Origin of the sequence: Carboxydothermus islandicus (genome assembly GCF_001950325.1) — a bacterium.
Lineage (GTDB): Bacteria > Bacillota > Z-2901 > Carboxydothermales > Carboxydothermaceae > Carboxydothermus > Carboxydothermus islandicus.
The window spans coordinates 56,162-171,504 of record NZ_BDJL01000132.1 but is presented as its reverse complement, the minus strand read 5'-3'; the positions used below and the strand labels follow the sequence as shown (position 1 = coordinate 171,504).

At 42.3% G+C, this 115,343-nt stretch carries 124 protein-coding genes, 1 tRNA gene, 2 riboswitches and 1 other annotated feature (2 of these 128 running past the window's edge); of the genes, 12 read left to right on the top strand and 113 right to left on the bottom strand.

Annotated elements, in window-relative coordinates; genetic code table 11:
• The 6 genes from hisB to ciss_RS11395 form a co-directional block, all read right to left on the bottom strand.
• A protein-coding gene (gene hisB / locus ciss_RS11420; RefSeq protein WP_075866421.1) for an imidazoleglycerol-phosphate dehydratase HisB crosses the window boundary here: on the bottom strand, positions 1–211 show its 5' portion. It extends 368 nt beyond the left edge of the window; 211 of the gene's 579 nt are visible here — the first part of the coding sequence; the start codon lies at positions 209–211; its stop codon lies off the left edge, out of view.
• The gene (gene hisC / locus ciss_RS11415) at positions 208–1,257 is read right to left on the bottom strand and encodes a histidinol-phosphate transaminase (RefSeq protein ID WP_075866420.1); all 1,050 of its coding nucleotides are present in this window, start codon (positions 1,255–1,257) and stop codon (positions 208–210) included. The genes hisB and hisC overlap by 4 nt, the downstream gene beginning before the upstream one ends.
• Positions 1,250–2,527 carry a histidinol dehydrogenase gene (gene hisD, locus ciss_RS11410; protein ID WP_075866419.1) on the bottom strand — a complete coding sequence of 426 codons (1,278 nt, stop codon included), beginning with the start codon at positions 2,525–2,527 and terminating at the stop codon, positions 1,250–1,252. The genes hisC and hisD overlap by 8 nt, the downstream gene beginning before the upstream one ends.
• Positions 2,508–3,173 (bottom strand): ATP phosphoribosyltransferase, encoded by a 666-nt coding sequence (gene hisG / locus ciss_RS11405; RefSeq protein WP_075866418.1) that lies wholly within the window; start codon positions 3,171–3,173, stop codon positions 2,508–2,510. Before hisG ends, hisD begins: the two co-directional genes overlap by 20 nt.
• A gap of 70 nt (positions 3,174–3,243) precedes the next feature.
• Positions 3,244–4,221: an ATP phosphoribosyltransferase regulatory subunit gene (gene hisZ / locus ciss_RS11400; protein ID WP_075866417.1), complete on the bottom strand. Its 978-nt coding sequence runs from the start codon at positions 4,219–4,221 to the stop codon at positions 3,244–3,246.
• Positions 4,218–4,526, bottom strand: a complete 309-nt coding sequence (locus ciss_RS11395) for a YerC/YecD family TrpR-related protein (RefSeq protein ID WP_075866416.1) — start codon at positions 4,524–4,526, stop codon at positions 4,218–4,220. The genes hisZ and ciss_RS11395 overlap by 4 nt, the downstream gene beginning before the upstream one ends.
• 212 nt (positions 4,527–4,738) lie before the next feature.
• Between ciss_RS11395 and ciss_RS11390 the strand changes: the two genes are divergently transcribed.
• Both ciss_RS11390 and ciss_RS11385 read left to right on the top strand, forming a co-directional pair.
• Positions 4,739–5,755: a DUF814 domain-containing protein gene (locus ciss_RS11390; RefSeq protein WP_075866415.1), complete on the top strand. Its 1,017-nt coding sequence runs from the start codon at positions 4,739–4,741 to the stop codon at positions 5,753–5,755.
• Positions 5,756–5,848: 93 nt separating this feature from the next.
• Complete coding sequence (locus tag ciss_RS11385) at positions 5,849–6,847, top strand: 7-cyano-7-deazaguanine synthase (protein ID WP_075866414.1); 999 nt, start codon at positions 5,849–5,851, stop codon at positions 6,845–6,847.
• A gap of 5 nt (positions 6,848–6,852) precedes the next feature.
• Here ciss_RS11385 and purD read toward each other — a convergent pair whose 3' ends face one another.
• The 14 genes from purD to ciss_RS11315 form a co-directional block, all read right to left on the bottom strand.
• Entirely contained in the window at positions 6,853–8,121 is a 1,269-nt protein-coding gene (gene purD, locus ciss_RS11380; RefSeq protein WP_075866413.1) for a phosphoribosylamine--glycine ligase, read from the bottom strand.
• A 12-nt stretch (positions 8,122–8,133) separates the two neighbouring features.
• The gene (purH, locus tag ciss_RS11375) at positions 8,134–9,648 is read right to left on the bottom strand and encodes a bifunctional phosphoribosylaminoimidazolecarboxamide formyltransferase/IMP cyclohydrolase (RefSeq protein WP_075866412.1); all 1,515 of its coding nucleotides are present in this window, start codon (positions 9,646–9,648) and stop codon (positions 8,134–8,136) included.
• A complete protein-coding gene (gene purN, locus ciss_RS11370) occupies positions 9,638–10,267 on the bottom strand; it encodes a phosphoribosylglycinamide formyltransferase (protein ID WP_075866411.1) in 630 nt (209 codons plus the stop codon). Before purN ends, purH begins: the two co-directional genes overlap by 11 nt.
• 11 nt (positions 10,268–10,278) lie before the next feature.
• Positions 10,279–11,310, bottom strand: coding sequence for a phosphoribosylformylglycinamidine cyclo-ligase (purM, locus tag ciss_RS11365; protein WP_075866409.1), 1,032 nt, complete (start codon positions 11,308–11,310; stop codon positions 10,279–10,281).
• A gap of 16 nt (positions 11,311–11,326) precedes the next feature.
• The gene (purF, locus tag ciss_RS11360; protein ID WP_075866407.1) at positions 11,327–12,685 is read right to left on the bottom strand and encodes an amidophosphoribosyltransferase; all 1,359 of its coding nucleotides are present in this window, start codon (positions 12,683–12,685) and stop codon (positions 11,327–11,329) included.
• Positions 12,670–14,838 carry a phosphoribosylformylglycinamidine synthase subunit PurL gene (gene purL / locus ciss_RS11355; RefSeq protein WP_439951286.1) on the bottom strand — a complete coding sequence of 723 codons (2,169 nt, stop codon included), beginning with the start codon at positions 14,836–14,838 and terminating at the stop codon, positions 12,670–12,672. The genes purF and purL overlap by 16 nt, the downstream gene beginning before the upstream one ends.
• 10 nt (positions 14,839–14,848) lie before the next feature.
• Positions 14,849–15,553, bottom strand: a complete 705-nt coding sequence (purQ, locus tag ciss_RS11350) for a phosphoribosylformylglycinamidine synthase subunit PurQ (RefSeq protein ID WP_075866405.1) — start codon at positions 15,551–15,553, stop codon at positions 14,849–14,851.
• 1 nt (position 15,554) lies between these two features.
• Positions 15,555–15,800, bottom strand: a complete 246-nt coding sequence (gene purS, locus ciss_RS11345) for a phosphoribosylformylglycinamidine synthase subunit PurS (RefSeq protein ID WP_075866404.1) — start codon at positions 15,798–15,800, stop codon at positions 15,555–15,557.
• A gap of 12 nt (positions 15,801–15,812) precedes the next feature.
• Positions 15,813–16,523 carry a phosphoribosylaminoimidazolesuccinocarboxamide synthase gene (purC, locus tag ciss_RS11340; protein WP_075866403.1) on the bottom strand — a complete coding sequence of 237 codons (711 nt, stop codon included), beginning with the start codon at positions 16,521–16,523 and terminating at the stop codon, positions 15,813–15,815.
• A gap of 14 nt (positions 16,524–16,537) precedes the next feature.
• Positions 16,538–17,830 carry an adenylosuccinate lyase gene (purB, locus tag ciss_RS11335; protein ID WP_075866401.1) on the bottom strand — a complete coding sequence of 431 codons (1,293 nt, stop codon included), beginning with the start codon at positions 17,828–17,830 and terminating at the stop codon, positions 16,538–16,540.
• Positions 17,831–17,847: 17 nt separating this feature from the next.
• On the bottom strand, positions 17,848–18,336 hold the full coding sequence (purE, locus tag ciss_RS11330; RefSeq protein WP_075866399.1) for a 5-(carboxyamino)imidazole ribonucleotide mutase: 489 nt from the start codon (positions 18,334–18,336) through the stop codon (positions 17,848–17,850).
• A gap of 41 nt (positions 18,337–18,377) precedes the next feature.
• Positions 18,378–19,907, bottom strand: coding sequence for a glutamine-hydrolyzing GMP synthase (guaA, locus tag ciss_RS11325; protein WP_075866397.1), 1,530 nt, complete (start codon positions 19,905–19,907; stop codon positions 18,378–18,380).
• A 26-nt stretch (positions 19,908–19,933) separates the two neighbouring features.
• Positions 19,934–20,473: a hypoxanthine phosphoribosyltransferase gene (gene hpt / locus ciss_RS11320; protein WP_075866396.1), complete on the bottom strand. Its 540-nt coding sequence runs from the start codon at positions 20,471–20,473 to the stop codon at positions 19,934–19,936.
• 108 nt (positions 20,474–20,581) lie between these two features.
• On the bottom strand, positions 20,582–21,253 hold the full coding sequence (locus ciss_RS11315; RefSeq protein WP_075866395.1) for a hypothetical protein: 672 nt from the start codon (positions 21,251–21,253) through the stop codon (positions 20,582–20,584).
• A 99-nt stretch (positions 21,254–21,352) separates the two neighbouring features.
• Here ciss_RS11315 and ciss_RS11310 point away from each other — a divergent pair, with 99 nt between their 5' ends.
• From ciss_RS11310 to ciss_RS11300, 3 genes are read left to right on the top strand one after another with little or no spacing between them, the layout of a single operon-like run.
• Entirely contained in the window at positions 21,353–21,907 is a 555-nt protein-coding gene (locus tag ciss_RS11310; protein WP_235837300.1) for a pyruvate kinase alpha/beta domain-containing protein, read from the top strand.
• A 9-nt stretch (positions 21,908–21,916) separates the two neighbouring features.
• A complete protein-coding gene (locus ciss_RS11305; protein ID WP_075866394.1) occupies positions 21,917–22,237 on the top strand; it encodes a nucleotide pyrophosphohydrolase in 321 nt (106 codons plus the stop codon).
• A gap of 46 nt (positions 22,238–22,283) precedes the next feature.
• Positions 22,284–23,546 (top strand): DUF1015 domain-containing protein, encoded by a 1,263-nt coding sequence (locus ciss_RS11300; protein WP_075866393.1) that lies wholly within the window; start codon positions 22,284–22,286, stop codon positions 23,544–23,546.
• A gap of 48 nt (positions 23,547–23,594) precedes the next feature.
• Here the strand turns inward: ciss_RS11300 and ciss_RS11295 are convergent, their stop codons facing one another.
• The 7 genes from ciss_RS11295 to ciss_RS11265 form a co-directional block, all read right to left on the bottom strand.
• Entirely contained in the window at positions 23,595–24,833 is a 1,239-nt protein-coding gene (locus ciss_RS11295; protein WP_075866392.1) for a cytochrome c3 family protein, read from the bottom strand.
• Between the two features lie 64 nt (positions 24,834–24,897).
• The gene (locus ciss_RS11290) at positions 24,898–25,098 is read right to left on the bottom strand and encodes a hypothetical protein (protein ID WP_075866391.1); all 201 of its coding nucleotides are present in this window, start codon (positions 25,096–25,098) and stop codon (positions 24,898–24,900) included.
• A gap of 137 nt (positions 25,099–25,235) precedes the next feature.
• Positions 25,236–26,147, bottom strand: a complete 912-nt coding sequence (locus tag ciss_RS11285) for an NHL repeat-containing protein (RefSeq protein ID WP_075866390.1) — start codon at positions 26,145–26,147, stop codon at positions 25,236–25,238.
• A gap of 147 nt (positions 26,148–26,294) precedes the next feature.
• The gene (locus ciss_RS11280; RefSeq protein WP_075866388.1) at positions 26,295–27,299 is read right to left on the bottom strand and encodes a NapC/NirT family cytochrome c; all 1,005 of its coding nucleotides are present in this window, start codon (positions 27,297–27,299) and stop codon (positions 26,295–26,297) included.
• Between the two features lie 122 nt (positions 27,300–27,421).
• Positions 27,422–28,750, bottom strand: coding sequence for a sugar transferase (locus ciss_RS11275; RefSeq protein WP_075866387.1), 1,329 nt, complete (start codon positions 28,748–28,750; stop codon positions 27,422–27,424).
• Positions 28,743–29,900, bottom strand: a complete 1,158-nt coding sequence (locus ciss_RS11270; RefSeq protein ID WP_075866385.1) for a glycosyltransferase family 4 protein — start codon at positions 29,898–29,900, stop codon at positions 28,743–28,745. The genes ciss_RS11275 and ciss_RS11270 overlap by 8 nt, the downstream gene beginning before the upstream one ends.
• Before the next feature lie 23 nt (positions 29,901–29,923).
• On the bottom strand, positions 29,924–30,871 hold the full coding sequence (locus ciss_RS11265) for an SDR family oxidoreductase (protein WP_075866383.1): 948 nt from the start codon (positions 30,869–30,871) through the stop codon (positions 29,924–29,926).
• Positions 30,872–30,955: 84 nt separating this feature from the next.
• Between ciss_RS11265 and ciss_RS11260 the strand changes: the two genes are divergently transcribed.
• On the top strand, positions 30,956–31,894 hold the full coding sequence (locus tag ciss_RS11260; protein ID WP_075866382.1) for a glycosyltransferase family 2 protein: 939 nt from the start codon (positions 30,956–30,958) through the stop codon (positions 31,892–31,894).
• On the opposite strand, the gene ciss_RS11255 is transcribed toward ciss_RS11260, so the two are convergent.
• The 8 genes from ciss_RS11255 to ciss_RS11215 all read right to left on the bottom strand — a co-directional run bounded on the left by ciss_RS11255 (position 31,891) and on the right by ciss_RS11215 (position 38,071).
• Positions 31,891–32,973 carry a glycosyltransferase family 4 protein gene (locus ciss_RS11255; RefSeq protein ID WP_075866381.1) on the bottom strand — a complete coding sequence of 361 codons (1,083 nt, stop codon included), beginning with the start codon at positions 32,971–32,973 and terminating at the stop codon, positions 31,891–31,893. The two genes, ciss_RS11260 and ciss_RS11255, sit on opposite strands and share 4 nt — an antisense overlap.
• Positions 32,970–34,085 (bottom strand): glycosyltransferase, encoded by a 1,116-nt coding sequence (locus tag ciss_RS11250; RefSeq protein WP_077177578.1) that lies wholly within the window; start codon positions 34,083–34,085, stop codon positions 32,970–32,972. Before ciss_RS11250 ends, ciss_RS11255 begins: the two co-directional genes overlap by 4 nt.
• A 7-nt stretch (positions 34,086–34,092) precedes the next feature.
• Positions 34,093–35,229, bottom strand: coding sequence for a glycosyltransferase (locus ciss_RS11245; protein ID WP_075866378.1), 1,137 nt, complete (start codon positions 35,227–35,229; stop codon positions 34,093–34,095).
• A gap of 79 nt (positions 35,230–35,308) precedes the next feature.
• A complete protein-coding gene (locus ciss_RS11240) occupies positions 35,309–36,031 on the bottom strand; it encodes a glycosyltransferase (protein WP_075866377.1) in 723 nt (240 codons plus the stop codon).
• A 440-nt stretch (positions 36,032–36,471) separates the two neighbouring features.
• Positions 36,472–36,702, bottom strand: a complete 231-nt coding sequence (locus ciss_RS11230; RefSeq protein WP_143298561.1) for a hypothetical protein — start codon at positions 36,700–36,702, stop codon at positions 36,472–36,474.
• A 278-nt stretch (positions 36,703–36,980) separates the two neighbouring features.
• Positions 36,981–37,409 carry a DMT family transporter gene (locus ciss_RS13885; protein ID WP_077177577.1) on the bottom strand — a complete coding sequence of 143 codons (429 nt, stop codon included), beginning with the start codon at positions 37,407–37,409 and terminating at the stop codon, positions 36,981–36,983.
• Positions 37,342–37,527, bottom strand: coding sequence for a hypothetical protein (locus ciss_RS13195; protein WP_075866374.1), 186 nt, complete (start codon positions 37,525–37,527; stop codon positions 37,342–37,344). Before ciss_RS13195 ends, ciss_RS13885 begins: the two co-directional genes overlap by 68 nt.
• A gap of 163 nt (positions 37,528–37,690) precedes the next feature.
• A complete protein-coding gene (locus ciss_RS11215) occupies positions 37,691–38,071 on the bottom strand; it encodes a hypothetical protein (protein ID WP_075866373.1) in 381 nt (126 codons plus the stop codon).
• 209 nt (positions 38,072–38,280) lie between these two features.
• On the opposite strand from ciss_RS11215, the gene pabB reads away from it, so the two are divergent.
• Complete coding sequence (pabB, locus tag ciss_RS11210) at positions 38,281–39,642, top strand: aminodeoxychorismate synthase component I (protein WP_075866372.1); 1,362 nt, start codon at positions 38,281–38,283, stop codon at positions 39,640–39,642.
• On the opposite strand, the gene ciss_RS11205 is transcribed toward pabB, so the two are convergent.
• The 3 genes from ciss_RS11205 to ciss_RS11195 form a co-directional block, all read right to left on the bottom strand.
• Positions 39,625–40,443 carry a methyl-accepting chemotaxis protein gene (locus ciss_RS11205; protein WP_075866371.1) on the bottom strand — a complete coding sequence of 273 codons (819 nt, stop codon included), beginning with the start codon at positions 40,441–40,443 and terminating at the stop codon, positions 39,625–39,627. The two genes, pabB and ciss_RS11205, sit on opposite strands and share 18 nt — an antisense overlap.
• A 239-nt stretch (positions 40,444–40,682) precedes the next feature.
• Positions 40,683–40,832, bottom strand: coding sequence for a DUF1540 domain-containing protein (locus tag ciss_RS11200; protein ID WP_075866370.1), 150 nt, complete (start codon positions 40,830–40,832; stop codon positions 40,683–40,685).
• A 1-nt stretch (position 40,833) separates the two neighbouring features.
• Positions 40,834–41,937, bottom strand: a complete 1,104-nt coding sequence (locus ciss_RS11195) for an MGDG synthase family glycosyltransferase (protein WP_075866369.1) — start codon at positions 41,935–41,937, stop codon at positions 40,834–40,836.
• 86 nt (positions 41,938–42,023) lie between these two features.
• On the opposite strand from ciss_RS11195, the gene ciss_RS11190 reads away from it, so the two are divergent.
• Complete coding sequence (locus tag ciss_RS11190; protein ID WP_075866368.1) at positions 42,024–42,740, top strand: 2-phosphosulfolactate phosphatase; 717 nt, start codon at positions 42,024–42,026, stop codon at positions 42,738–42,740.
• On the top strand, positions 42,715–43,857 hold the full coding sequence (locus ciss_RS11185) for a glycosyltransferase family 4 protein (protein ID WP_075866367.1): 1,143 nt from the start codon (positions 42,715–42,717) through the stop codon (positions 43,855–43,857). Before ciss_RS11190 ends, ciss_RS11185 begins: the two co-directional genes overlap by 26 nt.
• Here ciss_RS11185 and ciss_RS11180 read toward each other — a convergent pair.
• The 5 genes from ciss_RS11180 to ciss_RS11160 form a co-directional block, all read right to left on the bottom strand.
• The gene (locus ciss_RS11180) at positions 43,841–44,173 is read right to left on the bottom strand and encodes a hypothetical protein (protein ID WP_201787798.1); all 333 of its coding nucleotides are present in this window, start codon (positions 44,171–44,173) and stop codon (positions 43,841–43,843) included. The two genes, ciss_RS11185 and ciss_RS11180, sit on opposite strands and share 17 nt — an antisense overlap.
• Positions 44,174–44,294: 121 nt before the next feature.
• Positions 44,295–45,380, bottom strand: a complete 1,086-nt coding sequence (fbp, locus tag ciss_RS11175) for a fructose-1,6-bisphosphate aldolase/phosphatase (protein WP_075866366.1) — start codon at positions 45,378–45,380, stop codon at positions 44,295–44,297.
• 92 nt (positions 45,381–45,472) lie between these two features.
• Positions 45,473–46,009: a prephenate dehydratase domain-containing protein gene (locus ciss_RS11170; RefSeq protein ID WP_075866365.1), complete on the bottom strand. Its 537-nt coding sequence runs from the start codon at positions 46,007–46,009 to the stop codon at positions 45,473–45,475.
• Between the two features lie 12 nt (positions 46,010–46,021).
• Entirely contained in the window at positions 46,022–46,822 is an 801-nt protein-coding gene (gene aroF, locus ciss_RS11165; RefSeq protein ID WP_075866364.1) for a 3-deoxy-7-phosphoheptulonate synthase, read from the bottom strand.
• Between the two features lie 33 nt (positions 46,823–46,855).
• Positions 46,856–47,179, bottom strand: a binding site (T-box leader).
• A gap of 35 nt (positions 47,180–47,214) precedes the next feature.
• On the bottom strand, positions 47,215–47,754 hold the full coding sequence (locus ciss_RS11160) for a type III toxin-antitoxin system ToxN/AbiQ family toxin (protein ID WP_075866363.1): 540 nt from the start codon (positions 47,752–47,754) through the stop codon (positions 47,215–47,217).
• A 303-nt stretch (positions 47,755–48,057) separates the two neighbouring features.
• Between ciss_RS11160 and ciss_RS11155 the strand changes: the two genes are divergently transcribed.
• Positions 48,058–48,133 (top strand) — tRNA-Ala (locus ciss_RS11155).
• Between the two features lie 211 nt (positions 48,134–48,344).
• On the opposite strand, the gene ciss_RS11150 is transcribed toward ciss_RS11155, so the two are convergent.
• The 12 genes from ciss_RS11150 to ciss_RS13400 are packed head-to-tail and all read right to left on the bottom strand — an operon-like array spanning position 48,345 to position 59,582.
• A complete protein-coding gene (locus ciss_RS11150) occupies positions 48,345–48,566 on the bottom strand; it encodes a hypothetical protein (RefSeq protein WP_075866362.1) in 222 nt (73 codons plus the stop codon).
• The gene (locus ciss_RS11145; protein WP_166504026.1) at positions 48,566–51,250 is read right to left on the bottom strand and encodes a chemotaxis protein CheA; all 2,685 of its coding nucleotides are present in this window, start codon (positions 51,248–51,250) and stop codon (positions 48,566–48,568) included. The genes ciss_RS11150 and ciss_RS11145 overlap by 1 nt, the downstream gene beginning before the upstream one ends.
• 6 nt (positions 51,251–51,256) lie before the next feature.
• Complete coding sequence (locus ciss_RS11140) at positions 51,257–51,613, bottom strand: response regulator (RefSeq protein ID WP_075866360.1); 357 nt, start codon at positions 51,611–51,613, stop codon at positions 51,257–51,259.
• Between the two features lie 13 nt (positions 51,614–51,626).
• A complete protein-coding gene (locus tag ciss_RS11135; protein ID WP_075866359.1) occupies positions 51,627–52,691 on the bottom strand; it encodes a protein-glutamate methylesterase/protein-glutamine glutaminase in 1,065 nt (354 codons plus the stop codon).
• The gene (locus ciss_RS11130; RefSeq protein ID WP_075866358.1) at positions 52,678–54,165 is read right to left on the bottom strand and encodes a chemotaxis protein CheW; all 1,488 of its coding nucleotides are present in this window, start codon (positions 54,163–54,165) and stop codon (positions 52,678–52,680) included. Before ciss_RS11130 ends, ciss_RS11135 begins: the two co-directional genes overlap by 14 nt.
• A gap of 24 nt (positions 54,166–54,189) precedes the next feature.
• Positions 54,190–56,133 carry a methyl-accepting chemotaxis protein gene (locus tag ciss_RS11125; protein ID WP_075866357.1) on the bottom strand — a complete coding sequence of 648 codons (1,944 nt, stop codon included), beginning with the start codon at positions 56,131–56,133 and terminating at the stop codon, positions 54,190–54,192.
• A 39-nt stretch (positions 56,134–56,172) separates the two neighbouring features.
• Entirely contained in the window at positions 56,173–56,988 is an 816-nt protein-coding gene (locus tag ciss_RS11120; RefSeq protein ID WP_075866356.1) for a CheR family methyltransferase, read from the bottom strand.
• Positions 56,988–57,479, bottom strand: a complete 492-nt coding sequence (locus ciss_RS11115; RefSeq protein ID WP_075866355.1) for a HEAT repeat domain-containing protein — start codon at positions 57,477–57,479, stop codon at positions 56,988–56,990. Before ciss_RS11115 ends, ciss_RS11120 begins: the two co-directional genes overlap by 1 nt.
• Before the next feature lie 15 nt (positions 57,480–57,494).
• Positions 57,495–57,857: a response regulator gene (locus tag ciss_RS11110; protein ID WP_075866354.1), complete on the bottom strand. Its 363-nt coding sequence runs from the start codon at positions 57,855–57,857 to the stop codon at positions 57,495–57,497.
• 19 nt (positions 57,858–57,876) lie between these two features.
• On the bottom strand, positions 57,877–58,845 hold the full coding sequence (locus ciss_RS11105; protein WP_075866353.1) for a methyl-accepting chemotaxis protein: 969 nt from the start codon (positions 58,843–58,845) through the stop codon (positions 57,877–57,879).
• A gap of 15 nt (positions 58,846–58,860) precedes the next feature.
• The gene (locus tag ciss_RS11100; protein ID WP_075866352.1) at positions 58,861–59,406 is read right to left on the bottom strand and encodes an HD-GYP domain-containing protein; all 546 of its coding nucleotides are present in this window, start codon (positions 59,404–59,406) and stop codon (positions 58,861–58,863) included.
• 8 nt (positions 59,407–59,414) lie between these two features.
• Positions 59,415–59,582: a hypothetical protein gene (locus ciss_RS13400; protein ID WP_166504024.1), complete on the bottom strand. Its 168-nt coding sequence runs from the start codon at positions 59,580–59,582 to the stop codon at positions 59,415–59,417.
• 221 nt (positions 59,583–59,803) lie between these two features.
• Here ciss_RS13400 and ciss_RS11095 point away from each other — a divergent pair, with 221 nt between their 5' ends.
• A complete protein-coding gene (locus ciss_RS11095) occupies positions 59,804–60,136 on the top strand; it encodes a helix-turn-helix domain-containing protein (RefSeq protein WP_075866351.1) in 333 nt (110 codons plus the stop codon).
• A 43-nt stretch (positions 60,137–60,179) separates the two neighbouring features.
• Here ciss_RS11095 and ciss_RS11090 read toward each other — a convergent pair whose 3' ends face one another.
• The 57 genes from ciss_RS11090 to fusA all read right to left on the bottom strand — a co-directional run bounded on the left by ciss_RS11090 (position 60,180) and on the right by fusA (position 111,935).
• Positions 60,180–62,039 carry a methyl-accepting chemotaxis protein gene (locus ciss_RS11090; protein ID WP_075866350.1) on the bottom strand — a complete coding sequence of 620 codons (1,860 nt, stop codon included), beginning with the start codon at positions 62,037–62,039 and terminating at the stop codon, positions 60,180–60,182.
• Positions 62,040–62,080: 41 nt separating this feature from the next.
• The gene (locus ciss_RS11085; protein ID WP_077177574.1) at positions 62,081–62,749 is read right to left on the bottom strand and encodes a DUF2225 domain-containing protein; all 669 of its coding nucleotides are present in this window, start codon (positions 62,747–62,749) and stop codon (positions 62,081–62,083) included.
• Between the two features lie 9 nt (positions 62,750–62,758).
• Positions 62,759–64,270, bottom strand: coding sequence for a flagellar assembly protein A (locus ciss_RS11080; protein WP_166504023.1), 1,512 nt, complete (start codon positions 64,268–64,270; stop codon positions 62,759–62,761).
• Between the two features lie 58 nt (positions 64,271–64,328).
• A riboswitch (cyclic di-GMP riboswitch) is annotated at positions 64,329–64,413 on the bottom strand.
• A 7-nt stretch (positions 64,414–64,420) separates the two neighbouring features.
• A complete protein-coding gene (gene fliY, locus ciss_RS11075) occupies positions 64,421–65,500 on the bottom strand; it encodes a flagellar motor switch phosphatase FliY (RefSeq protein WP_075866347.1) in 1,080 nt (359 codons plus the stop codon).
• The gene (gene fliM, locus ciss_RS11070; RefSeq protein WP_075866346.1) at positions 65,493–66,500 is read right to left on the bottom strand and encodes a flagellar motor switch protein FliM; all 1,008 of its coding nucleotides are present in this window, start codon (positions 66,498–66,500) and stop codon (positions 65,493–65,495) included. Before fliM ends, fliY begins: the two co-directional genes overlap by 8 nt.
• 20 nt (positions 66,501–66,520) lie before the next feature.
• On the bottom strand, positions 66,521–66,886 hold the full coding sequence (locus ciss_RS11065; RefSeq protein ID WP_075866345.1) for a response regulator: 366 nt from the start codon (positions 66,884–66,886) through the stop codon (positions 66,521–66,523).
• Positions 66,887–66,917: 31 nt separating this feature from the next.
• Positions 66,918–67,523: a chemotaxis protein CheC gene (locus ciss_RS11060; RefSeq protein WP_077177573.1), complete on the bottom strand. Its 606-nt coding sequence runs from the start codon at positions 67,521–67,523 to the stop codon at positions 66,918–66,920.
• Positions 67,524–67,542: 19 nt separating this feature from the next.
• Complete coding sequence (locus tag ciss_RS11055; protein ID WP_077177572.1) at positions 67,543–68,307, bottom strand: CheR family methyltransferase; 765 nt, start codon at positions 68,305–68,307, stop codon at positions 67,543–67,545.
• A complete protein-coding gene (locus tag ciss_RS11050) occupies positions 68,307–68,786 on the bottom strand; it encodes a chemotaxis protein CheD (RefSeq protein ID WP_028052106.1) in 480 nt (159 codons plus the stop codon). Before ciss_RS11050 ends, ciss_RS11055 begins: the two co-directional genes overlap by 1 nt.
• Before the next feature lie 14 nt (positions 68,787–68,800).
• Complete coding sequence (locus ciss_RS11045; protein WP_075866343.1) at positions 68,801–69,535, bottom strand: flagellar hook-basal body protein; 735 nt, start codon at positions 69,533–69,535, stop codon at positions 68,801–68,803.
• Positions 69,535–70,299: a sigma-70 family RNA polymerase sigma factor gene (locus ciss_RS11040; protein ID WP_077177571.1), complete on the bottom strand. Its 765-nt coding sequence runs from the start codon at positions 70,297–70,299 to the stop codon at positions 69,535–69,537. The genes ciss_RS11045 and ciss_RS11040 overlap by 1 nt, the downstream gene beginning before the upstream one ends.
• Positions 70,289–70,936: a flagellar brake protein gene (locus tag ciss_RS11035; RefSeq protein WP_075866342.1), complete on the bottom strand. Its 648-nt coding sequence runs from the start codon at positions 70,934–70,936 to the stop codon at positions 70,289–70,291. Before ciss_RS11035 ends, ciss_RS11040 begins: the two co-directional genes overlap by 11 nt.
• Before the next feature lie 6 nt (positions 70,937–70,942).
• Positions 70,943–71,809 (bottom strand): MinD/ParA family protein, encoded by an 867-nt coding sequence (locus tag ciss_RS11030; protein WP_075866341.1) that lies wholly within the window; start codon positions 71,807–71,809, stop codon positions 70,943–70,945.
• A 3-nt stretch (positions 71,810–71,812) separates the two neighbouring features.
• Complete coding sequence (locus tag ciss_RS11025; RefSeq protein WP_075866340.1) at positions 71,813–72,865, bottom strand: flagellar biosynthesis protein FlhF; 1,053 nt, start codon at positions 72,863–72,865, stop codon at positions 71,813–71,815.
• A gap of 2 nt (positions 72,866–72,867) precedes the next feature.
• Positions 72,868–74,919, bottom strand: a complete 2,052-nt coding sequence (flhA, locus tag ciss_RS11020; RefSeq protein ID WP_075866339.1) for a flagellar biosynthesis protein FlhA — start codon at positions 74,917–74,919, stop codon at positions 72,868–72,870.
• A gap of 12 nt (positions 74,920–74,931) precedes the next feature.
• Positions 74,932–75,993, bottom strand: coding sequence for a flagellar biosynthesis protein FlhB (flhB, locus tag ciss_RS11015; RefSeq protein WP_075866338.1), 1,062 nt, complete (start codon positions 75,991–75,993; stop codon positions 74,932–74,934).
• Complete coding sequence (locus ciss_RS11010) at positions 75,983–76,750, bottom strand: flagellar biosynthetic protein FliR (RefSeq protein ID WP_075866337.1); 768 nt, start codon at positions 76,748–76,750, stop codon at positions 75,983–75,985. The genes flhB and ciss_RS11010 overlap by 11 nt, the downstream gene beginning before the upstream one ends.
• A gap of 14 nt (positions 76,751–76,764) precedes the next feature.
• Positions 76,765–77,034, bottom strand: a complete 270-nt coding sequence (gene fliQ / locus ciss_RS11005; protein ID WP_075866336.1) for a flagellar biosynthesis protein FliQ — start codon at positions 77,032–77,034, stop codon at positions 76,765–76,767.
• 20 nt (positions 77,035–77,054) lie between these two features.
• The gene (gene fliP, locus ciss_RS11000) at positions 77,055–77,744 is read right to left on the bottom strand and encodes a flagellar type III secretion system pore protein FliP (protein ID WP_439951285.1); all 690 of its coding nucleotides are present in this window, start codon (positions 77,742–77,744) and stop codon (positions 77,055–77,057) included.
• A gap of 61 nt (positions 77,745–77,805) precedes the next feature.
• A complete protein-coding gene (fliO, locus tag ciss_RS10995) occupies positions 77,806–78,153 on the bottom strand; it encodes a flagellar biosynthetic protein FliO (RefSeq protein WP_075866334.1) in 348 nt (115 codons plus the stop codon).
• Entirely contained in the window at positions 78,146–78,520 is a 375-nt protein-coding gene (locus ciss_RS13045; RefSeq protein ID WP_077177569.1) for a FliM/FliN family flagellar motor switch protein, read from the bottom strand. Before ciss_RS13045 ends, fliO begins: the two co-directional genes overlap by 8 nt.
• Positions 78,521–78,536: 16 nt before the next feature.
• Positions 78,537–79,019, bottom strand: coding sequence for a flagellar basal body-associated FliL family protein (locus ciss_RS10985; protein WP_075866333.1), 483 nt, complete (start codon positions 79,017–79,019; stop codon positions 78,537–78,539).
• A gap of 8 nt (positions 79,020–79,027) precedes the next feature.
• Positions 79,028–79,813: a flagellar basal-body rod protein FlgF gene (gene flgF, locus ciss_RS10980; protein ID WP_075866332.1), complete on the bottom strand. Its 786-nt coding sequence runs from the start codon at positions 79,811–79,813 to the stop codon at positions 79,028–79,030.
• 80 nt (positions 79,814–79,893) lie between these two features.
• Positions 79,894–80,268: a TIGR02530 family flagellar biosynthesis protein gene (locus tag ciss_RS10975; protein ID WP_075866331.1), complete on the bottom strand. Its 375-nt coding sequence runs from the start codon at positions 80,266–80,268 to the stop codon at positions 79,894–79,896.
• 1 nt (position 80,269) lies between these two features.
• The gene (locus ciss_RS10970) at positions 80,270–80,677 is read right to left on the bottom strand and encodes a flagellar hook capping FlgD N-terminal domain-containing protein (RefSeq protein WP_075866330.1); all 408 of its coding nucleotides are present in this window, start codon (positions 80,675–80,677) and stop codon (positions 80,270–80,272) included.
• A 12-nt stretch (positions 80,678–80,689) separates the two neighbouring features.
• Positions 80,690–82,798, bottom strand: a complete 2,109-nt coding sequence (locus ciss_RS10965; protein WP_075866329.1) for a flagellar hook-length control protein FliK — start codon at positions 82,796–82,798, stop codon at positions 80,690–80,692.
• Positions 82,799–82,815: 17 nt separating this feature from the next.
• Positions 82,816–83,235: a flagellar export protein FliJ gene (locus tag ciss_RS10960; RefSeq protein ID WP_075866328.1), complete on the bottom strand. Its 420-nt coding sequence runs from the start codon at positions 83,233–83,235 to the stop codon at positions 82,816–82,818.
• Positions 83,236–83,238: 3 nt separating this feature from the next.
• Positions 83,239–84,543 (bottom strand): flagellar protein export ATPase FliI, encoded by a 1,305-nt coding sequence (fliI, locus tag ciss_RS10955; protein ID WP_075866327.1) that lies wholly within the window; start codon positions 84,541–84,543, stop codon positions 83,239–83,241.
• Complete coding sequence (locus ciss_RS10950; RefSeq protein ID WP_075866326.1) at positions 84,536–85,252, bottom strand: FliH/SctL family protein; 717 nt, start codon at positions 85,250–85,252, stop codon at positions 84,536–84,538. Before ciss_RS10950 ends, fliI begins: the two co-directional genes overlap by 8 nt.
• Positions 85,236–86,252 carry a flagellar motor switch protein FliG gene (fliG, locus tag ciss_RS10945; protein ID WP_075866325.1) on the bottom strand — a complete coding sequence of 339 codons (1,017 nt, stop codon included), beginning with the start codon at positions 86,250–86,252 and terminating at the stop codon, positions 85,236–85,238. Before fliG ends, ciss_RS10950 begins: the two co-directional genes overlap by 17 nt.
• Before the next feature lie 20 nt (positions 86,253–86,272).
• Positions 86,273–87,859 (bottom strand): flagellar basal-body MS-ring/collar protein FliF, encoded by a 1,587-nt coding sequence (gene fliF, locus ciss_RS10940; protein WP_075866324.1) that lies wholly within the window; start codon positions 87,857–87,859, stop codon positions 86,273–86,275.
• A gap of 22 nt (positions 87,860–87,881) precedes the next feature.
• Complete coding sequence (gene fliE / locus ciss_RS10935) at positions 87,882–88,169, bottom strand: flagellar hook-basal body complex protein FliE (protein WP_075866323.1); 288 nt, start codon at positions 88,167–88,169, stop codon at positions 87,882–87,884.
• A gap of 11 nt (positions 88,170–88,180) precedes the next feature.
• A complete protein-coding gene (gene flgC / locus ciss_RS10930) occupies positions 88,181–88,597 on the bottom strand; it encodes a flagellar basal body rod protein FlgC (RefSeq protein WP_075866322.1) in 417 nt (138 codons plus the stop codon).
• 6 nt (positions 88,598–88,603) lie between these two features.
• The gene (flgB, locus tag ciss_RS10925) at positions 88,604–89,014 is read right to left on the bottom strand and encodes a flagellar basal body rod protein FlgB (protein ID WP_075866321.1); all 411 of its coding nucleotides are present in this window, start codon (positions 89,012–89,014) and stop codon (positions 88,604–88,606) included.
• Positions 89,015–89,209: 195 nt separating this feature from the next.
• Positions 89,210–89,551 carry a hypothetical protein gene (locus ciss_RS10920; RefSeq protein WP_075866320.1) on the bottom strand — a complete coding sequence of 114 codons (342 nt, stop codon included), beginning with the start codon at positions 89,549–89,551 and terminating at the stop codon, positions 89,210–89,212.
• Positions 89,552–89,575: 24 nt separating this feature from the next.
• Positions 89,576–89,899, bottom strand: coding sequence for a hypothetical protein (locus tag ciss_RS10915; RefSeq protein ID WP_075866319.1), 324 nt, complete (start codon positions 89,897–89,899; stop codon positions 89,576–89,578).
• On the bottom strand, positions 89,899–90,285 hold the full coding sequence (gene fliS / locus ciss_RS10910; RefSeq protein ID WP_075866318.1) for a flagellar export chaperone FliS: 387 nt from the start codon (positions 90,283–90,285) through the stop codon (positions 89,899–89,901). Before fliS ends, ciss_RS10915 begins: the two co-directional genes overlap by 1 nt.
• Positions 90,286–90,300: 15 nt before the next feature.
• Positions 90,301–91,722, bottom strand: coding sequence for a flagellar filament capping protein FliD (fliD, locus tag ciss_RS10905; protein WP_075866317.1), 1,422 nt, complete (start codon positions 91,720–91,722; stop codon positions 90,301–90,303).
• Between the two features lie 12 nt (positions 91,723–91,734).
• Positions 91,735–92,091, bottom strand: a complete 357-nt coding sequence (locus ciss_RS10900) for a flagellar protein FlaG (protein ID WP_075866316.1) — start codon at positions 92,089–92,091, stop codon at positions 91,735–91,737.
• 23 nt (positions 92,092–92,114) lie between these two features.
• Entirely contained in the window at positions 92,115–94,169 is a 2,055-nt protein-coding gene (locus ciss_RS10895; RefSeq protein WP_075866315.1) for a glycosyltransferase, read from the bottom strand.
• 60 nt (positions 94,170–94,229) lie between these two features.
• On the bottom strand, positions 94,230–95,048 hold the full coding sequence (locus tag ciss_RS10890) for a flagellin N-terminal helical domain-containing protein (RefSeq protein WP_075866314.1): 819 nt from the start codon (positions 95,046–95,048) through the stop codon (positions 94,230–94,232).
• A 119-nt stretch (positions 95,049–95,167) separates the two neighbouring features.
• Entirely contained in the window at positions 95,168–97,651 is a 2,484-nt protein-coding gene (locus ciss_RS10885) for a glycosyltransferase (protein WP_075866313.1), read from the bottom strand.
• Positions 97,648–97,887, bottom strand: a complete 240-nt coding sequence (gene csrA / locus ciss_RS10880) for a carbon storage regulator CsrA (protein ID WP_075866312.1) — start codon at positions 97,885–97,887, stop codon at positions 97,648–97,650. The genes ciss_RS10885 and csrA overlap by 4 nt, the downstream gene beginning before the upstream one ends.
• Positions 97,871–98,326, bottom strand: coding sequence for a flagellar assembly protein FliW (gene fliW / locus ciss_RS10875; protein ID WP_075866311.1), 456 nt, complete (start codon positions 98,324–98,326; stop codon positions 97,871–97,873). The genes csrA and fliW overlap by 17 nt, the downstream gene beginning before the upstream one ends.
• A 22-nt stretch (positions 98,327–98,348) precedes the next feature.
• Positions 98,349–98,648, bottom strand: a complete 300-nt coding sequence (locus ciss_RS10870) for a DUF6470 family protein (RefSeq protein ID WP_075866310.1) — start codon at positions 98,646–98,648, stop codon at positions 98,349–98,351.
• 21 nt (positions 98,649–98,669) lie between these two features.
• Complete coding sequence (gene flgL / locus ciss_RS10865; RefSeq protein WP_075866309.1) at positions 98,670–99,533, bottom strand: flagellar hook-associated protein FlgL; 864 nt, start codon at positions 99,531–99,533, stop codon at positions 98,670–98,672.
• Positions 99,534–99,546: 13 nt separating this feature from the next.
• Positions 99,547–100,968 (bottom strand): flagellar hook-associated protein FlgK, encoded by a 1,422-nt coding sequence (gene flgK, locus ciss_RS10860; protein WP_075866308.1) that lies wholly within the window; start codon positions 100,966–100,968, stop codon positions 99,547–99,549.
• A 12-nt stretch (positions 100,969–100,980) separates the two neighbouring features.
• A complete protein-coding gene (locus ciss_RS10855) occupies positions 100,981–101,355 on the bottom strand; it encodes a hypothetical protein (protein WP_075866307.1) in 375 nt (124 codons plus the stop codon).
• A complete protein-coding gene (gene flgM / locus ciss_RS10850) occupies positions 101,356–101,625 on the bottom strand; it encodes a flagellar biosynthesis anti-sigma factor FlgM (RefSeq protein ID WP_075866306.1) in 270 nt (89 codons plus the stop codon).
• A gap of 58 nt (positions 101,626–101,683) precedes the next feature.
• Positions 101,684–102,706 carry a protein-glutamate methylesterase/protein-glutamine glutaminase gene (locus ciss_RS10845; RefSeq protein WP_075866305.1) on the bottom strand — a complete coding sequence of 341 codons (1,023 nt, stop codon included), beginning with the start codon at positions 102,704–102,706 and terminating at the stop codon, positions 101,684–101,686.
• The gene (locus ciss_RS10840; protein WP_235837299.1) at positions 102,693–104,792 is read right to left on the bottom strand and encodes a chemotaxis protein CheA; all 2,100 of its coding nucleotides are present in this window, start codon (positions 104,790–104,792) and stop codon (positions 102,693–102,695) included. The genes ciss_RS10845 and ciss_RS10840 overlap by 14 nt, the downstream gene beginning before the upstream one ends.
• Positions 104,793–104,806: 14 nt before the next feature.
• The gene (locus ciss_RS10835; RefSeq protein ID WP_075866304.1) at positions 104,807–105,277 is read right to left on the bottom strand and encodes a chemotaxis protein CheW; all 471 of its coding nucleotides are present in this window, start codon (positions 105,275–105,277) and stop codon (positions 104,807–104,809) included.
• 2 nt (positions 105,278–105,279) lie between these two features.
• Positions 105,280–106,866 carry a methyl-accepting chemotaxis protein gene (locus tag ciss_RS10830; protein WP_075866303.1) on the bottom strand — a complete coding sequence of 529 codons (1,587 nt, stop codon included), beginning with the start codon at positions 106,864–106,866 and terminating at the stop codon, positions 105,280–105,282.
• 13 nt (positions 106,867–106,879) lie between these two features.
• Positions 106,880–107,680 carry an OmpA/MotB family protein gene (locus tag ciss_RS10825; RefSeq protein ID WP_075866302.1) on the bottom strand — a complete coding sequence of 267 codons (801 nt, stop codon included), beginning with the start codon at positions 107,678–107,680 and terminating at the stop codon, positions 106,880–106,882.
• On the bottom strand, positions 107,658–108,464 hold the full coding sequence (locus tag ciss_RS10820; RefSeq protein WP_075866301.1) for a flagellar motor protein: 807 nt from the start codon (positions 108,462–108,464) through the stop codon (positions 107,658–107,660). Before ciss_RS10820 ends, ciss_RS10825 begins: the two co-directional genes overlap by 23 nt.
• A gap of 78 nt (positions 108,465–108,542) precedes the next feature.
• Positions 108,543–109,661, bottom strand: a complete 1,119-nt coding sequence (locus tag ciss_RS10815) for an HD-GYP domain-containing protein (protein WP_075866300.1) — start codon at positions 109,659–109,661, stop codon at positions 108,543–108,545.
• 153 nt (positions 109,662–109,814) lie between these two features.
• Positions 109,815–109,903: riboswitch (cyclic di-GMP riboswitch) on the bottom strand.
• Between the two features lie 13 nt (positions 109,904–109,916).
• Complete coding sequence (fusA, locus tag ciss_RS10810) at positions 109,917–111,935, bottom strand: elongation factor G (protein ID WP_075866299.1); 2,019 nt, start codon at positions 111,933–111,935, stop codon at positions 109,917–109,919.
• Positions 111,936–112,093: 158 nt separating this feature from the next.
• On the opposite strand from fusA, the gene spoVB reads away from it, so the two are divergent.
• Complete coding sequence (gene spoVB / locus ciss_RS10805) at positions 112,094–113,593, top strand: stage V sporulation protein B (RefSeq protein WP_075866298.1); 1,500 nt, start codon at positions 112,094–112,096, stop codon at positions 113,591–113,593.
• Here spoVB and ciss_RS10800 read toward each other — a convergent pair.
• On the bottom strand, positions 113,583–115,343 hold the 3' portion of the coding sequence (locus ciss_RS10800; RefSeq protein ID WP_075866297.1) for a DNA polymerase III subunit alpha. The gene runs 1,134 nt beyond the window's last position; only the last 1,761 of its 2,895 coding nucleotides appear in the window; its start codon lies beyond the right edge, outside the window; the stop codon is at positions 113,583–113,585. The two genes, spoVB and ciss_RS10800, sit on opposite strands and share 11 nt — an antisense overlap.

The window sequence follows — 115,343 nt, the reverse complement described above, 5'->3', positions numbered from 1 at the left end:
CAATATCTTCCACCGTGTGGTGGTCATCTACCTCCAGGTCTCCCTGGCAGGAAAGATTTAAATTAAACCCGCCAAATTTACAAAAGAGTTTGAGCATGTGGTCAAAAAAACCTATACCCGAAGTTCCGGAAAACTCCCCGTTTCCGTCCAATGTAAACTCTACATTAATCATGGTTTCTAAAGTTGTTCGTTGTACCTCGGCCCGCCTCATAAGATTTCCTCCAGTTTCTTTAAAAGTTGCCGGTTTTCTTCCGGTGTACCAACGGTTATCCGTAAATAATTAGCAAGGGCTCCCCCCAAGTACCGCACTAAAATTCCGTGGTTAATTAACTCCTGATGAATCTCTTTTGCCTTTTCCCCAAATTCCACCAGTATAAAATTAGCGTGGCTTTTCACCGGCTTTAAACCCAAAGAAGCTAACTGGTTATAAAGCTTTTCCCTTTCAGCAACAATTTCTTTTATTTCCCCTTGAAAAACTTCTTCGTTGGCCAAAACCACTTCCCCGGCAATCTGGGAAAAAACATTTACATTATAGGGATTTTTTACCTTGATAATTTCCTTTACCACATCGACGTTGGCAACTAAATATCCCAACCTTAAGCCGGCCAGGGCCCGGGCTTTGGAAAAGGTCCGCAAAATGACAAGGTTTTGATATTCTTTTAACAATTCTATCGCCGAAACTCCCGAAAACTCCACGTACGCCTCATCCACCACCAGCAAATGGTCGTAAGCTAAAAGCTTTTCAATCGTTTCAATATCCACCAGGGTTCCCGTAGGGTTATTGGGATTGGCCAGAAACACTAAATGGGGCTGATACTTTTTAATGGCTTCTTTCGTTTCCTCCAGATCAAGGCCAAAATCATCCCGGTACGAAACTTCGAAATAATCCGTTTGGGTTACAAAAGCATGGTGCCAAAACATTACAAAAGATGGGCTAAAACCCAGAGCTTTTCTCCCCGTCCCGCCAAAGGCTAAATAAAGGCAAAGAATCAACTCATCGGAACCATTTCCTAAAACAATATTTTCCGGCATAACACCAAGCTTTTCCGAGAGTCTAAAACGCAGCCTCCCCGCCAAAGGATCGGGATAAAGGGGAAAATCCTTTGCCCCAATTTTGGTGAAGATTTCTTCCAGTAAACTTTTGGGAAAGGGATACGGGTTTTCATTAGCATCAAGTTTAATTTCATAGGGAACCAGATGAGGTTCGTAGGGTTTTAATTGGGCAAAGGCTTCTTTAAAATATCTCGGCTTATTCATTGGAAATCCTCACTTTCACCGAAAGGGCGTGGGCAAATAGACCTTCCGTTTCGGCAAGTTTAATAACATCCCTGGCGTCGGCCAGAAAACCTTCTTGGGAATAATAAATTACGCTACTTTTCTTTAAGAAATTATCCACCGACAGGGGCGAATAAAAGCGGCTTGTTCCGGAAGTGGGCAAAACGTGATTGGGTCCAGCCAAATAATCCCCCATGGGTTCAGGACTAAACTGTCCCAAAAAAACTGCTCCGGCATTTTTTATTTTAGCTAAATAGCCGAAAGGATTGGGGAGCATTAACTCCAAATGCTCCGGTGCCAGCTGGTTGGCAAGCTGGAAAGCTTCCTCTTCATCGTCCACCACCACAATTCCTCCGCAATTTTCCAGAGCTTTTAAAATTATCTCCCGGCGGGATAAGAGCTTAAGATACTCCTCCACTTTTTGAGCTACACTTTTGGCCAGCTCCCCATCCCAGGTAATAACCACTCCCGAAGCCAGGGTATCATGTTCCGCCTGGGATAACATATCCGCAGCCAGATATTCGGGCTTTGCCGAGCTATCGGCAATAATCACCACTTCACTTGGGCCCGCCAGCATATCGATATTAACCATGCCGTAAACAAGCTTTTTGGCCAAGGTTACATAAATATTGCCCGGTCCGGTAATTACATCTACCCTGGGGATGGTTTTGGTGCCAAAAGCCAGGGCAGCTATGGCGTGCGCCCCGCCAACCCGGTAAATTTCCGTCACCCCGGCTTCCCGGGCGGCAACCAAAACATAAGGATTCATCCCCTCGCCTTTTTGGGGAGAAACCATCACAATTCTTTTTACCCCGGCAACTTTTGCCGGTACGGCATTCATCACCACCGAAGAAGGATAAGCCGCGGTTCCTCCCGGAACGTAAATCCCGGCTACTTCCACCGGAGTATAAATTTGTCCTAAGATATTCCCGTTTTCTTCCGTGGTAAACCAGCTCTGGGGAAGCTGCTTTTGGTGAAAGTCAGTCACCCGTTTAATAGCTTTACGAAGGCTATTTAAAAACCCATCGTCCACTTCCTTGTAAGCTTTATCTATTTCCTCTTCGCTTACTTTAAGATTATTTAAATCACCTTTAAATCCATCAAACTCCTGGGCGTACTTTATTAACGCTTCATCCCCCGAATTTGCCACTTCATTAAGTATTTTTCGTACCTGCTGTTCAAAATCCTCTTCCATTGCTTTGCGCCGGGAATATTTATTTAAAAGTTCTTCTTTATTTAAGATTAACTTCATTTTTTTCCCCTCCAACTAAACTTTTAAATTTTTTTACAATCGTCTTTATTTCCCGGTCATAAACCCTGGCGGCCACCCGGTTGGCAACTAACCTTGCAGTAATATCCATTATCTTCGTTATTTCAATTAAGTTATTTTCCCTTAAAGTCCTTCCGGTAGAAACCAGGTCCACAATCACATCCGCAAGACCTACCAGCGGAGCCAGCTCCACATTCCCGTGCATTTTAATAACCTCCGCCCGCACCCCAAGACCTTTAAAAAACCGGCGGGTAACCTCGGGAAATTTGCTGGCCGCCCTGACTTCCGTAAGCTTTCCCAGATCGTGTACTTCAGGGTTATCCCTGGGTGCCGCCACGGCAAAATGGCATTTTCCGTATTTTAAATCCAAAAGTTCAAAGATTTCCCGTCGCTGCTCCTCAATCACATCCTTACCCACAATACCCAAATCGGCCGCTCCATGCTCCACAAAAGTGGGGATATCGGTCGGCCGGCAGATAATAAAAGTGTAGGGTCCATCTTTAATTACCAGTTTCCTGCTTTCCAGAAGGACCTCTTCCTTTTTTAAAAAACCCGCTTTATAGAGAAGACGTACAGTATCGGGAAATAAAGTTCCTTTAGGCAGGGCAAATGTTAAACCATTTTTCATTTTTACAGCCTCACTTTAATTTGTTAAAGTGTTAAATTATTAATATACTAAAATCATAAGGTTAAAAAAATTATTTGTCAATACTATTGGCAATACTTTCAACAATTCTTTCCAACCCCAGAGCAAAGCCAAAAGCCGGTGTATCCCAGCCAAATTTTTTTAAAAGGGTATCGTAACGTCCTCCACCCCCCAGGGGGTAACCTAAATAAGGGGTGTAAGCTTCAAACACCAAACCGGTGTAATAATTTAAATCCCTGACCAAAGAAAAATCCAGTTTTAATTCTCTTACTCCTGCAGAAATTAAGTATTCGGTAACCTCCTCCAGTTCTTCCAGGGCTTTTTTAGCTTTCGGATGGCTTAACATTTTCTTTGCCTTTTTAAGAATTGCTTTACCTCCCCGCTGCTGTAAAAAATCCACCAGACTTTCCCGGACCGTTTGACTTTTTCCCGCTCTCTCAAAAATTCCCTCCAAAGCTACGTAATCTTTTTGATTTAACGCATCTTTTATTTCCGAAAAATGATTAAAAAGTTCGTATTCTTCAATAAGCCCCGTTAAAATATCCACATGTCCCAGAGAAATTTCCAGGTTTTTCACCTTGGCTTTACGCAAATACACAGCCATTAGTTTTATTAAGTCTGATTCTAATTTTGAAGTAATATCCCCAAACACTTCAATTCCCAGTTGTTTAAACTCTCTAAGCTTGTTTCTTCCGGAAAAATTTCCGGAAAAAACCGTTGCCGCATAAAAAATTTTAAGTGGTAACTCCCGATGCTTCATTTTGGTAGAAACCACCCGGGCAATGGGAGTTGTCATATCACCTCTAAGGGCTAAAAGCTCTCCCGTGCGGTCCACAAATTTAATTAAATCGGTCTCCGACTGGGATTCCCGCAAGGTTTCATAATATTCAAAGGAAGGAGTTACTACTTCTTGAAAACCTTCCCTGGCCACCAGCTCCACAAATATGTTTTCCAGATATCTCCTTAACGCTGCTTCCCCGGGTAGATAATCTCTTACTCCCATTGGTAGTTCCTTAAAATTTTCCCTCATAATTTCCCTTCTTCCTTTAAGCGTTTAAGCATCAGCCGGTAACCGGAAGCACCGTAATTTAAGCATCTCTTTACCCTGCTGATTGTTGCGGTACTTGCACCGGTTTTTTGAACAATTTCCTGATAGGTCCGTCCCTCATCCAGCATTTTTGCTACTTCCCAGCGCTGGGCCAAAGCTTTTAATTCCGCAATAGTGCAGATATCTTCAAAAAAAGCATAGCATTCATCAAGATTTTTCAGCGCAAGTATTGCCTCAAACAAACTGTCAAACGCCGGATCCCGTAATTTTCCCTCATACTTAAACATAAAAACCCCCCGCAACTTTTCTTATTTTAATACTTTAATATACTAAAATATTCTTGTCAATAATTTTCGGTTGTCTTCTTCAGCAATTTTCGGTATACTTGTTCATGTACTACAAAAAATAATAAACACCAATTTTAGGGACGGTTCTTTTTTTTGGCGTATAGACGCAAAATACAGAACCGTCCCTGAATTAGGCGTTTGGGGGTGTGAATATGGTGAAGGCTCTGGCGCTTTTTTCAGGAGGACTTGACAGCACTTTAGCCATAAAGCTTATCCAGGAACAAGGTGTAGAAGTAGAAGCGGTTAATTTTACCAGCCCTTTTTGTCGTTGTTTAGCTAAAGGTCAGGGATGTGCTTCCACCGCCAAGTTAGCGGCTGATTTAGGTATAAAGCTTCATGTGCAAAACTGTGGAGAAGAATATTTAAGAATCGTGGAAAACCCACCCCACGGCTACGGTAGCGCTTTAAATCCTTGCATTGACTGCCGGATCTTGAAATTTAAAAAAGCAAAGAAACTTATGGAAGAAATCGGCGCCAAATTTATGATTACCGGAGAAGTCTTAGGGCAGCGGCCTAATTCGCAGCGACGGGATGCCATAAATTTAATAGACCGGGAAGCGGGAATTAAGGGTTTGGTTCTTCGGCCCCTTTCGGCCCTGCATTTTCCTCCAACGATTGCCGAGCAAGAGGGTTACGTTTCCCGGGATAAACTATTAGCTATTTCCGGTCGCTCCCGGAAAACCCAGATCGAACTTGCCGCAAATTTTGGAATAAATGATTATCCCTGTCCCTCGGGAGGATGCCTTTTAACCAAAAAAGAATTTGCTGGCAAAGTGCAGGATTTAATTCGTTATAATGGCAAGCTAACGGTAGAAGATATTGACCGTTTAAAATTTGGGCGTCATTTCCGCCTGTCATCCACGGCAAAAATTATCGTAGGAAGAAATGCTCAGGAAAACGAATTGATTTCGTATTTTAAAAAACCCGGGGAATTCCTCGTCAAGGTAGAAGGTTTTACCGGCCCGACAACTTTAATTCAAGGCAATCCAACGGAAGACGATTTTAACCTTGCAGCCAAAATCACCGCCCGTTATGCCGATACTCCTGAGACCTCAGTTACGGTAAAGATTTGGAACGATTCCGAAGTAAAACGGGTTAATGTTCCAAAAGCTACTGACCAGGAATTAGCTAATTACCGGATTGTTTTTGATAAAAAAAGGCGTCCGTAAAAAGAGCGGCTTTACTTTAAATTAAGCCGCTCTTTTTTTTCGAAAAAAACTACGGTATATTATTAAATGAAGTTTTTAAAGGAGGCATTAACAATGAACAACCGAGCTTTAGCGCTCTTTTCCGGCGGTCTTGACAGTATCTTAGCTATCAAAGTTGCCCAGAGAGCCGGCGCCGATGTTACCGCTCTTCATTTTATAAATCCTTTTGTTTCCGAAGTAAAAACCGAATATATCAAAGAAAAAGCCAAAGAATTAGGAGTACCGCTAATTTTAGAACCGCTGGGCGACGATTATTTGGAAATAATTTTAAAACCAAAATACGGTTACGGAAAAGCGATGAACCCGTGCATTGACTGCCGGGCTTTCATGTTAAAAAAAGCAAAAGAACTATTACCCAAATATAACGCTTCTTTTTTAATAAGCGGTGAAGTACTGGGTCAAAGGCCAAAATCCCAGATGCGTCACTCGATGCAACAAACCGCCAGAGAAGCGGGAGTTGAAGATATCTTGGTACGGCCGCTCACCGCTAAAAACCTTCCCCCCACTTTACCGGAACGCCTGGGAATAATCGACCGGGAAAAACTTTTGGATTTTTCCGGCCGCAACCGCAAGCCCCAGATGGCTTTGGCCAGAGAACTGGGAATCCAAAATTATCCTTCCCCCGCCGGCGGTTGCCTTTTAACCCAGGTCGAATACGGTAAAAAACTTAAAGATTTAATCACCCACGGTCAGTATGATTTAAGAGAAATCAAAAGACTAAATATCGGCCGCCAGTTTAGGCTAAGTCACGGAGCAAAGCTCATCGTCGGCCGCAATCACGAGGAAAACGAAGCGTTAAAAGCAACGGCCAAAGATAGTGACATCTTAATGCGGGTACAAAATTTTAAGGGTCCCCTGGCAGTGTTAACCGGAAATGAAATTTCCTATGTAGCGCTTAAAACAGCAGCCCGGATTACAGCCCGCTATGCCGACTGCCCCGGGGAACAAAAAGTTACTGTGGTTTTTTACAGGGCAAATAATCCTAAAAATAAAGAAGCCATAGAAGTTATACCCATGGCTTCGGAGGAAGTAAGTAATTATCGAATTGAATAGCAGCCCTATTGTAATTTTAATGCTTTTTGGCCAATATCGGTGCGGTAGTGCATACCCTCAAAAGACACGGCCTTAACTCCTTCATAGGCAAGTTCTATGGCCGCCTTGAGGGTATCCCCTACCGCCGTTATATTTAACACCCGGCCGCCGGCGGTAACAATATCGTCTCCATTTAAAGCCGTTCCGGCATGATACGCCACCACCCCCGGCGGTAGCCGGTCAAGACCATGGATAACTTTACCGGTTTCATATTTTCCGGGATACCCGCCGGAGGCCAATACTACCGTGGCACAGGCCTTGGGCAGAAATTCTACCTTTACCTGGGAAAGCCTTTTTTCCACCACCGCCAGCATAATCTCTACCAAGTCTGTTTTTAACAGGGGCAGGATAACCTGAGTCTCTGGATCACCAAAGCGGGCATTAAACTCCAAAACTTTTGGCCCCTCCCTGGTTAAGATAAGCCCCGCATATAAAACTCCCTGGTAGGTTATCCCTTTCTTTTTAAGCCCCTTTATTGTAGGCAGGAGGATTTCCCGCTGGACCCTTTCGGCAATTTCCGGAGTATATACGGGAGCCGGGGCATAAGCTCCCATTCCCCCGGTATTGGGTCCCTGGTCGTTGTTAAAAACCCTTTTGTGGTCCTGGGCCGGAACCATTTGCACCACCGTTTCCCCATCGGTGATCGCTATGATACTTACCTCTTGTCCTTCGAGGTATTCTTCAATAACCACTTTGTTTCCCGAAGCGCCAAAAATCCGCTTAACGAAGATATCGTCTAAAGCTTTTACCGCTTCCTCTAACTCCTGGCAAACGTATACCCCTTTACCCGCCGCCAGGCCATCTGCTTTAATAACTATCGGCACCCCTTTTTGGTAAACGTACTCCCTGGCTTCGTTATAATCGCTAAACGTTTCATAAAAAGCCGTAGGAATACCGTTCTCCCGCATTAGCTCCTTGGCAAAACTTTTACTGCCCTCAATTTGCGCCGCATCCCGGCAGGGACCAAATACTAAAAGACCATGTTCGTTAAAATAATCGACAATCCCCAGGGTTAAGGGAAGCTCGGGTCCCACCACCGTTAAATCCACATTCTCCCGCTGGGCAATTTCCAAAAGCCCCGATAGGTTATCCGCTTCCACCGGCACCACCCGCGCCTCCCGTGCTATACCGGCATTACCCGGAGCGGCCAATACCTCCGTAACTTTGGGGCTTTCTTTAAGTTTTTTTACTATAGCATGCTCCCGGCCACCACTTCCCACTACCAGAACCTTCATTCACTAACCCTCCTAATGTAAGAAATGCCTTACTCCCGTAAAAACGAGAGTTACATTTCTTTTTGCCGCTTCTTCAATTACTTCCCGGTCGCGCACCGCTCCTCCCGGCTCAACTACCACCGAAACCCCCGCTTTGGCCAGTTCCTCGATGGAATCGGCAAAGGGGAAAAAGGCATCGGAAACCACCACCGCTCCCCGGGCTCTTTCCCCGGCTTTATTTAAAGCAATTTTTACCGCATCAATCCGGCTGGTCTGCCCACCGCCGGCTCCCAAAAGCATCCTGTCCTTTACCACAGCTATGGCATTGGATTTAACGTATTTTACTACTTTTAAACCAAAAACTACATCTTCCCTTTGCTCTTCGGTTAAATCATTACCCGCTACCACTTTTAATTCTTCATAAAGCTTTCCATCTTTTTCCTGAAGCAACAGTCCGCCGCTAATTTGCCTTAAATTAAGTTCCTCCAAAGCAAGCGGTTTTGCCTTTATAACCCGTAAATTCTTCTTTTCCCGCAGGATTTTTAAGGCTTCATCACGAAAATCCGGAGCAATTATAACCTCGTAAAAATGCTGAACCAAAAGCTCAGCCACCTTTTCATCCACCGCACCGTTAAAAGCAACAATTCCCCCAAAGGCCGAAACCGGATCCCCGGCATACGCTTTTTCGTAAGCTTCCTTTAAATTTTCACCGGTAGCCACACCGCAGGGTACGGTGTGCTTGATAATAGCTGCCGCCGGTTCACTGAACTCCCAGATTAACCGGTATGCTGCATCGGCATCAAGGTAATTATTAAAGCTCATGGTTTTCCCGTTTAAAATTTCCGCCTTCACCAATCCGGGATGTCCTTCTACCCGGTAAACCGCACCCCGCTGGTGGGGATTTTCCCCGTACCGCAGCATTTCCACCTGTTCCGCTTCAATATATAATTTTTTCCGAAAACCACCATCTTCTAACCTTTCCGCAAAATAATTGGCAATGGCAATGTCGTAACTGGCGGTATGGCGGAACGCTTTTAAAGCTAACCTTTCCCTGACTTCAAGCGGAACCTCTCCCTTTTCTATATATTCGGCCACTTCAAGATAATCTTCCGGATCCACCACCACCGTAACGTACCGGTGGTTTTTAGCTGCTGCCCGGATTAAAGTGGGGCCACCTATGTCAATATTTTCAATGATTTCGTCATGGTCAGCTCCCCGCGCTACCGTTTCCCGGAAGGGATAAAGATTTACTACCACCAAATCAATAGGCTTTATCCCCTGTTCTGAAATTTCCTTTAAGTGATCCTCCGTTCTTTTGGCAAGAATACCTCCATGGATAGCCGGATGCAAAGTTTTTACCCGTCCTTCTAAAATTTCCGGAAAACCGGTAATCTCACTTACATACGTTACCGGGATACCGGCCTCTTTTAAAACCTTATAACTTCCCCCGGTAGAAATTATTTCAAAACCTAAATTTACTAATTTCCCGGCAAATTCTACTATACCCCTTTTATCGTAAACGGAAATTAAAGCCCGCTTACTTCCCATGTCCTTCCCTCCCGTCCGGCAAGATTCTAACCCGCCGTCCTTCTACCACTAAGCGGTTTTCACTTAAAAGCCTAAGCGCCTCTACCAAAATCCGGTGTTCCTGTTCCAAAATCCGCTCACTTAAGCTTTCTTCACTGTCGTCATCGTACACCGGAACCGCGGCCTGCAAAATAATGGGGCCAGTATCCATCCCCTCATCGACAAAATGCACGGTACAGCCGGCAATTTTCACCCCGTAATCCAGAGCTTGTTTCTGGGCATGAAGCCCGGGAAACGCCGGTAGCAGCGCCGGATGGATATTAATAATCCTCATTGGAAAAGAAGAAAGCAAAGGTTTGCCAATTAAGCGCATGTAGCCCGCAAGACACACCGTATCAACTTCATAGGAAAGTAAGGTTTTCACTATCTCCTTTTCGTATTCCTCTTTATTTTTAAAACTTTTCGGGTCAAAGTAATGCCAGGGTATACCCGCCCGCCTGGCCCGTTCGATAGCGTAAGCTTCAGAATTATCGGTCACCAGCACTTTAATTTTTGCCGGCAAAACTCCCCGTGCTACCGCATCAATAATCGCCTGAAAGTTACTCCCCCGTCCCGAAGCCAAAACCCCTAAGTTTATCATCGCCTTCCTCCCTATTCATTAATAATCACCCTGCGCTCCCCCGCGGTAATTTCACCAATTACCCATGCCTTATAATTAAAACTCTCAAACGTCTTAATTGCTTCCTGAACCTTGGCCTCCTCCACGATTAAAATAAAACCAATGCCCATGTTAAATGTCCGCCACATCTCCCTTCGCGGCACATTCCCGGCTTTTTCAATTAACTTAAATATTTTTGGTATTTCCCAGTTTACGGTTATCCGTGCCTCCACCTTTTCCGGTAAAACCCGGGGAAGATTATCTAAAATCCCGCCGCCGGTAATATGGGCCATGCCTTTTATCTCCACCCTTTGCATTAAATTAAGTACCGGCTTTACATAAATCCGGGTAGGAGTTAAAAGTTCTTCCCCCAGGGTTTTCCCAAACTCTTCGACATAATCGGTAAGATGATATTTACCGTACTCCAGGAGAGCCTTTCGGGCAAGACTTAAGCCATTACTGTGGATCCCCGAGGAAGCAATGCCAAGTATAAAATCACCTGCTTTAACGGAACTTCCATCGATTATTTTGCTCTTATCCACAACCCCAACACCAAAGCCGGCAATATCAAAATCTCCGGGATGGTAAACCCCGGGCATTTCCGCTGTTTCTCCCCCAACCAGGGCGCAGTCTGCCTCAAGGCAGCCTTCCGCCATTCCTTTCACCAAGTCGGCCACCTGTTCCGGATTTAGCTTGCCCACCGCAACGTAATCCAGGAAAAACAGCGGTTTAGCTCCCACAGTGAGTAAATCGTTCACCACCATCGCTACCAAATCAATACCTATGGTGTCGTATTTTCCCAGGGCCTGAGCTATCTTAAGCTTTGTTCCCACCCCATCGGTCGATGAAACCAGCACCGGCTCTTTATAACCGGTTACATCCAGGCGATACAGGGCGGAAAAACCACCGATCCCCGCCAGAACATTGGGGTTTAAAGTTTTCTCCACTTCAGATTTAATGCGCCGGACCACATCCATGCCGGCATCGATATCGACCCCGGCGGCTTTATACGTTAACTCCTCCATGGTCTTACCCCCACCATTAATTTATCGGTACCGGGTAATCCCCGGTAAAGCAAGCAAGACAAAAATCCCGTTCCTTAAATATTCCCAGCAATCCTTCTAAAGATAAATAATAAAGTCCATCGGCACCAATATAATTTTTTATTTCCTCAACCGAATACTTTGCCGCAATTAATTCATCGTCACGGGAAATATCAATACCGTAATAACAGGAGCGAATAAACGGTGGTGAACTTAACAATAAATGAATTTCCCTGGCCCCGGCATCTCTTAAAAGCTCGATAATCTGCTTGCTGGTCGTCCCCCGGACAATCGAATCATCAATAACCACAATTTTTTTATCCTTTAAAACCTCACGAATAGGGTTTAATTTTAACTTTACGCCAATTTCCCGTTCTCTTTGGCTCGGCCGGATAAAAGTACGGCCGGCATATCGATTTTTCATTAACCCCTCTTCCAGAGGTATCCCCGATGCCTCCGCATATCCCCGGGCTGCGGCGGTACCCGAATCCGGCACTGGCACCACCAAATCCGCCTTTACCGGGTATTCCTTAGCCAGTACGTGACCCATTTTCCGCCGAACGGTGTTTACATGATAGCCATTAATAATGCTGTCCGGTCGGGCAAAATAGATAAATTCAAAAATGCAAAAGGAATGCTTCATACCCTGCAGGAATTTATAACTTTTAAGGCCGTTTTCGTCAATTACGATAATTTCCCCCGGCTCCACATCCCGAATAAGCTCAGCGCCAATGGTATCAAGGGCCGCCGACTCGGAAGCCAAGACATACCCGTCATGAAACCTCCCTAACACTAAAGGCCTAAAACCCCAGGGATCGCGCACCCCTATTAACTGGTTCTCGGTCATAATCACCAGGGAATACGCTCCCTTCAAATCCACCATCGCCTTTAAAATACCTTCCACCAAATCCGTCTGGGCGTACTGGGCAATAACATTTAAAATCACTTCGCTGTCGGTAGTGGTCTGAAAAATTGCCCCCCGGGACAGAAGATATTTTTTAAGTTCTAAAACGTTGGCGAGATTGCCGTTATGTCCTAAAGCAATTTTCCCCAACTTATAATGAAACACCAACGGCTGGGCATTTATGGGCACGCTGGCCCCGGTGGTCGAATAACGTACATGTCCGGCAGCCACAAAACCTTTTAACCCGTTTAATTTCTCCTCGCTAAAAACTTCCGCCACCAGCCCCATGCCCTTGTGAAGGTTTATATCCCTGCCATCGCCTACCGCAATTCCCGCACTTTCCTGCCCCCGGTGCTGCAGGGCAAAAAGCCCCCAGTAGGTAAGCCGGGCCACATCATACCCCGGAGCATAAATCCCAAACACCCCGCACTCTTCTCTTATTTCAAAGCCCAACGTAGGCCCCCCTCATACAAGGCTTTTAACTCCGATAGCTTTTCTTTGATAACCCTCTGACCGTTTAGGCAAATTTCTATTTCATCATTCCCGTTCACCCGGCCAAGCTTGGTAACGGCAACGCCGGAAGCTTTTACAATCTCTTCAAATTCATTTGCTTTTTCCGGCGAAACCGATACTATTACCAGGCCAACTTTTTCCGAAAAAAGCATCTCCTGCGGTAAAAGGGAAGTGATAAAATCGATGTTTACCCCCAGCTCCCCGGCAAACGCTGCCTCACAAAGGGAAACCGCCAAACCGCCATCGCTAACATCATGAGCAGAGTTAATGAGTCCTTGCTTTTTTAACAAGGGCAAAAGGTCAATTATCTTTTTCCCCTCCTGAAGATCCACCGGTGGTACCGGAACCAGAACATCCCCAAAAAACTCCTTTAAAAACTCGCTTTGTCCGAGCTCCCCGGTGGGTTCACCCAGGAGGTAAATTAAATCTCCCTCGGTCTGAAAAGCCATGGGAATAAGTCCAGTTTCCAGATCGTCAATTAAACCCACCATCCCGATAACCGGTGTAGGGTAAATAGCTTTTTCACCGGTTTCGTTGTAAAAGCTAACGTTGCCACCGGTTACGGGAATATTTAAAATTTCACACGCGTCCTTCATCCCAGCAATTACTTCCACAAACTGCCCCATAATCTCCGGCTTTTCCGGGTTGCCAAAGTTCAAGCAGTTGGTAAGTCCCAGAGGCCTTGCCCCGGTAACCGCCAAATTTAAAGCCGCCTCCAATACCGCCCGTTTGGCCCCTTCCCGGGGATTAAAGTAAACATAGCGGCCGTTGCCGTCGGTTTTTACAGCAATGCCCTTTTTCGTGCCCTTGATTCTTAAAACTGCCGCATCGGAGTAACCGGGCTTAACCACCGTATTAACCCCCACCTGGTGGTCGTACTGTTCATACACATAATCTCTCCGGGCAATATTGGGGTTTTGTAAAAGCCGGCGCAAAGCCTCTCCGCAATCCACCCCAGCCGGATTTACGCTTTGCAGGTTTTTAATCTCCGGAACCTGGTAAGGACGGTCGTAAACAGGAGCCTCCTCGGTTAGTAAGCGGTAGGGAAGTTTTGCCACGCATTCCCCGCCAAAAAATACCTCAATTTCCTCGCCAGCGGTAATTTCTCCCACCACCACCGCATTTAAATCCCACTTTTTAAAGATTTTGATAATCTCGTCCTCATACCCTTTTTCCACCACCAAAAGCATCCGCTCCTGGGACTCCGAAAGCATGATTTCATAAGGGGTCATCCCCTCTTCCCGGAGTGGTACCCTGTCCAGGTAAAGCCGGATACCCGATTTCCCCCGGGCGGCCATTTCCGAAGAGGAGCTGGTAAGTCCGGCAGCGCCCAAATCCTGCATGCCAACGATGTGACCGTATTCCAGAGCCTCCAGACATGCTTCCAGTAAAAGCTTTTCCATAAACGGGTCTCCCACCTGCACCGAAGGCCTTTTATCCTCCCCGTCCCGGGACAGCTCTTCGGAAGCAAAGGTGGCTCCGTGAATCCCGTCACGCCCGGTAGTCGCTCCCACCAAAAGAACCGGATTGCCTACCCCTGATGCTACACCTTTTTTCAGTTTGGAAAGCTCCACGATGCCCACACACATGGCATTAACCAGGGGGTTTTCTGCGTACGATTCCTGAAAATAAACATCCCCCGCCACCGTAGGAATCCCGATGCAGTTACCGTAGCCGGCAATCCCGGCCACCACGCCGGTAAAAAGGTGGCGAACCCTGGGCGAGTCAAGTTTGCCAAAACGCAGGGAATCCAAAAGGGCTATCGGCCGCGCTCCCATGGCAAAGATGTCCCGGATTATTCCTCCAACTCCCGTCGCTGCTCCCTGGTAGGGCTCGATGGCTGACGGGTGATTATGGCTTTCAATTTTAAAGGCAATTCCCAGTCCGTCACCAATATCGACCACTCCGGCATTTTCCCCGGGGCCCTGCACTACCGCCGGACCTTTGGTGGGAAGCTTTTTTAAATGAATTTTGGAACTTTTATAGCTGCAGTGCTCCGACCACATTACCGCACACATTCCCAGTTCTACTTCGTTGGGCTCGCGGTCCAGATACTCGACAATTCGCCGGTATTCTTCGTCGGTTAATCCCATCTCCCGCCATTTAGCCACGGTTAGCCCCCCTTTCCAAGTACGCGATAATCGATTCCCAGATTACCCTGCCATCCTCTCCCCCCAGGATTTTCTCCGAGCAGCGCTCCGGATGGGGCATCATGCCGAGGACGTTACCTTTCTCGTTAATGATTCCCGCAATATTGTAAAGGGAACCGTTGGGATTGGCATCCTCGGTCACTTCCCCCCGGGAATTACAGTACCGAAAAACCACCTGTCCGTTGGCAATAAGCCTTTTTAAGGTATCCGGCTCGCAGTAATAATTACCCTCCCCGTGGGCAATGGGAATTTTCAGTACCTGTCCCTTAAGCGCTTTATTGGTAAAGGGAGTTTCGTTGTTTTCTACCCGGAGGTAAACATCATGACACCGGAAATTTATGCTTTTATTTCTAAGCATGGCACCGGGTAAAAGCCCCGCTTCTAAAAGGATTTGAAAACCGTTACAGATACCGATAACCAAACCTCCGGCTTCGGAAAATTCTACCACTTTTTTCATCACCGGACTAAAACGGGCAATCGCCCCGGCCCGCAAATAGTCGCCGTAGGAAAAGCCTCCGGGCAGAACAATGCAGTCTACATCAAAACTATCATCTTTATGCCAGATATACACCGTTTCCCGGCCAAAGACGTTTTTTAAGACGTGAAAACAGTCGGCATCGCAGTTAGAGCCCGGAAAAACCACCACCCCGAACCTCATCTTAACCCTCCACCTGCACCGAAAATTTTTCAATGACCACATTGGCTAAAAGCTTATCGGCCATTTCCTTAACTCTTTCTTCTATTTCCTTTAAGTCATTTCCCTCAACTTCTAAGGTAATAAACTTGCCAACCCTCACTTTTTTTACTTCCTCATACCCGAGAGCATGCAAGGAATTTTTAATCGCTTCCCCCTGGGGGTCCAAAACCCCGGGCTTTAATTCCACAATTACACGGGCTATTGCCATAATTTTCCTCCTCTACTCCGCTTTTTCTTTAATCCGCTTTAAAATTTCCGTATAGGCTTCGGAAACTCCCCCCAGGTCCCTTCTAAACCGGTCCTTATCGAGCTTTTCCCGGGTATCTTTATCCCAGAACCGGCACGTATCCGGAGATATTTCGTCGCCTAAAAGGATTTGGTCGTGAAATCTTCCAAATTCCAGTTTAAAATCAACTAACAAAATATTGAGCGAGTCAAAAAATTCCTTTAATAATGAATTAACTTTTAAAGCGGTATCTTCCATATACTTTATTTCCTCCGGGGTAGCCAGATTTAACGCCTGCACGTGATAATGGTTAATCATCGGGTCTCCCAATTCATCGTTTTTGTAGTAAAGCTCCACCACCGGAAAAGGTAAGTCAGTCCCTTCGGGAAGCCCCAGCCGTTTGGAAAGAGATCCCGCAGCAATATTGCGGACTACCACTTCCACCGGAATAATGGAAAGCCTTTTAACCCGCTGTTCCCGCTCCCCAACTACTTCAAGAAAATGAGTCTTTATTCCCTGCTTTTCTAAATACTTAAAAATATAAGCGGAAATTTGAGCATTTAAGTAGCCTTTGTTTTCTATTTCTCCTTTTTTCTTACCGTCAAAAGCGGTCGCCGCATCTTTGTAATACACTACCACCTCATCGGGATTTTCGGTGGCATAAACAATTTTGGCCTTACCTTCATAAAGAAACTTTTTCTCCATTTTCATACCTCCCCCTATAAACCAAATCTTTTAAAGATTTCATCCACATATTTTAAGTGGTAATTATAATCAAATAATTCGGCAATCTCTTCGGGTTTTAACAATTTGGTTAACTCTTCATCGGAAAGTAACAGCTCCTTAAAGCTTTTGCCCGTTTTCCAGGCGGTCATCGCATTACGCTGCACAATTTTATAAGCGGTTTCCCGTAAGATTCCTTTTTCCACCAAAGCCAAAAGCACCCTCTGGGAAAAGATTAAGCCGCCGGTAAGGTTTAAATTCTTTTCCATCCGTTCCGGATAGATATTTAAGTTATCGATAACTTCGCTAAAAACGTGCATCATGTAGTAAAGGGTAGAAGTTGCATCGGGTAAAATCATCCGCTCCGCCGAAGAGTGGCTGATATCCCTCTCCTGCCAGAGGACGACATTTTCCAGCGCTGCCACCACATAACTTCTCACCACCCGGGCCAGCCCGGAAATCCGCTCGCACAATACCGGATTTCTTTTATGGGGCATTGCCGAAGAACCTTTTTGCCCTTCGGTAAACGGCTCTTCCAGCTCCAAGATTTCGGTCCGCTGTAGTGTTCGGATTTCGGTGGCAAATTTATCAAAAGTGGTAGCAATTAAAGCCAGGGTTAAGACAAACTCGGCATGCCGGTCCCTCTGGACAATCTGGGTGGAAACTTTTTCGGGAGTTAAACCCAATTTTTCACAAACCCGTTTTTCCACTTCCGGTGGCACATTGGCATAGGTCCCCACCGCTCCCGAAATCTTGCCCACGCTTACCGTTTTAATTGCCGTTTTAAGCCGTTCTATATCTCTTTCAATCTCTGCAGCCCATAAAAGCATTTTCAAGCCAAAGGTAATCGGTTCGGCATGAACCCCGTGGGTCCGGCCGATCATCACCGTATAGCGGTGCTTATTCCCAAGCTCGAGCAAACGCTGATAAATTCCTTCAAGCTTTTTAAGTAATAGCTCTCCCGCCTCTTTTAACTGCAGGGCCAAAGCGGTATCCAGAACATCGGAAGAGGTTAAACCTTTATGAATGTACTTACTTTCCTCTCCTACGTACTCCGCCACATTGGTTAGAAAAGCAATTACATCGTGTTTCACGGTTTTTTCAATTTCCAGGATCCGGTCTACATCAAAGTTGGCCTTTTCTTTGATAACTTTAGCCGCCTCAAGAGGAATCAACCCAAGCTCTCCCATCGCTTCCGCTACCGCAATTTCAACCTTGAGCCAGTTCCGGTACTTGGTTTCCTCCGACCAGAGTTTTTTCATTTCCGGTAAAGTATAACGGGCAATCATCAAAACACCTCCAAAATTTACTCCATTTTTTCTAATAATTTTTGCTCCTTTTCTTCCACTTCCCGGGCAAGTTTTTCTTTATAAGCTTGAAGTTTCCCCGCAAGGTCTTGATCATTTAAGCTTAGAATTTGCACCGCCAAAAGCCCGGCATTTTTAGCCGCATTTATCCCAACCGTTGCCACCGGAACGCCGGGTGGCATCTGGGCAATGGATAGTAAGCTGTCAATTCCCTCGATGGAAGCTTTAATCGGTAAACCTATCACCGGTAACGTGGTCACCGCCGCCAGCACTCCCGGCAAATGGGCTGCCATCCCCGCCGCGGCAATTATAACGCCAAAACCTTTTTCCCGGGCCGTCCGGGCAAAGTTAAGGGCTTTGTCGGGGGTACGGTGGGCCGAGGCCACCTTAACTTCGTACTCCACCCCAAACTCTTTTAAAACCTCCACCGCCTTCTTTACAACCTCCCAGTCGGAGTCGCTCCCCATAACCACCGCAACTTTGTGCATTGTAAACACCTCCTGTAAAATTATGAAAAATTAAACCCCTACTACTCCCATTCGATAGTAGCAGGGGGTTTGCTGGTAATATCGTACACTACCCGGTTTACTCCTTTAACTTCACCTACAATGCGGGCAGAGATTTTTTCCAGCAACTCATAAGGCAACCGGACCCAGTCGGCAGTCATGCCATCTTCGCTGGTCACCGCTCGCAAGGCTATGGTATAGGCATAGGTCCTTTCGTCCCCCATAACCCCCACGGACTGGAGATTCGGCAGCACCGCAAAGGCCTGCCAGGTTTTCCGGTACCAGCCGGATTTCTTTAATTCATCTATAAAAATGTAATCTGCCTCCCGGAGTATGGCAAGTTTCTCTTCGGTTATCTCCCCTAACACCCGGACCGCAAGTCCCGGTCCTGGAAAGGGATGGCGCCAGACTATACTTTCCGGAAGCCCAAGCTCAAGGCCTAATTCCCGGACTTCATCTTTAAATAGCCACCTTAAAGGCTCGATAAGCTGAAACTTCATATCTTCCGGCAAACCACCCACATTGTGGTGGGATTTAATGGTAGCGGCGGTGGCGGTACCGCTTTCCACCACATCCGGATATAAAGTTCCCTGGACAAGAAAACGGATATCTCCGAGTTTGGCCGCTTCTTCTTCAAAAACCCGAATAAATTCATGGCCGATTATTTTCCTTTTCTGCTCGGGGTCCCGAACACCTTTTAATTTAGCTAAAAACCGCTCCCTGGCATCCACAAAAACTAAGTTCATTTGAAACTGCTCTTTAAAGGTGCGGACTACTTCTTCCGCTTCGCCTTTGCGCAGTAAGCCATGGTCCACAAAAATACAGGTTAAATTATCTCCGATGGCTTTATGTACCAGAACCGCTGCCACGGAGCTGTCAACCCCGCCGGAAAGGGCACAGACGACCTTCTCATTCCCCACCTGTTCCTTTATTTCCCGGATTGCCCTCTGGGCAAAAGATTCCATCGTCCAGTCGGGTGTTAACCCGCAAATCTTGTAGAGGAAATTTTTAAGAATTTCCTTTCCTTTAGGGGTATGAACCACTTCCGGATGAAACTGCACCGCATAAAGATTTCTTTCCCGGTTTTCCATAGCCGCAATAGGTGTATACTCGGTTTTAGCCGTTACCAAAAAGCCGTCAGGAGCTTTTGCCACAAAATCCCCGTGGCTCATCCAGCAAATTTCGGTCTCATTAAGACCGGCAAAAAGCCTGTCCCGATTTACGATAAAAAGAGGAGTTTTGCCGTATTCCCTGCCTTCCGCAGGCCGCACAATGCCCCCGAGCTGCTGGGCCATGAGCTGCATTCCGTAACAGATACCCAGGATGGGAATATTTAAACGGTATATTTCCGGATCTACCGTTGGTGCCCCTTCCCCGTAAACCGACGAAGGGCCTCCGGAAAACACAATCCCCCCTGGGTTTTCTTGGACGATTTTTTCCAGGGGGGTATTATACGGTAACATTTCACAGTATATTTTTAGCTCCCGGATGCGCCGGGCAATTAACTGACTGTATTGTCCGCCAAAATCCAAAACTATTACTTTGGACGCCATGTTTACCTCCTTAAAACCTTAAAAAATTATTCCTGGTAAATTTCCGGCTTTAGGACGCCGATATAGGGAAGATTACGGTAATATTCGTTGTAATCCAGGCCGTAACCTACTACAAATTTATCGGGAATGATAAAACCGTTATAATCCACCTTTACTTCTACCCGCCGACGGCTCGGCTTGTTTAATAAAGTACAGACTTTAAGGGATTTCGGATGGCGGTTGGCGAGGTACTTGGTGAGGTAATTTAGCGTAAGACCGGTATCAACAATATCTTCAATTAACAGCACGTTTCTTCCTTCAATCCCGCGGTCCAGGTCCTTTAATACCCGCACTTCACCGCTGGTGGTGGTACCGGAACCGTAACTGGAGACCACCATAAAATCGATGTTCACCGGAATATCAATTTCCCGCATTAAATCGGACATAAAAAGCATTGCTCCGCGTAAAATTCCAACCAATAGCAAATCCTGCCCGGCGTAATCCCGGGAAATTTGCTGCCCGAGTTCTTTAACTTTAGCCCGTATTTCCTCTTCTGATATTAAAATCTCCGCAACATCCTGGTGCAAAGTAATACCTCCCGCTGATTTTTTGTTATTTCTAAAGTTTGATGCGGAAATTATACCAAAAATAATTTACAAATGTCAAGGAATAACTTGTAAAAACTCTTTACAAGGTTAGCCGGGGGTAGGTAATTTCACATCTGCTCTACCTTCTCTCAAGGTTATCCTCACCGCCAAAATTACCGTTCTGTTAAAGCGACTTTTAGCTCTTAGCACTACCCTTTTTAATTTTTTATCTTTTTTGGTCAGATAAAATTTTCCCTCATAATCGTAATACAGATGTTTTAAAATAGGATGCTGGTAATCCGGCCGCCCTTCCAGAACAAGGCATTTTTCCCCGTCTATTTTTTCGGTACCCCGAAACCGGACATTTTCCACCCGGTTAAACGCCAAAACCCTTAAAGGATTTAATTCATTAACCAGCGCTTCCGCTTTCTCCAGTTCGATTCCCGGAAAAGTTAACCACCTCCCGGTTTGGGTATCGCGAAAATAAGTGTTATTATCAATACACAGAATCTCCACCGGCGTTTCTAAAATTTCCCCTTTAACCCAGGTCCCCTCCCGGGTTTTAACTCCTTCAACCCGGCTTAAATACTCCACCTTTTCCCCTTCCATGATACGCACTTCGGAAGTATACCGGTAGGAAGAAAGATTTTCCATCTCCAAAACAGCCTTTTTTATTAAATCCGGATAATTATCATTAGCTAAATAAACCTTTATTCCTAAAATAAAGATAATTAACGTAACCGCTATATATAAAATTTTCCTGTTTACCAAAAAGACCAAGCCATACCCCTCCTGTAACCGCTTTTTTCCAATAATATTGTTGAAATAAAAAAATTATGTCAAAATAAACCTTAGAAAAAAAAAGAAGGAGTGATTAAAGTGAAATTATCCGCCGGACCTCACAATACCGACCTGGTTTTAGAACTTGCAGCCCGGGAAGCCCGGGAACAAAACATTCATAACATTGTAGTTGCTACCTGCAGCGGCGCTACTGCCTTTAAACTTTTAAAATATTGCGACCCCGGGGAATTTAACCTGGTAGCCGTTACCCACCACGTAGGCTTTGCCGGCCCGGGAGTTGATGAACTATCTCCGGAAAACCGGCAAAAGCTTCTGGCCGAAGGCTTTAAAGTTCTAACTACCACCCACCTTTTTGCCGGCATTGACCGGGCCTTCAGGTTTAAGTTTCAGGGAATTTATCCGGCCGAAATTGTCGCCCAATCCTTACGCCTCCTGGGCCAGGGGGTAAAGGTAGCAACGGAAATTGCGATCATGGCCTTAGATGCCGGACTAATTCCTTATGGCGAAGATGTTATCGCCATTGCCGGGACCGGCGAAGGTGCCGACACCGCAGTGGTAATAAGGCCTGCTCATTCCCATAAGCTTTTTGATACCAAAATTAAAAAGATAATCGTTAAACCTTATGAATTTTAGGAGGCAAACATGGATTTAAAAGAAGTACAGGAATTAACTGACAAGTGGGTTAGCCAGTTTAAAGAAGGCTATTTTCCGCCCATGAGTTTGGTGGTAAGACTTGCCGAAGAAGTCGGAGAGCTGGCCCGGGAAGTTAACCACCGGTTTGGCGAAAAAAAGAAAAAACCGGAAGAGCTCTCCGGTTCTATTGAAGAAGAGTTAGGGGATATTTTATTTATCATTGCCTGCTTTGCCAATTCCCTGGGATACGATCTTTCCGAAATTTTTAGGGCTACGATGGATAAATATTACAAAAGAGACCTGAACCGCTGGACGAAAAAAGAAGAGTAGTGTAAACTATAAGCTAATTATTTTATTTTTTTGGGGGGACGGAGCAATGGCCGGTATTTTTTCTTTTCGGGGGATTTATTATAATCCCGAGCTTTTTTCCCAATTACCTTATCTGGTAACTCCTCCATACGACATTATTTCCCCGGAGGAGCAGGAAAAATATTATAACGACCACGAATATAACTTTATTCGCCTGGAACTGGGAAAAACCTTTCCCGATGATACTCCCGAAAATAACCGTTATACCCGGGCCAAAAGCTATTTAAACAATTGGCTTTCCGAGGGTATCCTGGTTCGGGAAGAAACTCCAGCCTTATATCTTTTAGAAGAAATATTTTCCTGGGAAGGACAATCTTACGTAAGAAAAAGCATTTTTGCGTCCGTCCAGGTAGAACCTTACGAAAAAGGAGTAATTTTACCCCACGAAAATACCCTGCCCAAAGCCAAAGAAGACCGCTTAAATCTTCTCCGGGAAACTCGGGTTAACACCAGCCCCATCATGGCTTTATATGATGACAGCCAAAACCAGGCCTTTAATATTTTAAAGGAAAAAGCAAGTTTAATGTTTGAACTCACCGATGAAGGCGGAAGAGTAAATAAGTTTTATAAAGTCGTTGACCCGGAAGCCCTTTTAAAAGTCCAAAACTACTTTAAAGACCAAAAGCTTTTTATTGCCGATGGCCATCACCGTTACGACACCGCCCTTACCTATGCCCGGGAAATGGAGAAAAAAGGTGTTAATGCTTACCGGGTTTTAATGCAGTTAATCCCCTTTGCCGATCCCGGATTGTTGGTCCTGCCAACCCACCGGATAGTCCTAAAAGCTCAAAGTTCTCCGGTCGAAATACTGGAAAAAATCTTAGCCTATTTCACTATCGTCGAAGTACCATTAAAAGAAATTTTAAACCGTTTTGCAACGTTAAAGGAACGGTACGTTTTTGGTATGTGCTTAAAAGATAAAGCTTATCTTCTTTATTTAAAGGAAAACGACCCGGCCAGAGTTTTACCGGAACTGCCGGAAGTTATTGCTCGCCTGCCGGTTACCGTGCTCCACGAACTAATCTTAAAACCCGCAGGCATCGGAGAAAAAGAAACCCTATCCGGTGAATATTTAAAATACACCCGAAACGCCCAGGACTGCCTCACGGAAGTTGTAGAAGGTAAGGCACCCTATTCCTTTTTAGTACCGGCACCCACCGCCGAAGATGTAGCCAATGTAGCTTTATCAGGCAATAAAATGCCGCAAAAATCCACCTACTTTTACCCCAAACCTTTATCGGGACTGGTAATCCATCCGGTACATGATTGATTTTCCCTAAGGGTATTCTTGCGCGCTTTTTTGATGCGGTTGATACCACTAAAACTTATGGCACGCTTCGCAACTTGCCATGTTGGGAAGCCTTTTTAACGCTGAGCGTCCTGCTAACTCGCCGGGAGAACCAACTTCCTCCCGGCTCCCCCAGCCGGATTTTTCCACCCACTCCTGCCACCACTCATCATTTACCCCGTGGGCCACGTGGCAGGTAAGACAAAGGACCTCTTTATCTTCACCGGAAGGTAATTTGCCAAAAACAAGGCCCTTTGGCTTTACATCATTAAATTCATACCCTACTAAATGCCCGGGAGTAATGCCATCGGTATATTTTGCTTTAATAAAGTATTTGGCATGACAGGTGCTGCAGAATTCGTTAAAGCCCTTTAGATATACCGTAAAACCTTCTGAGTCGGTCTCTCCCGCTATCCTTAACGCCGGAAAGTAAAAGATATATAAATCCCGCTCAAAGGACCGGTAAACTTTAACCACCGAATTTTTTAAATCAAGAAAATAATCATCCCGGGAAAGTTCCTTTCCTCCATACACCGTTGCCCTAATACCGATTTTAGTGATTTTAGCCGTAACTCCCGGCACCTCATCATCCTCCGTCACAAAAAGATAAAGGCTGTAAGGATAGTAGCTGATGGCCGGCTTTGAAAACCGGTACTCATTTTCCGATATTTTTTTGAGTTTTTCCAAGGGCACTGACCGCCCAACACTGGATAAAAGCTTTACTTTTCCCGGGTCTTCGGACAACAGGCGAAAATTCTCTCCGCGAAGGTGAGGGTTATGGCAGGAGGCACAGGTCATTGCCGGTATTTCTTCAACATCGGGACTAAAGTTAAAATTATTACCGGGCGCAGCGGTAATTAGTACCGTCCCTTCCGGATCGTGGGTTGATAAGCTTTTTTCTGCATTTTGCGGAAAATCGGTGAATAATCCCCCGGCAGAAATTTGAGTAATACCTACCCGTCCGTGAATTACATCGGGAGCGATTTCCCCCAAAGAGCCATCGTGACAGTGACCGCAGGTAAGAAAAACGGTTTTTTCTAAAAGAAGCTTAGCCCCCCGGGCAGTGTGGGGCGAGTGGCAGGAAGCACAGGCATCGGTATTTTTGGTAAAAGCGTCGTGAATTTTAACCGGATTTGGTGCTGAAAAGGCTGTATAATAGGTTTTTTCCCGTACTTTAGTCTTTGCGGGAAAAAAGTTTTGCCAATTAGCCTGTCCCACCACTATTCCGGCAATTAAAAAAAATATCGTAAGAAAAATTCTTCTTGCCATAAATAAAAACCCCTCCAGCCTAAGTTTTTCCCGACTGGAGGGGGTGTAAACCTTTTACGATAACTTATTTACTATCCCCTGGAAGCCAGAAACGGTCAAAAGCTATGAACGGTGCAGAAAAGACAAAAAATATTATTACCAGTAATATTTCCGGTTTATTTATAAGTTTTGGATAAAGAAGTAAGACTACAGCAACTAACAATATACTCAAATCGTAAAAAAAGAGTAATAACGTTTTAATTATTTTTATAAACTTTTTCGCCATATCTCCTCGCCTCTTTTCTCTATTATTCAGTACTCATTATAGTTAAGAAAAACAATTTGTCAAAGCCTGCCATCCACATTGGGCCTGTAAAAAACCGTTTAATAAAGCACAAACCAGTTATTTTTTCTTTTTGTGACTTATTTCTCGATTTTATAAACCACCACCCGACCATTTCCCTGGTCGGCAACCGCCAAAAGCTCTTCCGCATAGGCAATCCCCGTAGGTAAAAACATCTGATTTAGCTCATGTCCCTTTTCCCCGAAACTCCAAAGATACTTTCCATTTAAAGAAAAGGCATCGATACGATTTAAGAGGGTATTGGCAACAACAATCATATTATCGAAAACAGCAATTCCCCGGGGACAAAGTAAATAGCCATCCCCGAAAACTCCGGTAAAACTTTCTTCAATTTTTCCGTTAACTACGCGATTGGCCGCCGCATCGGTAACAAAAAGCTCATCCCCCACTACCTGTAAATACGAAGGCGAAACCAGATCCCCATTTTTTGTAATGGTTTTCAGGTACCTTCCCTCTTTATCCATAAGGATAACGCTTTTTTGATTGACATCGGCCACATATATTTGGTTGCCTTCCACCCAGATACCCATAGGACTTTTTAAAAATTCCGCCCCCAGTTCCCGTACTATACCACTCTCAGGGTCAATCTCCTTGATAACCCCATCCATTAAATCGGAAACATAGATTTTCCCCTCAGAGTCTACATATATACTCCAGGGATAGGTAAATTCCCCTTTTTGCCCAAAACATGCTACCGGAGTGCCGTCAGTTTCAAAAACATAAACCTTTTTTCGGGCTCCATCGGTAACGTAAATTTTGGCACCCCGGATAAAAACTCCACAGGGTTTGGCTAACTTTTCCTGGTAGTAAGATTCGATAACCAAAAAGGGAGTAAGGGGTTTTGAACTTTTGCTAACCACCGGTAAAAAGTCATTTATCTTAATTTTTTGCTGGTAATTTAAAAACAAAAGAACAAAGATAATTATTAAAAGCCACCAGTAAATCCCCCGCCGTTTTTTTTGCTTTGGCATATGACACCCCCCGCTATTTTTTTCGGATTTATCTTACCATAACTTACCTGAAATTTTTGCCAAAATAGCGGAGGCATAAACCACAACTTTTCCTCGAAAAATCCAACTTAAAAAAGAAAACCTGCCGCATAAACGGCAGGCAGGTTTTTATTCAAACCAGTGGCACTTATTGCAGAAAGTCTGAGCTGCTCCTTCTTTAGACTCGCCCGGCTTCTTGTTGTGGCAGACAAAGCAGTTCTGGAATCCCTTCTCCTTGGCCCAAGTTCCGTGTTTCGGCATCCAGGGCTCCGAGTGGGTAATTGGTTTCTTGGTATGGCAGCTCCGGCAGAACTGGTTACCCCGGGCATACTTCACCACCGGCTCTTTATCCAGGTTAAGCGCCACCATTTTCATTCCGTAATTATGACACGATTCACAGTATTTTAAATCTTCCCGCGCTTTAATTCCATGGATGTTAATCCAGTTAATAGCCGCGTGGTTGTCGGGCGTCTTAATGGTCTTATGACATTTTTCACAGCGGATAGTTACACCCCGGCTAAAGTGACAGGCAATACAGTTATCCATTTCCGGCTTTACATATTTTGTCGACATTTCTTTTTTTCCGCGCTCCGGTGTCCACTCCTCATAGGATCCGGTAGCGGTCAGACCCCGCTCGGCAATTTTCGCGTGGGCTACCCCCGAGTGACATTTGGTGCAGTCCACATGCCGTTTAATGTGTTTATCGTGGGGAACAATGATATCGCCGGCAATGGTATATTCCCGGTTGTTGGAATGACACTGGAAGCAAATTTCCGATTTAATCTCCTTTTCTTCAGGTAAAAAGATAGGCCGCTCATAGGTTTTGGTAACATGCTGGTAAAGCTGCTTCATCGCGCCAACTTTTTCCTTTAACAGGTTCAAAACCCCGGGTTCGATATGACATTTGGTACAGGCAAGCTGACTGTGGGAGCTGGCCTGCCAGGTTACATACTCCGGCAACATTTCGTGACAGGACTTACAAAATCCCGGCGTCATGGTAGCAGCGATAGCTCCTACCGAGCCAGCAGCTATAATTATTATAAGTGCGGAAACCACCAGTATGAATTTTAGCCTTCCTTCCGTTGTTGATAAGTCCACCCGGATTAACCGGCGCTTGGCGCGCTCTGGTTCCACCCATACCCCTCCTCCTATTTTATTTTCTCCTACAAAAAAGCTATTTACAATAATTAAAAATATTCTCTAAAAAACGAAAAAAACCTCCCAGATTTTGGAGGTATAAAAAAATTCTTTCACAATCAAGATGCTTTATCCTTAATTAAAATAACTTTTAAAGTGTGTAAAATAATCTCCAAATCCTTCAAGGGGGTATAAGATTTTGCGTATAGCAAGTCGTATTTTAGCTTATCTTCAAAAGAGGTACTGTATCTCCCTTCAACCTGGGCAAGACCGGTTAGACCGGATTTTAGTTTTAGCCGTAAGGCGTACTCCGGAACCTCACCGGTAAATTTTTCGACAAAGAAAGGGCGTTCCGGCCGGGGACCAACCAGGCTCATGTCCCCCTTAAGAACGTTAATGAGCTGGGGAAGCTCATCAATTCTTGTAGCCCGCAAAATACGTCCCACCCGGGTAATCCGGGGGTCGTTTTCCGTAGCCAAAGTAGGTCCCGTGAGTTTCTCCGCATCTTTTACCATGGTGCGAAATTTATAACAGTAGAACTTTCGCCCGTTTTCCGTTACCCTTTCCTGTAAGTAAAATACCGGTCCTTCGGAATCAAGCTTAATTAAAAGGGCAGTTACAAGCATTATCGGGCTTGCCAAAATTAGGGCAATTAAAGCCAGCAATATATCCATCGCCCTTTTGACCATCTGCATCCCGGCAGGCAAGGAAAGCCCTTCTAAATAAAAAACCGGTAAGTCGCCTATCGATTCAAGCTTGGCCTGGGAAAGGACGATATCATAATAGTCGGGGATAACGTACACCGGAATATTTTCCGATAAAGTTAAAAGTAATATTTCTTTTTTAAGCTTGTCCGGAAGGTTATTACCAATAAGCACCACTTCCGGCCGGTACTTATTGATGGCTTCTTTAACTTCCTCAATTGATCCCGGAGCTGCCAGCTTTCCCGTTACCTCAAAAAGGTCAATCTTGTTATCTTTTATTTTATCACGGGTAAAGTGGATTTCTTTGTGGCCGCCAATTAATAAAAGCCGCCTTGCTCCAAAAACTTTTTTCTCCAGACGCCACAGCCAGAGCCGCCAGGGGATAAAAATTATAAGCTGCAGGATTAGGGCAACCACGAAAACCGTCCGCGGAAAGGCAAAACCCCGGAAGAAGAACGCCATGCCCATGGCTACCGGCAGCAAAAGCACGATCGCCCAAACGGTAGAGGCGATAACTTCTTCCCGGCTTCGTTTATAACTCTGGTATAAGCCATACACATTAAAAAGTAAAAGCCCCGCTAAAGTTACCCACGGGTAAACGGTAAGATAAGCTATAAAGTTTTCTTCAGGAAGCTTAAAACCAAACCGCAGCAAAAAAGCCGCTACAAAGCCGAGGTTTAAGAAAACGGCGTCGATTAAAACGGAAGAAATGGTTAAAAGTTTTAGTTTTGTATTTTTATCCATCAAAAACTGCCTCCGTATCTTTTAAAAGTTTTTTGTACAGGCAGTCATAGGAACTGACCATTTTTTCCACGGTATAATTTTCGCTAAAGATTTCAAAACTCCTTTTTCCCATTTTAAACCTGAGCTCCCCATCCTGTAAAAGGGAAATTATTGCTTTAAAAGCTTTTTCAGGGTCTCCCTCGTCCACTAAAAACCCATTTTCCCCCTCATAAACAAGCTCCGGTATGCCTCCCACTTTACTGGCAACCACCGGCAATCCCGCCGCCATAGCTTCGAGAATCGAAACGGGTAAGCCTTCGTGCCGGGAAAAAAGCGTAAAAACATCAAAATCCCCCAATAAATCGTAAACATCTTCCCGGTGTCCCAAAAGAAAGATTTTTTCCGAAAGCTCCTTTTTTAATATTTCCTCCCGAAGCCACTCTTTTTGCGGTCCATCACCTATAACGACAAAAACAACCCTGTCCCAGTTTTTGATTACCATTTCCGCTGTTTTAAGGAAGAGCTCTAAGTCCTTGGGAGGTGCAAGACGAAGTACAGTTCCTACTATTTTTATTTCATCACTAATTCCAAGTGCTTTTCGAAGCTTTCCCTTTTTTGTTATAATTTCCGGCAAGCCATTGGGAATATAGATTAATTTTTCTTTCCGGGTAATTTTATATTCAAGCCCTTTCCGGTAATCTTCCCGGGATACTGTCACCATCATGCTGCCAAACAAGCCTGCCAGTCTCTCCGCCCAGACATAAAAAAGAAATTTAAGCAGCGGTTGATTTAAGTCAAAAACCCAACCGTGTACGGTAAAAACCCTGACCGGTACACGGGCAAAAAAAGCGGCAATTCGTCCTACTATTCCTGCTTTGGTGCTGTGGCAGTGGACGATATCAAACTTTTCCTTTTTAAAAATGCCTATTAATTTCAATAATAGCTTAAAATCCTTTGTTAAAACTATCTCCCGCTCCATCTCCGGTAGCGGCCAATGTTTTATATACGGATAATCTTTTAACCAGGAAAATAACTCTCCTCCAGGAGCAGCCATCACGGTAATATCGTATTCTTCCGGATTTAGGCCACTAACAATATAATGGAGAACTTTCTGAGCCCCTCCCGCTTCACTTAAGGTAATTAAGTGTAAAAGTTTTATTTTCTTCTTCATACTAATTCTCCAGCATCCACCCTCTATTTTCCAACCTCCAACTTCCTTCTGTGCCACTCAACCGTCTTTTTAAGCCCCTCTTCCAAACTCACTTTTGGCTCAAACCCCAAAATATTCCGGGCCAAAGATATATCCGCCAGGGAATCCCGGACATCCCCAACCCTTGCCTCAGCATATACCGGCTCAATATCCACACCGATAATCTCTTTAATCACTTTGTAAAGCCTATTTAAACTAATCCGCTCTCCGCAGGCAATATTAAATACCTTCCCAGAAGCCCCCCGGGCCGTTAAAGCCAGCATATTTGCTTCCACCACATCATCAATAAAAATAAAATCCCTGGTCTGCAGACCATCCCCATAAATTGTCGGCGGCATACCTTTTAACAAAGCATCGATAAACTTAGGTATCACCGCTGCGTACTGGGATTTGGGGTCCTGCTTTGGGCCGTAAACGTTAAAGTACCGAAGTCCCACCGCTTCAATACCGTAAATCCGGGCAAAAACTTGAAGATATAACTCTCCGGCATACTTCGAGACTGCATAAGGTGAAAGCGGCTCCGGATACATGTCCTCTTTTTTCGGTAAAGTTTCATTATTCCCGTATACTGCCGAAGATGCCGCGTAAACTACCCGTTTAACTCCGTTTTCCTTGGCAGATAAAAGCACATTAATCGTCCCGGTAACGTTTACTTCATGGCATTTTAAAGGATCATCGATAGAAGCCGGCACCGACGCCATCGCCGCTTCGTGCAAAATATAATCCACATCCTCGGTTATTTTTCTTAATAAATCTAAATCCCGCACATCCCCTTTAATAAAGGTAATTTTATTTAAAACTTCCGTAAGATTTTCTTCGTTACCGCTTGATAAATCATCCAGGACAACGACCTCAGCTCCGTCGCGTACCAACCTTTCCACTATATGGGATCCAATAAAACCTGCTCCACCGGTAACCAGGAATTTTGCCAAAGTTAATCCCCTTTCTCTTTACAGTTTTAAACTACAAACATTATACTAAATTTGGTACATTTTTTCACTACACGGAGGATTAAAATGAATTTTAAAACCGCCTGGGTTGTACCGACATTAAATAGGCCTAAAGACATTGAACGGCTGTTTAATAGCTATTTAAAACAAACCGTAAAACCGGACAAAGTTATTATTATAGACGGCAGCAAAAATGATGAAACCAAAAAGGTTTGCGAAAAATTTCAAGCCCTGATTAAAAACCTAATTTACGAACATACCACTAAACTTGGTTCGGTTACCCAGAGACTTTTGGCTTTTAAGTACTTAAAAGATATCGACTATGCCTTGTTTTTAGATGATGATTTTGAGCTAAATGATAATGCTTTTGAAATTTTATTGGAAAAAATACAAACCCTTCCACCCAAAACATGCCTGGAATTAAATTTTAAAACTATTTCTTATGGTTCTGAAATTCAAAAGCTCGGCAGCTCAAAGTTTTTTAATTTCTTTAAAAAAATATTCTTTTTACCCCATGAAAGCACTGAAAAAAAGGTATTGCCCTCAGGGAGTAATACCTGGTTAAATGAATATGAATTGATTATTAAAGATGAATTAAAAGAAATTGGCTGGCTCTCAGGAGGCTGTATGTTTCTTCCGGTAAAACCACTACTTGAAAAACCAAATTATTACTTTAACGAAGATTTGCAGCGTTTTAGCGGTTACGCCCTTGGAGAAGACGTCTACGTAAGCATACAATTAGCCAAAGAAGGATACAAATTTTACCGGGTAATGAACGCCTGGGGAATACACCACAAAGCTCCCTCCGCCCGCCCGGATTTGGAAATGCTTATGGCGGCTAAGGTGTATAATTTACGACAAATTTATAAGGTTAAAGAGAAAAATAGCTTTGACTTTTTATTTTACTCCTTATCAATAATAGGTAATTTTCTTTTGGCTTTATTTACGAGTCTCTTAACAAAGTCTTCAGGAAGTATTAAAGGTTTTTTTAAAGGACTCAGTTAAGTATTTTTTTCGAAGTAATTAATTATTTGATTGATTTGCCTCTCTAAAGAAAAGCGTCTTTTCATTTCTTCTATATTTATTTCCTTTTTGCTTGAAGGATTTTTTATTTCTTCTATCCAAAAATTAACATCAAGAGGTAAAAATTTATCAACAAATATATCCGGTACCGCTAAACCTTCAGTTGCAATAGTGTAATTTCCTAATAGTTTCGCTTCCAGTAAGACAAAGGAAAAAGACTCTTTAAATGATGGTAAGATAAAAATTTTCGATTTTGCAAGTTCTTCTAATGTCTCCTTATATCCAAGCTTTCCTTTTAATATTACAATATCTTTAAGTTGATGTTCTTCAATTTTATTTTTTATTTTTGCAAACTCAGGCCCATCACCTATTATTTTAAATTTAAAACCAATATCATCTTTTTTAATTTTTTTTGCTAATTCTAAAATAAACTCAGGGTTTTTCCGTTTTATTAGCAGCCCCACACTTATAATAGTGTTTTCTTTTTGGTAATTATTTTTTAAAACACTTTCTATTAAAGATAAGTCAGCTGAATTTTCGATAACTTGCGCTGAATCCAAATTTAAATTAAAAGTTTTTGCTATTAAATCTTTATGTTCACGCGACACAAAAGCCGTTTGGTTCTTTACTTTTTTAAGACAGTTTATTTCATAGTTTAATAACATTTTCTCAAAAAATTTAATCCTAAACTTTAGATCATCTAAAAAGTCTGCCCTGTAACCGTGAAAAAAGTAGAGCTTTTTGGGCATTGGGGTTTGAGGAAATGAAAAAATATCTTCAAATATCTGGTAATCATATTTTAAATAATGCTTTTTTAATTGAAAATAAAATAAGATTTTTGTTGCAAAATAACGCAAAAGCTTGCCGCTAGGCGGCAAAATCCTATCAAAAATCTTTTCAATACCCGCTACAAAATATCCCAGTAAAAGAGATTTATCCAAGCTCCAAACATCAACCTTATATCCGGCTTGAGATAATCCTTTTTCGAGATTTTGTAAGTGGGTTACAACTCCTCCACCCTTTTTATTAAAGCCAGCATAAAAAATCCCAATTTTTTTCATTCGCTCACCTTAAACGCCTTTAATATACGTTTCATTACTTCTTCGTCCGTAAACTTTAATGCGGTTTTTCGAATTTCTTCAGGCTCTTTAAAAGCAATTTCTCTTTTTATTACTTTAGTTAAAATCTCAATTAATTTTTCTTTATCATTTACTGGTACTAAACAGCCATTTACTCCGTCAATAACTATTTCATTTGGTCCTGTAGGACAATTGGTAGAAATCACTGGTAAACCGTACCATAAACTTTCAATAAGTACTAATGGTAAACCTTCATAACGTGAAGTTAATATAAATGCAGAAGCCTCACTAACGTATTCCCAGGGATTCTCTTTAAAACCTAATAATTTTATTTTGTTATTTAATTTCAATTCGTTTACAAGCCTTTTAATATTATTAAAATCTGGTCCATCTCCAATCATTAATAGCTGCCAGGGAAGATCTTTTATTTTTGAAAAAGTTTCAATCATGTAGTCAAGCCTTTTTTGATGATTTTCAAACCTGCCAATATATACAAATATTGGTTCTTTTGAACGTTTAATATACCTCTCTTCAAGTTCACCAATTGGGTTATATGTAACAACTATATTTTTCTGTTCAGGAATCTCTAAAGATAATTGTTCTTTTATGGCCTCACAAATAGCAAAAATACCGTTAGCTTTTTTTAAAAAGTATTTGTTAGTCATCCAAAATTTTGAGTTTTTGTAAACATCCAGAGTAAAATGCAGCCAACTCCACACTTTTATTTTTTTTAAAAAATATCTAAATACTATAAAAACATTTAAAGCCCATGGATCCATAGCAATAATAAAATCTGGCCTACTTTCAAAAACATATTTTTTAGTATTATTTAAACTTTCTATAAATCCTATTATTCTTTCGAACAACCAAAATGCTTTTTTTTCAGGTAGCCTATAATTATTTAAAATATGAATCTTAACTTTATTACCATTTAATAAAAATATTTTTTTTACACGTTTAATTTCACTTTTTTTTATTCCAAAAATATAAATATCTACTTCTAAGTCTATTTTTACAAACATTTTAGCAAGCCTTTCAATGACTTTTTCCATTCCCCCAGATCCAAAGTAGCTTATAGCTAATGTTATCTTCATTTTATCTCTACTTCCTTTTCTTAGTTACCATTAATCTATCAAATAATTCTTCCCAATGTCTTACAATTTTGGAATACATAAAATTATTTAAAACTTCTTTGCCTCTATTTTTATAATTATCTCTTAGGTCCTTATTCATAATCAGCAAAGTAATTTTATCAACTAAGTCATTGACATCCTCATTTTGAAATAAGAGGCCGTTTTCATTATCTTTTAATAATTCATTTACTCCTGATTGATTATTCGCAGCTATTACAGGAGTTCCTGTATAAAACGCTTCAAGTATAACCATTCCTAACCCTTCATATCTGGACGGCAAAATAAATATTTCACTTTTTTTTAAAAACGGTAGTGGATTATTTATGAAGCCAGGAAGAAAAATATAATTATTTAACAAATTATTTTCAATTGCTAATTTTTCAAGTTTTTCACGTTCTGAACCTTCACCTAAAATTACTAAATTATATTCATAATTTTTTTTTACTAAAATCGAAAAAGCTTTTATAAGTATATCAAATCCCTTTGAATATTCTAGTCTCCCAATTGAAATTAATAAAGGCCTTTCAAATATTTTTTTATATCTATCTAGATTAATGTTTTTTTTATATATTTGAGTGTCAAAAATATTATATATAACCTTAATATTTTGTTTGTTATACTTATCAGAAAGCTTTAACCATTTTATAAACGATTCTTTTGCAAAATTAGAAGGTACAACAATATTTTTTATTCTTCTATATATAATCTTAGAAAAAAGTAATTCTTTTCTTCCCATAAGTTTTGTCTGTTCATCTATTAAAGTATGAATCCATCCAATCATAGGTTTTTTAGTTAATTTTGAGATAAAATAAGCAAAATATGTCGGTATAAATTCCGATGCTCCAATAATTATGTCGCAATTTTTTGCTTCCATATATAATTTTTTAAATATTTTAAAAATAGAATACCTTATGCGTTTAAATTTATTTGAACCAACAACTAATTTAACATTCTCAGGTATTTCATCCCATAATTGTCCCTTATTTTCAATAATAAACAAAGTTATTTCATATTTACTTTTATCTAAATTTCTAATTAAATTAAGTGTGACACGCTCTGCCCCACCAAGATTTAAGTTAGATAATATAAATAAAATTTTTTTCATATTTTTCCCTCTATAACGTTAGTTTATTTAAAACTATATTTTTTCGCTAAAGCAATTTTTATTTCATTACCTACCTTAATCAAACATCAATCAATGCTTTTAACGCAATTTTTTCCCATATATATTCTTTTGCAAAATTATAGCGTAAAACCTTAAATTTTTCATCTTCATAATACGCTTTTTTAATAATACTTTCTATATCATCATTATTAGGACTTTCTAAAACATAAACTAAATGTCTTACTTTATTAATTGCTGGAATGCTAGTACTTATAACTGGTTTTTGTAAATAAAAATACTCTATTAGCTTTAATGGTTCAGAGGCTATGCTTAGGGGGTTATCTAATCTAAAAGGTAACAAACAAATATCTTGGTCATTTATAAAATTTGGAACATCTTTTTTATCAATTGTTCCATAATACTTTAAATTTTTATATTTTCTTAGTTCTCGCAAAACACCAACAAAGTCAGGTCCTGCAATATTTAGAACGCAATTTTCTATACCTAATATTTTTTTCATTAAATCAATATCGACCCACCCTGCGAGTGCTCCAACAAAACCAATGTTTATTTTTCCTTTTGTTTTAAACTTAACTTGACTTCTAACATTAGCAAATATTTGAGAATTTATACCATTTGGAACTATTTTAACCTTCTTACTAATAAGAACCTCGCTATACTTACTTAGATAAATATCCTTTAACTTTTCACCAACAAACCACACTTCATTAGAAATATAAATTAAGTGCTTTTCATATTTTTTAACTTTTTCTTTTTCTTCTTCAGAAAAAAAGTGTTCCATGTCATCTACACAGTCATAAATTATATATAAATTTTTTTTTTAATTAAGTCCTCATGAATGTATTCCAGTATCAATGGATGCGAGACAATAACAAGATTTTTATAATTTTTTAAACTTGTATATCTTCTTAATACCTTAATAATCTCCCTTTGCCTTCTTTGCAAATTCAATCTTTTAAAAAAGTTCTTAAATACTTTCTCGGGAAATAAGATTTTTGGATTTACAACTATAAAATTTTTTTTCACGTTTATATAATCATTTAAAAAAAATCTTTTTAATCTATTAAAACTGAATTGCGATGAACCAAAATACTCAAAATAACTAAAGTAAAAAACATTATTGACATTCCCTAATTTTGAAAATGCCTCTGTTAATTCATGAGATCTTTGTTTAAGGTAATACCATGGCACAGAGGAAAAGTATATAATATTTAGCATAATTTATGCTCCTTTTTCTTGAGACTTAATTAAGTTCTTTACTTTTTTATAACTTTTAAATACTTGCAGATATAACTCTTTATTTAAATTCAAAATTAAATTGCATGCAAAATTTTTCAATAATATACCATTTTCATTACAACGGGCAGTTTTGCCAATAATTACATCAGGACAATCTTTTATAATAAATTCATGCATACATTTTAAATATTCTTTATCATATATATCATCCACATCCCAGATTCAAACATATTTGCCAGTCGTAAAATTTAATCCAGTACAATATCGTAAGGCATAACTTTAAAAACAATTATCTATTAGCCTTTGAGTTAACGCACCTGCTCCCGCACCTAATTCTAAAATTTCACTTCCATAATATAAATACTTTTTACAAAACCTCTAAAATAGTTCCGTGAACCCCTTTTGCTGCATGAATTGGTACATCTTTATAAAAATATTTAATTTATTCATTTCTCCCCACCTTTTAATGATTTATTAAACAGCTAATCCCACTACCCCTTCCCAGCAAGCAAAACTATTCCCCCGCAAATTAAGAGAGCCCCAACCCACCTCTGAAGGGAAACAGCCTCGTGAAGGAAATATTTGGATATTGCCAAAACCAGTACATACCCAAAAGACAGAATAGGATAAGCTAAACTCAAATCAACCTTTGAAAGGACAAACATCCACAATATCGAGCTAACTGCATAGAAAAGAAAACCAAAAATTACATATGGCTGTAAAAATAGAGTTAAGAAATACTTTATCCCAGTTAAAGAAGTCAAAGATAGTTCTTGACCACTTACCCCTTTTTTAATGAAAAATTGCCCAAGAACATTAATAAAAGTAATTGCCAACAGCAACAAGATATACTTAGTTAAAAAAACCAAAGGTAAAAAACGACTTTGCACAGCGGGCAAGATCCGCCGACGACCAGTCATGGAGCCCTATAAAAGTTTCATTTATTTGATATAGCCGGAAAATTAATGAACCAAGTAAGATAAAGAGCATTATAACTTTTTCACCTTTTGCTATAATTCCTTGTCCTTCTTTAGCCATAAGTACCTCCTACCATGATGTAGGGATTATATGGAAATTTCAAGTTCTTTGTGATTAATTCGACAATATATACAAAAAATCCTGCTTTTAGAAAAGCAGGATTTTTCGACATATTTTTATTATTTTCATCCGCATTAGTTTAAATTTCATTTCCTTTCAAACCCTACATCTTTATATTCAACCACCGATTTTCCACTGCAACGTAGAAATCCCTACTTAGCCGATACCACATGACGATACTACCGATTACCGCTAAAAGAAGTAAGCTATGTTTGACCCATAACAATAAGACCATGTCCTTCTTAATCATCGGAATAAGTTCAACGTCTCGAAAATAAAGGGCCCTTGGGATCCCTGCCAGGATTACAACCATAGCCGCTATAAAAAAAACCCGGCTTAAATAGCGGAAAAATATCCGGTATTGAGTGAAGGTTAAGATGCAGTCACACCAGAGCCTGCGGGCGAGATAAAGGGTAAAAACCGCCATTATTAAAAGCCCGGTAGCCAAATCATGAAGGTAATTATTCACCACTATCCAGATCATCCTATTCCCCCTAATATAAAAAGTTAAATTTCATTATTTATCTTTATTTCCATTTTTTGTTATTTAATCTATTTCTGCTTTTCCCGTTAAATTCCTCTTAAAATTATTTCTGTTATCCGTATTTTCGCTTGACAAATTCTTGGAAAAAGGGCTAAATAATTATGGTTATCCCTTAAATTCCGCCAATCTTTTGGAAAGCGGTGAATAATATGGCAGATTTTCATCTAATTGAAATTCCAAAATTTGATCTTATAGCATTAGCTGAGGTTTTTCCCAAAAAAGAATGGTTTTTCCTCGATTCTTCCCTTTCCCCCAGTACCTATGGTCGTTACTCGTTTCTGGGCTTTAATCCGGAGTTTACCGTTAAAAGCCTGGGAAATCTTATAATTAAGTCCCGTGATAACCGGGAAGAAAAGTTATATACCCACCCCTTTTCTTTTTTAAAGTCCTTATTAGCCGAAATTAAAAAGCCTCCTTTAAACCTGCCGTTTCCCTTTAAAGGCGGGCTTGTGGGGTATTTTGCCTATGATTTAGGTCGGATGCTCGAAGTTTTACCCAGCACCGCTATCGATGATTTAAATCTTTATGACTTCTATCTTGGTTACTACGATACCTTTGTAGCAGTAGACCACATAAACGACCGGTACTACGCGGTAAGCTACCGGGAAGGTAAATTAAAAGAGCTCGTAAAATACATCGAAAAATCCCGGGATTTAGAAGTTAAACCTCCCTTTTATCCTCCGGCGGGAGAGTTTTATTCTAATTTCACCCGGGAAGGTTACGAAGACATCGTCCGGCGGGCTATTGAGTACATTAAAGCCGGAGATATTTTTGTGGTTAACCTCTCCCAGCGCTTTACCGCTGAGTTCACCGGCGACCCCTGGGAGCTTTATAAGTATTTAAGAAAGATTAATCCCGCTCCATTTGCGGCCTATCTCTATTACCCGGAGTTCTCCGTCCTTAGTTCCTCGCCGGAGCGGTTTTTAGAGCTACGACAAGGCAAAGTCCAGACCCGACCGATTAAAGGTACCCGCCCCCGGGGAAAGACCATTGCCGAAGACCTGGCAAATAGAGATGAGCTTTATAACAGTCAAAAAGACCGGGCAGAACTTACTATGATTGTAGACCTGGAGCGAAACGACCTGGGCAAAGTAGCCAAGGTGGGTACGGTAAAGGTACCGGAACTGTACGTCATCGAACAGTACGCTACCGTTTACCACCTGGTTTCCACCGTTACCGCTGAGCTGGCCGAAGGTAAAGACGCTATCGACCTTTTAGCCGCTACTTTTCCCGGCGGTTCGATTACCGGAGCGCCGAAAATCCGGGCGATGGAAATTATTGAGGAGCTGGAAGGTCTTCGGCGGGGAATTTACACCGGCTGCATCGGCTATATTGATGTAAACGGCGATATGGATTTAAATATCGTTATTAGGACAATTCTGGTAAAAAACAAAAAAGCCTACTTTGGCGTAGGCGGAGGTATTACGGTGGACTCAGACCCCACCGCAGAATATTTGGAAACCCTGGATAAAGCTTATGCCTTGATGAAAGCTTTAAAATTTCTCGGCTAATCTTGAAAGTTCCCTTGCCATTTGTTCTAAATTGTTTAAAGTAGAGTGCAGTTCTTCCGAGATTGCCGTTTGCTCTTCGCTCAGCCCGGAAAATTCTTCAATAGATTGAGCCAGGGCAAGGATTTCTCCTAAAATTTTTTCAATTTTTCCGGCAATGTCTTTGACCGCAAACTTGGATTGCTGGGCAAGCTTTCTAATTTCTTCAGCCACCACCGCAAACCCTTTACCCTGGTTACCCACCCGGGCCGCTTCAATCGCCGCATTTAACCCAAGGATATGGGTTTTATCGGCAATGCTATTAATTAAATCCACCAGCTGCCGGATTTCGGTGGCATCGTTACTGATCACCCCAGCCCTTTGGGCAAGGGCTGCAAATTCGCCGGAAAAATTGCTCGCAGAGCGGGCAAGCTCCTCAGCGGCTTCATTTATTTCTTTAATACTGTTCTCTAAATTTACAATTGCCTTCTGCACTAAATCCCGCTTTTCGGTGCTGGTAACCAGGGCAATGACTCCCTGAATTTCCCCGTCTTCGATAATGGGCATGGCTTTACAAAGATAGGGCTTGCCAAAGGCGCTTTTTTCTAAAGGAACATATATTTCCACCCGTTTTTTACTGTCTAAAACCATGCGCGAAACCGACCCCTGGGGCACCGGCATGCCGGGATAAATATTTAAATCGATATCAATTGCCGGTTTATACCAGACATACTTTTCCTTATCAGAAATCACCAGCAAAACTTCATCCCCCAATAGCTCTTTCAGGTTTTCCGCAACTTTTAAGTACGCATCTAAAAGTTTCATCTTAAGCCCCCTATTTTTGGTTTTTTCTATAATATTCGCATATTTTTGCGATTATTTCAACAATAATAGAGTAAAAAAACAGTAGAAAATAATAAGTAGGACGGTTCAAAAAAGGCCTGTAAGTGATCAGTCGTAGATGATAAGAATTAAAAAAAGTTAGCAGGTGGTCGGATGAAAGTAGTTTTCTACAAACCACTTACCACCAACCACCTACCACCTAAGGTAACCGTCCCTAAAGGTTACTGTTTGCTCATAAAGGTTTCGCAGGCGGTATCATCGCTGGTGTTTACCTTGCGGGTTCCGGAAGAACGAACCTCAATGGAGTTAGCGGTGCAAACATTATTACTCCAAAAACGGCATTCTTCCACCTGACAGGTAACTTGCGTCATCTTAATCACCTCCGGATATATTATGCCCGATATTTTGGAAAAAATGCCTGGATATATTAATTGAAGCATCCTTTTTTCCGAGCTCTGCCGCCTTTTGGGCCAGTGGTAAAATGTCTTTGCTAAAAAAAGACTCGGATAAAACCATTTTTAGTTCCAAAACATCAGTCAGGTACAGGGCAGCACCTTTTTTTTGTAAAAACTCGGCATTTCGTTGTTCCTGCCCCGGTAAGGGATTAATGATAATAAGCGGTTTTCCTAAAGCTAAAGCCTCAGCGGTGGAAAGCCCGCCCGGTTTGGTGATGACTAAATCCGCCGCTTCTAAATATTCCGGCACTTTTGCAGTAAAAGGTACCGGAATTAAATTTCGCCTCCCCAAAACCTTTAACTCCCGGTACAGTTTTTGATTATGCCCGCATAATACGATAACCACCCACTCTTTCTTAGTATCAGTAAGGGCCTTTGCCGCCTCCGCCAGGGGCCCAAGTCCCAGGCCTCCCCCCATCATTAAAATAATCTTAGTCCCTTCCCGGAGTTGATATTTCTCCCTGACAGCATTAGCATCGATTTCCCCGGCAAAGATTGGATCAATCGGTGGTCCAAAGGCGTGTATTTTATCCCGGGAGTAGCCTTTTTCCACTAACTTTTCTTTAATCTCCTCCGCCGCCACATAGTAAAAACGGGAATTTTTCGTTAACCAGAAGGCATGGTAATCATAATCGGTAATAACTGTAGCATAATTCCGGTAACCCAGGTAATCCAAAGCCACCGCCGGGAAAGCATGGGTAACGATTATCCCCGCGGGTTTAAACTCCCGGATTACTTCCTTAAGTTTCTTTTTGTATAAAAGAGCTACCAACCACCTTAGCCGGTCCTTTTCTTTATCATGCCCTTTTTCATAAATATAGCCCCAAATTTCCGGGGTATGGGTTAAAATTTTTAAGTAAAGATCCGAAGCTATCTTTTCAATTTTGGGGCCAATTAAATTTAATGTCGTTAGTACCTTAACCTCAAGGTTTGGGGCTACCTCCCCAAAAGCTTTTTGTAAATTGTAGGCAGCTTTTAAGTGGCCATGGCCAAAACGCTCGGCCAAAAGCAAAATTTTCATAAAAACCTCCTGCATTATGTTGTATAATAAGTGTTGTAAAAAAAACTAAAAATATAATAAGCAAATGAAAAGGAGCATAAGGTTAAATGAAGATTGATATTTTATTTTATCCCGAAAAGCTTAAAAATGCTGAAGATAAAGCCGTGGTGGTCCTGGATGTGCTGCGGGCTACCACCACTATCGCCACCGCCCTGGCAGCCGGTGCCGAAAAAATCTATCCCGTTTCTTCGATTAAGGATGCATTTTCACTTAAAAAGAAAATTTCCGGAGCACTCCTTGGGGGAGAGAGGGGCGGAATTAAAGTTCCCGGCTTTGACCTTGGAAATTCCCCTTTGGAATATCAAGGGTTAAAAGGAAGAACCATAATCTTATCTTCAACTAATGGCACCAAAACCCTTAAAAAAGCCGTATCCGCCAAAACCCTTATTGCCGGAAGTATCGTTAATGCTAAAGCGGTTGCCGATTATCTTTTAAAACTTAATCTTGACGTGGTCTTTATGCCTTCCGGCACCGACAGCCAATTTTCTCTGGAAGACTTTGCTGGAGCCGGTTATATCATATCACTTTTAGCGGAGGAAAAAAAGGTTGAGCTTTCCGATCAGGCTTACGTTAGCTTTGAGCTTGCCCGCATTAACCCGCCGGAGGAAATTTTAACCCGTTCCTTTCACGGCCAAAGGCTCATTAACCTCGGTTTTGCCCGGGATGTGGAGTACTGTGCCAAACTAAATCTTTTAGATGTGGTGCCGGTAGGCCGACTCCAGGAAGGGAGGCTTGTTATTGAAAGTAGCCGTCTTTTCCGATAGTTACCATCCCTATGTAAGCGGTGTAGTACGTTCTATTGATTTATTTCGCGAGGAACTGTCCAAACGTGGAGTGGAATTTATCTTTTTCATCCCCGCTTACGGCAATATAAAAAAAGAAAAGGGCTTTTACCGTTTTTTCTCAGTACCGGCGCCCACCAATAAAGAGTTTCATTTAGCCCTTCCCTTTTCGTTTAAGGTTTCGAAAACTTTGAGGGAGGAAAAAGTTGATTTAATCCACGTGCACAGTCCTTTTCTTTTAGGACGTCTGGGCCAAAAGACCGGACGAAAATTAAATATTCCGGTGGTTTTTACCTACCATACGTTGTACGAAGAATATGTCCACTACTTTCCCTTTGCCCGGACAACCGCCAGAGCAGTTACTTCCTGGTACACTTTGCAGTTTGCCAATAAGTGCAGTGCGGTAATCTGTCCCACCGAAACCATTCGGGATTATCTTTGCCAGAAAGGCCTAAAGACCCGGAGTGCGGTAATTCCCACCGGGATTGATTTAGAACCGTTCAGCCAAGCTGACAGTTCCTGGTTAAAAACAACCCTGGGTTTAAAGGGGAAAAAAGTGTGCTTATTTGTGGGAAGGGTGGCACCGGAAAAAAACGTTGATTTTCTCCTGGAAAGTTTTCAGATTGTGGCTTCAAAGCTAAAGGATGTGGTTTTAGTGATAGTTGGCGGAGGGCCGGAATTACCCCATTACCAAAAAAAAGCCGAGGAACTCGGCCTGGGCAATTCCGTTAAATTCATCGGTCCGTTACCTCCGGAAAAAGTCCCCATTTATTACGCTGGAGCCGACCTTTTTCTTTTTCCTTCGGTTACCGAAACCCAGGGACTGGTTTTTGCGGAAGCCAAAGCCGCCGGGCTTCCGGCTGTAGGGGTAAGGGCTTTTGGCTCTAAATCAATGGTATTTGATGGAGTAGACGGCTTTCTTACCGGTCTAAATCCCCGGGAATATGCTGAAAAAGTAATCCTTTTACTCCGGGATGAAGCTTTACGAAAGCTATTTTCCCAAAACGCTCGTAAAAACGCCCAAAATTTTAGCAAAGAATACACCGCCCGGTTAATGTACGATTTGTACCAGAGCCTTTTAGTTAATCCTGACCGGTAACACCGGTGATACCGTATTTTTCAAACTGGTAGCGAAGATTTTTAGAAAGCTTTTCGGTGATGCCAAGTTCCTCTGCGATTTCCATATCGCTTTTGCCGGCTTTTAGTTGGTCGATAAATGCTTCCCAGGGTACCCCTACTTCCTCGCATTTATCTTTAAAGCCCAGGTCAAAACTAAAGGGAGCACCTTTGGCGGTAAAGCCATCGGCAGCAATTTCCCAGGCTTCTTCCAGATAGGGGGAGCGGGTAGTTAAATACCAGTGGGTGGCGCTGCCCATTTTTTCTTCAATGGCATTGTCGCGGTTGTGAAAATCCATAATTTTTTCCTCCTTTTTCCCAATGTGCCTTCTGCAAAAATGGTCACTCACAGAACCGTCCCTAAAATTAAACCCTTTCCTTTGGGTAGTTTCCCAACAAGGAAAGGGTTTTATGCATTTTTTATGCTTTTACAAAGCGATCTTTTAGCTTTTCCAAGACCAGCGGCAACGTGGTATACTCCATTTCCTCTAAATGGAGCCGGTGGGGTTCAAAGGGACCGAGGCTACGCATGTAATCGGCAATGGTTAAGGCAATCTCCCGGGCTTTATCATAAGCTTTATCGGCAAAGAAATCCTGGGGACCAATAAGTTTTCCATCGGCCAGCTGGAAGCCAAGGGCAATTACCCGTGGCGGCCCGTCAAAACGGGACGGGGTAGCGTCGGCCACCGACACCGGCATTAACGGTCCGGAGTGGGAACCGCGCATCCAGCCGGAAACCAGGTGCGGCCGGGCAAAGGGCTCCAAAGCTTCGCCCACCGCCGGTAAACCGCTCTGGCAGCGGACGATCAACACCGGGTCATCCTTACCGATGTACCGGCCGGCCATGAGGTTTAAGCGCTGGGTACTGGAGGTAGCGGCTATCTCCCCGGCTTTGGTATAAACGCTCTTGACACAATAGCGGCCGGGAGCACCGATAAATACGAGAAGGTCATATAAATCTTCCGGAGTATTGAAGATAATCTTTTTATTTTCCAGGAGGTCTAAAACTTCAAATTTAAAGCCTTCGTGCATTTTGGGATCAATGATAAGTCCAATGGTGTTAAAGGGGTCGGCAAACATTTTATACAGCGGCAGGTTCCAGGCCCCGGGTTCCGTTTTGTCTGCGGCAAAAACGATAATCGGTTCACTAATTCGCTCAAAAAACTCCATTTCCGCAATTCCCGGTCCCAGACCTTTGACGTTACCGGAAAAAGCATCCGCCAGTAGATCCTGTCCCGCTCCGTAAAGCTTTAATTTTTTGGCCACTTCCGTGCAGGCTACAAAAGTATCCCATGCTAACTTGTGGATTTCCTCCGAGTCCACCCCCTGACGGTGGGTCATAATTAAATTGATATCGTCACCAACGTGGGTCACATGAAAATCCACCAGGAGAGGGCTTTTCGCCAGTTGTTCCCGGGCAGTGGCCAGAAGCTCTTCATGCACGCTGGAGTGCCCAACGAACCCTCCTACATCCGCTTTAATGACGGTAACCGTTATCTTACCCATCCAATCCCCCCATTTAGAATAGTATATTTTTTTATTATGTTATACTTTATTTCTCTCTTAAACTAAAAATTCCTTCTTTTTCGGAAATTATGTTACAATATTTTAAATAAACCAAAGCGGGTAATGGATGGGCGGTTACCGTTTAGAAAAAGCTCCAGAACTTTTGCCTCGTTCCGGTAATCCAGGTCAGCAATAAAGGCAGCCCCCTTAATTTTTTTTGCTTTCTCTGCTGCCTGGCTGCTGCTTAAAGCCGGGATAAACCTTAGATTATCCCTGCCTTTAAAATATTCCCGGCACTGCTGCCAGAGCTCCGGTCTTGACAATACTACGTTAATTTCCTCTAACGATTGGGCCGAATACGAAAAAAGTCCGGGGGTAATGGGTAAAAATACTTCCTCTATCAAGATAAGCTTTTCCTTTAAGGTTTTGAGTATAGCATCTACTTCCAAAACTTTCCCGGAAAGACTATTTTCTAAAGGAAACAATGCCCCTTCTATCTCACCATCAATTAATGCCCGGGCAATATCTTTAAACGATGAATACCAAACTTTCTGGGTAACTTTATGTTTTAAAAGATTTAAGGCTTTTTCCGAAAAAGTCCCTGGAGGCCCTAAATAACCTGTGCGCATCCGCCATCCCCCTTAAAAGGTCTTGCCGGCTGCCAAAAGCCAGGGTTTTAACTCTTCCAAAAGTTTAATAAACGAAGGAAGGTCCAGGGACTGTTTGCCATCACTTAAAGCTTTTTGAGGCTCGGGGTGAACTTCGATTAACAATCCATCGGCACCGGCGGCAACCGCCGCTCTGGCCAAAGCGGGAATTAAATCAACCCGTCCCGCCGCATGGCTTGGATCAACTACTACCGGGTAAGGGCAGAGTCTTTTTAAAAGGGGTACCGCACTGATGTCAAGGGTATTACGGGTCATGTTTTCAAAGGTTCTTATCCCCCGTTCACATAAAATTATCCGGTGGTTGCCCCCTTCTTCGATATAAGCCATTGCCCCTAACCATTCCTCAATGGTAGCGGCAAGTCCGCGTTTTAACAAAACCGGTTTATTGACCCTGCCAAGTTTCTTTAAAAGAGAAAAGTTTTGCATGTTGCGGCTTCCAACCTGGAGAATGTCAGCTACCGGTAAGGCTTTTTCCAAAGATTCTTCATCTAAGACTTCAGTAACTACTATTAAACCGTATTTTTGTTTTACTTCCGCTAAAAGTTTTAAGCCAACTTCCCCCAGACCCTGAAAGCTGTCAGGCCGGGTTCGGGGCTTATATGCACCACCCCTTAAGCCAATAATTCCATGATTTTTTAAAATTTGGGCCGTCTTCTCCAACTGTTCCCTACTTTCCACTGCACAAGGCCCGGCAAAAATCATAAATCTTTTCTGGCTGGTTAACTCCTGCCACCAGTCCTCTTTGAGTTTTGGTAAAACCCCATATTCCAACACCTCCGTATAATAAATTAACCCGGTCCTTCATCCCCAAGGGACGAAAGACCGGGTCGTCTTCCGCGGTACCACCCTTCTTGGCATTGCTGCCCTCTCTCAAGGTACGGGAAATTTCCCTATTGGGTACAAAAAAACCTTTGGCTTAGGGAACCAAAGGTTTACTTACCACCCTAAGAGTACAGGAAATCTCCGATACCCCGTTCCTTTTAACGGTGGAACTCTCCGGGTCCGCCTACTTCGTTGTTCAGCGGCCAGCTCCAGGGAGAACTTCAGATTTTCCGGACCACCGGGCTTCCACCCTCCCCGGCTCGCTTTCGGCCCTGCAAAAATCCTACTTTTCCCTATCATAGCTTTTACTTAAGAGGTATTTTAGCAGAAATAAACGCTAAAAGTCAAGGATTTTTTTCCTCTTTTGCCGCTGCTATTTCCGGGAAAGCGTTTTGTTTTAAGCTTATATATTCGAGGCATTTTATTTCTAATAATTTATAGTCGCAACAGCGCATATTTAACCTGGCTTGTTTCCCACTATTTACAATTTTGTATAATCTTTCGGCTTTTTTTATAATTAACTTTTCATGGGAACCAATAAAATCAGCCTGTTTTCTTAACAGGTTTTTATATTTTTCATCAGGTATTCTCTCAATATCAATAATATTAACTTCACTATCGGGAACTGGAATCATGTTATTAAGATTAATTACTCCCAACTTTCCTCCATCTATTTTAACTATGTCAGGAGCTTTATCTTTAATTTTTAGATGTTTAGGTTTTGGTGAAGATAATGGGGCATAATATTTTTTATCGCCTATATTAAACAATACACCAATGTATTTTCGCTTGCCTTCATTATTTTCCCTCACCCTGTTATCGAATTTTCGTAAATAATCAATGTATTCAGAAGTTATGGAACAAATAAAAATCCTGTATTTCATTAATTTCCTCCTGTTTAGTAAAATAGGGTAGCAAAATGCTACCCTATAACTTTTTTGGCTCCCCACTTCTACGGCAGGGGCTCGCCGACTTTTATTAGCTCCCCACTTCTACGGCAGGGGCTCGCCGACTTTTATTAGCTCCCCACTTCTACGGCAGGGGCTCGCCGACTCTTTTATTTTCTTTTAACCATATTATACCTTGGAATTTATTTTTTAGCAATATCCGTCAAGATCAGGTTCTTGACAAAACTTCCTTTACGGTTTATTATATGAGATGTTCGGGTAAATTACAACTAAAAAGAGGGGCGCGTAGCTCAGCTGGGAGAGCACCTGGTTCGCACTCAGGAGGTCGAGGGTTCGAGTCCCTTCGCGTCCACCAGGAAAGTTAAAACTCCTGCCTGATTATGGAGGCAGGAGTTTTTATTTATAGAATTGCTGTTACAAGAATTTCAATAAAGTTGTTTTGCTTCAGCAAAATTAGAACAACTTGTCCTGGAAAATGGAATGTTTGGCTAAAGTCAGCCTGCTTCATGATATTGGCAACTTGAAAAATGGTCCTTTAACCGGTGAAGAATTATGCTTATAAATTTTTATTTTAATTCTAAAAACTCCTCCCAGATTTCCGGGCTTTTGGCAATTTCAATTGTGATATCGGGATAATTTAATTGCAAACACTTTAAAAGCTGCCAGCCAGCAAGGTCTACCTGGTCGGTAGCAAATACTATTTTCTTAAAATCTAAGTTTCCTAATTCTTCTTTTACCTGAGCTACATTTTCAATGGTAAGAGGTAATTCGATAACCTTTTCAGCCACTACATTTCACCACCCATAAGGCCGGTCGGGGCAAGGATTAACAGAATGCTCCCATCGCCTAAAATTGATGCTCCTTCATACAGCGAAAGGTGACTTAATTCCCCGGTTAAAGGCTTGATTATTACTTCTTCTTTCCCTTGTAAATCGTCCACAATTAAGGCAAACCCGTAATGTAAAATGATAATCTTAACTTCCTCTTGCTCCTTTTCACTTAAGCCCAGGGTCTTTGCTAAATTAACCAGAGGAATAACGTTGTTTCTTATAACCACTACCGGTTTTTGTTTAAAAGATTTAATCTCCTTAACCGGCACCTTTACCGTTTCCCGAACGGTATAAAGCGGAATACCAAATAGCTTACCACCTACGGTAAACTTTAATACTTCCGTTGTTGCCATAGAAATTGGCAAAATTAAGCGTATGGTTGTTCCTTTACCTTCCTCGGAAAATACTTCCACTTGACCGCCAAGGGCGTTAACTTTTTGCTTCACCACATCCATGCCTACCCCGCGGCCCGAAATGTCGGTTACTTCATCTTTGGTGCTAAATCCTGGCTTAAAAATTAACTCATATACCTGCTCTGGTCTTAACCTTGAAGCTTCCTCGGCCGAAATTAGGCCATTATCTATTGCTTTCTTTAAAACTTTTTCCCGGTTAATTCCCCGACCATCATCTTTAACCTCGATTATCACCTTATTACCCTGGCTGTACGCCGCAAGTTCCAGTAAACCCGTGGCAGGCTTCCCTACCGTAACCCGCTCTTCAATTTCTTCCAGCCCATGGTCCAGGCTATTTCGCACCAGATGAAGTAACGGTTCATAGAGTTCTTCTAAGATATCCTTCTCTAACTTTGTCTCTTCCCCTTTTAAAACTAAGTTTACCTGTTTATTTAACTGTTTTGCGGTATCCCGCACAAACCGGGGAAAGCGCTTAAAGATATTTTCAACCGGCAAAAGTCGCAGTTCCATTAAACTATCCTGAAAATCCCGGGCCAAGCGGTCGATATAAAGAGCTTTATCCTTTAATTCCCGGGCAACTTCCATTTGCCCGAGCATTTCCAATTTTTTCACCAAATAAGGTAAGCTATTTTTGGCAATAATCAATTCACCGGCTAAAGCCAGAAGTTTATCGGCAAGTTCCTGGGATATTTTCAAGGCTTGGCTTTTTATTTTAGCTTTTGCTAAGTTTTCCTGCTCTAACTCCTTAGTATCTTGAGCAACTTTTTCTTTGGTTTCTTCAATTGCCGGTTTTTCTTCTTTAGGCACTGAAACTAATTCAAGAAGGAATTGCAAACGAGCAGTTAACTGCTCAAAAGTTAAACTTCCTTCCCAATCAGTCCGGTCAATTCCTAAATATTTTTCCACATTATTAATAGCCTTGGCAGCAGCCTGGTAAACCGGTTCTTTTATTTCCCCTTTAACCTGCCGCAGGCCTTCTAAAAGCTGTTTTAAAAGTTCCTCTACATAAGATAAGGATATTTCTACTTTTTCAGCTTTTTGCTGAATTTTCTCATCTACTTCTATCTCCGCTTTACCTTCATCACCGCCAATAAACTCATAAAAATCGGTAAGGACAGTTAAGAGGTTGGTTTCCACATAGTTTTGCTCCGTTACTTCATTCAGGATACTAAAAGCTATTTCTAAAAACTGCTGCTTTATAGACTGCGCTTTTTCCCAGTCGCTCTCTACGAGTTCAGCCATGGTTTCAATAAGAGCCAATAATCCCCCGGCAAGCCAGGGATTACCGGTAAAATCTTCGCCGTTAAATAAAACTGTAAGCCGGGTCAAAGCTTCTTTTATCCGTGCCGGGTCATTATCCTCCGCTATTTCCTGCAAAACCAAAATTATTTTTTCGTAATTTTTTCTTAAGCCCGGACTATCCACTTCTCCCCGGATAAATTCTTCTAAATCAGCAGCGGTAATTTCGGCAACTCTTACGATATTGTCTTCGGAAGCAATGAAAAGAAAAACATCTTCAATATCGCTTTGACTTTTTTTCGTAGCTAAATATAGCTCAAAACCCAGATACAAATTTTCCGGCGAAAAATTTTGCCAGTCGGGAAGTTCTCGCCAAAAGTAATATTTCCCCACTAAATTACCAGAAGCCTTTAAGTCTTCAAGCACATACTCTAACCGGTGCCCAAAGTAAAAGAAATTAGGCGAAAAGTCAAGTAAAATTTGATACAAGTTTTGCTTTTTAGCCTTTGCCTTTAAAAGCTCAGCACAGTCTGAGACCGTTAATTTTAAAAGATGGCCTTTGTTAAGTAAAGGCACAGCTGCCAAGCTTTTTGTTTCCTGAGCTGGTAAAATTGAATCATTAGTTGCAGTTATTAACCCCGCTAATTTTTCTGCTATGTCCTTATTATAAGGACGCTCTTCGCCCAGAGTTAAAGCTGTAATCAGTTCCCCCAAATGATCAAAGGCTTCAAGCAAAAGGTCTACCACATTACCGGAAATCTCAATCTCCTGGTTTCTCAGGGCTTCCAAGACGGTTTCAAGATAATGGGTAAACTCTTTAACCGAATTTATACCGGCTATCCCCGCTGAACCTTTTAAAGTATGAGCTATGCGAAAAAGAGCATTAATGGTTTCTTCGCTGCTGTTAATTTCTAAGTCTAAAATTAAAGGTTCTAACTGCTCCAAAAGCTCCTGGGCCTCAGAAACAAAGGTTTCCCTTAAGTCACTCAAAACCAATCAACTCCCCGTTAGTAACATAGCATAGCTTTTTATCTGTTCGGGTAAAACCGGTTTTACTAAATACAGGGTAGCCCCCGCTTGCAAGCCCTTTAATTTATCTTGCTCTTTCGACTCGGTGGAAATTAAAATTACCGGTAACGAAATTCCCATTTCCCGGACTTTATAGACACAAGTATAGCCGTCCATTTTGGGCATGTTGACATCAACGGTCATCAAATCAAATTCTCCATTTAAAACTTTTTCCAGAGCCTCTAAGCCGTTTACCGCTTCTTCTACTTCCCAACCAAATCCTTGAAAAATTTCTTTAAAATACTGGCGAACGGTAAAGGAATCATCAACGATTAAAACTTTCATGCAGCCACCTCGTTTACCGAACCAACTCTACTAAACGGTCGGCAATTTGATAAACCGGTAAGACTTCCGTAGCTCCACCCCGTTCAATAGCTTCCCGGGGCATTCCCCAAACTACTGCTGTCTCTTCACTTTCAGCTATGGTATAACCGCCTTTTTGTTTAATCTCTACCATAGCTTGAGCTCCATCATCCCCCATACCGGTAAGTAAAACGGCAATTATTCTGTGCGGTTCAATTACGGTTAAAGCGGAACGAAAGGCAACATCCACCGACGGCCAGTAAATTGTTTCCCGGGGAAGAGGGGTATAGCGCACCCGGACAACATTGGTGCCAAGTTTACGTTCTAACTTGAGATTTATTCCTCCGCGAGCCACCAAAACCTTACCGCGCTCTAGGCTTTCTCCGTCTTCTGCTTCTTTCACGTAAAGCTCCGAATAATTATTTAAGCGGGCAGCAAAGGACGCGGTAAAATTTTCCGGCATGTGCTGAATAATAACTACAGCCGCATCTAAATCCCCCGGAAGTCTTGGGATTATTTCCATTAAAGCTTTAGGCCCACCGGTAGATACCCCAATCAAGATTAATTTTTTAAAACCAGTATTGGGGCTAACCGGTCTTGTTTTAGGAACCTCTTGAACAAGAGGCCGCTCTTTGCGCGCTTTTAAGCGAACAACGCCGCGAGATTTTGCTACTGCCTTAATTTTTTGTAATATTTCTTCGGCAACTTCCTTAATTTTTAAGGAAACGGTGCCGTCGGGCTTGGCCACATAATCGACGGCACCCAGTTCCAAAGCTTCAAAGGTTGTTAATGCTCCCTTTTGCGTTAATGAGGAAATAACAATAATCGGAGTAGGACGGTGCAGCATAATATATTGGATAGCCGTTAAACCATCCATCTCCGGCATGTTGATATCCATGGTAATGACATCCGGAGACAATTCTAAAGCTTTCTCCACCGCTTCCCGTCCGTTCCGCGCAACAGCTATTACCTCTATTTCCGGGTCCTGTTCCAGGATTTCCCGCAAATATTTGCGCATTAGCGCCGAATCGTCAACTATCAAAACTCTAATTTTGGACAATATCTAATGCCTCCTCAATTTGTTCTTTTTCTTCCCGGCTAATTACATGCTTGAGATCTAGCAGCAGAATTAAACGTTCTCCACCGTTTATCTTAGCAATACCGCTTATAAACTCCTGCCGAATTTCATCATTTAAAAGAGCCGGAGTTTTCTCTATTTCCTTTTCATTTATTTTTAGTACTTCACGCACGGTATCAACCATCAAACCAAGTTTTAGTCCCTGATAATCAACTACAATAATTCTTTCCGCTTCCCGCTCACTATTTAACTGTAAGCTAAATTTCTTTCTTAAGTTTAATACCGGTAAAATTGCTCCTCGAAGATTTATAATACCTTCGACAAAATGAGGAGCCTGAGGAATGGATGTTATCTCAGGAACATGGATTATTTCTTGTACATTTCCAATTTCTACCCCATATTCCCCGGTATCTAAACCAAAAATAACAAATTGATTTTCTTGAGACATCAACTCCGAGGTCACTTCCCTTTGTTCAGCTTCATTTTTAGCCTCTAATTGCAATTTACTTTCGGCTAAAAGCTTTTCAGGAACCAAGGTATAGATTAATCTTTGACCGGAGTTTAATTTACAAACACCATTGATCAATTCTCCCGCATCGTTTGCTAAATAAGAAGGAACATCATCAATGTCGCTCTTTTGCACCCTTAAAACTTCAGTAACCTCATCTGTAACCAGACCAAATAAGTAACTTCCTTCTTCCTTACTTAAATTTAAAACTATAATTCGCGTTTTTTCATCATGTTCTTTTCGTTCAAGTCCCAAGAAAAGTCGTAAATTAATAATGGGTAAAGTATTATTGCGCAGTGTTATTATACCTTCCACATATGCAGGCAATCCGGGAGTTTTTGAAATATTTTCAGGCACCCGCACAATCTCCTGTACTGCAGCAATAGGTAAGGAAAATTCCTCGTTACCTAATTTAAAACCAATTAATTGCTCCAATGAAAAATTTTCTTGGGCAACTTCTTGGCTTTCGGTAACTTCTGTTAGCTCGAAACTTCTCTGTCCTCTGCAGACTTGATCAAGCTTCTTTTCAAATATGCCTTCGGGCTTAATCTCCATTATTAACTCTTCGGTTTGCGGAAGTCTTACCACCCGGCTAACCAACCGGGTGTTTACTTGGGCATTGGCAATTTCTTCAAAAACCGCCCCTTCTAAGTCTACCACTTCCGCCATGCGGTCAACCAAAAGCCCTATCTTTTCCTGGACAAGTTTTAATACTACTACTCTGGAGCTATCGGAAAGTTCATTGGGCGGCAGCTGAAGTTTCCGCCGCCCATCTAAAATAGGTAAAATTTCGCCTCTAAGATTAGCTAGTCCCAAAAAATACTCAGGAGTCATTGGTACTTTCAATATAACCGGCGGCCTAATTATTTCCTGAACATAGTTTAAATTTATGCCATACCTTTCTTTACCCAGATGAAAGGTAATTAACTGGCCACGGGCATCATCCATACCGCTTCACCTCGCTGAAAAATTCTATAGTTGCTGCATTTCATCTGCCAAAGCTGAAATTTCCTCAATAGCTTTAACCAGCTCTCTAAAGCCCGCAGCCTGCTCTTGAGCTGCCGAAGAGGCTTGCGCAGTAGCAGATGCAGCTTCTTGAGCAGCAGTTGCAATTTGTTCAATAGCTTTCTTCGATTGTCCTAAGGCTGTAGCAATTTCTTCACTTCCAGTTAAAATTACTTCGTTCCCAGCTAAAAGTTCGTTCATATCAACAGTCAGTTGATTTAAGTAATCAACAGTTTTTTGTGATGACTGTGCTTCTTTTTCAATAAACTCCCCTAACCTGTTAATTTCATTAGCAACTTCTGCCACCTGTTCCTGAATATTGCGCACCAGCTCTTTTATTTGCTCGGCATTTTTCTGGCTGTCCTGAGCTAAATTGCGAATATCCGCCGCAACAACAGCGAACCCTTTTCCGTACTCTCCCGCACGGGCCGCTTCAATTGCTCCACTTACCGCCAGCATATTGGTTTGAATACCAACATTAACAATAGTATCGACAATTTTATCAATTTGGCGAGACTTTTGAGATAAACTTGCTAACATCTTTACATTTTCTCTATTAGCTTCTACAGCTTTTTTAATTCCTTCAATTAAATTTAGTACTCGTTGCTTATTAGCCTCCAATAAATCAACCATGGTTTTGGTTTCTTCTAACATCCGGCGAGCAAAACCTGCTATTTCCTGGGTATACTGTTCAAGTCTTATAACAGCACCGTTAGACTGTTCAGTAGCTGCCGATTGTTTTTTAGCTGCTTCATCGATTTGTTCGATAGCTGCCATAATTTGCTGGGAAGTCTGATTGGCCTCTTCGATAGAAGCCGAAAGCTGCTCAGCTGCAGCAGCCAGCTCCTCCGATGATTTTTTAACATCGGTAGAATGTTTCAGCTCATCGGCCATGTTGGCCAGTTGATTGGAAGCAGCGGAAATTTCGGTCATTGCTTTAACCTGCTCTTCTATAGCGGTTAAAGCTTCATAAGCACCACCCGATTGTAATTCAGCGGCAGCCGTAATTTCTTCGACGCCCTTTTGGAATTCTAAAGCCATTCTTTCCATTTCCTGGGACATCTTATCCACATTTTCTGCCGACGCTACTAATTCTTTGATATTCCTGTTTATTTCTTCTAACTTAGCACTAACTTCTTTTCCCTTTAATGCTTCATCTTTTGCAGTTTTTGCAGCGTTATTAATTGCATCAGCAACAGCCTTGACCTCACTTTGAATTTCATTAACCATGTTCCGAATATCATTAGCTGCTTTTTCTGAAATTTCTGCTAAAGTCCTTACTTCATCGGCTACTACCGCAAAACCGCGTCCATGTTCCCCAGCACGGGCTGCTTCGATCGCTGCGTTTAAGGCTAAAAGATTGGTCTGGTCGGCAATCTTCACCACAGTCTTTACAATATTGCCAATGTTTTCTGCTTCAGCTTCTAATTTAGCTACTGCATCCGCTGCCATTTCATTTCTTTGAGCAGCATCAACCACACCGCTTACTAAACCTTCTATGCTCTCTCCTGTAGTATGTATAAGTTTTTCTGCAGCAACACCTTTTTCATTTCCTTTTTTTGCATTTTCCGCGGCAATCGTTATATTTTTGACTATCTGATTTACAGCTTGAAGCGATTCTGCTGTTGCTGCTCTCGCTTCTTCAGCTCCTGCCGAAATTTGCTCCATAGAACCTCTTAATTCTTCTACAGCCGCTGTTGCTTCCGCTACACTGGAAGATAGTTCTTCCGTTGCTACTGCTAAACGTTCAGCCATTTGCTGCTGTTTGGCAAAGGTTCGTGCTTGCTTTCTTTGCGCTTCTAATTTTTTCTGCACTTCTGCCTGGGAAACCAGGGCTTCACCGGTAGAAGCCTTTACTCCTTTCTCTTTTTGAAAACTACCTTCGGGTAAGGGTGGTAAAGACTTGGACATTAAAATACCTCCTCTTTTGATAATTTTTATTAAAATACATTAAGCCTCTGGTTTTTGGTATATAATGGCGTTTTTAAATTTTTTAAGTTTAAAAACCGAAGTTATCCTGCTCATCGATTCCGAATGACCCAAAAAAATGTAGCCTCCCGGATTTAATGCCCGGTAAAAATGAAGAGCCACTTCCCGGCGTGATTTATCGTCAAAATAGATTAAAACATTCCGGCAAAAAATCGCATCATAACCGGACATCCTGTTCATTGCTTTTTCATCCAGTAAATTTAATAGTTGAAAATTTACATACCTGGCAATCTCCGCCGATAACTCATATACTTCGCCCCTGGGGAGAAAATATTTTGCTAAGTAAACATTCGGCACATCTTTTACCGACCGTTTGGTATATAACCTCTTGCGAGCGTACTCAATTACCCGCGAGTTTATATCTGTTGCATCCACTTGAAAGGTAAAGCCGGTACCCTCTAACATTTCTTTCAAAATAATGGCCAAAGTATAAGGCTCTTCCCCGGTAGAACACCCAGCCGACCAAACTTTGATATGCTTTACCGTTTTTTTCTGAATTAATTCCGGGATTACTTCTTCGGCAAAACATTTAAGCTGCGGATACTCGCGAAAAAAATACGTTTCATTAATGGTCAATGAGTTAATTAAAAGCTGAAATTCCTCACCTTTATCACCGTACTTTAGATGGAAAAAATACTCGCGAAAACTTTTAAACCCTAACTTTTTAATCCGCTCTTCAACCCGCCGCCGGACAAAATCATACTTGGCATCCTCAAATTTTATCCCGGTCTTCTGGTAAAGATACTCGGCTAAATTTTGGTACTCGACAACATTCATTAGTTCCCACCGCTTTTTAAGGATTGTATTGCTCGATTTACCGCAAATTCTATAAACGGCTGCTTAAATTTTTCCCTAAGCGACTCTAATAAGGGAATGTCCTCATCATTTCCATACTCGCCTAAATATTCAACTATCCACGCAACTACGTTAACATTGGTTTCAGAAAGTAAATGGTCACGGATAGCAGCAATTCCTCGAGGGTCTTTCATTTCTCCTAAGATATTGGCTGCAAAAATGCGAATATCTTCATCTTCACTTAAAAGAAGCTTTTTTACTTCGGGAAAAGCTTTAGCATCTAACTGCACTAAAGCTTCAATGGCTAAATTTCGTAAGCTTGGATCGTCGTGGTAAAGTAACTCAATAAAACCACTAATAATTTCGTCATCGGCTTTCTTTAAAAGCTCTATGTAAATTTTTTCCCGTTCAAAAAGATCTTCAGTCCTTATCAATTTTGTAAAAAGTTCCTGAGCTCCTCTTTCCTTCGACACCTTTGTCTTCCTCCATCACCTGGCAATTTTTTCGACCACCATTAAAAGCTGTTCCGGGGTAAACGGCTTGGTTATCCAGGCAGTTGCCCCAGCTTTTCGCGCCTGCTCTTTTTTAGCGGCCTGGGATTCGGTGGTTAAAACCAAAATTGGCGTAAACTTGTAGTTTGAAAGCGCCCTTACTTTTTGGATAAAAGTTATCCCGTCCATTTCCGGCATGTTTAAGTCGGTTATGATTAAATCAAATTTTTCTTTCCCAAGCATAGCTAAAGCTTCGCTTCCTTTGGTAAAAGTGCTAACCTGATGTCCTTTTCTTAATAACGAAAGCTTAATGCTTTGCAGCATTGTGGTCGAATCATCCAATGCTAATATTTTTTTCATCTGCTCCACCTCCTCACTGTTAAAAAAACTCAACGTTATTTAGCAGCTCCGCATCTTTCTCTTGAGAATTATTTAAAGTGGTGCGGTGAATAGTTCTTTCATCTTCCGAAGTATAAAGCATTTCAATTTTTCTTAATAACTCTCCCTCTCCCTTATTTTTTAAATACTCCTCAATCAGCTTTAAACCTTTTATAACGTTATTTAGCCTTTGGGCAATAATGTCCTGAAACTGAAAATTAGCCGCTCCCCGGGTAATTACCTCTTCCAAGTTTTCCAACGCTTGGTCAGCTTTTTGAAAAATTTCCTTGGTCTTCTGCCCCCACTCCTGGCTTATTTTCCCGCTGCGGGCAATCTTTTCGTTAGCAGCCCTTAGCTGCATTAAAAAGTAGCCTTCCAGCTCTTCTAAATTCTGAGCTAATTCTTCCACCTTTTGTTCAAAAACCCGGTTGTGCTCGGCCAAATTTTCAATAGCTTCAGAAGTCTTGCCCACAAGGTTTTGGATCTCCTGGGCTACGACGGCAAAGCTTCGTCCTGCCGCTCCCAAGCGGGCTGCTTCAATGGAAGCATTTAATGCTACCACCCGGGTTTTTCGCGTTACATTTTCCAAAAGTGCTACTAATTGCTCCTGTCCTTCTTTTCCCCACAGGCGAAATACCCCATCAATTTTTATAATTAATTGATGAAGGTAAGCTTCTACTTCCTGCAGTACTCGGGCATTTTCCTCCACCACATTAGAAATTGCGGCAATGCTGGCCCGGTTTAGTTCTAAAACTTCCTGGAGAGAAGCGGTAATTAACTCTTTACTATTTTTTATCATATTCATACTATTTTCCGCAGCTTGTCCCATTTCTAAAACTGCTGCTTCACTTAAGTTTATTACCTTTTCAATTTGTTTTTTCAAGATAGATAACGAGTCCCGTAGCTCCAAGGTTAAATCTCTCCTCACCATATCTTTATTTTCTTTTTCCTTGGCAAAATAGCGAAACATACTACTCGCTAAAAATCACCCCCATCTTACCTGGAAAGCCGTTTGAAAAACAACTTTAAGCCCCACCTCTACCACCTGCGCATCAAGTTTCCCTTTTTCTACTTCACCTCTTAAAATCTGGAAAATTTCCTGTGGAGTCAGGGCACGACGGTAGGGCCTATCTTCCAGGAGGGCCGCCAGAACATCGGCTACCTGAATGATGCGACTTTCAAGCTCCAATTCGTGGGAGGTCAAATGGAAGGGATAACCGCTCCCATCCAATCGCTCGTGGTGATACCCAGCCCAGCAGGCTATTTTTTCCATACCCTTTACTTGCGATAAAGTTTTATAAGTATAAAAAGGATGCACTTTAATAAGCTCAAATTCTTTTGCCGTTAGTTTTCCCGGTTTATTGAGAATTTTAAGGGGAACCGCCAGTTTACCCAAATCATGTAAAAGACCGGCTATTTCCAGCATCTCTAAGTGTTCACCGCCAAAACCCAAATATTTTCCGATAGTTTTGGCAATACTACCAACTTCTATAGAATGCTTACCGGTATACCGGTCTTTTGCTGAAATCACCCTGGCAATTAGAGCATGAACCTGTTCTCATCAAGATTAACTTTCTTAAAAGACAATAGCTTACCTAATTCTAAACTGACAAAGGCTGTACGCAAGCGAAATTTTTTAAGTTCGGGATCAATAATTCCTAAAATGTTATTTAAGGCAACACAAAAAGAATAAGATCCGAATTTCATAGTTCACCTACTTTACCCCACTATTCGCCAACATTTTACAGTATTCATAATACATATTGTACACTTTGTTAAATTATTGTCAACTAATTGCCCGGATTTTTTTAAAATTGTTTAAAAAATATGGCCATTATGTCCAAATATTGCCAAATCGCAAATTATTAGGTAAAATATAATCAAAATAACAAAAAATTTTAAATTGAAAAGGGTTGTTTAGCCTGTTTATGGCGATTAAAAACAAAATCAAGTTAATCCGGGAAGAAAAAAAAATTAGCCGGAAAGAGCTGGCAAAAAGAGTCGGTATATCCTACTGGGCACTTTGCAAATACGAAAACAACGAACGAACTCCGGATATTGAGCTTTTTTGGAAAATTGCCCAGGAATTAGAGGTAAGTATCGAATACGTTGCAGGGCTTGTGAAAGAAGAAAACTCTCTTTCTAACCCCTCCATGGTCATTCAAAAAATTTACCTGTTACCCGCTGAAGCAATAGAGGAAGTTAATCTTTTTGTAGATTTTTTAAATTATAAATACCAGCACAAAAGCATAAAAAAGTAAAACCCGCCAGAAAGCGGGTTTTACTTTTTTAAACTTTAAATTTTTAAACTTTAAATTTCTCCACATTGGCCACCAGTTCCTGGGCTGTAGCAGCCAGCTCTTCGGTAGCCGCACTGTTTTCCTCAATGGTTGCGGAAACTTCTTCGGTAATGGCCGAAATGTTTTGCAGGGATCGAGCAACCTTTTCGCTGCCTTCGGACTGCTGCTGGACAATGGTGCTGATCTCGCGAATCCGTTCATTTAACGCTTCAATCTTCCCGAAAATTTCCTTAAAGCTTTCCGAAGCAACCCTTCCCAGGCGGTCACCTTCATTGACAGCTTTTAACGCCACCTGCATACCAGCCGAGATTTCTTTAACCACTGCTGAGATTTCCTCGGTAGCCCGGGCAGAGCGCTCGGCAAGTTTACGGACTTCTTCGGCGACCACCGCAAAACCGCGGCCGTGTTCTCCAGCCCTGGCGGCTTCAATAGCAGCATTTAAAGCTAAAAGATTGGTTTGCTCGGCAATTTCGTTAATTATCTCAAGCATCCCGCTAATCGCCTGGGCGCTTCTTTCTAAATCAGAAACTTTGGCTTTTATTTCCTCCAAACCGCTAAAGTTTTCTTTAAGGGCTTTTTCACCCTGCGTGGCCGTGGTCACCGTTTCTTCCGCCAGTTTTAACATTTCTGTTACGTATTCTGCCGCTTTCGATGCTTTTTCGGCAAAAGCATCCATTTCCATGGCTATGGCATTAATTTCACCGGTTTGATTTTGACTGCCGGTAGCGATTTGCTGGGTGCTGGCGGAAATTTCCTGAGCCGCAGCCGCAACTGACGAAGCAACTTCCCGGATTTTTTGCACCAGAGCTGCCACTCCCGCTACGGTATCTTGTAAACTTTTTGCCAAAACCCCCAGTTCATCATTTCTTGCGGTTCCTTCAATTGCTACCGTCAGGTCTCCGTTGCGGATAAGGTTAAGTTTCTCCACCACATGTCCAATCGGGTTACTGATATAACGGGCAACCCAGAGGGAAAGAATTGTTAATAAGATTACAGTTATTAAGAAAATTACTATACCGGAAGTAAGTAAAGCTCTGGTATCGACACCGACCTCAGCCGCCTCAAAGTTTGCTGCCATTTTCCAGCCAGTACGGGGCGCGGTAACAAACGCAAGATATTTATCTACCCCGTTATAATGATATTTTATAAACCCCGAATCCCGGGAGAGCATTTTTTGCACAAAATCATATTTGGCAAACGATTTGCCTAAGAGTTTGGGATCTTTATGGGCTAAAACCGTACCCTTTTGGTCGATAGCAAAAATGTATCCCGTTTTTCCGACCTTTATCCCTTTAATCATATCATTAAAATGGTCTAAAAGAATATCCGCCGCCACAACCCCTACCGGCTTACCATTTTTCTCGACCAGGCGGGCTACGGTAACTACGGTTTTGCCGGTAAAGGCATCTTGATACGGCTCGGTCCAAACGGCTTTTCCGGGTGAAGCCAGCGCTTTTTGATACCAGGGACGTTTTCTGGGGTCATACCCTGCAGGTAATGGTTGTTTGGGGTAAAGATAAATTTCCCCGCGGACGGTACCTATGTAAATCGACATTATAGCCGGGTTATTTTTGCGAGTATTGTCCAGGGTTTTACCAAACCACTGGGCACAGCCCGGTATATCGTAAAAGTTAATGGCATTATCTTCTTGAGCTAAAGTATCGATAGTCTGCTGTATTCCCCCAAGAAAATGGTCCAAAGCTACATCACCGAGCTTAGCTGCATCCTGGGCCGTATTTTGCAGTTTATTATACAGCACTTTCTGGGCTTCATAATAATTAAATGCGGTATTAACCAGTAAAGGAATAGTTACCATCAAAAGAAGTATGGCTAAAATCTTGACCCGTAAGGAATTTAATTTCATACCATCACCTCTGTATTAATATTTTGACATTAATTAGACTATCACATCTTTTTTTCCTCCCGCAAGACCTGCCACTGCTCCTGAACCAGATTCACCAGCTTTTTGGGCAACATATTTTTATTTTGTAACAAATAACCAAACCATTTAGCCGCCTTTTCGTAATCTTTCAAGCGACGGCTAAGCTCCCCAATTAAGTAAGCTAACGTATAAGCATCTTTGGCATTCGCTTCGGTGTTAAATGCTTTTTCGTAATAATTCAGGGCATAGTGCAAATACTTTTCTTCATTTTCAATTTCACCCTGCCTACGATATATGCAGGCAAGATTATGACACAGCCGGCCAATAATACTATCTTTTTCTTTTTTAAGTAAAGCACACTTCAAAGCCTGTCCGTAAGATTTTACCGCCAGATTAAAATCCCGTTCCCCGCAGAAATTAAAAGGCAGGGGGTTTTTGGTCAGTTCGGTTTTTAGTAACTCCAGGTCCGTTTTTTTTATATTTGTAAACTCTTCGGTAAACGCATAAAAACACCGGGGGCAAACATTGACTTTATAATAAAGGGGATTTAAGCCGGAATAGCGCATGCATAAATCTGGGTCCATCCCACCAGAGCGCAAGGCAGAACTCTTTACTTTAAGAGTCTTATATTCATGGCCACAAAGGGGACACTTAATGGTTTTTGCGTAAAGGTCTTGGCTCAAAATAATCACTCCATTCCCCTATAAATCTTTTTCACCGGCAAAAAGCACCCCGTATTCCGTTTCCCTGAAGGTTTTCTGAAAACGACCGATTTTTAGTACCACCCCGGGGTTTACTTTTTTAATTTTTACGGTACTTTCCTTCCCCACAACAATTTCCATTGTAGTGCCCATCGGGGTTCCCACTTCGTCCAGGTCAACCATCTTCCCCGCCTGCAATCTTCCCCCTACAATTACCGTTCCTCCTGCAGCGATGATTGACCCAGTAGCCGTCACCGTACAGTGGTAGAGGGATTTACCGTTTAAAATAAAATCACCAAAAACGTTAAACTTGCTGTTTTGACCGGAATAAACCGTCAGTTGAAACGGGTTGGCGTTAGCATTTTGCTGCTCCTCCTGAAAATATTTTACACCCATTTCTATTAAATGCCACCACAGATTTATTTTTTGATTTAAAACAGTGGCGGGAAAAGTTTCAGAAAAACTTCTTAAAAGAGCGGTAAAAACTTTTTCCACTTCTTGGAGCCGTTCCAATCCATCCCGCCAAAAAGCCTCCAGTTCCGGTTTGTTTTCGGAAATCCCCTGAAAGGTCTTTTTAATTTTCTCCAAAAGTTTATTAAGTTCCTCCGGCTTTTTAAAAAGTTGCTGTAAGATCCGAAATAACGTTACCGGTTTTTCATTTAAATGCGGCAACAACTCTTGAATTAAAATCAGCAAAGGATGAAAGCTTTCTCGAAACTCGTTTAAAACCCGGACGATCTTTGCCGCTAACATCGGTTTTAAACCTACGGTAATTTCGGAGTTAATAACATTTTTTCTCCCAATAAACGATTCCCCGGCATAAATTTTGGCCGAATCCACATTCCCCAGAACTTCCACCGAGCCTTCGGCTTTTAGTAAAACGTTTTCCAGGACATTACCGTTAACTTTTATGCTGCCAACAAACTGGTAATTTCCGGTCTTGTAACTGAGGTCCCGGTCTAAAATTAACAAACTTTGGACCCCGAATCCGGTATGACCGATCCGTACCGGTAACCCTTTAACGGTGGCATACACTTTATCGTCCTTTATTTCAGCCCCCTTCTGGGCTTTAAGTTTCACCGGTACATAACCTTTGGCCTTTATCGGTTTTCCGAAAACATCAATCCCATCTTCCCCTGGTTTTCCTCTTTTTACTTCGGCTAAAAGCTGTCCTTCGGTCACCTGAGGAAGCGATTTAAAATAATAAACCCGGTGGCCAAGCTTATCAACGGTATATTTTTCTTCTTCCGCTGTAAAATAAGTAATTATTTCATCGGGCACCGGCGGCAATGGTTCCTTACCCCGGGCAATTAGCTTGTACTGGTTGGGATTGGCCAGAACTTCAGGTATATTTTCATCAATTATCCCGTACACAATGCCTTTTTGGCGTAAAAAATCTTTTAAATCCTGTTCCGTTACCGGAACTTTTCCCCCTTCTTCCCCTTCCCCTAAAGAATATTTGACATAAGCCTCCAGGTTATTATTGGCTAACTTTAATTCCCAGTTGACCACCGCGCCCCCCACCTTACATTTAAAATTAAAAACCTCCTGCCAGAGGAGGTTTTTATCCTTTGGCAGCTGGCTGGCATAGCCTTACGGCCTTAGCCCCTGTAGCTTTGCGTCGCCGGCTTTCGCCGGTTTTGCCCTTAACGTCCTCTCTCATTAAATTTTACTTAACCGTTCCTTGGGAGAAAGGATTTGATTTATTTTAACACCAAAATTCTCCCCCACTACCACAATTTCTCCTTTAGCCACAAGGGTACCATTTACCAAAACTTCAACATCTTCGTCCACCAACCGGTCCAGGTCAATTATTGCTCCCGGCCCAAAGCTTAAAATTTCCTTAATGGGACGGCGGGTTCGTCCTAATACTACCTCTACTTTCAGGGGAATATCCAATATTAATTCTAACTTTTCATCGGCAGGCAGGACAAGTTGTTCTTCCGTTTCTTTCTTTTGAAATTTTTTCTCAATATTCTCTTTCTTTTCTCCACCAATCACTTCTTCAGCCGTAACGACAGTTTCCGGCTCAGGGCTCCCATAGATTTTGGCCAAGAGCATCTGGGCCACTTCTTTGGCCGTTTTCGGCTCCATTACCTGCATGATATCGGTATCAACCAGATCTTCAATTTGCATATTAAAATAAATCACTACTACTTCCTGGCCGCCAAAAGGTTCGTATGTCTCGTTTACCCGGGAATTGATCATTTTGGACCTTGGTGGCGAAATGTTAATTTTTCTTTTAAAGATTTCCGATAAAGAAGTAGCACTGCTGGCAATCATCTGGTTCATTGCCTCTTGGGCGGCACTTTGTTCTAACTCCGTTATCTCCCCCGAATGGGTACCGTCCCCACCCATCATTAAGCTGGCAATTACACCCACTTCATTTTCCTTGATAATTAAAACATTTTTTCCCGAGAGGCCTTCGGTAAATTCCACTTCAATTACCATATACGGTTCTTGAAAACCGGAAAAAAACTCCTTCTCGTTTTTTACTTCTACCCGGGGGCTGGTAATGATAACCTTCCTTCCCACCAGCTGGGACAGGGAAGTAGCCGCCGAACCCATGGAAATATTTCCTGCTTCCCCTAAGGCATCTTTTTCTTCCTCAGTCAATATAACTTCAGAGTTGCTGCTCTCACGATTGGTGATTTCGGAATTGCTTCTTTCAGCCTCAGAAGGAACAGGCCCACCTCTTAAAAGTGCATCTATCTCTTCTTGACTTAAAAACTGGTTATCCATCGGCTTCATCCCTCTCTGTAATCCCAGTTATCTGGCAACAAAGCTTTTCCCCTACACGTCCTGGTTGTGCCTTAAATAGCTTCTGGTCTTCGACAAAAAGTTCCAATTCTTCGTCAACCTTCCGGTTCAAAACCACTATATCCCCCACCTCAATTTTCAAAAATTCCCGCACCCGCAGTTCGGTCCCTCCTAAAAGAGCAGATACTTCCAGCTCACTTTCCGCTAAAAAACCTTCCATGTGCCGGGCAAAACCTTCCCGGTCGGCGGCAGTGGCATGGGAAAACCAGTAGCTGGCCGAAAGCTTTGCCAGTAAAGGATCCAAAACTTCAAAAGGAAGGCAAAGATTAATTAAACCATTGTTCCCTAAAATTTCTGTAGTAAACGTAACTATCGCGACAATTTCATTGGGGGAAAGTACCTGATGTAACCTTGGGTTATTTTCTAAAGCCTCGATCTCCGGCTCGACCTTGATAATTTCCGCCCAGGCCTGGGCCAGGTTTTCCAAAAGCCGGTAGTTTAGCTTTTTAATCACCGCCAGCTCGATATCGGTAAGTTCCCGTACATCCGGGGGCATGTCGCCGCTTCCCCCGAATAACAGGCTGATTATTGGAAAAATAAAGTGCAAATTGGTCTCCATTACCATGCTGCCTTTTAAGGGGTGGAGCTTAAAGGTTGTTATCAGGGTAGGGGTTGGGACCGAAACCAAAAAATCTTCATAGGTTGCCTGGTCTACCGAAGCTACTTTTACAGAAATATTAGTCCGCAAATAGCCGGTCAAAAAGTTCGAAATTAACCGGGCATAATTATCGTGAATTAAATGAAGCGTGCGCAGGTTTTCCTTGGAAAATTTGTTGGGACGACGAAAATCGTATTTGCGGTAGCGTACTTCTTCTTTTTTCTTCTCGGTAACTTCTTCAATATTTCCCGAAGCAAGAGCTGCCAATAGCCTGTCTATTTCTTCTTGAGATAAGACCTCTTTACTATCACCAAGCTCCGGCAACTATATCCCGCCTTTCCCCATTACCTCTTCAAAGTTTTCTCAAAGGCTTGTAAAATCCTGTCCTGCTGGAAAGGCTTTACAATAAAATCGATAGCTCCCGCCTGAATCGCTTCCATTACCAGCGCTTGCTGCCCCATGGCACTGCACATAATAATTTTAGCATTGGGATCAATTTTCTTTATTTCGCGCACCGCTTGAATTCCGTCCATCTCCGGCATGGTAATATCCATCGTTACGATATCCGGTTTGAGTTCCTTATACATTTCCACCGCCTGGGCACCGTTTTCCGCTTCCCCCACAACTTCATAACCGTTTTTTACTAAAATATTTTTAATCATCATCCGCATAAAAGCTGCATCATCCACAATTAATACTCGCGCCGACAATTCATTTCCCTCCTGTATGAGTTTTGAAAATTTAGCTAAGGCCTAAGGCCGCAAAAATCTTCTGAAGTGAACCGGGCTTAGGAACAAAGAAAAAATGTCCCTTAATCTTTTCCCCCTGTTCGATTAAATTGGTGTCAATCACCAGAACCTGATCGTCAAAAGCCCCGGAAGCAATAAGCCCGGTCGAAAGGGTAGCCGCTAACATGTCATAGCTAAAAAGCGGTACCTCCGCCAACAGGGTTAACCCCGTTAAACTTCCAATAGCCTGGGCAAAAGAGCCGGCCAGGATGTTGCAGATTTCTTTTAAAGCCGATGCGGAAAATTCATCCATTTCGTAACCGGTGGTCTCGGTACCGATTACTATCTTCAACAATTTATTGGTGCTTTCCTGATTAAAAATAAAAAGAATAGTGCCGGGGGCATCCCCCTTTATACCCAAAAAAACGCAAGCCACCAATTCTTCGGGACTCCCGATACGCTGTAAAATTTCATCAAAACCAATCACCACTGCCTCGGGCACATCCATATCGATTCTGCGCGCCAGAAATTGGGCCAAAGCAGTAGCGGCGTTAGCTATACCGATATTTCCTATTTCTTTGAGAGCATCCATTTTTAAATAATCGTTCGCCTCGGCCACTTCCTACCCCCCTTTTTTCTCACCCCAGGCGCCGGTAAAAACAGGGCTCCAAACGGATTAATCGATACTTTTCGGGATTGAAGATTACTTCGCTTCCTCCTATAAATAAAATGCCCTCAGGTAAAAGACTTTCGGAAAACTTGCGGTACAGACCATCCTGGGCTTCTTTGGTAAAATAAATAATGACATTGCGGCACAAAATTAAATGGTAGCCTTTATCAAAACTATCTTTTAAAAGATTTTGTCTTTTAAAGTTAATTTTTTGCCTCAAAGCCGCTTTTACCTGGTAAACCTCCCCTTTTTGGTCAAAATATTTGGTTATCCATTCCCTGGGAACATTTTTCAGGGCCTCTGCTCCAAATTTGCCCTCCCGGGCGGCTTTTAAAATATTTTCGTCTAAATCCGACGCCTCCAAATGATAATTCTTAAATCCCAGTTCTTCCAGGAAAATGACCACCGAGTACGGTTCAGCCCCCGTCGAGCAACCGGCACTCCAAATCTTTAAATTCCCTTTTCCTTTGAATTCGGGCAGGTATTTTTCGTACAGCTTGAAGAAAATCTTGGGATCGCGAAAAAATTCGGTAACGTTAATGGTCAGCGTATCGATGAATTTTTCAAACATTTTGGGATCTTTTTCCATTGCTAAAAGAAGGTTACCGAAATCCTTCAATCCCGATTTTTCCAAAAAAAGATTTAGCCGCCTTTGTACCTGATTTTCTTTGTACTGGTTTAAATCAAGTCCGTATTTCTTATAAACTTCTGCTTTAAATTCGGCAAAGTTCATCATATCACCTTTACTATGTTGCCAATTATTTTTACCGTAACGTTGCCGGTAGCGGTATCTAAGATCATCGTCCTACCCTTATTCCCACCAACATCCTCCGCCACCAACTTTAGACCCATCTGGGCTATTACCTTCCGGCACATGGCGATGTTTCTCTCGCCAATATTCATGACCGTCTGTGCCCCGGGACCCGAAAACATCTGGGCTCCGCCTACCATTTTAACCTCTAATGAACTTTTTCTCGCCCCCTGCTTTTCTAACTCCCTGACCACCAGAGGGATGCCGGTATCGGCAAATTTTTCCGGTTTAAGCTGCCCGCTAAACTGGGTACTATCGGGAAGCATGATATGTAACAGGGCACCCAACTTTAACCGCGGTTCGTAAAAACTTACCCCAACACAGGACCCCAAACCGTAAGTAACAATTTTGACAGGACTGCTGCCAAGCTTGTAATCGGCAATTCCCACCTGAAGTTCCATTTTTCTCTCTTAACCTACCGTACTTTTCCTAAATCATTTACCGCCTTGCTTAGCAGCTCATCCTGTACTTTAAGCCCCCGGGCATTGCTTTGAAGATACCTTAAACTTTCTAACAACGCTGGATATTCGCGATTGGGGTCAACATTGCTTTGCTCTAAATAGCCCTGCAACACCAAAGCATTACCCGGACGTAAGTTGTTGGCCGCGGTTACAAAAAAATTCCCTCCGACTTTTTCCAAACCCACAGGATCCACCGGCTCAACAACCCGCAACCGGTCAATATACCGCGAGCGTTCTTTATTGTAAATCCGCCCGTCTTTTTCCACGTAAAGTTCTTCATTATCGATTTTAATCGGTCCCTTTTCGCCCAAAACTCTGCTGCCGTTAGGTAAACACAGATAACCGTCCCTATTTACCTGAAAATCACCGGCCCGGGTATATCTCAAGCCAGCAGGTGTTTCAACCACAAAAAAACCGTTTCCCACCAGGGCAAAATCTAAATTTCGCCCGGTAGGGACAAACTTCCCGGACGACAGGTCCAAATAATTTATATCGGAATTAACCCCGTACTCTAACATCCCCACCTCTTTACCCGCATAATTAAGTATCTTTTCCTCAAAACCGGAATTGACCGTTATATCGGCCCGGTAACCAACGGTATTGATGTTGGCTATGTTGTTGGCAATGGTATCCAACTGTTTAAGCCCTGCTTTCAGGCCAGTAGCGGAAATATAAATGCCCCTTAACATTAAACTCCAACCCCTTCATTTAACAATTTCCGTAATTTCCCTAAAGCCTTGGAAGCTATCTGGGAAACCCGGGAAATGGAGATGTCCAGCACTGCGGCAATTTCCTTAAGCGATAACTCTTCTACATAAAATAACTGTAAAATTAACCGTTCCCGATCACTAAGCCTCTTTAGCGCTTCACGCAATTCCTCTATCTCAACCCTTTGTAAAAATTTGTTTTCCGGCGAATATTTTTCATCATCCGCCAATCCGGCAATACGGTCAACCGTACCTTCGGGGTCGATAATCTCATCCAAGGAAAGGTGATTTTTTAAAGCAATTAAGGTCTTTATCTTTAAAACATCGCTGACGCTTACTCCCAGCTGCTCCGCTACTTTCTCTACCGGCACCTCTTCCCCCAGGGCATTTAACAGCATTTCTTCGCTAATTGTTACTTTTTTTATTTTATCCCACACCGAACGGGGTAGGAAGTTTTGCTTGCGCAGCTCATCAATGATTGCCGCCCTAATCTTAAGAGAGGCGTACGATTCAAACTTCACACCGCGGCTCTGATCAAACGTTTCCACCGCTTCAATCAACCCGATAATGCCGTAGCCCTCGATATCCTCCCGGGAAAGGTGGGCGGGAAGTTTTAAACTCATGGCCGCGGAAACCTTGCGGACCAAAGGCAGGTAATATTCCAGCAACTCGTTTCTCACTTGCAGCGATTTACTTTGCCGATATTCCCTCCACAACCCGTCCACATCCAAGCTCTCACTTCCCATCGGCCAACATCCTTCGCGACTTCTGCATTTCCTGGAACAAATACGCAAAAAGTGTATCCTGCTCCTGTCTGCTGATGTTTAAAAATTCAATTCCGTAATGATACATCTGGTTTTCTTTTTTCTCTTCCCGTTTGATCAAACCATCCAGTAAAAATTCTACAGCCTTTCCTTTCAATTCTATGTAAAATTGAATCTTTAAACGGGCATCCAAGGGCAAGGGCTCGTTAGTTGCCAGCTTGATTCCTCCGATGCTTATGTCTACCGCTTTCCCCTTTTTCCAGTTTAAATCTTCATCCTTTTTAATCTGAGCATAAAAAACATCTAAAATTTTTTTCACCCGCACAAAGCGGCGCAACTGAATCCTTTGTATCTCTTCGGGAGCCGGAAGCAGTAACTCGTAACCGAAAAAAGGCTTTTGCACCCGGCGTACGACCCGGGTAGAAAATTGATAACGGCACCCTTCATCAACGTATTCAATTAAAACTTCCTGGGCAGGATACAGGAAAAGCAAAGTACCCCGGTCAAAAGGTCCAAGAATTAGAAAGGTTTTTTCTTTAACCTCCTGAACCTGCGCCGGAAAGCTTTTTTTTACCGCCGGGTTGGGATAAAGCTCAACTTTTAAAAATTCCTGCAACATAATCACCTATCCAAAAATTCTTAAAAGCTTGGTGAAAAATCCGGCAAAACCGTCGGTTTTTTGTTCGACTAATTTATCAGAAGTAAGCTTTAGGGCAATTTTTTTCAAGTTTCTGGTGACCAAACTATTGGGAAATTGCAAATAAAACGGCTTCATCTGCCTTACCGCTTCGGAAAGGGAGCGGTCTTCCAAAAGGTACCCCAATTTTTCAATATTAAGGTTGAGAAATTTATTGGCGGCAAGAGTAATGCGTTCGGCAATTTTTTCCCCCTCTTTTTCATCCCGTACGCGGTTTACCACCAGGTAGATTTTTTGCCTGAGCTTGTACCGGGCTAACATTTTGAGCATTGTATAGGCATCGGTTATAGACGTAGGCTCCGGAGTAATAATTAGCACTACTTCCCGGGCTGCCGCCACAAAGCTCATTACTTCCTTGTGGATCCCGGCACCGGTATCAATTAAGATTATATCATAATTTTGGGGAAGATTTTCAATTAACTGGATAATTTTTTTCCTTTGTTTTACATTTAACGAAGCCAGTTCTAAAAGTCCGGCACCGCCGGAAATTAAATCGACATTATTTTGTAATGGCGTGATTAAATCCTCAATATTTTTTTCGCTGTTTAAATAATCTAAAAGGGTACAGCGGGGAATAACACCAAAAAGGAGCTCCACATTGGCCAGGCCTAAATCCGCATCCAAAATTAAAATTTTTTTCTGTAAATCGGCCAGCGCTAACGCTAAATTCGCCGTGAAATTCGACTTGCCCACTCCGCCTTTACCGCTGGTTACCGCAATTATCCGCTGCAGAGTAACATTATCTTTTGCTTCCCCTTTATTTCCTTTAATTAAACCCACCGCCTGCCGGTACATCTTCTACCACCCCTTCCACACCTGCTCAACGATAATTTCCGGGGTAGCAGATATTAAGTCATCGGGAACATTTTGCCCTACACCCAGGTAAACGATTGGCTTTTTAAATTTAACGATTAGGTTTATTAATACTCCAAACTTATCGGTTTCATCTATTTTGGTTACGATAAATTTATTAAAGCCGCAAGGGGAAAAGTCTTTAGCAATTTTTTCCGCATCTTCGGGTTTGACGGTAGCGCTTATCACCAGATAAATATCTTTTTCCTTTTTAACCGCTTCCAAAAAACCGGCCAGTTCCTGAATTTGGTTTTGCTTTTTGGATGGCCGGCCAGCGGTGTCAATAAAAATAGTTTCTCCCTCATTTTGCTTTTGCACCGCCCGCCAAAGCTCCATCGGTGAGCCGGCAACTTTTACCGTTGTACCGAGGTATTTGCCGTAAATCTTGAGCTGCTCGACCGCCCCCACACGAAAGGTATCCAGGGTAATAAACCGTATCGGTTTTTCTTCATGAATTGCCAAACGTCCGGCAATCTTGGCCAGGGTTGTCGTTTTTCCCACACCGGTCGGACCGATTAATGCTTTTAAAGGAAAATCATGGATGTTATCGTAATAGGGTTTAATTAAATTTATTAAATACTCTTTTACCCGCTCCACTCCGTGGGTTTCCTCGGGTGCCATTTCTTCCAAAAAATCCTGCAGTTCCAGCAAAATCTGCTCCACAATATCCGGCGCCAGTTCAAGCTTCAAAAGGCGTTCCCGCCAGCGGGCAAAATTACCCGTTTCGGTCCCGGTAACCCGCGCTAAATCCTTAACCATTAATTTTAATTCTGCCAAATCTTTTTTGACTTCAAAAGTTTCTTTAACCGCCTCTTTTCGGGGTTTTGCCTCTTCATCAACCGCCGCCAACACCTCCAAAACGGGCGGTTTGAAAAACCCGAGAATACCGGGCTGCCGAACTTTTCGGCTCTCCAAAATCATTGCTTCCGGGCCTAAATCAAATTTGATCATCTGGAGGGCTTCCGCCATATCCCTGGCGGTATATTTTTTGATCTTCACCGCTAATTCACCGTCCCTAAAATTTCTACCTCAATATCCGGAGGAATTTCATTAATCCCCAGCAAAATCGCCTGCGGATAAAAACGGTCAAGTAGCCTTCGCAGGGGTAAGCGCACCCGGCTGGAAGTAATGATTACCGGGTACAATCCCCTCCGGGTAACTTCCGTCAGGGTTTGCTTTACCTTTTCAATAAACTGCTCGGTTTTTGCAGTATCCAGCAAAGGATAAATTCCCAGGCTTGTTGGTTGCAAACTTTCGGCAATTTGCTGTTCCCACTGCGGGGTTAAAGTAACGGCATAAAGCTTACCCTCGTGCAAATACTGGCGTACGATTTGCCGGCGAATTTTTTGTCGCACCTGCTCGATTAAAAAGTCAGGGTCCCGGTTCTGGCGGACGGCATCGGCCAAAGCTTCTAAAATGCTGGTTAAATCCCGAATGGAAACATTTTCTTTTAAAAGGCTTTGCAGCACCTTTTGAATTTCTCCGATGGTTAAAAGTTCCGGATATACCTCCTCAACGACTGCCGGCTGGTTTTGCCTGAGGGTTTCTAAAAGTTCTTTTACTTCCTGGCGCCCCAAAATTTCCGCAGCATTCTTTTTAATGAACTCCGTAAGATGGGTAACCAAAACCGCCGATGGTTCAATTACGGTAAATCCTTCTATCTCTAAATTTGCTTTTTGACTTTCCCGTACCCACCAGGCCTCCAGACCAAAGGCCGGTTCTCTGGTGGGAATGCCCTGTTCCGGAGTTTTTTCCCCGGTGGGGTCCAAAACCAGGACGTATCCCGGCAGCAGTTCGCCTTTTTCCGCTTCGGCCCCGCGCAACTTAAAGACGTACTGATTGGGCGGTAACTGCAAATTATCCCGGATGCGTATGGGCCGAACGTACAGGCCAAGTTCTAAAGCTAACTGGCGCCTTACCGCTGCCAGTCTTCCAAGTAAATCTCCTCCCTGGGTTTCATCGGTTAAGGTTATTAAATTGTAACCAATTTCAATTTCCAGGGGATCTATATTAAAGTAATTTAACACATTTTCCGGCTCCCGCTTTTTGGGTACTTCTACTACCGGCTGGGCTTTATCTTTTACCTGACCGGTGTAACGAACCGCCAAGTACCCGCCGTATCCTAAAAGACCTGCCAGTGAAATAAACAACAGGTTGGGCATGGCCGGAATCAATCCCAGCAGAAAGATTATGATTGCCGCCATAATTAAAACCTTGGGAAAAGCGCCCACCTGTTTGGTAAACTCCCGGCCAAAATTTTCGTCGGCTGATGCCCTGGTTACCAGAATACCGGTAGCGGTAGAAATTAAAAGTGCCGGTATCTGGCTAACCAGTCCATCACCGATGGTAAGGACGGTATAAGTTTGCAACGCCTGCAGCACAGGCATTTTCAACTGGATAACCCCAATGAGCAACCCGCCCAAGATGTTAATCAGAAGGATAACAATCCCGGCAATGGCATCCCCGCGCACAAACTTGCTGGCACCGTCCATCGCTCCAAAAAAGTCCGCTTCCCGCTGCAGTTTGCGGCGTTTTTGCCGGGCCTCCTGCTCGGTAATTAGACCGGCATTAAATTCAGCATCAATGGCCATTTGTTTTCCAGGCATCGCATCCAGGGTAAACCGGGCTGCCACTTCCGCTACCCGGCCAGCACCGTTGGTGATAACGACAAACTGAATTACCGTGATGATTAAAAATACCACAAAACCCACAACATAACTGCCACCCACCACAAAGCTACCGAAGGCCTGAATTACCTGTCCGGCCGAAGCCTGACTTAAAATAAGCCGGGTGGACGAAATGTTTAAAGCCAAACGGTATAAAGTCATTACCAGCAGAAGAGTAGGAAATATCGAAAATTGCAGCGGCTCGGTGGTAAACAGGGTAATAAGTAAAATCACCAGGGAAAAGGTTATGCTAAATACCAGTAAAATATCCAGCATAAAGGGGGGCAACGGAATAATGATTAAAACCAAAGTTAAAATAACAAACCCCGCCACGATTAAATCGTAATTATTTTTTAAGAAGGTGTTACCTTTAGAAACGGTAGCCACAGTCTCACCAACTTATCTTTTTCTTTTTTTGCGGTAAACCAAGGCGATAATCTCCGCCACCGCATTGTAAAGCTCTTCGGGAATTTCGTCGCCTACTTCACAATTTTTATATAAAAACCGGGCAACCTCAACATTCTCGACAATCTCAACGTTATGGGCCCGGGCTATTTCCTTAATCTTTTCCGCTAAAAATCCGGCTCCTTTCGCCACAACTTTCGGAGCCGCCATTTTGCCCCGTTCGTATTTTAACGCCACCGCAATGTGCACCGGGTTGGTAACCACCACGGTAGCCTGCGGCACCTCCCGGGCTATTTGGTTTAAAGCAATCTGCCGCTGCCGTTCCCGCAGCCGGGCTTTAATTAAGGGATCTCCTTCCGTTTGACGGTATTCTTCTTTCAACTCCTGTTTGGTCATTTTCAGTGATTGATAGTACTCCCGCCGCTGATACCAGTAATCTACTACTCCAACGACAAAGAGCACAAGAAGCGTATCCAGCGCAATCTTTTTAATTAAGCTAAAATAACCGTTAAAGTATTCAGCTGGCGCCTGACCGATTTTCTGAAATATAAGAGGCAAGTTACTTTTTATCCTGAGGTAAATAACTAACGCCAAAAGGCTAAATTTCAAAAAGTTTTTCGCAAGTTCCACAAAGTTTCTCTTGCTAAAAATCCTGCTAAAGCCGGCAACTGGATTTAATCTTTCCCAGCTTGGCTTTAATGGCTCCGTCGTTAAGATAAAGCCGACCTGCATCAGATTTAGAGCTATTCCCGCAAGCATCCCCAGGAGTAAAAACGGCAAAACAATTTTAAAACTCCAGCCAAAATAATAAATTAAAAGTTCGCGGGTAGCAGATGGGGTAAGTTCAATAAACATATTTCGAAAAACATTACGACTTAAAAGGTAAAATTGCTGATAAAAGTAGCCTCCCAGGATCAGCAAAAGCAAAAAGAATATTAAGAACATTACCGCAAAATTCAATTCCTGACTCTTAAAAACCTGCCCGCGGCGCCGGGCTTCAGCTAACCTTCGGGGAGTGGGAGCCTCGGTACGCTGGTCTTTCTGCTCATCCGCCATAGCCAATTTCCCTTATGATTGTTAAAAGATTTTTTTCCATTAATTCCAGATAAATTCCGGTAAAATACGCTATCCCGGGAAGTAAAAGCCATAAAGTAAAGATGGCCAGTAAAATCTTTAAACCAAAACTCAGCATAAACACATTCATTTGCGGAGCAGTTCGCGCTAAAATGCCAAGGGCTAAATCGCTGATAAGCATCACCATGAGAAACGGTATGGCAATTTCAATCGCTACTAACATAACCAACGCGAAAATCTTTATTAGCAACTCGCTTAGCCCCGGGTGCAGTATCCCTTTGCCGGGAGGAATTAGCTCAAAACTCACCGTCAAAAAAGTTAAGAGGCGGTGGTGTCCGTTGGCCAAAAAGTAGTTTAAGAGGCCGTAGAGATAAATAAAATTGGCCATTAATCCAGCATTGGTCTGGGTCAGGGGATCAAATAGGGTAGCGGCGCTGAGTCCCGAAGTCAGGTCCATAAACTGTCCGGCAATGAGATATAAGTTAGCAAAGATTAAAGTTACGAACCCCAACAAAAGACCAATTAAACTTTCACTGATTAAGAGGAGAAAAAAATTCCGCTGAACGTCCGTTGTCGTAAAGCTTCCTGATACCGTCGGCAGTAACAAATAAGCCACAATCAGGGTAAAAAACCCTTTCACCGCCGGCGGCACACCCCGTACCGGAATGATTAAAGGCGAGATGCCAAAAAAGCCGGCCAGCCTTGCCGCAATTATAAGAAAAATAAGCCACTGGATCATCGTATCTTGAACTCCTAAAAGCGAACTTTAGCCATTTCCTGAAAGATTTGTCCGGTAAAGTCTACCATAATATTTAGCATCCAGCCACTTAAAATTAAAAGGGTTAAAAACACGGCAATTAATTTTGGAACAAAGGTCAGCGTTTGCTCTTGAATCTGGGTTGCCGCCTGCAAGATTCCTACTATTAAGCCAATCACCAGCGAAACAATAAGCGGTGGCCCTACCAGCAAGCTCAAAACGGTAAAGCTTTTTTGGGCCAAATGGATAAAATAGAGCGAATCCATTTTTTCCCTTCTCTCCTGCTTTAAGAAAAACTGCTTACCAAACTCTTAACCACCAGATACCAACCATCGGCCAGAACAAAAAGTAAAAGTTTAAAGGGTAAAGCTACGAGCATCGGCGGAATCATGAACATGCCCATGGACATTAAAATACTGGCAACAACCATGTCAATAATCAAAAACGGTAAAAACAACATAAACCCCATCTGAAATGCCGTTTTTAGTTCGCTGATGATAAAAGCCGGAACAACTACGGTAAAAGGTACGTCGTCTTTGGTTTGCGGCCGTGGTAACTTTGCTAATTCAATAAAGAGAGCTAAGTCTTTTTCCCGGGTTTGTTTCAGCATGAAATCCTTCAGCGGCGCTTCAGCCGCCCGGATAGCTTGTTCCTGAGTAATTTGATTATTTAAGTAAGGTTGTATCGCATCCTGGTTAATTTTATTAATTACCGGCGACATGATAAAAATGGTCAAAAACAAAGCAAGACCAATTAAAACCTGATTGGGTGGCGCTTGCTGGGTACCTATGGCATTTCTTAACAGCGATAAAACTACCACAATGCGGGTAAAGGAAGTCATCAAAAGTAAAAAGGCCGGCACTAAAGCTAAAACCGTTAACAGTACCAAAAGCTTGACGGAGTTAACCACTTCCCGGGGCGAACCCTGCCCGTTAATATTAAGCTGGATATTGGGTATGGGAAGCGGTTCCGCCAGCGCTAATGAACTTACCCCCAGAGTTAATATCAATAATGAAATTCCCGTTATTAGAAGCTTTTTATTTTTTGCTGCCACTTTTAATCTGCCCCACAACTTCAGAAATTTTTTGATTTAGCCTGCTCTCAAAGAAATTACCGTATCCCGGTATTTCCGCTGGTAGATTCTCGAAGGTATCCAGCAACGAAACGTTATCTTCACCGTATCCGGCAAAATAATATTTATCGTTAACTTTTAAAAGCACCAGGCCCGCTTTAGGAGAAAGGGGTAAACGGTCGATAATCTCGATATACCGGCTTTTGAAGCCGATGCGGAAGTTTTTCAGGTACCGGGCCAGGATGAACAAACCGGCCAGTAGCAAAACAAGTACAAAAAACGACCAAAAAATTTGCACAAAATAACTACCCAATTTTTTTCGCCTCTTTCCCAGTATCTTCGTCGGAGTAGCCGGTGATCCTCACTCCGTACATTTCATTAATCACCACCACTTCTCCAACGGCAAACCGCCGACCGTCAATAAAAAGGTCGATTAAATCGCCAATACTTTTATCCAATTCCAGGACATCTCCTTCTTTTAAAGATAAAAGCTGGCGCACAGTCAGCTCGGTGGTACCCATCCGGGCTACAATCTCCATTTTAATGTTATTTAAAAGGGATATCGGTAATTTTTTTTGCCCGGTCGGTACCGGCTCTAAGGGTAAAAATTCCGGTTTCCGGTATGTAGGAACATCTTGAACCATTTTTTTTAAAAATTCTTCCACATCGCGAATGCCCAAGGGACAACCTCCCTTATCACTGGATAATAAAATCGCTGAAATACACGTTTACAATGACAATTTTTTCGGACTTTTTCTCGACCTTTTTATTGAGTTCCGCCGCTGTATCCTGCAAAATTTTCAAAAGCTCTTTTTTTAACTTCTCGCTGGAATTATCACCAACAAGCTCCGTTGATTCCTTGCTTCTAAGAAAAGCAATAACCTTATCTTTAAAAATAACGCTTTTTTCTTCAAATATTTTCGTTGCTCCTTCCCCTTCTCCTTCAATTTCCACATTAATCCCAACCCGCAGATACCTGGAAGCGTCTTCATCGGCCAAATTTACCACAATATCCCCTAACTTGGCAATAACGGTAGGAGGCGGGGGCGGCTCTTTGGCAGCCGCCCCGGAATTTTTTCCAAATAAGAAGTAAGCTCCACCCAATCCTGCCAGCACCGCTACTATCGCTACAATGACAATTAGCAAAATTGTTTTTCCTTTAGCCACTTTTAACTTCACCTCAAATCTTATCTCTTAATGTTCAAAAGTTCCTCCAGCATTTGGTCGGAAGTGGTAATCACCCTGGCATTGGCCTGATAGCCCCTCTGGGTAACAATCATATCGGTAAATTCACTGGCTAAATCCACATTGGACATTTCGAGGTAGCCGGAAACCAGGATTCCCTGACCTTGCTGCCCGGGAGTTACCGGCGAGGAAAAAGAAGTTTGGGTATCAATAGTAGCCGAATAAACGTTTTGCCCTATCCGTTCTAAGGTTTCCGGGTTTTTAAAGCTCATTAAACCTATGGGACCCGCAAATTCTGTGGTACCATCGGAACGAACCAGCTTAATTTGTCCATCGTTTTGAATTGTTAAAGTTACTACAGCTTCCGGATTGTTTATTTGAATGTCAGCACCGTTTACATCCTGCACCCGGTAACCATGGCCGTTTATTAAATAACCGTCTTTGTCAAGGTAAAAGACTCCTTCCCGGGAATAATAGGTCCTGGTGGTTACCGGATCTTTTAGCACAAAGAAACCATTACCCTGAATCGCCACATCTAAAGGACGACCTGTAGATTTAAGTCCGCCCTGGGTAAAAATAGTGTCAACCCCGGACACGTTGACCCCAAGGCCAACATAAGAAGGATAAACTCCCGACTGGTTGGTTTTCTGGTAAATCAAATCTTCAAAATTTACCCGGCTGGATTTGTAGCCAATAGTATTTACGTTGGAAATGTTATTGGCAACAACATCCATTTTATACTGATGGCTTTTTAAGCCCGAAATACCCGAATAAAGTGACCGAATCATCGTAACTCCCCCTTTAAATTTTTATTTTTTACCCGCTTCCGTCGTTCAGCGGGTGAGGGCCCCCTCGCGGTCCAGCCCTTTTACTTAAGTAAAATGGCACTGTCAATATTGGTAATTATTTGTTCTTCCAGTTGCTCCGTTCTGGAAACGGTAATCACCGTTTTATTTACTACCGAGGCAATTATCGCCAAATCTCCGTACACCACCAAACTGTTTCTGGCTCCTTTGGCCCTGGCATTGTCTAACGCCCGGGAAATTTTCAACCACTCCTGTTCCGAAAGCTTAATCCCCCGTTCCAGCAGACGTTTTTCCGCATGATGGGACACTTTGAGTTTGGCCTCCGTTTCCTGCAACAGCTGTTCAAAGCTCCGGGTTGGAGCAGTTTTGGTCAAAGTTTGGGCTGCAGGTTTTTCGTTAACCGTTATTAACCCCTGAAGTTTGCCAATTTCACTCATCTTACCTCACCTCAATAACTTGATCCGGGCTATACTCCTGGCCGTTTACCACCAAACTAATCTGGTCCCCGGACCAGCGCACTGCAGCTACAACCCCTTCTACCAGCGTTTTATCAGCGGTGGCTATCTTCACCGTTTTCCCAATTAAAGCTGCTGCCTGGGCCTTTTGTTCGAATTGTAAGAGTCTTGTTAGGGCTTCGGTTAAATTAGTAAGCTGTTCTAACATTCCAAACTGGGCAAGTTCGGCAATAAATTCGGTACCATCCGCCGGGTTAAGGGGATCCTGATACTGCAGTTGCGCTAAGAAAATTTTCAAAAAAGCATCTTTATCCAGGGTCAATTTTGTTTGCGTGGCAGCATTTGCGGAAGTTGCCATCTGGGAGCTTACCGCTGTAACATCATTTATCACCCTTTCACCTCCTTATACCAAACAGTTCAACCCGGTAACTTTTTCCGCTAAAGGATTTTTTTCCAGTACCGGCTCAGCTACCGGACCATTTTGATAATTTTTAACCTTCTGAAGCCTGGCATTATTTTTTGTGAAAGAAAAGGTATTTTGATTGAAAAAATTGCTATTCTGTTCCAGCCCCACATTAAAGCCACTTAACTCCAGGTGATGCTTTTGTAAAGTTACAGCTAACTCTTTGCCGGCATTCTGTAAATACCAGGCAGCTTCGTTTGAAAAAACTTTTAACGAAATTTCTACATTCTTTCCCGTTAATTTTACCGTGACCCTTACTTCCCCCAGTTCTTCAGGATAAAGTTTGAACGACGCAGTTAAATTGGTACCCGCCTTTTGCGCTTTTTGCACCAGATTTTCTACTTTAGCCAAAAAAGAGGGAAAGTTAAACTTTAAATTTTCCGCAGGAAGCAAATTATCGAGAGCATTCTTTGCTACCTTTGGCGATAAGTCAAAAGTCGGTATTTCAACCGCTGGCTTTGGCTTTTCATGGGTCGCCGTATTTACTTCGCAAAGAAAGCCACTTTTAGCTTCTTTGGAAAAAGTTTTTACTGCTTCTTTTTCCCTTATCGCCTGGCTTGGCTCAGGCTGCAGCCCTTTTGAGCTAAGGTTCAGTTCAGCTTTTACTTCACCTTGTTCCGCTTGCGGAATGTTTTTCTTTCCACCGTTTTCAGCAACTACCGTTACTTCGTTTTTCTTGGGCTCCACTCTTTCAAAAGCCCTGCTCTCGTTCCTTATCTCTTCCGGACTTATCTCCGGCTGCATCCCTTTGCTACCCGGTACCACTTTTAACTCTGCCGGCAATTCCTTTTCTATAAAGGTTACCCCATCCCTGCCTTGATGAAAGCTTCCTTCCCCGACATCCGCCAATGCTCCTGCTACTCCTTTATTTGGTACCGTAATACTCTCTTCCCTGGCGGTGAACCCTTTTGCCCTTAACCCCTGACTTAACTCTTCCTCTAACCCTACCAGTTTAAGTGCCTCATCCTTTACCTGATTTAGTCCCCGGAAAACCCTTTCCTTTCCTGCATCTTCAGCACTTCCCGCTACCTCGTTTACCAGTAACTCCGCTCTTTCTAAAACCCTGCTCCCGTTCCTTATCCCCTCCAGGCTTATCTCCTGCTGCATCCCTTTGCTATCCGGTACCGCTTTTAACTCCGCCGACAATTCCTTTCCTGTAAAGATTGTCCCATCCCTGCCTTGATGAAAGCTTCCTTCCCCTGCATCCGCCAAAGCTACTGCTACTCCTTTTCCCGGTACCATATTACCCTCTTCCGTTACCGTAAACCCTTTTGCCCTTAACCCCTGCCTTAAGCCTTCATCTATCCCTACCAGATTAATCGCCTCATCCTTTGCCCGATTTATTCCCTGTAAAATCCTTACCTTTCCTGCATTTTCAGCATTTCCCCCTAACTCATTCACCGGTAGCTCCACTCTTTCGAAAATCCTGCTCTCATTCCTTATCCCTTCCGGGCTTATCTCCTGCCGCATCCCCCTGCTACCCGGTACCACTTTTAACTCCGCCGGCAATTCCTTTCCTATAAAGATTGTCCCATCCCTGCCTTGATGAAAGCTTCCTTCCCCGGCATCCGCCAAAGCTACGGCTACTCCTTTTCCCGGTACCATATTACCCTCTTCCGTTACCGTAAACCCTTTTGCCCTTAACCCCTGCCTTAATTCTTCCTCTAACCCTACCAGTTTAAGTGCCTCATCCTTTACCTGATTTAGTCCCCGGAAAACCCTTTCCTTTCCTGCATCTTCAGCACTTCCCGCTACCTCGTTTTGAAGCTGTAGTCTTTCGAAAAAACCGTCACCATCGCTTAATATGGTCTCTTCATTAGGCAATATTTCCTGCGGTAAAGGTAAATTCCAAGGACCAATAAGCACCGGCACTATGGTTGCAACCCGGGCAGTATCACCCTCGTTCTTTTGTTCCGTTTCGTACTTTTCGCTGCCAAGAACACCTGCTAAAAGAAGCTCAAAGCTGTCGGCTAACCAGGGTCTTCCTACGGTTTGCAGTTGTCTTTCCGGAACAATTTTAAGCCCCTGCCAGCTCTGTTCTACCTTCAACCCCTTTTCACCCCCTTTCAATTCCTGCGGATATAGCCAAAAAGGGAAATTTCATCTAAAAAAGATTGATTTTCCCTTTTAAGCTCTTCCAGATAACTCGCTTTTGCTTTTTCTTTTAATACTTCCATTTTTTTCTGCTCAATTTTTTTGGCAAGATATTCTTCCTTAGCCTTTTCCTGTTCGTTTATAAGCCTTTCCATCTCTTTTTCCAAAAGCCACTTTTCAGTAGCCAGGTATTCTATCCTCTCCAATTGATGTTCGCGAAATAAAAGGGAATCAATTTTCAGCTCGGCAGCAATGCATTCTCCAATCCGGTTGATCTTTTCTTCCTGGCGCCGGACCGCTTGAATTTTTTCCTGTACCACACGTTTTTGTTGTTCTACTTCATGGGTACGGATTTTTTCCACACCGGCCAGGCGAAAAGAAAATTTTTTCATTTTTTATTCCTCCACCAGCAGGGTGTTCAAAATTTCCTTAGTAGTAGTAAAATCCACTTTTTCATTTTGCTTTTGCTGTAAAAACTGGTTAATTTTTGGTACAAGCTGAATTGCCCGGTCAAGGAGGGGATTGGTTCCCGGCTTATAGGCGCCAATTAAAATTAAATCCTCATTTTGCCGGTAAATATCAAGAATTTCCCGCATTTTCAGGGTTAACGCTAAATGCTGTTCGTCAACAAGCTCCGGCATTAAACGGCTGTTGCTGGCCAAAAGGTCAATGGCCGGGTAATGTCCCTTTCCGGCTAATTGCCGGCTTAACACAATATGCCCATCTAAAAGTCCTCGAACCGCATCGGCAATTGGCTCGTTGAAGTCGTCCCCCTCCACTAAAACAGTATAAAAAGCGGTAATCGAACCTTTATCATCGTTGCCAGCTCTTTCTACCAATTTGGGTAATAAAGCAAATACCGAAGGAGTATAGCCCCGGGAAGAAGGGGGTTCGCCGGCAGCAAGGCCAATCTCCCGCTGCGCCATGGCAAACCGCGTCAGGGAATCCATCATCAATAACACTTTTTTCCCCTGCTCGCGAAAATACTCCGCAATAGCCGTGGCCACAAAGGCACCCTTGACCCGAAACAAAGCTGGTTGCTCCGAAGTCGCCACCACCAGAACCGATTTTTTAATCCCTTCACCCAAATCATTTTCGATAAAGTCTAAAACCTCCCTGCCCCTTTCCCCGATTAGAGCTATCACGTTCACATCCGCTTCAGCATAACGGGCAATCATTCCTATCAGGGTACTTTTCCCCACACCGCTTCCGGCAAAGATCCCAAGTCTCTGCCCTTCGCCGCAGGTTAGGGCGCCATCGATAGCTTTGATACCGGTGGCAAACGGCTTTTTAATCCGCTGACGTTTTAAGGGATTGGGAGGTTTGCGGTCCAGGGAAAAGAGCCGTCCGTAAATTTTATCGGCATTTAAAGGCCTTCCCAAACCGTCCAGCACTTTCCCCAGTAAACTTTTACCCACGGTAATTTGCAGCGGCCGCCGAAGCGGGCGTACCAGGCTTCCCAGACTAACCCCGTTAATTTCCCCTAAAGGCATTAAAATGGCATTTTCCTCTTTAAAACCGACCACTTCGGCTAAAACCCGGCCGTTTCCGGCCAAAATCTCTACCGTCTCACCTACCGAAACCTTTAAACCGTGCGCTTCAACGGTAAGACCTATGACCTGGCGGACCACACCCCAGGGTTTTAAAAACTCATGCTCCTTTAACTGCTCCGTGAGCCGCCCAAGGTTTACTCTACTCATCACCGTAAACTCCAGCTTTAAGCTTTTCTAAAATTTCATCAACAAAGATTTTTAACGAAATAACGTAATTTTCCTCACCCTTAACAACAACCGTTCCGGCCGGCAAATCGGTATCGGAAATCACGGGTATTTTTTCTTCCAAACCCTGTTGCTGTAAAAGTTCTTCTATTTTCTCCCGGTCGGTAGGACTTACCTGAATTACCGGCACCATCTTTTGAGAAAACTTGGCAAGAGCGCTTACAAGCCATTTCCGGTAAAAAAGTATTACTGCCTCCGGTAGCTCCCCTAAAAGCTTTTCAAGGGAAGTCTCGATAAAAGCTATAATCTCCTGTTCTAAACCTTTGATGATTTTTTCCCGTTCGCGGTTAATTTCTAAAATTTTCTCTTCAATTCTCTTTTCGTATTCCTTTTTTAAAGCAGCTTGAAGCTTTTCAAATTCTTGCCGGGCTTTCGCCTGGCCTTCGGTATAACCCTGTTGGTAACCTTTTGCTTTTGCATCTTCTCTTATTATCTCGGCCTCACGCCGAGCAGCGTCAATTATTTCTTGCGCTTTAATTTTGGCATCGTTTAATAAAGCCGAAGATTCGTCATAATTTTTTTCTACGTCCTCCGGTAAAATGACAATTTTTTTAACGGGAATTTTCTGAGCCTCCCCATCGGGTCTCACCGCTACCCCTTCTAAAAGCTTACTTTTAAATGACCAGGGCATCTTCACCACCCCGGGATATTATAATTTCTCCAGCTTCTTCTAAGCGGCGAATGATAGCCACAATTTTCTGCTGCGCCTGCTCCACATCTTTAAGCCGCACCGGTCCCATGTAAGCTAATTCGTCGTTTAACATTTCCGCAGCCCGCTTGGAGAGGTTCTTCATAATCCGCTGCTTGACTTCTTCGGTAGAACCCTTGAGAGCTAAAGCCAGATCCCGACTTTCCACTTCCCGCAGCACCCGCTGTATAGCCATATCGTCCAGGGTAACTATATCCTCGAAAACAAACATTCGCTTTCTAATTTCTTCTGCTAACTCCGGGTTTTGCTGCTCTAAATCTTCGAGGATATTTTTTTCGGTCGAGCGGTCAACCCGGTTTAAAATTTCCACAACCGCCTCCACGCCCCCGGCTTTTGTATAATTTTGCTCAAACACCGATGAGACCTTTTTTTCCAATACTTCCTCAATCTCCCGGATAACTTCCGGTGACGTTCTCTCCATAGTGGCAATTCTTTTTATAATATCGCTCTGCATTTCCGCCGGCATCGAAGACAGTATCATCGCCGCCTGCTCCGGCAGGAGATATGATAAAATCAAAGCGATGGTCTGCGGATGCTCATTTTGAATAAAGTTAATAAGCTGCCGGGCATCGGCTTTCCGTAACATCTGGAAGGGCATTTTGGCGGTTAAACTTATTAATTTTTTAATGATTTCGTTTGCTTTTTGCGGTCCTAAAGCTTTTTCCAGCATTTCCTTGGCATAACTCACACCGCCGGTGGAAATAAATTCCTGGGCCTGGTAAAGTTCCAAAAATTCTTCTACAACCTTTTGTCTTTCTTCCGGTGTAATCTGGCCGATAGTAGCTACCGCCATGGAAATTTTTTCAATTTCCTCTTCGGTAAAATGTCTGGCTAAAATTTTAGCCGAATGTTCCGGCCCCAGGGCAATTAGAAGCTTGGCAATTTTATTGATATTTTTCTTGCGTGTTTCTTCCCGGGCCATCTGCCTCCTCCTTGTCTATCTTACTCGTCCGTCAGCCAGGCTCGCAGTACCATTGCAACTTCATCCGGATTTTTATCCACCAACGATTTTATTTTTTCGATATCTGACTGAACTTTCTGGATTACTATAGGCTCACCCGTTATTTCTCTTACAATAATCCCAGGACCTCTTTCGGTCGCAGCCGCTGCTTCCAGCTCACTGATTCCAACCGGAGCTCGGGGTGAAATGCCCGCAACTGCCGCAGGTTTTTTCCGAAAACGGCGTACCCCGAAAAATACTATTATGCTAAGGAAAAGTAGTGCCCCGGCCCCAATGGCAAGCCATTTATACAATGCCTGTCTTGCCTGCTGTTCCTTCTGAGCTTGCGCCTGCTGTTCTTCCATTTGTTTCTCTAAAGATTTGTCAAAGGTAATGGTGTTGATAATTATCTGGTCGCCGCGGTTTTGGTCGTAACCCATGGCTGCAGCTACGATGTCCCGAATTTTATTTACATCCGCCGCAGGCACTCCCGAATCGATAGCAATAGCAGCGGATAACCGCTTCACCGTTCCCGGTGCCTTGACCAATTTATAGACGGTTTGTCCAACCTGGTAATTGCGGGTAAAGTCTTCTTTAACCCGAACTTCTCCGTTCGTACTGCCATTTATGTACGGGTAATTTTGATTGGTATTTGGTCCCGTCCCGACTATTCCTGAGGCACCGGGACTCCCGTAAACTACTTCTTTACTTCCCTGTTCGCTGACCAGCGGCCCAGGGAGAGCTATCTGGGAGGTAGTTTCTTCCTGGTTAAAATCCAGATCAGCATTGATACTAACTACTGCCTTTCCAGGACCTAAAATAGTGGTAAGCAGGTTATTAATTCGATTTGTTAACTCCGTTTCAAACTGCTTTTTCATTTCTTGCTGGCGTCCGGATTGCGCCGATAAAGCTGAACTTAAATCCACCTGGTCAGAAAGCACATTCCCGTATGTATCCACTACCTGAACATTTTCCGGCTTTAAACCTTCGACACTGTTCGCCACCAGGTAAATTATCCCTTTTATCTCTTCCGGCGTTAATTTTTTTAGGGGCTTTAATTTCAGCAAAATGCTGGCAGTTGCCGGTTTTTCCTCGGAAATAAAAACGCTTTTTTCGGGAAGGACTAAATGTACACGGGCATCCTCCACCGCATCCAACTGCACAATCGTCCGTCGTAACTCCTCCTGCAACGCCCGCTGGTAGTTAACCTGATTTTCAAAATCACTGGCACCTAACTTGGTCTGGTCAAATAATTCAAAGCCAATACCGCTGCCGGTTTCTAACACCCCGGCACTGGCTAATTTAATCCGGGCCTCATATACTTGACTCTTGGGAACCAAAATCGTTGTGCCCTCATCGCCAAGCTTGTAACTTATTTTCCACTCCTTTAACTTTTCCGCAATGGCTCCCGCTTCTCTGGCATCCAAACCGGTAGCCAAAGGGGTAAAGCTGGGCCGTCCCAAAAAAATATAGCCCAGTACCAGCGAAAGTACCGCCGTAAATATTAAAAGCCCGTAAACCCGCTTTTGAAAGCTGCTTAGATTTTGGATACGTTCCTTTATACTCGCCAGGAGGCTCTGAAAATCCATTTACTTCCCCCTATTCCCATGATTAAATCTGCATCCGGCTAATTTCCTGATAGGCCTCAACTATTTTGTTGCGAACTTCCACCGCTAATTGTAAACTCAATTTAGCTTCCTGGGCCAAAATTAAAACCTGGTGTATATCATCCACTTTCCCCGCTAAAAAATCCTGGGTCGCTTGCTCGGCTTTTAACTGTTTTTCGTTAACCTTATCCAAAGCTTCAGCAAGCTTCTTTTCAAAATCTAAAGTTTTTGTGGTTTGTGTCGAATTATTAGATAGAATAGTATTGGGAAAAGAAATGCCGGTAATCTCCATAATTCCCCCTCCTAACGACTAAGCTCGAGAGCCTTAGCATACATGGCTTTAGCCGTATTAAACACCGTAACATTGGCTTCGTACGCCCTCTGAGCGGCCAGTAAATTAACTATCTCGTCGTTGATATTAACGTTGGGATATTTTACTAAACCGGTATTTGGATCCGCATCGGGATGGTTAGGGTTAAACACATAGCGATAGGGAGTTTGGGTATCTTCTACAATCTGACTGACCCTGACTCCGCCTCCTTTAAACCCGGTCTTCGCCTCCAGGATTTCCTCAAAAACCACGTCTTTTCGATTGTATGTACCACCTGCAGGCGTCCGGGTAGTATTGGCATTGGCAATATTATCCACGATGGTATCCAGCCATAAACGGTGGGCGGTAAGGGCCGAAGCGGTTATTTGGAAAGAACTAAAAAACGCCATCTACACTTACCTCCTTCCACCGGTAATCACCATTTCTAAAGAAGCAAGGGTGCCTTTTAGCCGCTCTACCGCTGTTTCATAATAAAGCTGGTTATAAGCCAAATCAATCATTTCGGTTTCAATATCAACGTTGTTCTGGTCTATTCTCAAGGAGGTGGAATTTTCCCGCTTAATTTCTGCAACCGGCAGGCTATTCCCTTTGGCCGTTAAGTGCAAGGGATGGGTAGTTTTTAAAGCAAAATTGCCGTTTTTTGTGTTTAAAAATTCCTGAACCTTTTCCTCAAACACCACTACTTCCTTCCGGTACCCCGGTGTATTGACGTTGGCTATATTGTGAGCAATAACCTGCTGTCTTTTAGCCGCTGCGTCCAACCCGAGTTTCAAAAGGTTATAAGTAACCCCTCCCAAAATGTCCATTCGCTTCTCCCCTCAAGCTCTTAATATCACAATCTGTATATTATATTTGACAAATTTTGAGAAAATCCTTTACTCTTTCGATTTTATCTTAATTTTTTTACCTCGCAAGATAGCACTTATATTTAATTTTGTCAACTTACGACTCACTACTTACCACCGTTATAACAGCCCCTGTTACCAATAAAAAAAGAGGGTTCATACCCTCTCGTCTAACAAAAGCCCTATGGTTTTGGTCAAGTCGGTAAACGCCGTTTTTAATTGCTCCATGCTAACTCGTTTTAAAACCCGATTTTTCAGCTTATCAATGACATACCCCACTTCTTCCTGCTCATCATAAACAAATTCCAGCGCCGGGTTTAAAAAGTTGATCACCTGATTAAACACATCCGCCGCCAATTTCGGAATAAACTCCTTTTCCCCATCATACTCCGGTTCATACCGGACCTGGTCAGCGGTCTTTTTTATTTCCGGAACTTTCGGCTTTACCTGCTCCCGGTATTTTTGCAGAAGCAACGGGTCAATATTGGGTATAATCACCACTTATCCCCCCTTTGTGGGGAATTAGCGTTTCTTATCCAAAAAAACTCCTTCCACATGAAAACTTTTTGTTAAATATGAATTAATTACTTTTTTTTCCTGCTTCACTTTTTCAATTTCCCTTAAAATTTTCTCTTTTTCTACTTCTAAAAGTTTGAGTGTTTTTTCATACTCGGGCAATAATGCCTGGATTTCCTCAGTTTTAATTTCTTCTTTCCCGGAATAATATTTGTTAAAATAACCCGTTATTTCCTCATAGATTTCACTTATATCAAGCTCTTTTTCATTAGCCTGTAATTTTTCTTGAAGTCTTTTTAGCGCTTTAACTATTTCCTGGGAAGTTTTCATTAACCTTCATCCTTTATGCTTTTCTCTTTGACAGCTGCCGCTTGAACCCAGGCTTCCCTCAGTTCCTCCAGGTGTTTTTGCACTTCTTCGATACTCTGGCGGTCTTTTTTGACACTCCCATGAATTAGCCGGTACATAAAGTAATCATAAAGCTGGTAAAGGTTTTTGGATATTTCATAATCCATATCCAGAGTAACCATCAATTCGGAAATTATGTCCTGCGTGCGGCTTATGTAATAGCTAAAATCATCATATTTTTTGTCATCCAATGCTTTAAGCCCTTGTTTTAAAAATTTAATCGCACCATCATACAGCATAATTAATAATTTTTCCGGTGGAGCGGTAGCAATATTTTGCATCTGATATTGAGCGTAGGGATTATTCATTTTAGCTCACCTCGATTATTTCTTGGCAAACTGACCAATTTGTGCTGCTAACCAGTTGCTCTGGGCTTGAAAGCCGGACATCACTCTTTCTAATTGAGTAAATTTATTCCAGAGTTCTTCTTCTTTTCGCGTTAAATAATCGTTAAACCGATCAATTTGATCCTGGACATCTTTTATTTGTTCGGCGAGAGACTTATCTTTAGTCACCAGAATAGCATCGGTGTGGACGCCATTGGCTGTGGCATAAATAGCTAAACTTTCGACATAGGGCTTTAACCGGTCCATTACCCCATTTGCTGCGGCATTGGTGAAAATTTCCCCTACAGCTTTTGCATTTTGCTTGATGAGCTCCGTAAGTTTATTTTCATCCAGGGAAAGGGTGGCTTCCTTTCCGGAAGTAGATATGCCTATAGCCATCAAGCTATTTAAAGTAACCGTCTTGCCATTGTAAGTTGCCGTTTCGGTAAGACCGGAAACAGCACTTCCAACTATCTGTCTTAATTGAAACATGATTTGCTGGGCAGTGGCATCTCCCAGCAAAACTCCTTTTGTTTTGGTACTGGGGTCATAAGCAGTTTTTGTTGCTAAATCGTTCATCAAATCATTATACTTGTTTACAAAAGTTTTTATTTTATCAATGATAGAAGCAGTATCGTTATCAACGGTAACACTGACAGACCCGGTTTTTTTTACATTCAGGGTAACGCCGTATATGGCGTCACTAATTGTATTCGAATTGCGAATCACCGTTAAACCATTAATAATTAATCTGGCATCAGCACCAGACCGGACAACATTAACCGCATTACCATTGGCATCAGCAATTCCCAATGCTTGTAAGGCATCACCGCTTACTGCCGTAAAAGATATCGAGTTAGCTGACCCGGTAACATTGGCTGTTAATAAAAGTTTATTATCAACAATTGAAGCTGTAACGCCGGCCTTGGCATTATTTATTTTATCTCGAATACTTACCAAGCTATCGGTAGAATCAATAGAGATAACAATATCATTACCCTGGCTATCTTTTTGCACTACCCCGCCAATTGCTATTTTAAAGGAAGTTGGATTCAAATTTAAGGCTGCTGTAATAGAAGTTTGTTGGTTTGAGCCAATAACGTAACTGGTAGCTATACTTTGCACTTCTATGGTATAACTTCCTTTAACAGCGGTTGATTGAGCAGATGCTGTAAGGATAGTAGTATCCGAAGAAGTAGCGGTAAGGGAAGTGTAAAGAGACGTTGACTGCAACGACTGAAGAGTTGAGTATAACGTGCTTAGCTTCGTTCTAATTTCACTCCAGGCTTTGCGAACTGCTTCCAAATTCGCTTTTCGCTGCTCTAATTTTTCAAGAGGCTTTCTTTCAATCTGCATCAGTTGTTCAACAATCTTGTTAGTATCAAGCCCGGAAGCCAAACCCCCAATTTGAATGGGCATTGCCCTCACCTCTTAAATTTTAGTATCAACCAAAATACCCAGTAATTTCTTTATCTCCGCCACTATTTCTAAAACCTGATGGGGCGGAATTTCCCTGATTACTTCTTTGGTCTCGGCATTGATAACTTTCACCATCAGTTCTTTAGAGTCCTCATGAATTTCAAATTTAAGCTCTGTGGGAGTAAAAGAGTTTACTACTTTATTTAATTTTTCAACAGCAGCTTCTAACTGGTTTTTATTTATATTCCCGGTTTCCAAATTTTTTTCTTCCCGGGGTTCATTTAAGATATTTTTAACCGGTTCAACTGCAGACGCTTTAAGCAAATTAACGTTAGTTAATTTTAAAGGGTCAATGGAGTTCATATTCATATTCCTTAACCCACCCTTTTAGGTTAAAGTTTTTTTACCACTGCATTTAAGGCTTTTAAAATCTCCGCCTCGGGGTATTTTCGGATTGCTTCACTTAAAATTTCCTTTAATTCTTCGTATCTTTGCAATGAATTATAAAGAGTAATTAATGCTAAATAATACTTAAATTCCCGTTTTTCCGATAGTGCTTTTTGGTAAAAACTAATAGCTTCTTCTTTTAAATTTTTCATTTCACAAATTTTACCTAAGATATAATAAGTTTCATCATCAGCCTCATGCTTTTTAACTGCTTCCAGTAAGGCCTCTGCCGCTAAATCATAAAACTCTTGTCTATAAAAAAGTTTTCCAAATTTATCTTTTTTATTGTTAATGAAGTGATTACTTTCAATTAAGTTATAGACTATTTCAAATTCATCAAATTTATCTAAACTTAAAAAAGTTGCAGCCAGTTGCCATAATTCTTTTTCAAGTTTTTCCCTGTCAAACTCATCTTTATATTCAACTTGCTTTAATTTTCCAGAGGATAAACTCTCTAAGAAGCATCCTAAAATGTAATTTTTTTCATTAAAACTTAATAACTCCTCTTTTGCCAAAAGTTTATAGTAATTTTTCGCGTTATCTATATCATTAAGACAAACTTCAACTAAAACTGCCAAATATAGACCTGTTGAATATAAAAATGGATTTTTCTTTTTTAATTCTTCAACTATTATTTCCCTTAAAAGTTCGCTACTTTTGTTGAATTTCTTCTGCCAGAAAAATATTTCTGCTTTCTTTAGTTTAAGCTCCAAAGAATCAGGAATTTTTTCGGTAAACTCTAAGGCTAAATCATATTCTTTTAATGCCCCTAAAAAGGCAGCAATATTACCAATAACCACCTCATGATCTACATTAGAAAATCTCTTTTTAACTTCTTCCCTTGCTTTTTCCCGTGGCAACTGATTATAAAGAAAGAAAATTAAAGAGTCTACAGCCTCAAGAAAAAAAGGTTCAATTTTTAAAGCTTCTTCATAGCATGTCAAGGCATCTTTATAGTCGCCTAACGCTTCTTTAATTCTTCCCTTTAAATGCCAGGCACGAAAACTCCCTACCCCACGTAAATGCATGATATAAGGTGGAGGTTCACCCATGGCAATTGCTTTATCTATAATTTTTAGGGCATTTTCATACTTCTTTAAATTTACCAAAGTTCCAGCATAGTAATAATAAAACTCACTATCTTCAGGATAAATTTTTACTACATCTAATAAAATTTTTAAAGCATCTTTATTTCTTTTAAGTTCAATTAAATCGCGAACCAATCTTTTAAATAAATTATTAGCGTATCCTACATTATAATTTGGTAAATATTTTACAGCAAGTTTATACTCTTCAATAGCTTTATCAAACTTTCCAATTCTATCATATTCTAAACCAAGATTATACCTATTAAAACTATTTTTGGGATCTTTTTTTAATTCTCTCTCAAGAATGACCATATTTCTATTAATCTTATCTTTTTTTTGAACAATTTCACTTATATATCCGTAATGACGTAATATTTTACCACCATAAATGTGAATTTTATTTCCGTTTTCTAATATTTTCCCTACAATTTGCTCATGGATTGCTCCTCGATAACGATATTCTGGTTTATTACGAAAAATCCTTATTTGATTTACATAAATGCTATTCACATCAAGAAATGTAATATTAGAAATATTTAAAATACCAATACCTATACCACCTACATCGATTGAAGCAGTTTTTAAAAATTGTTTTAAGTTTTGTAATTCATTATAATTATCAAGTATTAATTCCTCATCTGCATCAACAATAAAAATCCATTCACCAGAAGCTTTATCGATTGAAGCATTTCGTGCCGCAGCAAAATCACCATTCCAGGGAAAATAGTCAATAATATCAGCATATTTTTTAGCAATTTCCACCGTATTATCTTCAGATCCAGTATCAACGATCACTATTTCATCAACAAAATTCCTTAAACTTTTTAAGCATCTTTCTAAAACATCTTCTTCATTTTTTACGATTAAACAAGCAGAAATTAGTTTTTCCCTTGTTTCAGTAGTTTGAGCCAATTTTTTCCCCACCCTTAACTTTAAAGTAAGGCCAGCTCATAAGAGCTGGCCTTCATATTACTACCGTAATAGCTGTAAAACTGCTTGCGGTGCCTGATTCGCTTGAGCTAAGATTGCAACACCCGCTTGTTGTAATATTTGATTCTTTGTAAAGTTCATCATCTCCTGAGCCATATCTACATCCCGAATCCGGGATTCAGACGCCGTTAAGTTTTCAGCAGCAGTACTTAAGTTAGCAATTGTATGCTCTAAACGATTTTGAAGTGCACCTAAATAAGCACGTAAACTTGAAACATACTCAATTGCATCATCAATTGCGCAAATAGCTTGGCTTGCAGCTGTAGCATCATTAACAGTTATTCCATCCAACGATAAAGCAGCCGTAGAGACATCAGAAATACTAATTGTAATTACTTGCCCGTCATTAGCACCAATTTGTAATAATTTACTGTTAAAAGTACCATCTAATAACGGTTGTGTATTAAATTCCGTAGTGTTTTGAATTCTATCAATTTCAGATAATAACTCTTTCATTTCTTGCCCTATCGCGTTACGATCTTCATCTGTTAATGTATCATTTCCAGCTTGTACAGCAAGCTCGCGCATTCTTTGTAATATGTTATGAATTTCGTTCAGTCCGCCTTCAGCAGTTTGAATTAAGGAAATACCATCCTGCGCATTTCTAACTGCCTGATTTAGTCCTCTTATTTGCCCTCTTAATTTTTCTGAGATAGCAAGGCCTGCTGCATCATCGCCAGCCCGGTTAATCCGAAGGCCGGAAGAAAGCTTTTCCATTGACTTTTGAAGTGCAGTAGAAGTATTATTAAGCGCCCTCCAGGCATTCAAAGCCTCAATATTGTTGTTAATCCGAAGACCCATATTTATCCTCCTCCTTGAATTTTTCGTTGGCATCCCTGCCAGATAATTTAAGTCAGGTGGCCACCTTGACTTTCTACTTAATATTTCGGTAGAAACTAAATTTTTTTTATAATTTTTAACTAACTGATTTTATTGACTATGTCACCAATATTTGGAATAAATTCTGGATATCCGACAGCATCACCTAACAATTTCAAAAGTAACGTAATTTCATTTGCTTCCTTTATTTTGCCAGTAAACAACAATACATGTAAGTAAAGATAGTACAAGTCTGTATAGTCATTATAAATCAGCAGGCTATCCTCTAAAATTTTTCGGGCATCTTCATCTCTTCTTAATTCAAGCAGGCACAAAACTATATACCTTAAAATCACAGCTTTTTCATTTCCTTCAACAGCCTGAAAATATTCATTAAAATATTTAAGTGCTTGTTCATACTTCTCCTCAATAAAAAAGCGAATGGCAGGTTGATAGTTACTTTGAAATTCCTGATTTTTGCTCCGGAAATAAATCAAAATCTTCTTTTCTAAGCTATTATCTTTCTCAGAACTACTTCTTCTAGCAACAATTTGCCACTTACATAACTCTACGCCATCAACAAAAGGATAGATAACAGGAGCCTTTATAACACATGCAGTCGTTGTTTTTAAAATTTTTTCAAAAGTATATTTTTCCTCATCTTTTAAAAATTCTAAGTTACCTAAATTTAATTCCCAATCACTAATTTGGTTTTTAGCAATTTGCCAATTTGCAACTTCAATATAAAATTTTGAAAGTTCATTAATTATTTTTCCCCAATTAAATAAATTAGCAGTTTTAAGGCCATTAGTTATTAATTTTTCACGTAATTTATTATTAAGACTCAGAAGTTTGATTTTTTCAGCAATTTTTCTAAAATCCCCAATTTCTACAAGTAAACTATTATAATCATCCTTTGCATACTCTAATACCCCAATATTTGCGGTAGAAATCACTGGACAACCGCAGGCCATCGCTTCAAGCGGTGGTAGTGGAAATGATTCATAGTAAGAACCAGAAACATAACATAATGCTCCCCTATATAATTCGGCTATTGAATTCTGATCTGGACTAATAAATATTTTTGATACTTCTGGATAATGATTCTGAGGAGCTGTAGGAGTTATCCAAATTAAATCAAGGTTATACCCTTCTTCCTGCAATATTTTATATGCTTTAATAATTTCATTAATACCTTTAAACCGTATTTCACTTCCAACCATTAAAATATATGGTTTATCATTGATATATTTTCGACCGTTATGATTAAATACTTTAGGATCAATTGCATTATGAAAAACATTTGAATCACGGTTATAAACTTTCTTGATATGTTTTGCTGTTTGGTCCGAAACAGTAATTACATGATTTGGTAGTTTGTATACTTTGCTTAAAAATCCTTTAAGCTGTTCATCCAAATTTTCAAACTCATACAAATGGAAATCACCCTGTTCAAAATATACAACAGGCGCAATTCCTGCCTCCACACATTCATCAATATGATCCCAGTATGTTGCTACAATAACATCACAATCCGGAATTGCTTCACTAAAACTTATGCCAAATGGTATTTGTCTATATTTTGCATTTATAATATACCAGTTAGGCTTAGGATAGTGAGAAATGATTGTAACATCGTGTCCTAATTCCGTTAATCGATTGGCATGTTCAAAAATAATTTTTGCGCCTCCAGTTATGCCAACATGAGTCATGACATAAACAATTTTAAGTTTACCAAAATCTTTATTATTTTTTTTAACTAATGAAAGTTCCAACTTTTCCAAATCCTTATTAAATTTATTAAATAATTTCTTTTGACGTATTTTGGTAATGATTTCATTTGGATTAATTTTAAATTCTTTACTTTTTAACGAATCTCTTAACTTAATATATCTTTCTCTGTTCCACTTAATCACTTCAAAGTCAATTTTTTCTATCATTTCTTTTTTTTGCTCAACTTTAGAACACACTAAAATATTTACTAATCCTCCATAACCTTTTAGGACCTTATCAAAAAATTGCGTGTAATATCCTTTTACAAAAAAACCGGCTTTTTTTAACAATTTTTCCAATTCTTCCAGTGTATAATGTCTGTAATGAAAAGGATTTATTCCCCCTTGATAAAATGGATTATCTAAATGAGGAATTAATTCTTCATTAGGAGCAGAAATAATCAAAATCCCATCATTTTTTAAAACTTTATAAAAATTTTTTAGTAATATTTCATCTTTTTCAAGATGTTCAATAGTTTCAAATGATGTAATTAAATCAAATGTTTCAAATCCTAACTCAGTAGCAAAATCATGCGTTAAATCTAATTTTAAATATTTAATTTTATTATGGTTAAAATAACAATTTGCCCATTTTAAAGCTTCATCTGAAATATCTATTGCTGTAATACTTTTGCAATTTGAGTTCGTAGCTAAATAAAAAGCTCCATATCCAACTCCTGTAGCTGCATCTAAAATATTCGCATCTTTTTTAACAAAACTTAGCGCAAAATGATACCTTTCTTGATGATCAAGAGATGCTTCATTAAAAAATTTAGGATACTGTCTTTCTCCATTGGCTACTGCACTATTCATTCTTTAGTCCTCCTAATATTTACATCAAACTCTAATTTATTTAAATTCTGCCGAATCGCCTCTTTATTCTCCCTCTCAATCTCCCGCCAGATTTCTTCCCGGTAAATTGAATAATGCTGCGGAGCAGTAATTCCAAGCTTTACCTGTCCCCATCTGCTGTCAACTGCCAGTACGGTAATTTCGATTTCGCCGTTAATAATTACTTTCTGATTTACTTTTCTATTTAGTACCAGCATCGGCTTGCTCCTTTACCTTGCTTAACGGAATTGGATAGCGAACAGGGTACTCTGCATCAAGAATAATCTGGCGGGCTATCTTTTCTTGTAAATTAAAGACAACCGGCGCTTTTAAATTTATAATCATTTCTTGCGCTTCAGGCGGTATTCGAACTATATTTAAACTTAAAGCTGGTGTTTCTTCAGATAAATGCATAAGACCTTGTTGTTCACCACTCAACTCTACATGATAATCATTAAGTAATTGCGATGGCTCAAGTAGTATGAAGTAAATTTCCGGTTCCTCTACGGCTATTAAAAAGAAAAAAGGACTATTATCCCGGTGCCGTATAAGTACAAACTTCTTTAGATGAATAAAACCAGGAAGTCCTTCGGGAAAAGAAAATATTTGCGATTCATCGGCTTCAATTTCCCCAAAAGCCGGAGAAAAAAGACGCAAAATAAACACCACCTTAAAGTATTTAAAGATAAATATCGAGAAAAACAGAGTTGTTTTTTACAAAGTTAATTTCAGGCCTTACCGTAGGAAGCATGCGGACAGTAAGCTCTACCTCTTGTAACGGTGGTACCACGATACTTTCAATAGTATTTCCTTTCTCAAAAGCTGCTAATAAATTCCCCTCATCAACTCTTCTGACAATTCCCTCAAGGGCCGCATCCATGCCTTTCTTTGCCTGAGTTCGCGAAAATTCTACCGGCGTTAAATATCCAATATCGGCCCGACAACGAGTCGTATCGATTAATACCCGTACATCATTCATAATCTCTCAACCCGCACTAATTTATCGCAAAAAATCTACTAATGTCGGTGGTAAAATCCTTGCCCCCACGGCTAATGCCGACCGATAAACGTTCTCCTGATTTTTTAAATCAATAATTGTAGCGGCAATATCCGCATCTTCGGTTTTGGATAAAAGTTCTTTTTCCGTTTCTAACTGGGCTAAGAGGCGGTTTTGCATTAATTCCAACCGGTTTGTCCGGGCTCCCACATCGGCACGGACGGCCAAAACACTGTTTAAGTTGTTATCCAGAGAACCTATATCCGAAGATAATGCAGAAACATTTCCAGAAATTAAATGATTAATTATTTGGTCTAAAGTATTAATTACATTTATAAATAACGGTGAACCCTGTGTGTTAACCTGAACTTTTATATTACTCCCTATCTCGAAATATATTCCGTTACTATTTCCCTGCCAAGTACTCCCATTCCAGGGTTGTTTTTCTACTTCCGTGCCCCCAAAAATATACTTGCCGGCAAACTGGGTGTTGGCAATAACGCCTACTTGCTCTTTAATTTGTTTAATCTCTTCAGCTATGGAGTTTAAGGATTCCTGAGGTAAAGCACCATTGGCCCCATAAACAGTTAACTCTTTAACCCGCTGCAGAAGATTTGTAAGTTCATTAAGCGCAGCATCAGTAGTATGGAGCCAGTTTAACCCATCGTCGATGTTTCTCTGATACTGCTCTCCCTGATTTATGTCACTCCGGTACTTCATCGCCCGCAGTAGCTTCACCGGATCATCGGACGGTTTGGTTAAAGCTTTACCGTTGGACAGCATCTGCTGGCTTTTTTCCATATCGGCCAGGGTGCGGTATAAATTGTACAGCAAGTTATCCTTAAGCATTCCCGGGGTTATCCGCATCTTTATTCCCTCCTTAACGGCCCACTATGCCCATGCGGTTTATGACAATATCCATCATTTCATCTATTGCCGTCACGATGCGAGCAGCAGCACTGTAAGCATTTTGGTACAAAATCATATTGGCCATCTCTTCATCAATAGAGACCCCGCCCGACTCCATCCGCTTGTTGTTCAGGTTTTTCGTTAAAAGCTGTTCATTCTGGTACATCCGCTCGGCTTCCTGGGCATCAACCCCCAGACGGGAAATAATCGTGCGGTAAAAATCATTAAAAGTTGCCGTTGGGGTAGTTGAACCCGGAAGCGTCATCGTAAGCTTATCTTTTAACTGGGCGATAGCTAAAGCAATTTCGCCATCACCGGGACTGGGAGTTTTAGCAGCAGCAATGTTGTTTAAATTGGCACTTACTTCAGGAGCGAGGGCAATGGTTTGAGCATCGGTTCCGTCAAAAAAGTTGTATCCCGGATTGGTCATGGGTGAACCCAAAACATAACCCTGCGTATGAAGATTATTGGTTTCAATAATCAACGTCTGGGCCAGGGAATCGAGGTAATCTTTCATCGTCTGTACATCGACATCCCGGGCCGCAAGGTTGGCAGCAAGCTCCCCTTTCTGGGATGTTATGGTTACCGGCGTATCATCACTCCAAAAAACTTCAAAAAAGCCATTAGCGTTTTTCTCTACCTTAAACGCATCCACCGTTAAACCATCAACCAATTTTTTCCCACCGATTTCAATGGAAATGGTCCCATCCTGGTTATCAATTAAGGTAAAGTCAATAAGTTTTGCTAACTTATTTAAAAGTTCATCCCGCTGGTCCATCAGGTCGTTGGCGTTAAATTTGACGATATTTGTTTTAAAAATCTGGTCGTTGATATCCCGAATCTGCCGGGCAATGGAATTTATTTCTTCAACATTAGCCTGAACCGCAAAATCAATATCATTTTGCAGGCTGTCTAACTGTCCCCGCAGGTGGTTAAAAGTTTCGACCAGAGCCTTGGCCGTTTGCTGCACTACCGCCCGGGTTGCGAGGTTTTCCGGGTTTTTGGAAAGTTCCTGCCAGGCATTCCAGAAGCGGTCCATAAGCTGATTTAAACCGGTATCGGAAGGCTCGTTAATGATTAGCTGAATTTTATCGAGAACATCAAAACGGGTTTCCCAGTAGCCTAAATTCATTAATTCCTTGCGGTACTCAATGTCCATAAAAGTATCCCGAACCCGTTCAATTGACGCCACCACTACCCCGGTACCTACCTGCCCCGGCTGCATCGGAGCAAAAAGGGAAGGCACCGGAAAGGGGGTATTGGGAGCAAAATTTACCCGCTGCCGGGTATATCCAGGCGTATTGGCATTGGCAATGTTATGGGAAGTAATATCCAAGGCTAACTGCTGGGCGCGCAGGGAACTTAAAGCCGTTTCCAAACTTAAATTAAACATTTAAAATCCCCCTTAAACCTGCCGGTCCAGGATTGAATTACTACCTTCCGGCAGTAAATTTTTCTGCAAAAACTGGTTAAACGCCAGTTCCTGCCTTAAAAGAAGCGACAATGTTTCATTTTTTTCCTGGACTTTGCGGGCGTAATCTTTGAGCTGGGTAATTATTTCATCATCTTCTTTGCTTAAATCCTGACCGTACGTTGCCGCATACCGTTCTTTTTCTACTTCCGCCACTTCCGCCGCTACTCCCGCCATTTTCTGTAAGTTTCTGCTAAAATCTTCAATCTTTTGGTCGATTACGTTCTGAATCTGTTCTTCTATGATAACTAAAAGTTCGGCTAAAAGCCGAACTTCTTTCCGAAAAAGCTCCTTAATCCCTTCATCCATTTAAAATTCGCCCCATTCTTTTAACTTGGCGGCTAATTTTTCCACGTCAATCTGGTACTCCCCTGATAAAATCCTTGCTTTTATTTTACTTACCAGTTCCTCCCGCACTTCGGGAATTTCCGCAAGTTTTTTCCTGAGTTTGAGGATTTCCTGCCCGCTATCGGTTAAAATAACTTCATCGGTTTTGCTTTTCTCAGTACGGACCGGAGAATTAACCGACTTATTATAGAGCTCCACCACATTTTTAAAATCTATCCGATTTATCCTCATACTATCCCCTCGTATCATTTTGGTGCTACCTAATATTTCGGAAAAAAATTTAATTTCTTTAGATATTGGCTGCAATTTCTTCCGCAATGGCCGATAGGGGCAAAACCCGGGATACTCCCCCTATATCTACTGCCGCTTTGGGCATCCCGTAAACTACCGAAGTTTCTTCGTCCTGGGCTATGGTATACCCTCCCCGTTCTTTAATAGCTTTCATCCCGAGGGCACCATCTTTTCCCATGCCCGTTAGCAAAACTCCAATGGTTTTGCTGCCCGTCACTTCTGCTGCCGAAAGCATCGCCTCATCAACAGAGGGGTAGAAATGAGCCGGCAGGTGTTCCACCGGCTCAATTATTTTAGCCGTTAAACTATTTCCATGCTTTGCAATTTTAAAGGTATAACCAGCAGGGGCCACATAGACCGTTCCGGGGAGCAACTGCTCGTCTTTTTCCGCTTCCTTTACCTTTAGCCGGGAAACTCTGGACAGCTGCTCCGCCAAAGGCTTGCTAAACCCGCGGGTAATATGCTGGATGATTACGATAGGCACCGGAAAGGTTTGCGGAAGTCTGGGAATGATTTCCCGTAAGGCCGGCGGTCCACCGGTAGAAGCACCAATCACCACCAATTGCCGACCGTTCTTCCCCAGATTCAGGTTTTTGCTTTGCGGCACATCCCCGGTAAAAATTTTGGGCTGCTTCTTGGCCAGTACGGCAATTTTTATCTTTTCCTTTAATTCCGCAATAACTTTGTTCCAGTCTCCATCTTTGGTTACAAAATCTACCGCACCATTTTCCAGGGCTTCAATAGTTGCCTTAGCGCCGTGGGTTGTTAAAGAAGAAAGCATAATTACCGGTACCGGATAAACTTTGCTTAACTCTTTTAAGGTACTAAGACCATCCAGTACCGGCATTTCCACATCTAAAGTTACCACATCCGGTTTGACCAGAGGTATTTTTTGTAATGCTTCCCGGCCGTTTTCTGCTTCGCCAACTATCTGGATTTCGGGACTTAAAGCCAGACTTGTTTTGAGCCGCAAGCGGATTAAGGCCGAATCATCCACAATAAAAAGCTTATACCGCGACATTTAATTCACCTATTTCATTCTCCTGCAAAATCCCGCGGGCATCAATGATAAGACCAATCCGCCCATCGCCAAGGATTGTAGCTCCCGATAGACCCTTGACCTGGCCGAGGTATTCGCCCAGGGATTTAATCACAATTTCTTGCTCGCCAAGGAGGTTGTCCACAATTACGCCCAAACGGTGATTGCCGGTGCCTAAAATAACCACAAAATACCATTCCTTTTGCTCCTGTTCTTCGGGCAGATTAAAGAGATTGGACAGGGAAATTAACGGAAGCACCTTGCCCCGGAGCAGCATTACATCATAATCCTGAACTTTTCGCAATTCCTCTTTACCAGCAATTAACGTTTCCTGCACAAAATTCAACGGGAATGCATAGATCTGACCCTGGTGTTCTACTAAAAGAGCCCGGATAATGGCCAGGGTTAAGGGCAGGCGAATGGTGAAGATGGTGCCTTTCCCCACCTGGCTTTCTACCTGGACTTCCCCGTTAATTTGCTCAATCTGGGATTTAACAATGTCCATGCCGACGCCCCGGCCGGAAACATCATTGACCTTTTGGGCTGTTGAAAGTCCCGAACGGAAGATTAGTTTAATGGCTTCTTTATCCGAAAGCATTTCCGCCTCTCGTTCGGAAATAATGCCTTTTTCTACAGCCTTTCTTCGTACCGCATTGGGATCAATACCCCGGCCGTCATCTTCAACGGTAATAACAATGTTATTTTCTAAATAAGCTGCAGCCAACCGCAGCCGTCCCGCTCTGGGTTTTCCAAGCTTTTCCCGTTCTTCGGGAGGCTCAATACCGTGGTCCAAAGCATTTCTAATTAAGTGGATTAACGGGTCCCCGATTACTTCGATGACGTTTCTATCCAGCTCCGTTTCTTTCCCCTCCACGATAAACTCCACTTCTTTATTAAGCTTCTGGGCTAAATCCCGCACCATCCGGGGAAAGCGGTTAAAGACCTGGGCAATTGGCAGCATTCGAGCTTTCATTATCACATCCTGTAAGTCGGTAGTAATCTGGCCAATATGGGACGATACTTCCGCCAGTGTTTCCACCAGTTCGTTATTTTCCCGGTTGATATTGTAAAGCTTATCAATCACGCTCAATAGGCGGGTGCGGTCGATAACCAGTTCCCCCACCAGGTTCATTAATGTATCCAACTTCTGGACATCAACCCTTACCGTTTGCGTTACCTTTTTCTCTTCACCAGAAGCTGCAGCCGGTGTTTTAGCCTTAAAATCAGTTAACGTTTTCTCCGGCGATGCCGTTTTTTCCCCTTCTACCTCAGTCGCCTTTACTTCTTCCTCACCCGGTTGTTCCTTCTTTATTTCCAAATTGTCTTCCACTTGTTTTGGGTTAATTTCTACCCGTTCCACTTCCGAAATGGTTAATAAAATATTCTGCAGCCGGTCGACATCTTCGCCCGAGGCCAGGTATACGGTGAAATCAGAAAATTCTTCGGATTTTACCAGAAGCTCTTCCGCTGGCACAGTTTTAATAACCGTTCCCAACTCCCGTAACTGCTGAAGAACGATAAAAGCCCGGACCGATTTCATAACCGTTGCAGGGTCCAGGTATACCTTTATTTCATAAAGCTGGTAGCCTTTTAAATCAAATTCTCTGATTTTTTCTATTTCTTCAGCCGTAAATTCTTCAGTAGCGCTCTGGGTAGTCTTGGGGGCAGGAACACTAACATCCTTTCCCGCCACCGCTTCTTTAAGTTTGGCTATAATCTCGGTAGTGTCATACTTTTCCGCATTTTCGGCCACGATTTCATCCCTCAAAATTTTTAAGGCATCTAAAGCCTCAAAAAGGACGTTTATGAGGGAAGAAGTAGGCTTTAATTCGTTATTCCGCATCTTATCGAAAATATTTTCTATCTCATGGGTAAGGGAAGACATCTTGGTAAAGCCCATTACCGCCGACGAACCTTTAATGGTATGGGCTGCTCTAAAGATTTCCTGTAAAACTTTGGGGTCATCTTCCCCTGACTGTTCTAACAAAAGTAAGTTATCGGTTAATATTTGAATTTTTTCTTCTAATTCATCCAAAAAAACCGCCATTTCCGCATCGGAAAACACCATAGCTCACCTCAAATTTACAAATTTGCCAGCGCTTCTTTTTCTTCACCTTTTAAGACCCGATTTAAGTCAAGTAGGATAATCATCCGCTCGTCTTTTATAGCAATCCCCTGAATAAAAGCCGAATCGATATCGTTAATTATGGAAGGGGTTGATTCTATTTCCACATCGTTTAAGCGAAATACCTCCATCACCGAGTCCACAATCATCCCCACCGTTATTCCATCCACATCCACTACAATAATCCTGGTAGCTTTATCTCTTTCCACTTCCGGCATCCCCAAACGTTTTCTTAAATCAATAACAGGGATAATTTTCCCCCGTAAATTAATTACTCCTTCGACAAAGTATGGAGTATTGGGAATTTTGGTGATATCGGTCATGCGAATTATTTCGTAGACCTTAGCGATGTCAACGCCGTACTGCTGCTGATTTAAGGTAAAAATGACAATTTGCGCCTCACTTTTATTCGTTAAATTTTCCGCCATCCTTAAAACTCCTCCTCATTATTTCTTTTGGTATTAAAATAAGCTACCTGGGCCTTAATCTTATTGGAAGTCTCAACCAGGGTATGAGATGTTGCCGCCAATTCTTCGGTGGTGGCCGCCGTTTCCTGGGTAACTGCAGAAATAGAGTTAATCATTTCCATAGTTTGACTGGCGCGCTCGGCAACTTCATTGCCGTGTTTGGCAATTTCTTCTATCATTGCCACTACTGAATTAACCGCATTTAAAATCCGGTTAAAAGCATCTTTATTTTTGCCCACCATTTCATTGCCATCGTTTATAGCCGCAAAGGTCTCCTGACTGCTCTTTTGAATTTCAACTACCAGTTGTTCGATTTCCTTGGTGGATTTTGCCGAACGTTCGGCAAGCTTTCTAACATTGTCCGCCACCACCGCAAACCCCTTGCCATGCTCCCCGGCCCGCGCTGCCTCAATGGCCGCATTAAGAGCTAAAAGGCTTGTTTGTTCGGCAATGTCTTCAATAACCGCCAAAAACTCGGTAATCCTGGAGATGTTGCTTCCCAGCCGGTCGATCTCCCGGTTAATTTTTTCCATGCTATCGCTGAGCTGGGCGACGGTTTTGGCCCCGGTTTGCGCCTGGGCCATGGTTTCCTCCGAAACCTTAGCTGCTTTGGCCGCCTGATTGGCAGCTTCCTGGATTCCCCGCACGATCTCATCAACTGCCGTAGTCGCTCCCTGCACCTGAGCCGCTTGCTCCGTTGCCCCCCGGGAGACCTGCTCCGCTACCGAAGCCACCTGATCGGAAACCCCGTACAAGTTTTCTATCTCCGTGGATATGGTCGAAATCAAGCTGTTTAATTTGCTCACCATATTATTTAAGTCCGTTGCCAGTTCTCCCAGTTCATCGGCCTGTTTGATATCCACCGTACAATTAAGACAGCCTTCCTCTACCTTATGCACCGTTTCCCGTAATTTTTGAATCGCTACAATAATCGGGTTGGTAATAAAGTAACCGATAATCATTGCTAAAATTGCCGCCAAAACGGTACTGCCGCCCACGGCTCCGGCCGCTACTTTAAAGATTTTTAAAAGCTTTTCCCGGGCCTCGTTATCTTCCTGCTGCGCAGTATCCTCAAGTTTATTGATGTGGTGCATAATGTTTCGCGCGTTAACCTGAAGTTGATTCATCGTCGCCTGTTGCTGGGCAACGGTGGGAGTTTGATAATTTTCTATTAAATTCTGGGTTTTGTTTAATACCGCTGCCAATTCTTCATACTGCTGCTTTTCGTCACGGCTATGGGCCATTTTTTTGGCCGTAGTTAAAAGCTCACTTATTTCCCGATAGTTTTTTTGCACCTCCGTAAGTCGCTGGGGATTGGGTAAAAGCAGGTAATCATTGGCCGTATTGAAATATTGAAAAAGGGATGTTTTTAATTCCCCCAACCGCTTGAGTTCCCCTAAAAGCTCTTTATTTTGTTTTTCATGACTCTGATTTACCAGGTAGGTAGAAAATACCGCACCCGTTCCTCCAATCACCATCATAGAAGCCAGAATAAAAGTAAGGATAAACAGCTTGGCCCTGATACTTAAGCGCAGTTTAAATCCCCCCATTAATTCTCCCCCTTTAATTTTGTCCGGGTATTTTCCCGCTTTTTGGCTCCGTTGATTCATATTTGCTTTTTAAAATAACGATATCTACCCGCCGGTTCTTTTGCCGGTTTTGCTCGGAATCATTCGGAACTCGAGGGCGATACTCACCGTATCCTACCGCCGATAAACGATAGGGCGGAAAGTTAAGCCCATCAATTAATTCATGTACCACCGAAGTTGCCCGGGCTGTCGAAAGCTCCCAGTTAGAGGGAAATTTACTGGTGTTTATAGGCAGATTATCGGTATGCCCTTCGATGCGAATATAGTTGGGAAGCGGTAAAAGAATTTCCCCGATTTGCCGCACAATTGCCTTGGCCTGAGGGGTCAGCTCCGCCGAACCTAATTTAAACAAAATGGCATCTTTAAAGGAAATGACCACTCCCCTTTCTTCCAGGGTAGCCGTCACACTGGCATTCAAGCCTTTCGCTTTTATGTACGACTCGACTTTAGCCTTGATAATCGCTAAATTAGCCGTATCTTTTAAATCCTTCTCATCTACCGCCGGTAATTGTTCCTGGCTGGCTTTTCCTATATTGCCCTCTACCGTTGCATTGCTCCCGGTAACCACATCCGGTCCGGCATTGGTAAGCACAATTCCTCCTCCGCCCAGAGCTTTACTCAAAGAATTAGCAAGGGCACGAAACTTTTGCGCGTCAATATTGGAAAGGGCATATAATACAATAAAAAACACCATTAAAAGGGTAATCATATCCGCATAGGTAATAAGCCAGCGTTCGTGGTTTGGCGGTTTTTCACTGTGCTGACGCCGCTTCATTTAATTCACCCTGACCTTCTTTAAGAGTTTGATTTCTAAGTTTGGGTTTTAAGAATGAACGAAGCTTTTCTTCAATTAACATCGGGTTATGTCCTTCCTGTAAGGAAACCAAGCCTTCCAGCATCATTTCTCTAATTAATAGCTCTTTTTTACTTAAATTTTTTAGTTTTGCCGAAAAGGGCAACCACAATATGTTAGCCGAAGACACCCCGTAAAGGGTAGCAGTAAAAGCCATCGCAATTGCCGGGCCGAGCTTTTCCGGCGTCGAAAGTTGGCCCAAAACGTGCACCAGTCCCATAACCGTACCGATAATCCCCATCGTCGGGGCATAACCACCGGCCGCTTCAAAAAATTCGGCCCCCGCCCGGTGCCTTTCGGCAATAGCATATATTTCATTTTCCAAAATCGAGCGGAAAAGTTCCGGGTCGGTACCATCGACAATTAACTGTAAACCCCGGCGTAAAAAGTCATCTTTGATGTTGGGCAGGTCATTTTCCAGAGCCAGTAACCCTTCCCGCCGGGCTTTTTGAGCAAGAGAAACAATTTGCTTTACCACATCTAATTCATTTGGTAACTTTTGCGTAAGCATGATTTTAAAATACTTAGGAATTGCCAATACCTCTTCCGTCGAAAAAGCAATAATACTGGCTCCAATCGTACCTCCAAAGATAATCACCGCTGCCGAAGGTGCCACCAAAGAAGTAATATGTCCACCCTCCATTAAAAATCCCGTAACTAGTGAAGTAAAAGCTAATACTACCCCTAACACCACCATTATTTCCATCTTTTCTCGCCCCTTAAATCTTTTAAGCGTCTTTTAACCTAATTATACCAAATTTTTTAAAATATTTGTTTGTTTTTGTTACCTTTGCGTTAAAATTTGCGCAATACTTTCGTTTGCAACTTCGGGATACAAGATAATTTTCGTAACCATCAATTTATACTCTTCTGCCAGGGAAAGATAGTACGGTTCTACCGGCCGCCCATTATCGGCAATTACCCGTATTACCGGCCGATCAGGAAACCCAACCGGTGTTCCGGTAACTATGCCTTCAAGGCCATTATTTAATAAAACCTTTGCTCCCACCGGATAAACGGCAATAGACGACGCAAAGCTTTTAACCGTATTCAGGTCAAATTCGCCGCCGCCAAGGGCTAAAACAAATTCGTAAACCTCTTTGGGATCTATGGGATCGCGATAAACTCTTTTGGAAGTCATGGCATCATAAACATCGGCCACCATAATTATTTTGGCAAACTTATGAATTTTATCGCCACTTAACCCCTGCAGATAGCCGCTGCCATCCAGCCGCTCATGGTGCTGAATTATACCCTGAACTACACTGCTGCCGAAGTTAAGGTAGCGGGAAACTATTTCGCCCCCTTTTTCCGGATGAAGTCGAATTATCTCCATTTCTTCCGGAGACAACTTTCCCGGTTTATTTAAGATGTTCCAGGGTACCTGGGTTTTACCGATATCGTGTAAAAGACCGCTGATGCCCAAATTGATAATTTCATCGTGTTTAAAGCCGGCTTTTAAAGCAGTGGCCATGGAAAGCAAGGCTACATTTACCGAATGAAAGTAAGTATAGTCGTCAAGATTCCGGATATCGTATAAGTCTAAAAGAAAACCCTTTTTATCCAAAAGCTCGGCTAACATTTCCGCTGCGGTTTCTTTAAGTTGCTCCCGGTAATTGGCGACTTTAATAGCAAAATACCTTTCCTGCAAAATATCCTGATAAAGATTGTTTACCACGTTTAAAGCCCGGCGCCGGACCATTTCCGAAATTACAAATGCTTCTTCAAAATCATCCCTGCCATCATAAATGTAAAGCCAGCTATATTTCAACTTTTTGAGCCGATTAATCATGACGGAAGTTAATATAGTCCCGGCATTTATTAAAATCCGCCCCTGCCCGTCCATTACCGGGTAACCAACTTTCAGACCGGGGATTAAATACTCCACAGGAATACGACGCATTTTTGCACCTCTACTGCCATTATTTTTTTATTTTACATCATAGTTCTTGCTTACAAAAGATACTCCGTACTTTTCCGATAAGATTTTTCCATGATAATAAAAATCAAAACCCTCCTGCCGCAAGGTGGCACGGAGGGTCTATAGCATTACACCTTCGGCAGCTATCTGGCATAGCAGGAGAAGCTGCTTTAGCCCCTGTAGCTTTATGTCCCCGGCTTTCACCGTGTTTGCCCTTTTCGAAATTTAGAGAACGTTTTATTCTTCTTCTTTCTTGTTTAAGTTTGCTTTTTTAATAATTTCTTCCTGGAGTTTGGGCGGTACTTCCTGGTAGTGGCTGAAAGTCATGGTATAAAAGCCCCGGGCCTGGGTCATGGCTTTAAGGTCAATATTATATTTTAACATCTCGGCATACGGTACATAAGCTTTAACCCGGGCCCAGCGTCCCTGGGTTTCCATGCCCAAAACATGGCCGCGTTTACCGTTAAAGTCGCTGATTACATCCCCCATAAATTGCTCCGGTACCGTCACTTCAACAAGCATTACCGGTTCCAAAATTACCGGATTGGCTTCCTTAACACCTTTCTTGAAAGCCTGACTGGCCGCAATCTTAAAAGCCAGTTCGGAAGAGTCCACCGGGTGATACGAACCATCGTACAGTACCGCCCGCACATTCATTACTTTATAGCCGGCCAGTACTCCTTCGTTTAATGCTTCCCTAATCCCTTTTTCCACCGCCGGGAAATACTGTTTGGGAACAGCACCGCCAAAAATCTCTTCGCCAAACTCAAACTCTTTATCCGGCAATGGTTCTAATCTAAGCCACACATGGCCGTACTGCCCCCGGCCACCGGTTTGCTTTTTATATTTACCTTCCACCTGAACCGTTTTCCGGATGGTCTCCCGGTAAGGCACCCGTAATTCTTCGGTTACCACTTCAACCCCGTACTTTCGTTTAATTGCTTCGAGAACAATTTCCAAATGGAGTTCTCCCATGCCGGAAAGGAGGTTCTGGCGGGTTTCCAGGTTTTTCTCAAGCTTAAGGGTTGGGTCTTCTTCCAGGGCGCGATGGAGAGCAGAGGACAGGCGGTCTTCATCGTTTTTACTTTTGGGAAGAATGGCAATGGTCATGTTAGGAGTGGGATAATCTACCGGTTCTATTTCCACCGGTTTATCTTTTAAACTCAAAACATCGCCGGTACCGGTTTCGGAAAGCTTTATTAAGCAAGCTATATCTCCGGCATTTACCTCCTGGGTTTGAACCTGTTCTTTCCCCCGCATAAAAAGGATATGGCCGATTTTTTCCGGTTTATCCTTTTTAAAGTTATAAAGTACAGTTTCCGGTTTTAATGAACCCCCCAAAACTTTAACAAAGTTAATCCGGCCTACATACGGGTCAGCTAATGTTTTAAACACATAAGCCACCGGGTGGTCGTAACTTTTTTGGGGAGGCGGCAGCAGTTCACAGGAAGCCTCTAACAAATCTTTAATACCGATATTTTTTGTGGCAGAGCCCACAAAAAGGGGATAAATTTTTCCCGCCTGTACCCCTTTTTTGAGCCCTATGGCAACCTGCTCAGGAGTCAGTTCCGCTCCGTCCAAATACATCATTAAGAGCTCATCATCATTTTCCGCCGCAGCTTCCGTTAATTGCATCCGGGCTTCCAAGACTCGATCTTCATACTCGGCAGGTATAGACCCTTCCGTTAAATTGGTACCATCAAAGAAGTAAGCTTTATTTTTTAAAACATCGATATATCCTTTAAAATTTTCCCCTTCGCCAATCGGTAAATGAAGGGGTACTACTTTGGCCGAAAGAATCTCCCGGATCTGATTTAACGTTTTTTCAAAATTGGCATTTTCCCGTTCTATTTTGTTAATAAATACAAAACGCGGCAAACCAGCATTATCAGCAAGATTCCAGACCACTTCCGTCTGAATCTCCACGCCGGACGCCGCGCAAATTACAAAAATTGCCCCTTCGACAACTTTTAAAACACTTTTTACCTCACCGATAAAATCCGCATACCCCGGAGTATCGATAAAGTTTAACTTATGGTTGTTCCACTCGCAGGGCACAAGGGAAGCGTGAATGGTCACCTTCCTTTTAATTTCCTCCGGGTGGTAATCGGAGACAGTATTTCCGTCCTCCACCCGGCCCATTCTTTTCAATACTCCGGTGTTGTAAAGTAAAGCTTCGGTGAGACTGGTTTTGCCCGCCCCGCTGTGGGCAAAGATACCGATGTTTCTTAAAAACTCTGTAGGGTAGCTTTTCATCCAAAGCCCTCCTAAGGATTTTTTATTAGTAATATATTATTTCAGCATAATTTCGGGTTTTCCTTTTATTTTTTTGAAATTTTTTTAATTCTACGGGAATTTCCTGAAGCATAAACTTTTTAATAACGGCTAAATTCATCGGATAAAGGGGTAACGGTATGTCTCTTTTGTACGGAACTCTTTTAATGAGTTTCGTAAGCTTTTTCAATCGTATCTTAGGCTTTGTTTACCAGGTCTTAATCGTAAGACTCCTCGGGGCTGAAGGTATTGGCTACTATAATATGGCCTATCCGGTTTTTGTTTTTTTGCTCGTAATCTCCACCCTTGGCATACCCCTGGCCCTCTCCCAAATTATTGCCCAGGAAGGTTTTAAAAACCGGGCTTATAGTAAAAACCTTCTTTTCTTCTCCATAATTTTCCTTTTACTGTTTAGCATTGCCGTTTTGGAGCTGTTTTTTTCCTTGCTTCCCCTGATTCGGCATCTTCTATTTCCTTCGGAATATAGTTTTTACGCTTTTTTATGGTTGATACCCTCAATTCCGGTAATTGCCGTTTCCTCAGCTTTAAGAGGATATTTTATTGGTTCTTTACGCTGGAATATTCCGGCCCTGGCGCAAAATATCGAACAAATCGTTAGAATTTTGGTCTCCCTGAGTTTAACCTCAGCCTTTATTAACGTAAGCTTAAAAGATGCTCTCCGGGGTCCTTCCCTGGGAGTCCTTGCCGGAGAAACCGTTGGCCTTTTGGTAGGAATACTATTTTTAGATAAAAAATTTGCCCTTTCCTGGATGCTTCCCGCAGGTTATCTTAAAAAAATCTTTTCCCTGGCAATTCCCGTAACCCTTACCCGGGTGATGGCCACCCTCCTTTCGGCTTTAGATGCTCTCTTAATCCCCAAGGCATTGGTCCTATCCGGCTTATCCTTTCGGGAAGCCACCGCCACTTACGGTTTATTTTCGGGAGTGGCTATGACCCTTCTTTTAACGCCGGCAGTTATTACCAATACCCTTTCTACCACTTTAGTGCCCGGTATTGCCGAAGCCCTCGGTCAGGAAAACTTTTCTTTAATAAGAAGCCGAAGTTTTTATGCTTTTAAGCTTTCCCTCATCGCCGGTCTTCCCGTTACGGCTATTTTGCTGTTATACGCCGCTCCCCTTACCGCTTTACTCTTTAAATATCCCGAAGCCGGTCAATTGGTGGTAATTTTAGCTGTAAGCGGGCCTTTTTTGTACTGGTACCAAACGGTTACCGGTATCTTTCAGGGTTTGTCCCAGCCCCAAACCCCTTTTTACATTTTGTTAGGAGCAAGCGGGGTTAAAATCCTGTGCCTTCTGCTTTTAACCCCCAGGATAGGGATTACCGGCACGTGTCTTTCTTTTGCCCTTTACCATTTTCTCCTTTTCATCTTGAGTTTGTTTGCCTTAAAACTTAAACTTCGCACTTTAACTTACGACCAAACCCTTTTAAAAGTGATTTTTGCCTTTCTCGGCTCCCTTGGCCTGGGTTATGGCTTTTCGAAATTTTTCAGCCCCACCATCCCCTTTAACCTTGTTTCAGGGATATTGTTTGTTGGTACTTCTTACCTCTTACTCCTGCTGGTTCTGGGCGGGATTACCTCTTATGAATTAAGCCGCTTATCCCGGCTTTTTAAACGATAGGAACAATTTTTCGAGCAAAAAGGCGCCCGTCTTTTTCTACTGCCCAAATCCGAACGAACTTTTTCGTTAAACTCCAGAACGATTTACCGTACAGAAATGCCGGAACTAACACTTCGTAAAATTCCTGCCGGTTTTCCAGAGTAAGGGTTAAAAACGGTTCTCCCTGGCGAGTATAGCGGCGGCGACCAAAAGTTACCTCGCCGGTGATGATTAGTCCCTCCCCTGTTTTTTCTACTTTTGCCTCCAAATCCAACCAGAATTTAACGCCGATAACTTTCCGAGCTTTTTTAAGATAATCGCCGGCTTCTTTTTCCTTTTTCAGGGAAAAGTTTGGTTCAGCAAAAAGACCGGGGATCGGTTTAAAAAGTTTATAAACCTCCAAACAATAAAGAAGACTTTCCCGGCTTAACCCAAAACCGTCAAAAGCCCCGGCTAAAATGAGGTTTCTCATTGTTTCGACCGAAAGTTTATACCCCGCCCGCTGCCAGAAATCCCAAAAAGACGTGTAGGGCGTTGTTCTCCCTTCTAAAATTATTGAAGCCGCTCTGGGGCCAACCCCTTCGATATCTTTAAAGCCTATTCTAATCCCGTCTTTAACTTCGGTAAAACCGTACTGACTTTCGTTAATATCCGGAAGCAGGATTTTAATCCCTCTTCTTCCCGCTTCCCTCAAGTAAAACGACGGCGGATAAAATCCCCCCTCGGAATTTAAAAGGAAGGTGAAATAAGTTTTGGGCCAATGGGTAATAAGGAAGGCGGAATAATAAGCCAGATAAGCGTATGATACGCCGTGGGCTTTATTAAATCCGTAACCGGCAAAGTTTTGCAGTAAACTAAAAATCTTTTCCGCATCAGCAGACGAATAACCGTTTTTTACCGCTCCCATCATAAACTCTTCTTTAAGTGCCGCCATAATCTTCCGGTCGTGTTTGGACATCGCTCGCCTGAGGTCATCACTTTTGGCAAGATCAAAGCCGGCAACTAACGCCGCTATTTTAAGCACCTGTTCCTGGTAAAGAACTAAACCGTGACTTTCCTCTAAAACCGGTTTTAAAGCGGGATGATGGTATACCGGTGGGGCTTTTTGGTGTTTGGCTAACAGATAGTTGTCCACCTGTCCGCTCTCTAACGGCCCCGGGCGAAAAAGGGCCAGCACCTGGGCTAACTCTTCAATATTCCGGGGAGCAACTTTCCCAAGATAATACCGCATACCATCGCTTTCCAGTTGAAAGCAACCGATGGTCTGGGCCTTTTTAATCCTTTGCCAGGTTTCCCGGTCGTTCAGGGGAATAGATGCGTTCCTTCGACTCCGGTGGACAACAGTTAACAGTCTTAAACCCAAAAGGTCCACTTTTAAAAATCCTAACCGTTCCACATCATCCTTATCAAACTGGGTAATTTTCTCACCGCGAAAAGAGGAGGCCAGGGGAATTTGCTCTAAATCTTCCCGGCGAGCCACTACCAACCCGGAAGCATGAACCGAAAAGTGCCGGGGATGTCCTTCAAAAAACCGGGCTAAAGTTAATAGCTTACGCATTACCGGATCTTCTAAAGCCTTCCTTACCTCCGGCAAAGCCCTGAGAGCCTTTTCAATGCTGCTCCCGCCAAAAGCCGGGAGAAGAGGGGTTATTTTGTTAAGTAAAGGTTCGGGATAGCCCAAAGCCTTTGCCATTTCCCGCACCGCACCCCGGGCGGCAAAGGTTATTACCGTACCGATATGGGCTACTCCATCATCGCCGTATTTTTGGAA

Excerpts from the sequence above, each read along its gene's own strand:
- hisC (WP_075866420.1), bottom strand. The coding sequence starts at position 1,257 with ATGAATAAGCCGAGATATTTTAAAGAAGCCTTTGCCCAATTAAAACCC.
- hisD (WP_075866419.1), bottom strand. The coding sequence starts at position 2,527 with ATGAAGTTAATCTTAAATAAAGAAGAACTTTTAAATAAATATTCCCGG.
- hisG (WP_075866418.1), bottom strand. The coding sequence starts at position 3,173 with ATGAAAAATGGTTTAACATTTGCCCTGCCTAAAGGAACTTTATTTCCC.
- hisZ (WP_075866417.1), bottom strand. The coding sequence starts at position 4,221 with ATGAGGGAAAATTTTAAGGAACTACCAATGGGAGTAAGAGATTATCTA.
- ciss_RS11395 (WP_075866416.1), bottom strand. The coding sequence starts at position 4,526 with ATGTTTAAGTATGAGGGAAAATTACGGGATCCGGCGTTTGACAGTTTG.
- ciss_RS11390 (WP_075866415.1), top strand. The coding sequence starts at position 4,739 with ATGGTGAAGGCTCTGGCGCTTTTTTCAGGAGGACTTGACAGCACTTTA.
- ciss_RS11385 (WP_075866414.1), top strand. The coding sequence starts at position 5,849 with ATGAACAACCGAGCTTTAGCGCTCTTTTCCGGCGGTCTTGACAGTATC.
- purD (WP_075866413.1), bottom strand. The coding sequence starts at position 8,121 with ATGAAGGTTCTGGTAGTGGGAAGTGGTGGCCGGGAGCATGCTATAGTA.
- purH (WP_075866412.1), bottom strand. The coding sequence starts at position 9,648 with ATGGGAAGTAAGCGGGCTTTAATTTCCGTTTACGATAAAAGGGGTATA.
- purN (WP_075866411.1), bottom strand. The coding sequence starts at position 10,267 with ATGATAAACTTAGGGGTTTTGGCTTCGGGACGGGGGAGTAACTTTCAG.
- purM (WP_075866409.1), bottom strand. The coding sequence starts at position 11,310 with ATGGAGGAGTTAACGTATAAAGCCGCCGGGGTCGATATCGATGCCGGC.
- purL (WP_439951286.1), bottom strand. The coding sequence starts at position 14,838 with ATGGGATTAACCGACGAAGAATACCGGCGAATTGTCGAGTATCTGGAC.
- purQ (WP_075866405.1), bottom strand. The coding sequence starts at position 15,553 with ATGAGGTTCGGGGTGGTGGTTTTTCCGGGCTCTAACTGCGATGCCGAC.
- purS (WP_075866404.1), bottom strand. The coding sequence starts at position 15,800 with ATGGCAATAGCCCGTGTAATTGTGGAATTAAAGCCCGGGGTTTTGGAC.
- purC (WP_075866403.1), bottom strand. The coding sequence starts at position 16,523 with ATGGAGAAAAAGTTTCTTTATGAAGGTAAGGCCAAAATTGTTTATGCC.
- purB (WP_075866401.1), bottom strand. The coding sequence starts at position 17,830 with ATGATTGCCCGTTATACTTTACCGGAAATGAAAAAACTCTGGTCGGAG.
- purE (WP_075866399.1), bottom strand. The coding sequence starts at position 18,336 with ATGCACAAAGTTGCGGTGGTTATGGGGAGCGACTCCGACTGGGAGGTT.
- guaA (WP_075866397.1), bottom strand. The coding sequence starts at position 19,907 with ATGGCGTCCAAAGTAATAGTTTTGGATTTTGGCGGACAATACAGTCAG.
- ciss_RS11305 (WP_075866394.1), top strand. The coding sequence starts at position 21,917 with ATGGATTTAAAAGAAGTACAGGAATTAACTGACAAGTGGGTTAGCCAG.
- ciss_RS11300 (WP_075866393.1), top strand. The coding sequence starts at position 22,284 with ATGGCCGGTATTTTTTCTTTTCGGGGGATTTATTATAATCCCGAGCTT.
- ciss_RS11295 (WP_075866392.1), bottom strand. The coding sequence starts at position 24,833 with ATGGCAAGAAGAATTTTTCTTACGATATTTTTTTTAATTGCCGGAATA.
- ciss_RS11290 (WP_075866391.1), bottom strand. The coding sequence starts at position 25,098 with ATGGCGAAAAAGTTTATAAAAATAATTAAAACGTTATTACTCTTTTTT.
- ciss_RS11285 (WP_075866390.1), bottom strand. The coding sequence starts at position 26,147 with ATGCCAAAGCAAAAAAAACGGCGGGGGATTTACTGGTGGCTTTTAATA.
- ciss_RS11275 (WP_075866387.1), bottom strand. The coding sequence starts at position 28,750 with ATGGATAAAAATACAAAACTAAAACTTTTAACCATTTCTTCCGTTTTA.
- ciss_RS11270 (WP_075866385.1), bottom strand. The coding sequence starts at position 29,900 with ATGAAGAAGAAAATAAAACTTTTACACTTAATTACCTTAAGTGAAGCG.
- ciss_RS11260 (WP_075866382.1), top strand. The coding sequence starts at position 30,956 with ATGAATTTTAAAACCGCCTGGGTTGTACCGACATTAAATAGGCCTAAA.
- ciss_RS11255 (WP_075866381.1), bottom strand. The coding sequence starts at position 32,973 with ATGAAAAAAATTGGGATTTTTTATGCTGGCTTTAATAAAAAGGGTGGA.
- ciss_RS11250 (WP_077177578.1), bottom strand. The coding sequence starts at position 34,085 with ATGAAGATAACATTAGCTATAAGCTACTTTGGATCTGGGGGAATGGAA.
- ciss_RS11245 (WP_075866378.1), bottom strand. The coding sequence starts at position 35,229 with ATGAAAAAAATTTTATTTATATTATCTAACTTAAATCTTGGTGGGGCA.
- ciss_RS11240 (WP_075866377.1), bottom strand. The coding sequence starts at position 36,031 with ATGGAACACTTTTTTTCTGAAGAAGAAAAAGAAAAAGTTAAAAAATAT.
- ciss_RS13885 (WP_077177577.1), bottom strand. The coding sequence starts at position 37,409 with ATGACTGGTCGTCGGCGGATCTTGCCCGCTGTGCAAAGTCGTTTTTTA.
- ciss_RS13195 (WP_075866374.1), bottom strand. The coding sequence starts at position 37,527 with ATGGCTAAAGAAGGACAAGGAATTATAGCAAAAGGTGAAAAAGTTATA.
- ciss_RS11215 (WP_075866373.1), bottom strand. The coding sequence starts at position 38,071 with ATGATCTGGATAGTGGTGAATAATTACCTTCATGATTTGGCTACCGGG.
- pabB (WP_075866372.1), top strand. The coding sequence starts at position 38,281 with ATGGCAGATTTTCATCTAATTGAAATTCCAAAATTTGATCTTATAGCA.
- ciss_RS11205 (WP_075866371.1), bottom strand. The coding sequence starts at position 40,443 with ATGAAACTTTTAGATGCGTACTTAAAAGTTGCGGAAAACCTGAAAGAG.
- ciss_RS11200 (WP_075866370.1), bottom strand. The coding sequence starts at position 40,832 with ATGACGCAAGTTACCTGTCAGGTGGAAGAATGCCGTTTTTGGAGTAAT.
- ciss_RS11195 (WP_075866369.1), bottom strand. The coding sequence starts at position 41,937 with ATGAAAATTTTGCTTTTGGCCGAGCGTTTTGGCCATGGCCACTTAAAA.
- ciss_RS11190 (WP_075866368.1), top strand. The coding sequence starts at position 42,024 with ATGAAGATTGATATTTTATTTTATCCCGAAAAGCTTAAAAATGCTGAA.
- ciss_RS11180 (WP_201787798.1), bottom strand. The coding sequence starts at position 44,173 with ATGGATTTTCACAACCGCGACAATGCCATTGAAGAAAAAATGGGCAGC.
- fbp (WP_075866366.1), bottom strand. The coding sequence starts at position 45,380 with ATGGGTAAGATAACGGTTACCGTCATTAAAGCGGATGTAGGAGGGTTC.
- ciss_RS11170 (WP_075866365.1), bottom strand. The coding sequence starts at position 46,009 with ATGCGCACAGGTTATTTAGGGCCTCCAGGGACTTTTTCGGAAAAAGCC.
- ciss_RS11160 (WP_075866363.1), bottom strand. The coding sequence starts at position 47,754 with ATGAAATACAGGATTTTTATTTGTTCCATAACTTCTGAATACATTGAT.
- ciss_RS11140 (WP_075866360.1), bottom strand. The coding sequence starts at position 51,613 with ATGAAAGTTTTAATCGTTGATGATTCCTTTACCGTTCGCCAGTATTTT.
- ciss_RS11130 (WP_075866358.1), bottom strand. The coding sequence starts at position 54,165 with ATGGATGATGCCCGTGGCCAGTTAATTACCTTTCATCTGGGTAAAGAA.
- ciss_RS11125 (WP_075866357.1), bottom strand. The coding sequence starts at position 56,133 with ATGTCCAAGTCTTTACCACCCTTACCCGAAGGTAGTTTTCAAAAAGAG.
- ciss_RS11120 (WP_075866356.1), bottom strand. The coding sequence starts at position 56,988 with ATGAATGTTGTCGAGTACCAAAATTTAGCCGAGTATCTTTACCAGAAG.
- ciss_RS11110 (WP_075866354.1), bottom strand. The coding sequence starts at position 57,857 with ATGAAAAAAATATTAGCATTGGATGATTCGACCACAATGCTGCAAAGC.
- ciss_RS11105 (WP_075866353.1), bottom strand. The coding sequence starts at position 58,845 with ATGTTTCGCTATTTTGCCAAGGAAAAAGAAAATAAAGATATGGTGAGG.
- ciss_RS13400 (WP_166504024.1), bottom strand. The coding sequence starts at position 59,582 with ATGAAATTCGGATCTTATTCTTTTTGTGTTGCCTTAAATAACATTTTA.
- ciss_RS11095 (WP_075866351.1), top strand. The coding sequence starts at position 59,804 with ATGGCGATTAAAAACAAAATCAAGTTAATCCGGGAAGAAAAAAAAATT.
- ciss_RS11090 (WP_075866350.1), bottom strand. The coding sequence starts at position 62,039 with ATGAAATTAAATTCCTTACGGGTCAAGATTTTAGCCATACTTCTTTTG.
- fliY (WP_075866347.1), bottom strand. The coding sequence starts at position 65,500 with ATGGATAACCAGTTTTTAAGTCAAGAAGAGATAGATGCACTTTTAAGA.
- ciss_RS11055 (WP_077177572.1), bottom strand. The coding sequence starts at position 68,307 with ATGAACTTTGCCGAATTTAAAGCAGAAGTTTATAAGAAATACGGACTT.
- ciss_RS11050 (WP_028052106.1), bottom strand. The coding sequence starts at position 68,786 with ATGGAACTTCAGGTGGGAATTGCCGATTACAAGCTTGGCAGCAGTCCT.
- ciss_RS11045 (WP_075866343.1), bottom strand. The coding sequence starts at position 69,535 with ATGTTAAGGGGCATTTATATTTCCGCTACTGGCCTGAAAGCAGGGCTT.
- ciss_RS11040 (WP_077177571.1), bottom strand. The coding sequence starts at position 70,299 with ATGGGAAGTGAGAGCTTGGATGTGGACGGGTTGTGGAGGGAATATCGG.
- ciss_RS11035 (WP_075866342.1), bottom strand. The coding sequence starts at position 70,936 with ATGTTGCAGGAATTTTTAAAAGTTGAGCTTTATCCCAACCCGGCGGTA.
- ciss_RS11030 (WP_075866341.1), bottom strand. The coding sequence starts at position 71,809 with ATGTACCGGCAGGCGGTGGGTTTAATTAAAGGAAATAAAGGGGAAGCA.
- flhB (WP_075866338.1), bottom strand. The coding sequence starts at position 75,993 with ATGGCGGATGAGCAGAAAGACCAGCGTACCGAGGCTCCCACTCCCCGA.
- ciss_RS11010 (WP_075866337.1), bottom strand. The coding sequence starts at position 76,750 with ATGATCCAGTGGCTTATTTTTCTTATAATTGCGGCAAGGCTGGCCGGC.
- fliQ (WP_075866336.1), bottom strand. The coding sequence starts at position 77,034 with ATGGATTCGCTCTATTTTATCCATTTGGCCCAAAAAAGCTTTACCGTT.
- flgF (WP_075866332.1), bottom strand. The coding sequence starts at position 79,813 with ATGATTCGGTCACTTTATTCGGGTATTTCGGGCTTAAAAAGCCATCAG.
- ciss_RS10975 (WP_075866331.1), bottom strand. The coding sequence starts at position 80,268 with ATGAGTGAAATTGGCAAACTTCAGGGGTTAATAACGGTTAACGAAAAA.
- ciss_RS10960 (WP_075866328.1), bottom strand. The coding sequence starts at position 83,235 with ATGAAAAAATTTTCTTTTCGCCTGGCCGGTGTGGAAAAAATCCGTACC.
- fliI (WP_075866327.1), bottom strand. The coding sequence starts at position 84,543 with ATGAGTAGAGTAAACCTTGGGCGGCTCACGGAGCAGTTAAAGGAGCAT.
- ciss_RS10950 (WP_075866326.1), bottom strand. The coding sequence starts at position 85,252 with ATGCCCTGGTCATTTAAAAGTAAGCTTTTAGAAGGGGTAGCGGTGAGA.
- fliG (WP_075866325.1), bottom strand. The coding sequence starts at position 86,252 with ATGGCCCGGGAAGAAACACGCAAGAAAAATATCAATAAAATTGCCAAG.
- fliF (WP_075866324.1), bottom strand. The coding sequence starts at position 87,859 with ATGGATTTTCAGAGCCTCCTGGCGAGTATAAAGGAACGTATCCAAAAT.
- fliE (WP_075866323.1), bottom strand. The coding sequence starts at position 88,169 with ATGGAGATTACCGGCATTTCTTTTCCCAATACTATTCTATCTAATAAT.
- flgC (WP_075866322.1), bottom strand. The coding sequence starts at position 88,597 with ATGGCGTTTTTTAGTTCTTTCCAAATAACCGCTTCGGCCCTTACCGCC.
- flgB (WP_075866321.1), bottom strand. The coding sequence starts at position 89,014 with ATGGACATTTTGGGAGGGGTTACTTATAACCTTTTGAAACTCGGGTTG.
- ciss_RS10915 (WP_075866319.1), bottom strand. The coding sequence starts at position 89,899 with ATGAAAACTTCCCAGGAAATAGTTAAAGCGCTAAAAAGACTTCAAGAA.
- fliS (WP_075866318.1), bottom strand. The coding sequence starts at position 90,285 with ATGAATAATCCCTACGCTCAATATCAGATGCAAAATATTGCTACCGCT.
- fliD (WP_075866317.1), bottom strand. The coding sequence starts at position 91,722 with ATGCCCATTCAAATTGGGGGTTTGGCTTCCGGGCTTGATACTAACAAG.
- ciss_RS10900 (WP_075866316.1), bottom strand. The coding sequence starts at position 92,091 with ATGAATATGAACTCCATTGACCCTTTAAAATTAACTAACGTTAATTTG.
- ciss_RS10890 (WP_075866314.1), bottom strand. The coding sequence starts at position 95,048 with ATGGGTCTTCGGATTAACAACAATATTGAGGCTTTGAATGCCTGGAGG.
- ciss_RS10885 (WP_075866313.1), bottom strand. The coding sequence starts at position 97,651 with ATGAATAGTGCAGTAGCCAATGGAGAAAGACAGTATCCTAAATTTTTT.
- csrA (WP_075866312.1), bottom strand. The coding sequence starts at position 97,887 with ATGCTGGTACTAAATAGAAAAGTAAATCAGAAAGTAATTATTAACGGC.
- ciss_RS10870 (WP_075866310.1), bottom strand. The coding sequence starts at position 98,648 with ATGAATGATGTACGGGTATTAATCGATACGACTCGTTGTCGGGCCGAT.
- flgL (WP_075866309.1), bottom strand. The coding sequence starts at position 99,533 with ATGCGGATAACCCCGGGAATGCTTAAGGATAACTTGCTGTACAATTTA.
- flgK (WP_075866308.1), bottom strand. The coding sequence starts at position 100,968 with ATGTTTAATTTAAGTTTGGAAACGGCTTTAAGTTCCCTGCGCGCCCAG.
- ciss_RS10855 (WP_075866307.1), bottom strand. The coding sequence starts at position 101,355 with ATGGATGAAGGGATTAAGGAGCTTTTTCGGAAAGAAGTTCGGCTTTTA.
- flgM (WP_075866306.1), bottom strand. The coding sequence starts at position 101,625 with ATGAGGATAAATCGGATAGATTTTAAAAATGTGGTGGAGCTCTATAAT.
- ciss_RS10845 (WP_075866305.1), bottom strand. The coding sequence starts at position 102,706 with ATGTCGCGGTATAAGCTTTTTATTGTGGATGATTCGGCCTTAATCCGC.
- ciss_RS10840 (WP_235837299.1), bottom strand. The coding sequence starts at position 104,792 with ATGGTGTTTTCCGATGCGGAAATGGCGGTTTTTTTGGATGAATTAGAA.
- ciss_RS10835 (WP_075866304.1), bottom strand. The coding sequence starts at position 105,277 with ATGGCGGAAAATTTAACGAATAAAAGTGAGGCGCAAATTGTCATTTTT.
- ciss_RS10830 (WP_075866303.1), bottom strand. The coding sequence starts at position 106,866 with ATGGGGGGATTTAAACTGCGCTTAAGTATCAGGGCCAAGCTGTTTATC.
- ciss_RS10825 (WP_075866302.1), bottom strand. The coding sequence starts at position 107,680 with ATGAAGCGGCGTCAGCACAGTGAAAAACCGCCAAACCACGAACGCTGG.
- ciss_RS10820 (WP_075866301.1), bottom strand. The coding sequence starts at position 108,464 with ATGGAAATAATGGTGGTGTTAGGGGTAGTATTAGCTTTTACTTCACTA.
- ciss_RS10815 (WP_075866300.1), bottom strand. The coding sequence starts at position 109,661 with ATGCGTCGTATTCCTGTGGAGTATTTAATCCCCGGTCTGAAAGTTGGT.
- fusA (WP_075866299.1), bottom strand. The coding sequence starts at position 111,935 with ATGAAAAGCTACCCTACAGAGTTTTTAAGAAACATCGGTATCTTTGCC.
- spoVB (WP_075866298.1), top strand. The coding sequence starts at position 112,094 with ATGTCTCTTTTGTACGGAACTCTTTTAATGAGTTTCGTAAGCTTTTTC.